Here is a 115,343-nt window from a genome sequence, read left to right on the forward strand (position 1 = left end):
CGCCACCCGAACCATCCCCACCATCATCGAAATCCAGGCCGGCTCCCAGCTCGCCAAAATACTCGCAGCGTGAGGGGACAATGCGGCCGTAACCACGGCACGCTTGCGTTTGCGCGCGACTTCCCTAACACTTCGGCGTCGGCTGATGTGCGAGGGCAACGTATCCCTCGAGCCCCGTGGGAGTCCGTTGCGCGTGAAATTCGTGTTTTTCTCTCCGCACTTTCCGGCCAACGGCACCGAATTCTGCAGCCGCCTCCATGAGGCCAGCGCCACGGTTCTTGGGATCGGCGACGCCGCCTACGAGCATCTCGCCCCGCGGCTGAAGAACGCCCTGAGCGAGTATTATCGCATCGCCGATATGGAGGATGCCGATCAGGTGCTGCGCGCCATGGGCCATTTCATCCATCGCTGGGGCCGCATCGATCGCTTCGAATCCCTCAACGAACATTGGCTGGAACAGGACGCCGCGATCCGCACCGATTTCAACATCCCGGGCATTCGCCGCGATTTCGTCGAGAACCTGAAACACAAATCAAAGATGAGCGCTTTCTTCAGGAAGGCGGGCGTCCAGACGATCCGGCAGCACAAATATGTCGACCGGGCGGGCGTGAAGGCTTTTGTCGCCGAGGTCGGCTATCCCATCGTGATCAAGCCGGACCAGGGTTCGGGCGCCAGCAACACCGTGAAGGTCAACGACGATGCGGATCTCGACACCTTCGAGACGACAAAGCGACCGGGCGTCAGCTACCTCGCCGAGGAGTTCATCGACGGTATCGTGCTGACCTATGATGGCCTGGTCGATCGCGACGGGCGCATCGTCTTTGCCGCCAGCCATCGTTTCGAGCAGAGCATCATGGAGGTGGTGAACACCAATTCCCACCTCAACTACTATTGCCTGCCCTTCGTCGATCCGGCCGTGGAGCAGGCCGGGCGCGCCGCCGTGAAGGCTTTCGGCATCCGCGAAAAATTCTTCCACATCGAATTCTTCGAGACCCGGAGCGACAAGCGCATCGTCGCGCTCGAAATCAACATGCGCCCGCCGGGAGCGTGGATGACCGACGCCATCAACTATTCGTACGATATGGACGTCTATCGTGAATGGGCCGGCATGGTCGTCAACAACAAGGTTGGCGGGCCTTTCACGGGGCGCTACTACACTGGCTATGCCAGCCGGAAGAACCATATTCGCTACGTCAACGATCATCAGGCCATTCTCGCCGCCCATGGCGACAGGATCGTGCATTTCGCGCCGATCGAGGACGTGTTCAGCCGGGCGATGGGCAACGCCGCCTATCAGTTCCGTTCAGAGGATTTCGAAGAGGTGAAAGCCATCGTGCGCTTCATCCAGGACGTGGAGCGTTAGCCGTTGCAGATCGAATACCACAAGCGCTTCAGCCATCATCTCGGGCGGGAGATGGAGTTCAAGACCTACGGCCATGCCGGCCGGCCGGTCCTGGTCTTCCCCACGTCCAACGGGCGCTTCTACCAATATGAAGATTCCGGCGGTATCGGCGCGCTCGCCGACCGCATCGAAGCCGGAGACTTGCGGGTGTGGACCGTGGATGGCATCGACGGTGAGAGCTTCTTTTCCAACGGCCACGACCTGCCGGCCCGGATCGCCCGCCACGAATCCTACTTCCGCTATGTGCGTGAAGACCTGCTGCCGGAGGTTCTTTCCATCGGCGGGCGCGCGCCGATCCTGTCGGGCTGCTCTATGGGCGCCTTTCATGCCAGCAATTTCCTGTTCCGCTTTCCCGACCGGGTTGCCGGTGTGATCGCACTGAGCGGCGTCTATTCCACCCGCCATTTTTTCGGCGATGCGCTGGACGGCCAGATCTACTTCAATTCGCCGGTCGACTATCTGGCGGGGCTGAACGACCGGGATCTGCTGGACCGCATACGATCACGCCGCCTGTTCTTCTGCTGCGGCCAAGGGGCCTGGGAAGACGCGATGCTTGAGGATACGCACCGTCTGGAGGCCGTGCTACGCGACAAGGACATTCCGGCCTGGGTGGATTTCTGGGGAACCGACGCGAGCCACGACTGGCCGTGGTGGCACAGGCAGATCGCCTATTTCTTCGACAAGTGGCTTGAGGACGACCGGGGCAGACCGCTCTAGCGTTCACAACCAGCCATTCTTGCGGAACCGCCAGTACAGGAACGAGCAGGTCGCAATGATTGCGGTGAGCACCATCGGATAGCCGTATTCCATCCTCAGCTCCGGCATGTCGCTGAAATTCATGCCGTAGATACCGGCGAGCGCGGTCGGCACGGCGAGGATCGCTGCCCATGAGGCGAGCTTCTTGGAAATCGCCGTTTCCTGGCTCTGGCCGACCAGAAGGCTCGCCTCGAAGGCGAAGGCCAGCACCTCGCGCAAGCTGTCGATCTTCTCCTGCACCGTGCGGATGTGATCGGACACGTCACGAAACAGCGGATGCATCGCCGCCTGAATTTGCGGCAGATCGGAACTTGTCAGCCGCCGACAGACCTCAACCAGCGGCAATGCCGCATTGCGCAAGCGCAGGAGGTCGCGGCGCATCATGTAGAGCCGCTCGATCTCGCTGCCCGTCATCGGTTTGACGAGCACCTTGTCCTCGATCTCCTCGACCTCGTATTCGAGCTGCTCCAGCACGGGCATATAGTTGTCGATGATGAAATCCAGGATGGCGTAAAGGACGAAATCCTCGCCCTTGGCCAGCGAATGCGGACAGCTTTCCCAGTGCTCGCGCACGGTGGCATAGGAGGTCGACGGACCGTGCCGGACGCTGACAATATAGCCCTTGCCGACAAAAAGATGGGTTTCGCCGAAGGTGACGCGGCGTTCTATAAGTTGCGCGGTGCGCGCAACAATGAACAGTGCATCGCCATACTGCTCCAGCTTCGGACGTTGATGCGGGTGCTCGGCGTCCTCGATTGCGAGGTCATGCAGGTTGAACTGTGCCTGGACACGCAGGAGGAGCTCGCGGCTCGGCTCCAGAAGGCCGATCCAGACGACATGGCCGTCCTTGCCCGCCCATGCGCCGGCTTCCTCGATGGGAATATCGGCGATGCGCCTGCCGGCCGCGTAAACGCTTGAGGCGACGATCCCGTCCTCAGCAGTGACTGGCGCGAAATTGCGGACATGGTCCATCACCACCTCCCGACTGCGATGCCTTCACTGTGTGATGAAATCGCAGGCCGGTCAATCTAGCGCAATTTCAGCAAAAATGCACCGCGCGGCATGAAGCGCTTCTTTGGGCGCAAAGCACAGGCTGAAATCGGAAGCGTCGAGACTTCAAGCAGTCGGCTTTATCGTCATTCTACCATAGGCCACGAGGCCGAAGCCGACGACGTACATCAGCAATCCGAACAGCGCGGGCGGTACGGCGATTTCCGGCGAATTCATCATGGTGATTGCCAGCAACATGCCGACAGCGGCATTCCGAATGCTGATCGACGTGGTGACCGCCATCGCCTCGGCAGGAGACAGGCGAAGCAGGCGCGAGCCAAGAAACCCGATTGCCACACCGCAAAAGACCAGGACAACGACGGCAGGCCCCGCGCTGACAAGGATCTCGGCCCACCGGCCATAGACCGAGATGCCGATGCCGACGATCAGCACCACCAGCACCACCAAGCCAAAGGCACCAACCATCTTTTCAGCACGGGTGGCGAAAGCCGGGATCTTGTGGCGGATCCACATGCCGAGAATGACGGGAAGCAGGATAACCGCCAGCATCATGCCGATCGTGCGCAGCACGGGCAGGTAGACACGAATATCACCGTCGCTGAAGCGCTCGATCGCAAAATTCGCAAACAGCGGCAGCGTTGCAATCGCGACAAGGCAGCCAAGAGCACTCAAGGCGATCGATAGCGCCAAATCTCCCCGTCCCAGATAGGAAAACAGGCTGGAGGTGGTGCCGATCGGGCAGGCGGCAACGATGACCAGACCAACCGCGATTTCAGATGGCAGATCCATAAACATCGCAATCGACATGCCCGCGAGGGGAAGCAGCAGGAGGGCCGCGACGATACCCCAGATCAGGGCTTTCGGCCGCATGACGACACGCTGGAAATCGGAGGGCGCGAGCGTCAGGCCGATACCGGCCATGATGATGAAGACAGCGGCCGGCAAACCGATTTCGATCAGGGCGGACTGCTCCATCCTTCTTCCTTTTCCTTTTGAGGCCGTTGATCGGCCGTTCAGAATCGTAGCATTGCTCCACGATTCCGCCAGATGCAATCGTGCTGTCGCCGCAATCGGCAGAGACGGTCTCCGTCCCTATCCCAGATGAGACATTGCCCGTGAAAAAACCAGGACCTACAACCATCGAGCCGCCCTGCCGAAAGCTGCATTCGCGCTCCTGGCGGTGACCGAAAACCAGGCGGGAGGGCACTGATGAAGGTTGTCGAGGCTTCGATTGGGACGTTGCGCGCGGCGCTCGAGACACGGCAGACAACCAGCGTCGGCCTGGTCGCGGCCTATCTGAACCGCATTGCACGCTACGACCGTCACGGCATCACCCTCAACGCGGTTCCCGTGCTCAATCCCGATATGTTCACTGAGGCCCTGGCGTCGGATCTGCGGCGCGCGCGCGGTGAAAGCCTCGGCCCGCTCGACGGCATCCCCTATACCGCCAAGGATAGCTACAAGGTGAAAGGGCTGAGCGTCGCCTCCGGCTCACCGGCCTTCGCCGACCTGATCGCGACAGAGGATGCTTTTGCGATTTCCCGTCTGCGAGCGGCGGGCGCCGTGCTGATCGGGCTGACGAACATGCCACCGATGGCCAATGGCGGCATGCAGCGCGGCGTTTATGGACGCGCGGAATCCCCCTACAGCGCCGACTGGCTGACTGCGGCCTTCGGGTCCGGCTCATCGAACGGATCGGGGACAGCGACGGCGGCAAGCTTTGCGGCCTTCGGGCTTGGCGAGGAAACCTGGTCGAGCGGGCGCGCACCCGCCGCCAACAACGGGCTGTGTGCCTATACGCCGAGCCGCGGCGTCATCTCCGTGCGCGGCAACTGGCCGCTTGTGCCGACCATGGATGTCGTGGTGCCGCACAGCCGCTCGATGGCGGATATGCTGGAACTGCTCGATATCATCGTCGCCGACGACGCCGACAGCCGCGGCGATCTGTGGCGCCGGCAGACCTGGGTTTCGATCCCGAAGGCCTCGGATATCCGGCCGCCCTCCTATCCCGGAATTGCCGGGACAGCCAGCCTTGCAGGCAAGCGGTTCGGCCTGCCGGCCATGTATATCAACGCGGACTCCGCGGCGGGAACCGGTGAAAACCCGGGGATTGGAGGCGCGACCGGCCAGCGGATCGAGACCCGCGCATCGATGCTGGCGCTCTGTGCTGCGGCGCGTGCGGCGCTCGTGGCGGCGGGCGCCGAGGTCGTGGTCACCGATTTTCCCGTCATCAGCAATTACGAGGGAGACCGGCCCGGCGCGCCGACCATCGCAACACGCGGGCTCGTCAGTCCTGATTATCTTCACCGCGAGATCGTCGATCTGTCAGCCTGGGCCTGGGACGATTTTCTGGCGGCCAACGCCGACCCCGGCTTGCCGCGGCTTACCGATATCGACGGGACACGCATCTTCCCCGCGCCAAAAGGCAGCCTGCCCGATCAATATCACGGTTTCGACGACAGCATCGTCGGTTATCCCGCCCATCTGCGCGATCATCCGGTCGCTTCATTCACCGAAATCCCCGATCTCGCCGAGGGATTCCGGGGGCTTGAGGAAACCCGGCGCGTCGACTTCGAAGACTGGATGGAGAGGCTTGGCCTTGATGCGGTGATCTTCCCCGCCGTTGCCGACATCGGCCCGGCGGATGCCGACGTAACCCCCATCTCGGCTGATCTCGCCTGGCGAAACGGCACCTGGGTCGCCAACGGCAACCTGGCGATCCGGCATCTGGGCATTCCGACGGTAACCGTGCCGATGGGGGTGTTGGCCGATATCGGAATGCCGGCGGGTCTGACCTTTGCCGGCCGGGCCTGGGATGACACGGCCTTGCTGGGTTATGCCTGCGCGTTCGAACAAACCGGCACCTATCGCCAAGCGCCGCCACGAACACCCGAACTTTCGGACTTGCCCGAGTCTGTCTCAACGAGCCTGACCGAAACGCCGAGCCTCAGCCTCGACGCCTCGGTCGCGTCCGATGGCCCCGGACGCCAACGGTTGTCAGTACGGGCGCAAAGCCAGAGCCCGCTGCTCTGGCTGACGGTGAACGGTCAGCCGGTCGCGTTCCGGCAGGATGGTGCGGAGGTGAGCGCGAGCCTCGACCTGGAGCAGAACACCCACATCCACAGCGAGTGGCGCGCACCCTACGGGCATATCGTGATCGCGCACGCGAGCGACGGTACCGCTGCCTACGCCATAGCCGGCGGCACCGCCTGACCGAGACTGGCCAACGAAGGGCGATCTCAACGTTTCCGCCACGATGTCGCGGGAGACCAATGGACCTGTCCCAGTGATGCCGGGAATGACGTGGACCGGAATGTTTTCACGGCCGAGCAGGGCAATCAGACTGCTGGCGCCGCTGAACATTGTCGGATCGCCGGGAATCAGCCGGACAACCCGCTTGCCCGCCTTGGCAAGCCTCGCCATCCTACCGCCGATCTCGTCCTGCCGGTAGCGCGTCCGCCCCTCGCGCCCGCCGATCTGCACACGCTTTGCCTCGCGCCGGGCGAGTTCCAGAACCTCCGCCGAAACCAGGTCATCGAAGAAAATGATGTCGGCGGATTGCAAGGCGCGCATAGCCTTGAGGGTCAGTAGCTCGGCATCGCCCGGTCCGGCGCCGACCAGCGTGACACAACCGAGGGCGGGGGCTTCCGCGAGCCTTTCGGCATCAGCAAGAAGCACCCCACCTACGCCCTCCTCCGGCGTATCCGTTGTTGTAAAGGCAAGATCGGAAAAACGTTCCCAGAAGGCCCGACGCTGCTGGCCGGGTGCAAGACGCCTGTTGACGGCGTCGCGCAAAGACTGCGCCAGTGTCGCCCAGCTTTTCAGGCTGCGTGGCAACAGCGCCTCGATCTTGCGGCGAAGGGCCTGTGCAAGGATCGGGGCAGCGCCATCGGTCGAGATCGCGATGACGACCGGCGAGCGATTGACGATGGAGCCGAACTGGAACTGGCAGAATTCCGGTTTGTCGATCACGTTGGCCGGGACGCCGGCCGCGCGGGCGGCATCGAAGAACGCCCGCGCATCGGCATCGTCCGCGCAGTCGGCAATGGCGAGCGAGGCGCCGCCGAGGTCACCCGGTGCCCATGAACGGCGATGCGGTGTAAACTTTGCGGTCGGGTGGCCCGGTGCCCGCGAAAGCAGCGTTTCGAAGGTTTCGTCGAACACGTCCGCATAGACATCGACATGCGCGCCGCAGGCGGCGAGCAGCTCCGCCTTCCAGGCGGCGGCATCCGAGCCGCCGGCGACAACGACGCGCTTTGATTCCAAAGCCCAGAAAACCGGGAGCTTGGCAAGCGGCTCCATGCGGGGCGGTCCATCATTCCGCGGCGGCGGCAAGACATCCATCGATGATCCCCTTGATCTCGGCGCGGCAGGAGCCGCAATTGGTTCCGGCATTGAGGTGTTTTCCGACTGCTTCCACACTGTGACAGCCGCCGCGCACGGAGGCGACGATCTGGTTGACCCCGACGGCAAAACAGGCGCAGACGGTGGCGCCCGGATCTGGCTTGTCGGCGCCGGGCCGGCCGGCGACAAGGGCAAAGCGCTTGCGCAGGTTGGCATGCTCGGCAGTCAACTGCGCAATCGCCCAGTTGCGCGCGACAGCGACAGGCTCGCGGGCGAGAAACAGCGCGGCGAGCAGGTGCGGGCCATCAAAAAACGCGAGCCGGAGATCGCCGGTCTGCCGATCAATGTAACCGAGCGGCTCAACGCTATCCGGCACCGCGAAGGTATGTTGGCACCAGGCGCTCCAATCCTCGACCGGTTGGTCAAAGGCGAGTTCCACCCGCCAGCCGCCCTCCGCCTTCGCCAATGCCCAATAACCGGCATCGAGGCCTTTCGGCTTGGCGCGCGAGACGGCGAAGCCATAGTGCGCCGCCTTGAACCGTCGCGCCGCCACGGCCACGTTTTTCGATGCCGGCTGGCCGGAGATCCTGTCGACGATAGGCGGCACCAGCACATCGACGCGCGCCTTCGCCGAAAACTGGTCGTTCCAGTGCATCGGCACGAAGATGCTGCCGCGTGCCTGGCGTTCGGTGATGAGCGCGCGCACGATCACTGTGCCCCGAGGGCTTTCGATTTCGAGAAGGCCGGCATTGCCGACGCCAAGCTCCATTGCATCGCGTGGATGCAGTTCGGCAAAGGGTTCGGCGATATGGGCGGACAGGCGCGGGCTTTTTCCCGTGCGGGTCATCGTATGCCAATGGTCGCGGATGCGGCCGGTGTTCAGCGTGAAGGGGTATGCCGTATCGGTGCGATCGCACGCAACCGGCTCGATCGCAATGAACCGGGCCTTGCCATCCGCATGATAAAAGCTGCCATCGGCGAAAAAGCGCTGCTCTGCCGGCGTGCTGCCGGCGGGCCGCGGCCATTGGAAGGGAGACAACGCATCGTAGGTTTGGCGATCAATATCGCTGCACGCGCCGATATCGAAATCGCGCTCGCCGGCATTCTCGAAAGCCGAAAGTGCTGCGTGTTCCTGAAAAATCTGGACCGGCGCCCCATAGGCAAAGGCGTCCTTGAACCCCATGCGCCGGGCAACCTCGGCAAGCTGCCACCAGTCCGCCCTCGCCTCACCCGGCGCATCGAGGACGTTACGCTGGCGGGAGATGCGCCGTTCCGAATTGGTGACCGTACCGTCCTTTTCGCCCCAGCCGAGCGATGGCAGGAGCACATCGGCATGACGGGTCGTATCCGTGTCCATCAAAATGTCGGAGACGACGACGAAGGGACAGGCCTTGAGCGCCGCTTCGACGGCATCGGCATCCGGCATCGAAACAACCGGGTTGGTCGCCATGATCCAGAGTGCCTTGATGCGTCCCTCCGCCACGGCCTGAAACAAATCGACCGCCTTCAGCCCCGGCCTGTCGGCAATTGCCGGCGACTGCCAGAAGCGCTGTACGCGATCACGGTCGTCTGCGCTTTCGAGCGCCATATGGGCGGCGAGCATGTTGGCAAGTCCACCGACCTCGCGCCCGCCCATGGCGTTCGGCTGGCCGGTCAGCGAAAGCGGCCCCATGCCCGGCCGACCGATACGGCCGGTGGCGAGATGGCAATTGAGGATGGCGTTGACCTTGTCCGTGCCCGAGGACGACTGGTTGACGCCCTGGCTGTAGCAGGTCACGACTTTGTCCGTCGTCGTGAAAAGGCGATAGAATTCACGAAGCTGCATGGCCGGAAGGCCGGTTTGCTCCAGCACCTCGGCGAAAGACATGTTCGAGGCGGCGGCGAAGGTTTCCGCAAAGCCCGCCGTATGAGCGGCGACATAGTTCTGATCGACCGCGTTGTTTGCCACCAGATGCGCAAAAAGGCCGACGAAGAGGGCCACATCCGTATCGGGACGAAGGGCCAGATGCAGGTCGGCGAGATCGGCCGTCATCGTGCGGCGCGGATCGATGAGCACCACATTCATTCCCGGTCGGCTGGCCTTGGCCGCCGCCAGCCGCTGATAGAGCACCGGATGGCACCAGGCGAGGTTGGAGCCAGTCAGGATCACCAGATCGGCGAGCTCGAGATCTTCGTAGGTTCCCGGCACGGTGTCCGAACCGAAGGCCCGACGGTGGCCGGCGACGGAGGACGACATGCAGAGCCGCGAATTGGTGTCGATGTTCGCCGAGCCGATAAACCCCTTCATGAGCTTGTTGGCGACGTAATAGTCTTCGGTCAGCAATTGGCCGGAAACGTAGAAGGCAACAGAATCCGGCCCGTGCTCGGCAATCGCTTCGGCGAATTTTTCGGCGACGCGGTCGAGCGCCTCGTCCCATCCGGCACGCCGGCCATCGATCTGCGGATGCAACAGACGGCCGTCGAGGTCGATCGTTTCGGCCAGCGCCGCCCCCTTCGAGCAGAGCCGGCCGTAATTCGAGGGATGGTCCGGATCGCCTTTGACGGAGACAGCACCGGTGTCGGTGACCGTCGCGATGACCCCGCAGCCGACGCCGCAATAGGGGCAGGTTGTCTTGACCGTCTTCTCCATCCTATTCGGCCGCCATCATCAGGCTTTCGAGCGCGATGAACAGCGCGCCATCGTCGTTGCGCAGCGGAATGGTCTTCACGGCCCCTTCGTCCGCGCCGAGCGCCTTACCGGTTTCGAGCGAAATCACCCAGTTGTGCAGCGGGCAGGTGACCGCCTTTGCATGGACGATCCCTTGCGAAAGCGGCCCGCCCCTATGCGGGCAATGGTCCTCGATGGCGAAGACTTCGTTTTCCGCGGTGCGGAAGACGGCGACCTTGCCTTGTGGTGTCTTTACGCAGCGCGCACCGCGCAACGGAATGTCGGCGATCGTGCCGATGGCGATCCACGTCCTGTCCATGATTTACTCCGCAGCCTGATTGTAGCCGACCGTCGCCATCGGCTTGAATTCGTGTTTGTCCTTGCCGGAGACACGCTCCGACCAGGGATCGACCTGGGCGAACTTTTGGGAGAAAACGAAACGGTCGTAATAGGCCTTGCGCTTGTCCGCATCGCCGATGATCTGGCGGCGGATTTCCTCGAGGCCGATGCGCTTTGCCCATTTGTAGATGCGTTCGAGATAACGCGCCTGCTCGCGATACATCTGCGTCAGCGCCACGATATGCTCCATCGCCTCGCCCTCGGTTCTCACGAGGCCGAGCACTTCCGTGCCCTTGATGTCGAGGCCGGCAGCACCCGCGAAATGGATCTCGAAACCGCTATCGACGCAAATGACGCCGATGTCCTTGCACGTCGCCTCCGCACAGTTGCGTGGACAGCCGGAGACCGCCAGCTTGAGTTTGGCCGGCGTCCAGGAGCCCCACATGAACTTTTCAATCTTGATGCCAAGGCCGGTGGAATCCTGCGTGCCGAAACGGCACCAGTCGGAGCCGACACAGGTCTTCACGGTGCGCAGCCCCTTGGCATAGGCCTGGCCCGAAACGAAGCCGGCCTTGCCGAGATCGGCCCAGACGGCGGGCAGGTCCTCTTTCTCGATACCGAGCAGGTCGATGCGCTGGCCGCCCGTTACCTTCACCAGCGGGATTTCGAACTTGTCGACCACGTCGGCGATGGCGCGCAGTTCGCCCGCATTGGTAACGCCGCCCCACATGCGCGGCACAACCGAATAGGTGCCGTCCTTCTGGATGTTGGCGTGCACGCGCTCGTTGATGAAGCGCGACTGGTAGTCGTCGGCATATTCGTCCGGCCAGTCACAGACGAGGTAGTAGTTGAGCGCCGGCCGGCATTTGGCGCAGCCGCAGGACGTCTTCCATTCCAGTTCCTGCATGACGGCGGGTATGGTCTTCAGCTTCTTCGCCTTGATCAGACGGCGCACGTCGTCATGGCCGAGATCGGTGCAGCCGCACATCGGCTGGACAGCGGCGGGGTTGTAGCTTTCCCCGAGCGTCAGCGTCATCAGCTGCTCGACGAGACCCGTGCAGGAACCGCAGGAGGCCGACGCCTTGGTGTGGGCGCGCACGTCGTCCAGCGACGTCAGGCCCTTGTCCGTTATGGTCGAGACGATCCTGCCCTTGCAGACGCCGTTGCAGCCGCAGATTTCCGCATCATCCGGCAAGGCTGCAACGGCCGCCATAGGGTCCAGGGGCGCACCTCCCTGATAGGCCTGGCCGAAGATCAGCGTCTCGCGCATCTCGGCAATGTCCACGGCCTTCTTCTTGAGATCGTTGAACCAGGCACCATCGGAGGTTTCTCCGTAGAGCACCGTGCCGATGATGCGGTTTTCCTTGAGCACCAGCCGCTTGTAGACGCCGGCCGAGGCATCGCGCAGCACGATCTCCTCGCGGTCGTCGCCATCGGCGAAATCGCCGAGCGAAAAGAGCTCGATGCCGGTGACCTTGAGTTTCGTTGGCGTATCGGAATGGACGAAGCCGGCCGAACGGTCGCCGGCGAGATGGGACGCGGCGACGCGGGCCATTTCATAGAGCGGCGCGACGAGGCCATAGACCTGGCCTGCCACTTCGGCGCATTCGCCGAGCGCCAGAATGCTGCCATCGGAGGTCTGCATGCCATGATCGACGACGATGCCGCGATTGACGGCGAGACCCGCTTCCTTGGCGAGCCCGACGCTCGGGCGGATGCCGACGGCCATGACCACGAGCGTCGCGGGGATGATGCGGCCGTCGTCCAGCTCGATGCCCTCGACCTTGCCGCTGCCGACGATCGCCTTGGTGTTGGCCTTGCAGACGATCTTGATGCCGCGCCCTTCCAGCTCCTTCTGCAGAAGATAGCCGGCAGCGGGGTCGAGCTGGCGGTCCATCAGCGTCGGCATGACATGCAGGACGGTCACGTCCATGCCGCGGCCGGCCAAACCGGCGGCCGCTTCAAGACCGAGCAGGCCGCCGCCGATGACCACGGCCTTCTCGCGCGACTGCGCGGCAAGCAGCATGGCCTGCACGTCGTCAAGGTCGCGATATGTGATGACGCCGGGCAGGGTGTTGCCGGGCACCGGAATGATGAACGGCACGGATCCGGTGGCGATCACCAGCTTGTCGTAGCTCTCCGTCACGCCGTGATCGGATGTCACCGTCCTGGCATCCCGGTCGATGGCGACGATCCGGTGGCCCTTGTAGAGCGTGATGCCGTGTTTGATGTACCAGCCATCACCGTGGATGATGATCTGCTCGTAGTCCTTCTCGCCGGACAGCACCGGCGAGAGCATGATGCGGTCGTAGTTGACGCGCGGCTCGGCGTTGAAGATGGTCACCTGATAGTGCCCGGGCGCCTTCTCCAGCAGGTGCTCCAGCATGCGCCCCGGCGCCATGCCATTGCCGATGATGACGAGTTTCTCGGTCATGGTGTTTCCTTCGATTACGCGGCGACGGCAGAGACGGAGGGCGCACGGCGTTCCATCTGGCGGATCGACAGATGCATCCAGATCAGCGAGACGGCGACGACGGCGAAGAGCAGGATGAAACAACTGGACCAGAGGCCGGTCGCGTCCTTCAGAAGACCGAAGGCGATGGGCAGCACGAAACCGCCGAGCCCGCCGACCATGCCGACGACGCCGCCGACAGCGCCGACACCATCCGGGTAGTAGACCGGGATATGCTTGTAGACGGCGGCCTTGCCGAGGCTCATGACGAAACCCAGCACGAAGACCACGACGATGAAGACCGCGGGAGACACACCCGCCGGCAGGGAGAGGATCAGCGTCGCGACGGCCGACACGCCGAACATCCAGTACATGACGCTGCGTGCGCCCTTGCGATCCGACAGCATGCCGCCGAAGGCGCGAAAAATACTGCCTGGGATCGAGTAGGCCGCGGCGATCATGCCGGCGGTGGCAATATCGAAACCGTAGACCCCGACGAGATAACGCGGCAGCCAGAGCGACAGGGCGACAAAGCCGCCAAAGGCAAAGAAGTAGTAGAGCGAGAAGCGCCAGACCCGGGCGTTTTTCAGCGGTGCGAACTCCTGGCGGAGGCTGCGCTGCGGAAGCTTGCCGTCGCGACGGCTGCGGAAGGCTGGATCATCGGTCGTCGTGAACCAGAAGACGAAGGCGGCCATGATCAGCGCCGCCGCCCAGAGCTGCGCAACCATCTGCCAGCCGGCGGCGACCAGGACGAACGGGGCTACGAACTTGGTCAATGCCGCGCCGACATTGCCGGCGCCGAAGATACCGAGCACCGTGCCCTGCTTTTCCGGCGGAAAGAACGGCGAGACATAGGCGATACCAACAGCGAAGGAACCGCCGGCCAGCCCGATGCCGAGGCCGGCAAGCAGCATCTGCGGATAGGTCGTGGCATGGGAGAGAAGAAGCGTGGAGAGTGCGGCCGCCAGCATGGTCAACGTGTAGACGAGACGACCACCATAGCGGGTCGTCCAGACGCCGAGCACGATGCGCACCAGTGAGCCGGTGAGGATGGGTGTGCCGACGAGGAGGCCGAACTGGGCTTCGCTGAGACCCAGGTCTTCCTTGATGCGGATGCCGATGATCGCAAAGATCGTCCAGACGGCGAAACAGATGGTGAATGCGAAGGTGGACATCCACAGGGCGATGGCGGGTTCGCGTGAGGATAGAGGAGGCTGCTTGGTCTCAGACATGGCTTCTCCGTGGCCCGACAAGGTCGTGCCGCTCCAACTTGGGGGTGAAAACAAAAAGCCGCTGATGAGGATGCGTGCGAAACGGACGGTCCGTGCTCGCAGGTTTCCTGATCAGCGGCTTTGCTGGAGGCGCCCGTCGTTGGACGCCGATATCGTGGCCCGAGGGCCTAGACCAAGAAAAGCAATCAGCGTGCCAGTTTCAGCAAGCCATTGATTTTACAGAATCATGGCATACTGCCAGCCAATCGGCCAGTGGCTGAGGGATGGAACAGGTGCAGTGCGGAGCCAATTTTTGTGCAGTGCGCATAAATTAGTCGCTCGGCTTTTAGCCGGTGTGCTGCGCCTGGATGTAGGCATCGACGTCATCCGGATCGAACCGACCACCATCGAAGAAACCGTCAGGTCCGAGCATCAGCGCGCCGGAGGAGCCGACCGGCGTCTCCACCGCCAGCGCACCCTCAACCTTGGAACTGGCGGACGGCATGGCAATGCCAAGGGTCTTCAAGGCCGCGCGATACATGTCCGGCCGATACGTTTCGGCAGCGATGTGCTGGTGCTCGGCCGCATGGGCGATCTGCTTCCAGCGAACCATCTGGGTGTAGAACCAGAGCGCATGGCTCTTCCAGGGGAAGGTCGCGGCTTTTGCAGTTGGAACGAAAAAGTCTCCGACACTTTGCACAGCGCCCCCGCCGACCGGCAACCTGCCGCTCAAGGCGGGCAACAGCAACTCGGCGTCGCGCCCGACATAGGCAGGCTGCGCCAGGAGGTGCGCCAGTTCTTCGCGGTTTTCCAGCTTTCCGCACCAGATGGATGCCTGATGAAGCGCGACCAGCAGCGCCGCCAGGGCTTCGGGATGGGTTTCCGCCCAGCGCGCATTGGCCCCGAGCACCTTTTCCGGGCTCGACCGCCAGATGGCGGCCTTGACGGTGGCCAAATGCCCGCCGCGCTTCAGCACACCAAACGTGTTCCAGGGCTCGCCGGCGCAATAGCCGTCGATCAGCCCCTGCGCCAGTGCGTCCCCCATATCAGGCGGCGGCAGCACGACGATCTCGATGTCGCGGTCCGGATCGATGCCGCTGGCCGCCAGCCAGTAGCGCAGTTCGTAATTGTGCCCCGAATAGGGATGCACGACGCCGAAGCGCAGTGGCTCACCGTCGCGGTTCGCGATCGCCCCGCGCAAGGCCAAGCCGTTTGCACGTGCGTCAAGATCATCCGTCGCCCCCTCACCCGCCATCGCCTGCCAGAGGGCGGCGGACACGGTGACGGCATTGCCACCGAGGCCCAGCGCCATCGGCACGATCATTTTCGGCGCCGGCGCGGAAAGACCGAGATTGCAGGCGATCGGCATGGGGCCGAGGATATGTGCGACGTCGAAATGACGGACGGCCAGCCGGTCCCGTATGCTGGCCCAGGACCGTTCACGCACGAGGGTCAGATCGATCGACTGCGCCTCGGCAAAGCCCTTCTCCTTGGCAACGACGAGCAGGGCACTGTCGAGCAACGGCACGAAACCGGCGGTGATGGCGTGGGACATCGTCATTCCTTCACTCCCGGATCAAGCAGGCTTGCCGCCGTGACGAGGCTCTGGGCGATCTCGACAATCTTGCGGTTCTGGTTCATCGCCGTGCGGCGCAGAAGCGCATAGGCTTCGTCTTCCGTAAGCCCTCGCGAACGCATCAGCAGCCCCTTGGCGCGGTCGATCACCTTGCGGTTCTCCAGCTCGCTGCGTGTTTCTTCCAATTCGCGGTTCAGCCGGGAAAAGGCGTTGAAACGACTGATCGCCATCTTCAGGATCGGTCGGACCCGCTCTTGCTTGAGCCCATCGACGATGTAGGCGGAAACGCCCGCTTCCACCGCCGCCTCGATGGACGCCTCATCCGACTTGTCGACAAACATGGCGATCGGGCGCTGGATGACGCGCGAGAGCTGGAAGATGCTTTCGAGTTCATCGCGGTTCGGATTCTCGAGATCGATGACGATCACGTCGGGATTGAGGTCGGTGATGCGCCGCGCCAGTCCGTGCATCTGGTCGATGACGGTGACCTGGCCATAGCCCGCATCGCGCAGCCCCTCCTCGATGATCGCGGCGCGGATGCGGTTTTCGTCGATGACCAGTACGTTCAACTCGTTCGGCTTCATCCCGCAACCGTACTCTCTTGCTGCCTGGAGCGGCGACCTGCGTTTTGACATGCGGCATGACCGGGTCGAAATCAAGCTGTTGTGCCCGTAGGCAAGCGCACGGCCTCGGCATTTCACGGCAGCCTTCATGAGAGAACAATAAACAATTGACAGACGCATTTTTTCTGATAGCGTTGATTAAACGTTTAATCACACCTGTGAGCTTCTCTTGAAACCACCTCGCCCCAACCTTTCGGAACTGGCGCGTCACCTCGGGGTGTCGATCGCGACGGTGTCGAATGCGCTTTCCGGCAAGGGACGGCTGTCGCCGGAGCTCGCCAAGCGTATTCGCGATGCGGCGGACCGGATGGGTTACGTTCCGAGCCAGGCCGGCCGGGCGCTGCGCACCGGACGCAGCGGTGTTCTCGGGCTGGTGCTGCCCGATATCGGCAATCCGCTCTATCCGGAAATCGCCCAGGAGATCGAGCGCGTCGCTACAAATGCCGGCTACGGCGTGCTGATCGCCAATTCGCGCGACGAGATCGCCGCGCAGGACAAGGCCATCTTCCAGCTCATCGAGCGCGGCGTCGACGGCATCGTCATCGTTCCCCGGCGCGGCACCACCGTGCCGGCGACCGCCTGTCCGATCGCCATCATCGACACGCCGACGACACCGAGAAACACGGTCTCGGCCGATCATTTCGAGGGCGGCGCGCAGGTGGCGCGCCATTTGCGGGCGCTCGGCCACGAGAAGATCCTGCTGATCGGCGACGATCCCAGCTCGAACGTGCAGAACGCCCGCATCAACGGCATGCGCTCGCAACTGCACGAGGCCAAAGAGATCGAGACGATCTGGATCGTCGAGATCGAGGCGAAGGGTGGCAAGAGCTGCCCACTCGGTCTTGCCGCGTGGCGCGCGCGCGGGTTTTCCGCCTTTGCCTGCGTATCCGATCCCCATGCGCTGCGCGCGCTCACGGAACTTCAATCGGCCGGCATCGCCATTCCGGCGGAGGCGACGGTCACCGGTTTCGACAACCTGCAATGGTCGTCCTTCATCTCGCCGCCGCTCACCACCGTGAAAATGAACATGCCGGAAATCGCCACGCTCGCGCTCGACGCGCTGGTCGAGGCCATCCAGTCCCGCGAGGCCTCGGACGATACGCCGAGCCCGCCCGTCACCGCTCGCAAGGCCGCCGTGCCGATGGAGCTTGTCATTCGCCGTTCCAGTGGCCCGGCTCCGAAGGAGCAGCCGGCGGCCGGCATTTCTCAGGAGGAGTCCAAACATGCATAAGAAGCTTCTTGCCGCCAGCGTGTTCTGGCTTGTGGGCGGCACGCTCGCGGCCGCCCAGGAACAGACGCTGACCATTTCCGTCTACGGCTTCGCCCAGGACGAATTCTCCGAAGCGCTCTACAAGCCCTTCGAGGCCGAATGCGGCTGCAAGCTGGTCGTCGAGACCGGCAACAGCATCGAGCGCCTTGCCAAGCTGGATGCCAACAAGGATGCGCCGGTGATCGACATGGCCGTCTTTTCACTCGCCGATGCGCTGGCCGCATCGCGCAAGGGCCTGACCGAGAAGCTCGATACCGCCAAGCTTTCCAACCACGCTAAACTCTATGATTTCGCCAAGGATCCGAACGGCGACGGCATGAGCGTCGGCTACACCTTCTACAAGACCGGCATCGCCTATCGTACCGACAAGATGAAGGTCGAATCCTGGGCCGATCTACTGAAGGACGAGTATGTCGGCCATGTCGCGCTACCGAACATCACCACCAACCAGGGCGGTCCGGTTCTCTCGATGATCGGCAAGGCGCTCGGCAAGGACAGGCCCGACCTCAAGGACGCCATGGCAGCCGTCGGCGAGAAGCGCGACGAATTCGTCACCTTCTATGTGAAGAGCTCGCAGCTCGTGCAGCTGATGCAGCAGGAAGAAATCTGGGCGGCCCCGATGGGCCACTTCTCCTGGGCCGGCATTTCCAAGCTCGACCTGCCGGTCGGCTGGGCGACCACCAAAGAAGGCGACGCCGGCGACATGAATGCCATGGTGCTCGTCAAGGGCTCGAAGAACCAGGACCTCGCGCTGAAGTTCATGGACTTCTGGCTCTCCACGCCGATCCAGACCAAGATCGCCGAAATGCTGATCGACAGCCCGGCCAACAAGGAGGTCGTGCTCGCACCGGAAATCGCCGAAAAGCTTACCTACGGTGCGGATGTCGCCAACAAGCTGACCTTCCTGCCGGCCGCCACCACGCTCGACTACCGCGAGAAGTGGCTTGCCGAATGGAACACCACAATCGCGCAGTAAAAAGCCCGTTTTCTCGATCCACATGCCTGCGGCGGAGGGTGCCTGAACGCACCCTCGCCACCGGCAAACGCTGCCCTCTTTCGGCAGGAGCACAGCATGTTTCAAAATCGCGCTGAAGCCTTGGCGCTGGCTTTGCCGGCCGCCGTCTTCGCGGCCATCGTCTTCCTGGTGCCGGTCGTCATCGTGCTGGCGGAGGGCTTCCGCAGCCCGGCCGGGTGGACCTTCTCGGCCTATACCGATTTCTTCTCCGAGCCGCTCAACCGGCTGGTGCTGCTGCGCACCTTCAAGCTGGGTCTTGCCGTGACAATCGTCTCGGCGGTGATCGGCTATGCCGCAGCCTTCGCCATCGTCAATCTCAGCGCCTCCGGCAAGGGCCGCATGATCGGCCTCATCTCGCTGCCGCTGATGATCTCGCCGGTGGCGCGCACCTATGCCTGGATCGTCATCCTCGGCCGCACCGGCATCGTCAACCAAGCGCTGCAGGCCGTCGGCCTCAGTGATGAGCCGATCCGCCTGCTCTTTACCGAGACGGCAGTGTTCATCGGCCTGCTCCAGCTCTTCCTGCCGCTGATGATCCTCTCATTGATCAGCGCGCTGGAGAACATGCCGAAGGATGCGATCCTCGCCGCCCGGGTGCTCGGTGCCAACTGGTTCCAGGTGTTCTGGAAGGTCATCCTGCCCTTGACGCGCGAGGGTCTCGTCGTCGGCGGCACGCTGGTCTTCACCGGCTCTCTGACCGCCTACATCACGCCCGCCATCCTCGGCGGCTCCAAGGTGCTGATGCTGGAGACACTGCTCTTCCAGCGCGTCACCGTCGCCAACGATTTCGTCTCGGCGAGCGTCATCGCCTTCATTCTGATTACCATGTGTTTTGCCGCGAACCTGCTCCTGAAGCGGCTCGCCACCGCGAGGAACAAGCGATGAACCGCACGCTTTCAACACTCATTCTCGCGGCCCTGCTCGTCTTCCTGATCGGCCCCTTCCTCATCATCGTCGGGGCTTCCCTGTCGGCTGGCGACACACTTGCCTTTCCGCCGCAGGGCCTGTCCCTGAAATGGATCGCCAAGGTCTTCACCGTCGAAAGTTTTCGCGACAGCTTCATCATGTCGATGATCCTCGCCGTCGGCGGCACCTTCGTCGCGCTGCTGCTCGGTGTGCCGGCCGCCTATGCGCTCTCGCGCTACAAGCTGCCCTTCGGCGAGATCGTCAACACGATCGTCACGCTGCCGATCATCGTGCCGGGCATCATCGTCGGCCTTGCCCTGCTGCGCTATCTCGTCGTGCCGTTCAGCTTCTCGATCGGCGTCGCGCTGTTCCTCGCCCATACCGCACTTGTGCTGCCCTATACGGTGCGCGTCGTCTCTTCCAGCTTCAACAACCTGCGCTCCGACATGGAAGAAGCGGCGGTGCTGCTTGGCGCGACGCGCCTCGGCGCCTTCTTCAAGGTGGTGCTGCCGAACATCCAGAGCGGCATCCTCGCCGCCTTCATCCTCGGCTTCGTGACGAGTTTCAACCAGGTACCGGTCTCGTTGTTCCTTTCCGGTCCCGGCGTGCGCACGCTGCCCATCGACATGCTCTCCTATATGGAAACCACCTACGATCCCTCCGTTGCTGCGCTATCGGCCCTGCTCGCCCTGATGTCGATCGGCATCGTCTTCCTCGCAGAACGCTTCCTTGGATTTTCCCGCTATGTCTGATCGCGCCTTTCTCTCCCTCGAAAACCTGACGCTCTCCTACGGCAATTCGATCGCCGTCGACAAATTCAACCTCGACATCCGCAAGGGCGAACTCGTCGCCTTCCTCGGCCCGTCCGGCTGCGGCAAGACGACGACGATGCGCTCCATCGCCGGCCTTTTGACGCCCACCGCCGGTCGCATCACGCTCGATGGCACCGACATTACCCGCGTCTCCGCCAACAAGCGTAATGTAGGCTTGGTCTTCCAGTCCTACGCGCTCTTTCCGCATCTGACCGTCTATGAGAACGTCGCCTTCGGCCTGCGCCTCAAGCGTATGTCGGACGCCGATATCGATGCCCGCGTCACCGCCGGCATCAAGTCGGTCGGCCTTTCCGCGCTGTCCGGTCGCAAGCCAACCGAACTCTCCGGCGGCCAGCAGCAGCGTGTGGCACTGGCCCGTTCCATGGTCATGGAGCCCAAGGTGCTGCTGCTCGACGAGCCGCTCTCCAACCTCGATGCACGGCTGCGCGTCGAAATGCGCGCCGAACTCCAGCGGGTGCAGAAGGAAACCGGCGTTACCATGATCTTCGTCACCCATGACCAGGCGGAAGCCTTATCGCTCGCCGACCGCATCGTCGTCATGCGCGAAGGCCTGATCGAACAGGTCGGCACGCCGGAGGAGATCTACAACAACCCAGCCTCTTCTTTCGTTGCGGATTTCGTCGGCTTTGAGAATGTCTTCGCCCTTCGCGGCGGCAAGCTGGCGACACCGGGCGGCGCGGTCGCACTTGCCGAAGCATTGCCAGGCGATGCTGCCGGCCTCGCCTGGCGCCCCTCTGGCGTTGCGCTCGAGACCGGGCCGTTCAAAGGCACGGTAAAAAGCGTCTCCTTCACCGGGAACCTGCGCGAATACCTGCTCGAAACGCCACTCGGCCCGATTACCGCGGAAGTGGGCGCGGCGCTGCCGGTCCACGCCCTCGGCGCGGAACTCGCCTTCGACCTGCCACTGAAGGCGGCCGCCCCTCTCCAGCGTTTCGCGTGAGCGCCATGGGTGTGTGGATCGACACCGATATGGGCTTCGACGACATCGCCGCCATCCTGGTGGTAGCGCGGGGCGCCGAACCGATCGACGGCATCTCGCTGGTCTTCGGCAATTCCGGCTTCCGCCAGGTGCGGCAGAACGCGGCCTCGGCCGCCGCCGCCTTCGGCTGGACCTTCCCGATCCATGACGGCCGTGCCCTGCCGGTGCTCGGCCACCTGGAAACCGCGGAAAATATCCTGAGCGAAGCCGGCATGCTGACCGCTGGCCGCAGCCTGCCACCGGCGCTATTGCTAGCCGAAAGCGATGCCTTCACCGCGCTGTGCCATTGGCTGGAAACCACGGCGGCGCCGCGCCGAATCCTAGCGCTCGGCCCGCTGACCAACATTGCAGCCCTGGCTCTCGCCCGGCCGGATCTTGCCAGCAAGATCGACGATCTCGCCTGGATGGGCGGCGGGGTCACCGCTGGTAACCACACGGCCTCCGCCGAATTCAATGCCTTCGCCGACCCGGAGGCGCTGGCGATCGTGCTCGCCCACGGCCTGCCGCTGCGTATGGTCGATCTCGACCTGTGCCGCAAGGTCATCGCCTATCCGGCCGACGTGGAACCGGTGCGCGCCGCTAGCGGAAGGAATGCAGCACTTCTCGCCGATCTCCTCGCCGGTTACATCTCCATCGGCACCAGCCGCGGCCGGCCCGGCATGGCAATCTACGACCCCTGCGCCGCCGTTGCCTTCGTGTGCCCGCAGGCCGTAACCTTCACCGAAGCGCGCATCGACGTGGAGGTTACAGGCCTGCTGACGCGTGGGCGCACGGTGGTGGACCTGCGAGCGCCGGAGGAGAAACGCAACGCCGTCTTCGCCTCCGACATCGATGTCGCCATCGCCCGCAGCCTCATTCTCGGCGCGCTCACCGAGGAGGCTCGACAATGAGCGGCAGGACCGATACGCGCGATCTCGACGACGAAACCCTGCGTGAAGCCGCCGTCGCGGCGGCGCGCGGCGACCGCCTCTTCGACATGCTGATCCGCGCTGGAACGCTGGTCGACATGGTGACCGGCGAACGCCGCCCCGCCGATATCGGTCTCGTCGGCCCGCTGATCGCCAGCGTGCATCTGCCGGACACCCGGCTCGACGCCCATGAGACGATCGACGCCAGTGGACTGTTCCTCTCGCCCGGCCTCATCGACACGCATATGCATGTCGAAAGCTCGATGATCACCCCGGCCGCCTATGCCGCTGCGACCCTGCCGCGCGGCGTGACGACGCTGGTCTGGGACCCGCACGAGCTGGGCAATGTGCACGGCATACCCGGCATCGACTGGGCGGCGGAGGCCGCGCGCATGCTGCCGCAGCGCCATGTGCTGCTTGCTCCCTCCTGCGTGCCCTCCGCGCCGGGCCTGGAAGTTGCCGGCGCGGACTTTTCCGCCGAGACCATCGCGGCACTGCTCTCCCGACCGGAGATCGGCGGCATCGCCGAGGTCATGGACATGCGCGCCGTCATCGAAGGCCGCGCACGGATGAGCGCCATCCTTGCCGCCGGCCGCCACGCAGGCAAGCCGATCCATGGCCATGCCCGCAGCCTTGCAGGTCCTGATCTGCAGGCGTTCATCACCGCCGGCATAAGTTCCGACCACGAGATCGTCTCCGGCGAGGATCTGCTAGCAAAACTGCACGCCGGCCTCACCATCGAGCTGCGCGGCTCGCATGATCACCTGCTGCCGGAATGCGTCGCTGCCCTCAACACGCTGCCGCAACTTCCCCAGACCCTTACGCTCTGCACCGACGATGTCTTCCCCGACGACCTGTTCGAGACCGGCGGTCTCGACGACGTGGTGCGCCGTCTCGTCCGCTACGGAATGAAGCCCGAATGGGCCTTGCAGGCCGCAACACTCAATGCCGCGCGCCGGATCGGACGCAACGATCTCGGCCTGATCGCCCCCGGCCGTCGCGCCGATATCGTGCTCTTCGAGGACTTGACGGAGTTCCGCGCGAAACTGGTTCTCAGCAACGGCCGGCTCGTTGCACGGAACGGCGCGCTCACCGAAAGTGTTCACGAAATCGACGCGGCGCCGCTGAAGGGTTCCATGCACCTCGCCCCACTGCGCGAAGAGGATTTCCGAATTCCATGCGCGGGAACAGAGGCAACCGTCGCCGTCATCGCCAAGCCGCGCTTCACCGAATGGGCCGAGGCGGTCGCAACCGTTTCGGACGGTTTCATCGTGCCGCCCGACGGCACGACGCTGATTGCCGTCGCGCATCGCCACGGGAGAGCGGATGCCCGCCCGCGCGTCGGCCTGCTCTCCGGCTGGGGAACGTGGCGCGGCGCGCTCGCGACCACCGTCTCGCACGACAGCCATAACCTCACTGTCTTCGGCGGCAATGCGCGTGACATGGCCGCTGCCGCCAATGCGGTGATCGAAGCGGGGGGCGGCATGGCCGTCGCGGCGGATGGCAGGGTGCTCGCGGTGCTCGCCCTGCCGCTCTCCGGCCTTCTCTCCGATGCACCGCTGGCGGACGTCGCCACAGCCTTCACCGCCCTGCGCGCAGCGGCGGACGGCATCGTCGACTGGCAGCCGCCCTACCTCGTGTTCAAGGCCGTCTTCGGCGCGACGCTCGCCTGCAATGCCGGTCCGCACCAGACAGACCGCGGCATCGCCGACGGCACGACCGGCATCCTCCTGGAAACGCCAATCCTCAGCGTCAGGAACAGCGCGTGAGCATGCCCGCCACGGCAACGCCCATCCGCAACGACCTGCTGCTGCCGGCGATCTTCGTGCCGCTCTGGTCGAGCGGTTTCGTGCTCGCGCGGCTTGTCGCGCCGCATGCCGAGCCTCTCACCTTCCTTACCGTGCGTTTCGCGCTGGCGCTGCTGGCACTCGCCGTCATTGCCCTCTGGAAGGGTGCCGCCTGGCCCGGCACGGCGCGGGAATGGGGACAGGCCCTCCTTGCCGGTTTCCTGATCCATGGCCTCTATCTCGGTGGGGTCTTCTGGTCCGTAGCCAATGGCCTTCCGACGGCGATCTCGGCACTCATGGCCGGCATGCAGCCGCTGCTCGTAACGCTCCTCGCCGGCCGAGTGCTCGGCGAGCGCATGTCGCGGCGCGGTGCCATCGGCATTCTCGTCGGGGCCTTCGGCACGCTCGTCACGCTGGCGCCGAAACTCGGCGCAACGGACGCCGGCGGCATTTCGCTCGTTCCGCTTCTCATCTGCCTTGCCGGCGTCGTCTCCCTCACCTTCGGCTCGATCTTCGTGAAGCGCACGAGCATCGCCGCCGATCCACTCACCAACACGGCCGCGCAATATGTCGGCGCGCTCATTCCAACGGCGCTCGTCGTCCCCCTCGTCGGCGGGCCGCTCTTCGACACCGCGGCGACACCGCTATGGATCGGTCTCGCTTGGTCAGTCTTCGGCATGTCGCTCGGCGCGATCCTGCTGCTGCTGCACATGATCCGAAAGGGCGCGTTGTCGAAAGTGTCCTCGCTGTTCTTCCTCGTGCCCGGCGTCTCGGCCCTGATGGCCTGGATCGGTTTTGGCGAAAGCCTCACCGTGACGCAGATCGCCGGCCTTTCCATCGCCACCGTCGGCGTTTCGCTCGCCAGCCGCGGCTAACCCGGATAGAGAATGCCCATGCCCCTTGCCGAGATGATCGCCGCCAGCAATGCGCCCGCCGTGCTCGTTCGCCGCGACCTGCACCGCTACCCGGAAACCGCTTTCCTGGAATACCGCACCGCCTCGCGCATCGCCGCCTATCTCGATCACCTCGGCTTTGCCGTGCGCACTGGCCGCGAGGTCATGGATGCCGAGATCGTCATCGACCCGCCGTCGCGCGAACAGGTTGAAGACGCCAGGCGTCTGGCCCTCGCCGCGGGCGGCGATGCGACGTGGATGGAGCGCATGCCCGACGGCCTGACGGGCATTGTCGCCGACTATCGCTTTGGCGACGGTCCCGTCGTCGCCTTCCGTTTCGACATGGATGCCCTGCCGGTCTCCGAGACCGAGGCGGAAACCCACAAGCCGAATGCCGAGGACTACCGCTCGCGCTTTGACGGCCGCATGCATGCCTGCGGCCATGACGGCCATGTCGGTATCGGCCTTGCCCTTGCCCGCCGGCTCGCGCAGGAAAAAGGCCTTGCCGGAACCCTTCGCCTGATCTTCCAGCCGGCCGAAGAGAGCGCACGCGGCGCGGCGCCCATGGTGGCGGGCGGCGCGGTCGAGGGCGTGGATCATCTGTTCGTCGGCCATCTCGGCTGCCTGCTGCCCTCCGGCAAGATCGCCGCGAGCGCCGTGGGCTTCCTCTTCTCCAGCCGTTTTGCCGTGACCTTCCGCGGCGCCGTTGCCCATGCGGCGATGGGCCCGCAGGAAGGCCGCAACGCGCTTCTCGCCGGCGCATCGGCAGCGCTCGGGCTGCACGGCATTTCCCGCTTTTCCGGCGCGGAGACATTCGTCAATGTCGGCGTGCTGCGCGCCGGCACCGCCTTCAACATCATCGCCGATACCTGCGAGATGCTGGTGGAAGTGCGGGCCAACAAACAGGCCGCCCACGACTATATGGTCGAGCGGCTCCACGCGGTGATCGATGGCGCCGCCACCATGCATCAATGCGCGGCCGACACCGTGCGCAAGAGCCACATGCCCGGCAACGAAAACAGCCCGGAAGCCGTGGCTCTCCTTGCCGAGGTCGCAAGCGGCCTGCCCGGCGTCACCGAGGTCCTGCCGGAATGGTCGATCGGCGGCGGCGACGACGCCTGCCTGATGATCCGCCGCGTGCGCGAAACCGGCGGCACCGCCACCTATTGCATCATCGGCAGCGACATCCCCGCCGTGCACCATGCCGCCGATTTCGACATCGACGAAAACGCTCTCGAAACCGGCGTTGCGCTGTTTGCCGGCGTGGCGCAACGGCTGCTTCGTACCCGTGAGTGAATTCTGGGCGGCAGATTTTGCTCCGCCTCTGGATGAGCGGCGCATAGGCCCCTACCGTCTGGGTGACGCGCTTGCTGAGTCGCATCGGCAAAGCCGCCAGCCAGACAGGAGCCAGGCATGCTTATCGGAATTACAGTTCTTCTCGTCTTTCAGTTGATCGGCGAGGTTACGGCCTATTTTCTGAACGGGTTCGTGCCAGGCCCCGTCATCGGCATGGCAATGGCCGCCGTGGCGCTCACCCTCACCGGTGGTGTCAAAATCCTGCGCCCGGCCCATCAGCAGACCATCGACACATCCAAGGTGGTGCTTGCCAATCTTGGCATCCTCTTCGTGCCGGCCGGGGTCGGCATCATCCAGCATCTCGATCTCATCCGCGACAGCGGCCTTGAACTCCTCGCCATTGTCGTCCTGTCCACGGTCATAACGCTCACCGTCACGGTCTGGGTGTTCATCCTGGTAAAGCGGCTTTCGGGAGGCTACGCCAATGACTGAAGGGCTCTGGGTCTATCTTGCGACGTCGCCCCTGCTCTGGCTCGTCACAACGCTCGTCGTCTGGCTGGCCGCCACCGCCATCGCCGGCCTCAGCCCCGGCAATGCGCTGCTCAACCCGATCATGCTGTCGATTGCCGTCATCGCCGCCATTCTCTGTATCGCGGGGATCGACTACGACGCCTATTTCAAGGGCGCCCAGTTCATCCACTTCCTGCTCGGGCCGGCCACCGTGGCGCTCGGCATTCCGCTCTACGAGAAGCTTTCGCTCGTGAAGAGCAACCTCGTTCCCATGTTGTGCGCCCTCGTCGTCGGTAGCCTCACGGCGGTAGGGTCGACGGTGTTCTTCGCCCACCTGTTCGGCTTCGCACCCGACGTCGTCGCCTCGCTCGCGCCGAAATCCACGACGGCAGCCGTCGCCATGGCCGTCTCCTCCGGCCTGAACGGCGATCCGGCGCTGACCGCCGCCGTGGTCGTCCTCACCGGCATTTGCGGTGCGATCGTCGTCACGCCGATGATGAACGCCATGCGCATCAAGGATTTCAGCGCCCGCGGATTTGCAGTGGGTCTCGCCTCGCACGGTATCGGCACGGCACGCGCCTATTCGGTCGATCCTGTCGCCGGGTTGTTCTCGGGGATCGCGATGGGGTTCAATGCCGTTCTGACATCTCTCATCGTCCACGTCTTCCTGTGACTGCCGACGACGGAAGAGGCCGCGATGGCGGATTTTTCTTTGCGCATGTCGGCAAGCGCGTCCTTCGTTCGTCCTCGGTGACGACAGACAGGGAGGATCCCACCGAATGAAACTGTATTTCAGCCGCAACCCCAATCCACGCCTGGCCGTCGCCGTCGCGCGGTTTCTCCAGGCAGAAGTCGATTTCGAATTTGCAGCGCCCCGCGCGGCGGGCCAGGCGGCGCGCTATCTGCCGCTTAACCCGAACCTGCTGTTGCCGATACTGGAGCTTCCCGGCCGATCGCTTTGGGAAAGCGACGCGATCGCCTGCTGGTTTTCCCGCAAGGCCGGGTCCAATTTCTGGCGGACGGACGATGACGAACCGGACATGATCCGCTGGATCAGCTGGGCCAAGGACAACTTCGTCAAGGCGTGCGACATGGTGCATTGGGAGCGCGGCACCAAGCAGCGATACGGTGTCGGCCCCTGCGACGAACAACTGGTCGAGGAGGGCCTGCGGGAATTCCACAAGGCGGCCGCCATCCTCGAGAACGAGCTGTCAGATCGTCTCTGGCTGGTCGGAAATGCCGTCTCCTTTGCCGATTTTCGCATGGCAACGTTTTTGCCGTACAATGATGCCGCGCGGTTGCCGATCGGTGCGTATCCCGCGATACAGCGCTGGTCCGAGCAGCTTGAAAAGCTCGACGCTTGGCGCGAGCCGTTCAAGGGCCTCGCCGCACCCGAGATGCCGCCGCTTCCCGGCTGATACGATCAGGTCAAGACCGGTGACGGAGGGCCTGCGTCTCAGAACCCCATCGTGCCATGAGCGCTGGCAACGGCCTCGCGAAGGGCGCCGATCGCATCGTTCGACGCGGCGGGCAATTCCTTGCCTTCCAGCTCGCTGGGCATTTTCCAGCCGGGCTCGATGCCTTCCATGTTCGGCAATTCGTGGGCGATGCCCTTGTGACAGTCGATGCAAGTTGCCTTGCCGGGCAGGAGATATTTCGAATGAATGTCGGCGGCGCGCTGGGTCTGTTTGGTGAAATCCATCGCGACGGAGGAATGACAATTGCGGCATTCCAGGCTGTCATTCGCCTTCAGCCGCGACCATTCATGCTTTGCCAGCTCCAGCCGGTGGTTCAGGAACTTTTCGCGCGTGTTGATCGTGCCGAAGATCTTGCCCCAGACTTCTTTCGACGCCTGCATCTTGCGGGCGATCTTGTCGGTCCATTCGTGCGGCACATGGCAATCCGGGCAGGACGCGCGCACGCCGGAACGGTTGGTGAAGTGCACCGTTCTCGTCAGCTCCTGGTAGACGTTGTCCTTCATCTCGTGGCACGAGATGCAGAATTTCTCGGTGTTGGTCAGCTCCAGCGCCGTGTTGAACGCACCCCAGAACATGACGCCGCCAACGAAGCCGCCGAGCGTCAGGAAGGCGAGGCTGAGCGTCGCTGCCGGCGTGGTCAGCAGAACCCAGACCCAGGCCGCGAATGCCTTGATGCGCGCCGTCATCACTCGCTTCCCGCCCCGGTGACGCCGAGTTCGCTCATGTCCTTGAACGTATTGCCGACGAGCGGCTTCTTGTCGGCCTGCGGCACATGGCAGGCGGTGCAGAAATAGCGGCGCGGCGAGACGTCGGCGAGCATCTGGCCCTCGCGATCCATGTAGTGGGTGACGCTGATCATCGGCGCGCCGGCGTCCGGGGAGAACTCGCGCTTGTGGCAGGAGAGACAGCGATTGGCGTTGACCGAAAGCTGGTAGCCGTCGATCGAATGCGGAATGATCGGCGGCTGCTCGGGATAGGCACGCATGCGCCTGATATCGTCGATGATCCACTTCGGCAGAGGATCGGCCGGCAAGGTCTGCATCGCGTCACCTTGCGGGCCGGATAGCTGCGGCACCATCTGTGCCATGGCGCTCGTGGCGATGACGGCTGCGCTGAGTGCAGCCAGGACCCATCCTTTGCCGAGGGTCAGACGGCCCGTTCGATCTTGACTGCGCATTTTTTGAAATCCGTCTGTTTCGAGATGGGATCGGTGGCGTCGAGCGTGACCTTGTTGATGAGCTGGCTGGCATCGAACCACGGCACGAAGATCACGCCCGGCGGCACGCGGTTGCGGCCGCGCGTCTCGACACGCGAGCGGATTTCGCCACGTCGCGAGATGATGCGGATTTCTGCCCCCTGGTTGAGGCCGCGCTTGCGGGCGTCGTCGGCATTCATGAAGCAGAGGGCGCCGGGGAATGCCTTGAAGAGTTCGGGAACGCGCATGGTCATCGAGCCGGAATGCCAGTGCTCCAGCACCCGGCCGGTGACCAGCCAGGTGTCGAACTCGGCGTCCGGTGATTCCGCCGGTGGCTCATAGGGCACGGCGATGATCGCCGCCTTGCCATCCGCGTTGCCGTAGAATTTCACCCCTTCGCCCGGTTTCACATAGGGGTCGTAGCCCTCGCGGTAGCGCCAGAGCGTTTCCTTGCCGTCAACGACGGGCCAGCGCAGGCCGCGCACTTCATGATAGGTATCGTAGGGCGCCAGATCATGGCCATGGCCGCGGCCAAAGGCGGCATATTCTTCGAACAGCCCCTTCTGCAGGTAGAAGCCGAAATGCTGCGCCTCGTTGTTGGCGTGCTCGGGCTTGACCTCGCTGATCGGGAACTTTGCCACGTCGCTTTCGGCAAACAGCACCTGGTAGAGCGTCTTGCCCCTGTAATCGGGATTGGCGGCGAGGATGTCTGCCGGCCAAACCTCGTCCGTGGTGAAGCGTTTGGAAAACTCCACCATCTGCCAGAGATCGGAGCGCGCCTCGCCCGGCGCCTGCACGAGCTGGTGCCAGACATGGGTGCGTCGCTCGGCATTGCCATAAGCCCCCTCCTTCTCCACCCACATGGCGGCGGGCAGGATGAGGTCCGCACCCATCGCCGTGATCGTCGGATAGGGGTCCGAGACGACGATGAAGTTTTCCGGGTTACGATAACCCTGATAGGTCTCGTTCGACGTGTTCGGCGCAGCCTGCACGTTGTTGTTGACCTGCACCCAGTAGAAATTGAGCTTGCCGTCCTTCAGCATGCGATCTTGCTCGACCGCGTGGTAACCGGGCTTTTCCGGGATGATACCATGCGGGATACGCCAGATTTCCTCGGCGTGTTTGCGGTGTTCGGGATTGGTCACCGTCATGTCGGCCGGCAGGCGATGGGCGAAGGTGCCGACCTCACGCGCCGTGCCACACGCGGACGGTTGGCCGGTCAGGGAAAACGGGCTGTTGCCGGGCTCGGAAATTTTTCCGGTCAACAGATGCAGGTTGTAGACCATCTGGTTTGCCCAGACGCCGCGCACATGCTGGTTGAAGCCCATGGTCCAGAGCGACATGACCTTGCGGTTCGGATCGGCGTAAAGTTCCGCAAGCTGCTTGAGGAAGCCGGCCTCGACACCGGTCATCTCCACGGCCTTTTCCAGTGTGTATTCGGAAACGAAGGCCTTGAACGCCTCGAAGTCGATCGCCTCGGTCTTGCCGGGATCGGCAGAATTGGCCGCATTGACCTCGACCGGATTGTCGGGCCGCAGGCCATAGCCGATATCCGTGACGCCGCGCACGAACTTCGTGTGGTTGCGCACGAAATCCTCGTTCACCCGGCCGGTCTGGATGATGTGGTTGGCGATGTAGTTCAAGATCACCAGGTCCGTGCCCGGCTTGAAGACCATCGGGATATCGGCAAGGTCCATGCTGCGGTGGGTGAAGGTGGAGAGCACCGCAACCCGCACATGTTCGTTGCCAAGCCGCCGGTCGGCGATGCGCGTCCAGAGGATCGGGTGCATCTCCGCCATGTTCGAACCCCACAGCACGAAGGCGTCGGCATGTTCGAAGTCGTCGTAGCAGCCCATCGGCTCGTCCATGCCGAAGGTGCGCATGAAGGCATAGGCGGCGGATGCCATGCAGTGGCGGGCGTTCGGATCGAGATTGTTTGAGCGAAAGCCAGCGCGCATCAGCTTGGTCGCGGCATAACCCTCGAAGATCGTCCACTGACCGGAGCCGAACATGCCGACGGCGGTCGGGCCCTTTTCCTTCAGCACCTTCTTGGCCTGTTCGGCCATCACATCGAAGGCCTCTTCCCAGGTCACGGGTTCGAACTCGCCATCCTTGGCATAGGCGCCGTTTCGCTTGCGCAGCAGCGGCGTCGTCAGGCGGTCCGCGCCATACATGATCTTCGACAGGAAATAACCCTTGATGCAGTTGAGGCCGCGATTGACCTCCGCCTGCATGTCGCCATGCGTCGCGACGACCTTGCCTTCCTTGACGCCCACCATCACGCCGCAGCCGGTGCCGCAGAAGCGGCACGGCGCCTTGTCCCATTTGATTTCCAGCGCACTCACCCCGCCCGGCACCGGCTGGGCGGCCACGGGAAGTGCTATACCGGCCGCCGCCGCGGCAACGCCCGCCGCCTGGGCCTTCAGGATGTCACGCCGCGTCAGTTCGCTGCCCATTCACCTCTTCCTCTTCCATTTCGACATGCTCGAAAACCATGTTTGCGGCGATCACGCCGTCAAGAAGGGAGATGCGCATCAGCGTATCTCCGAGCACACCGGTCGACGGCCCCTCGATGACGACGACGATCTTGCCCTTTTCGGCACCGTGCATCTCGACATTGTCGAAACCGGCAAGCGCGGCGCGCACATCGTCGAGACAGCCGGGTTTGGCAAGGATGACCGCGCTGGAAATGTGATGGCGCCGCATCTCAGGCATGGGCGGCCTCCGTGCTCAACGGCGCGGTGGTCACCGCGCCGACGGGACAGACGGAAATGCAGGCGCCGCAGCCGGTGCAGGCTTCGGCCAGCAACGCCGGCACGAAGGGCCCGCCGCGCACCGGATGGAAGCGGATGGCCGCAGTGGGACAGGCGTCCCGGCAGGCCTGGCAATCGACGCGCTGGAACGGCAGGCAAGACGCCGAGATGGTGACGATGTGGTCGAAGCGACCGGCCGCCCCGGCGAAAACCGGCTCGGGACAGTTTGCTGCACAGGCGCCGCAGAATGTGCATTCGCCCGCCGTGAAGTCGAGCGTCGGCAGTCCATCCGCGAGGCTGATTATCTTTGCAGGACAGTGCGCGACGCAGGCGCCGCAACCGGTGCAGGCCGATAGGCCCGCATCTTCGATCCCCGGCGGGCGGATGTGGCGGATGCTGTCTTCCCGCCTGCCGCCCCTCAGGAAATCGCGTCTCGACAATGCCCCCTGCCGCTCCATGGCCGCGCCCTCAATGGACTGGCGGGCCGGGTGGCCCATAGATGATCTGCAACATCCAGACGAGAAAGCCATAACCGCCGACGACACCGACGGCGACAATCGGCCAGATACCGAATGCCAGAACAAGGAAGGTGATCAACTCGCGTCGCCGGCTGGATTTCGGGGCTTGCGATGGTGGATGTTCTGTCAAGGCTTCGGACAAGGCTTGCTTCCTCCGACGACTAGATCACAAGCCGGATAGTAGCATTGCCACAACAGAAAGAAAGTATAATATAATATACTTTTATACTCATGATTTAACCTGCGAAATATCAATTCGCGTTATATCTGAAAAAATATAGCGACTTTAGGAACTCTATTATAAATATTTACTAAAACTGCGAAGAAGAGCAGTACAGGAAAAACATATTTTAGAATTTTCGCATCTTACGCCCCGCGGTAATTCGCCGATGCGACGGCTCTAGAACGTCGGCGGGGTATTGATCCAGATCAGCACCGTCTCGCCATCGTGGCGGTTGCGCCAGGCGTGGCGGCGGCAGCTCTCGAAGTACAGACTGTCGCCGGGGCCGAGATCGTGAAATTCGTGGCCATCCAACACCATTTCGATATGGCCGGAGAGCACGTGCACGAATTCCTCGCCCTCGTGCTTGTAGGCCCCGTCGGAGGAGGCGCCGGGGGCGAGCACGAAGCGATGGCAATCCATCATGTTTCGCCCGTCCGCCAGGACCTGCACGGTGACGCCCGGTGAGGTTTCCGGCCAGAACTTCCACTCCCCGGCCCTGACGACCGACCGGTTGTCATTCTCTTCCTCGCCCGAAAGTTTCGAGACGGTCGTCTCGTAATAGGCCGCAAGGTCGTGCAGCACGCGGAAGGTCACGCCCTGCGAGGTGCGTTCGAAGGTGGAGAGCACCGATGTCGCGATGCCGATATCGCCGGCGACCTGTTCGAGGGTCTTGCCCGTCGCATGGCGCAGGCTGCGCAGCTTTCGGCCAACGCCCTGCGGCGCTTCGCCGTCGGCGGAATGCGCGTCAGCGCTGGGCTCTTCGGCCTCCAGCGCCTCGCGGATGGCGGCCGGATTGAGGCCGCGCTCCGTCCTGAACCAGGCGATGCGCTTCAGTCGCGCGACGTCGTCGGCGCTGTATTGACGGTGACCGGTCTCCGAGCGCCCCGGGACGACGAGGCCCTGCGTTTCCCAAAGCCTGAGTGTCGACGCCGAAACGCCGGCGAGCCGTGCGGCCTCCGCCACCTTGTAGTGCACCGGCTCCTCGGAACCCATCGCGCCAAATCCCTGATTCTGTAGTAGTGTCTTTTATAGCATTCCCGACAGACTACGCTCGATTTCGACGGCGGGTTTGCCACCGCTAAATCTGTCGTATTGCCGGCTTAAAATGTCGATTGCATTCTTGCAGAAAAAATGTAGGAATTCCACAAGAAGCTTGCAGAAAAAATGCAAGTTATTGAACGAAGCCTCCAGATTCAGGATAGCGCCATGACCGCCACGCCCCTTACAGACCGCAAGAACGCCGCCATTTCGCGTGGCGTCGGCATGACCACGCAGATCTACGCCGACCGTGCAGAGAATGCGGAAATCTGGGATAAGGAAGGCAATCGCTACATCGATTTCGCCGCCGGCATCGCCGTGGTCAACACCGGCCACCGTCATCCGCGCGTCATCGAAGCCGTCAAGAAGCAGCTCGATCGCTTCACGCACACCTGCCACCAGGTCGTGCCCTATGAGAACTATGTCGAGCTTGCCGAGCGCCTGAACGCCATCACCCCCGGCAACTTCGCCAAGAAGACGATCTTTGTCACCACCGGTGCCGAAGCCGTCGAAAACGCCGTGAAGATCGCCCGCGCCGCCACCGGCCGCCAGGCTGTCATCGCCTTTTCCGGCGGCTTCCACGGCCGTACCTTCATGGGCATGGCGCTGACCGGCAAGGTCGTTCCCTACAAAGTCGGTTTCGGCGCCATGCCGGGTGATGTCTTCCATGTGCCTTTCCCGGTCGAGACCCAGGGCACGACCGTCGAGCAGTCGATCAATGTGCTGAAGAAGCTCTTCGCCGCCGATGTCGACCCGAACCGCGTCGCCGCGATCATCATCGAGCCGGTACAGGGCGAAGGTGGATTCCTGCCCGTCCCGCTCAGCTTGATGAAGGCACTGCGCGAGATCTGCGACCAGCACGGCATTCTGCTGATCGCCGACGAAGTGCAGACCGGCTTTGCCCGTACCGGCAAGCTGTTCGCCATGGAGCACTACGGTATTGCGGCTGACCTGATGACCATGGCCAAGGGCCTTGGCGGCGGCTTCCCGATCGCAGCCGTCACCGGTCGCGCCGAAATCATGGACGCCCCCGGCCCCGGCGGCCTCGGCGGTACCTATGCCGGCAGCCCGATCGGCGTTGCGGCGGCTCATGCCGTTCTCGACGTCATCAAGGATGAAGACCTCTGCAACCGCGCGGAAAATCTTGGCGCCCGCCTCAAACAGCGCCTTGCTTCGCTGCAGGACAAGATTCCGGAGATCATCGACATCCGTGGTCCGGGCTTCATGAACGCCGTCGAGTTCAATGACGTTTCGACGAAGCTGCCGAGCGCCGACTTCGCCAACAAGGTGCGCCTGAAAGCCCTTGAAAAGGGCCTGATCCTGCTCACCTGCGGCGTGCACGGCAACGTCATCCGCTTCCTCGCGCCGATCACCATCCAGGACGAGGTTTTTGCCGAGGCGCTCGACATCCTCGAAGCCGCGATGCTCGAAGCGCGCGCCGCCTGATCGGCGTCGCCCAAGACTGAACCACATCCTCCCAAGGCAACACCCGGGGCATTCGCTCCGGGTGAACGCCCTTTCTTTTCCGCAAGGAGCGAAATCATGGCCTTCTACGATGCTCTCACCAAGCACCTGACGTCGACCGAATTCCTGCGCGATGCAGGTTATGTCAACGGCAACTGGATCGGCGGCAACGGCGCCGCGACCTTTGACGTCCTCAACCCCGCGACCGGCGAGAAGCTGGCGACACTGCCGGAAATGGGTGCTGACGAAACGGCTGCCGCCATCGACGCGGCCTACAAGGTGCAGCCGGCCTGGGCCGCGCGCCCGGCCAAGGACCGCAGCGTGCTGCTGCGCAAGTGGTTCGACCTCATCGTCGCCAATGCCGACGAGCTGGCCGCCATCCTCACCGCCGAAATGGGCAAGCCGCTGGCGGAAGCCAGGGGCGAGATCCTCTACGCGGCCTCCTATGTCGAATGGTATGCGGAGGAAGCCAAGCGTATCAACGGCGAGACGATCCCCGCCCCGTCCGTCGACAAGCGCATGCTGGTCATCAAGCAGCCGGTCGGCGTCGTCGGTACGATCACGCCCTGGAACTTCCCGGCCGCGATGATTGCCCGCAAGGTCGCTCCGGCGCTCGCCGTCGGTTGCACGGTCGTCTCGAAGCCTGCCGAACAGACGCCGCTTTCGGCGATTGCCCTTGCGGTGCTCGCCGAAAAGGCCGGCATCCCGGCCGGTGCGTTCAACGTCATCCTCGGCACCGATGGTCCGGCGATCGGCAAGGAGCTCTGCTACAATCCCAAGGTCCGGAAAATCTCGTTCACCGGCTCGACGGAAGTCGGCCGCATCCTGATGCGCCAGTGCTCCGACCAGATCAAGAAAGTCAGCCTGGAGCTCGGCGGCAACGCGCCCTTCATCGTCTTTGACGATGCGAACATCGACGCGGCCGTGGAAGGCGCGATGGCCTCCAAATACCGCAATGCCGGTCAGACCTGTGTGTGCGCCAACCGGCTCTACGTGCAGTCAAATGTCTATGACGCCTTCGCCGAGAAGCTGGCGAGGAAGGTTGCAGAATTGTCCATCGGCAACGGCTTTGACAAGGGCGTCACCATCGGTCCCCTGATCGAGGAAGCGGCCATCGAAAAGGTCGAAGCGCATATTGCCGACGCCGTTTCCAAGGGCGCGACCGTGGTTGCCGGCGGAAAGCGCGTCGAGGGCAACGGCACCTTCTTCGAGCCGACCGTCCTGAAGGGCGTTGCGCGCGGCATGACGGTTGCGCGGGAAGAGACCTTCGGCCCCGTCGCCCCGCTCTTCCGCTTCGATACGGTCGAGGATGTGATCGAACAGGCGAACGACACCGAGTTCGGGCTCGCCGCCTACTTCTATGCCGGTGATCTGAAGAAGGTCTGGAAGGTCGCGGAGGCGCTGGAATACGGCATGGTCGGCGTCAACACTGGCATCATCTCCTCCGAAGCTGCTCCCTTTGGCGGCATCAAGCAGTCCGGGCTCGGCCGTGAAGGCTCCGCCCATGGCGCGGATGACTATCTGGAGATGAAATACGTCTGCATGGGCGAAGTCGCCTGATCCCTTCGGATCGCCCCGCCTCGTGCGGGGCGATCCTATGCGGCATCGATATCCGTCTGCGAAAAGTCATCACCCTTGTAAAGCAACGGCATGCCGAGTTGACGGGCGCAGGCATAGGCGAAACAGTCGCCGAAATTGAACGCGGCCGGATGGTGGCCTTTGCCGAAACGCTGATAGGCTTCAACGGCAGCAGCTGTCATCGTCGGCCCTATGGCCGTTACCGCAATGTCGAGCGGCCTGATATAAGCCTCCACCTCACGCAACGCATCTTTGGGCTGAAGTCCGGAAATGCGGCTATAGGCGACGGAGGCCTCCCAAAGCGCCATGGCTGACGTCGTCCGCGCACCGGCTGCCGCCAACCGTTCTGAAAGAGCCGCCGCATCGCTTTCGTTCGTCATCATCGCGACGATGGCTGAAGCATCGACGAACATCAGTCTTCGTAGAGGCTGTCGATAAACGCCTTGTCCGCTGCCGGGCCAATGGGTGGATACTTCCGGTTCAGTTCCCGCGTCATTGCCAGCGCCTTTTCCACCAGCGTCGGCTCTGCCTCCACCCGCTGCAATTCATGTGTCAAGGCCTGCCGCACCGCCTCGGTCTTGCTGACCTTGCGCAGCGTGGACAGCCTCTCGGCAAGCCGGTCGACCTCCTGGTCCTTGACATAGAGCGGCATGGTATATCCTTCCCTTGCTAAGAGTATATATAACATGCCGCAGCCCGGGCCGAAAGGTCAGGCCGGCTTTACGGTCTCAGGGCGTGCAGCCTGGAAAGCCGGAAGTGCCCGGCAGGTCTCTGCGATCCGGCGGACGCGGGAGAGGTCAGCAATATCGACGCCCCAGCGCTCTGCGTTGTAGACCTGTGGCACAAGGCAGAAATCGGCCATCGTAGGCGCCTGACCATGGCAGAAGGTACCGGTTGCCGGATTGTCGAGCAAGGCTTCAACGGCGGCAAGACCATCGCCGATGAATTTCTTCATCCAGCCGACGCGGACCTCCTCCCCTCCTCCGGTGATCTCCAGGACGTGATTGATAACGCCCGTGTTGCAGACGGCATGGATTTCCATGGCGATGGCGCAGGAGAGTGTACGCACCCGCTGTCGGCCGAGCGCATCGGCGGGCAGGAAACGCGCCTGCGGGCGCGTTTCGCTAAGATACTCGATGATCGCGAGGGACTGCGTCAGTGTCTGCCCGTCGATCATCAAGGCCGGCACGAGGCCCTGCGGGTTTCGGGCGCGATGCTCCGGTGCGCGTTGCTCTCCCGCAAGCAGGTCGACCGAAATCCGCCGATAGGGCAGACCGAGGCTTTCAAGCGCGATGCGCACGCGGTAACTGGCGGAGGAGCGCCAGTAATCGAAGAGCACGATCTCGTCGTTCACCGCTCAGCCCTTCTCGTATTGCTGCACGGTCTGCTCGATCGCGCCGAAGATCGAATGACCCGTCTTGTCCTTCATCTCGATGCGCACGGTGTCGCCGTATTTCAGGAAGGGCGTTTTTGGCGCCCCGGACGTGATCGTCTCGATGGTGCGGATTTCCGCGATGCAGGAATAGCCGGCCCCCCCTTCCGAGACGGGCTTGCCGGGACCGCCGTCGAGCTTGTTGGAAACGGTGCCGGAGCCGATGATCGAGCCCGCGACCAGCGGCCGGGTCTTCGCCGCATGGGCGACGAGCTGGCCGAAGTCGAAGGTCATGTCGATGCCGGTATTGGCCTTGCCGAAGGCTTTGTCGTTGATCGAAACAAGCAACGGCAGGTGCAGCTTGCCGCCATCCCAGGCGTCGCCCAGTTCATCGGGCGACACGGCGACGGGGGAGAAGGCGGAGGACGGTTTCGACTGGAAGAAGCCAAACCCCTTGGCGAGTTCGGTCGGGATGAGGCCGCGCAACGAAACGTCATTGACGAGCATGACCAGCTTGATCGCCGCGCGCGCTTCTTCCACGCTCGCCCCCATCGGTAGATCGCCGACGATCACGGCGACCTCGCCTTCCATGTCGATGCCCCATGCCTCATCGGCGGCAAGAATGGGGTCGCGCGGTCCCAGAAAGCTGTCGGAGCCTCCCTGGTACATCAAGGGATCGGTCCAGAAACTGTCCGGCATCTCGGCGTTGCGGGCCTTGCGCACCAGTTCGACATGGTTGACGTAGGCGGAGCCATCCGCCCACTGGTAGGCGCGCGGCAGGGGGGAGGCAGCGTCATGCTCGTGGAAGCGGGCGGTCGGCTGCGAGCCGGTTTCCAGGCCCTGGGCGACACGCCCCAGCCGCGGCGCGACATGGTCCCAGTCGTCCAGCGCATCCTGCAGGGTGCGGGCGATATGGCCCACTTCCGAGCAGCGCGTCAGGTCGCGCGAGACGACCACCAGCCGGCCGTCACGGGTGGAATTCTTCAGCGTCGCAAGTTTCATGCGTGTCTCTCCCGATCTTGTTTGCAGCCGTCAAACTGTGTCATCTTCCGGCGCCTGTCTCCACCCTCGTGCGCCGCTCCCACGGCGCATCGCATTCTCGAGGAAATTCCGTTTGAACCGCTCGGTCCGAAATTCCCTGCTGATCGTCTTCGGCTTCACCGCCGCGACGGCCATCATCCTTTATACGATGGGTCAGCCGCTCATCTGCAAGTGCGGATATGTCAAACTCTGGCACGGCGTCGTTATTTCTTCGGAAAACTCGCAACATCTGTCCGACTGGTACACGCCGAGCCATATCATCCACGGCATTCTGTTCTTCGGCTTCTTCACGCTGATCTTGCGCAAGGCGAGCATCAATGTGCGCCTCGTGCTCTCGCTCATCCTGGAATGCGCGTGGGAAATCCTCGAAAACACCGACATGATCATCAACCGCTACCGTGAATCGACGATCTCGCTCGACTATTTCGGCGATAGCGTGATCAATTCGAGCGCCGACATTCTCGCCATGGTCGTCGGCTTTTTCCTCGCCGCGCGCCTGCCGGTCTGGACGAGCGTCGCGCTGATCGTCATCTTCGAGGCGACAACAACCTACCTCATCCGCGACGGACTGGCGCTCAACATCCTGATGCTCGTCTGGCCGTTGGAAGCCGTGAAGGCCTGGCAGGGCGGCTGACCTCATTTGATGCCCGGCGTGCCATCGAACTTGCGCTCCAGGCCATCCCAGCAATCGAGATAATTGTCCTGCAACGTCTCCAGCTCGGCCGCGAACTTGGTAAGCTGCTGCGGGTAACGGGTCTCGAACATGAAGGCCATCGTGTGGTCGAGCTTGACGGGCTTCAACTCGCTGTTGGAGGCTTTTTCGAAGCCGGTCGTGTCCGGCCCGTGCGGCAGCATCATGTTGTGCAGGCTCATACCGCCGGGCACGAAGCCTTCTTCCTTGGCGTCATACTGGCCATGGATCAGCCCCATGAATTCGCTCATGATATTGCGGTGATACCACGGCGGACGGAAGGTATGTTCGGCCACCAGCCAGCGCGGCGGGAAGATGACGAAGTCGATGTTCGCCGTGCCGGCCTCCTCGGTCGGCGCCGTCAGCACCGTGAAAATCGACGGGTCGGGATGGTCGAAGAGGATGGCCCCGACCGGTGAATAGGTGCGCAGGTCATATTTGAACGGCGTGTAGTTGCCGTGCCAGGCGACGACGTCGAGCGGCGAATGGCCGATCTCCGTGACGTAGAACTTGCCGCACCATTTCACATGCACCCTACAGGGCGTTTCCTTGTCCTCGTAGGCCGCGACCGGCGTCTTGAAGTCGCGCGGATTGGCAAGGCAGTTCGCGCCGATCGGTCCGCGGTCCGGCAGGGTGAATTTCGCACCGTAGTTCTCGCAGACATAACCGCGCCAGGTGTCTCCCTCGCCGATGCGGGAGACCTTGAACATCATGCCGCGCGGGATGAGGCAGATTTCCAGCGGTTCGACATCCATGATGCCCATTTCGGTGAAGACGCGGATGGCGCCCAATTGCGGCACGACCAGCAATTCGCCATCGGCATTGAAGAAATAGTCGTCCACCATATCAGCGTTGAACGTGTAGGCATGCGCGGCCATGCCCACCTGGGTCAGCACATCACCGGCCGTCGTCATCGTCCGCATGCCCTCGAGAAAGGTCTGCGTCTCCTTGGTCGCCGGCAACGGGTTCCAGCGCAACTGGCCGAGCGGCAGGGAATGATCGTCGAGGCAGGGCGCCGTTTTCCAGTGCGGATAACTGGCATTCGAAAAGCGGCGCGTGTGGCGCACGCTCGGGCGGATGCGGTAGAGCCAGGAACGCTCATTGGTGCCGCGTGGGGCGGTGAAGGGCGAGCCGGATAGCTGCTCGGCATAAAGGCCGTAATTGCATTTCTGCGGGCTGTTTTGCCCCTGCGGCAGGGCACCGGGCAGCGATTCTGTCTCGAAATCATTGCCGAAGCCCGGCATGTATTTCAGGTTGTTGGACATCTCCGTCGCATGATCCGCCATGGTTTGCCCTCCTCGCAAAGCGTGCGTATAGTCATATGGTTACAGATGTAACTGTCTATTTTGTAACCATCAAGGCGCGTGCCGTGGACTTCAAGCTCGAGAGTTTCCTGCCCTACAGGCTCAACCAGGCGGCCGAGCGCGTGAGCCAGCGCTTCGCCGCACAATACCGACTGCGCTACCACATGACCCGGCCGGAATGGCGTGCGCTGGCGGCAATCGGCACCTACGGGCGCATGACCGCGACCGAGATCGGCGCCAATTCCAGCATGCACAAGACGAAGGTATCGCGCGCCGTGCGGGCGCTGGAGGAAAAGCGCTGGCTGAAACGCGCCGAGCATGCCGAAGACCGGCGCGTCGAACACTTGGAGCTGACGCCGGCTGGCAAGCGCATCTATGGAGAGATGATCGAGCTTGCAAAGGCCTACGAGCAGGAGCTGGCAACGCTTCTGGGCGCAAGTGGGCTTCGACAACTGGAAGCCGGCCTCACAACGATCGAGGTAAAAATGGCCTCCGAAACAAGCCGTCGCGGCCCGAAGGACTGATGCACATGAACCGATCAGATCGGTTCGAACCTTTCATGAGATGCAGGCCCCGGGTCTCGGTAGTTTTCTAAGCCCGCCTGAAACTCTCTTGCACTTTGCAAAGCCCGCCATGTCCGCCGCATCGACATGCACGCTACATGGCCGAGATATAGAGTGCCGATGGGCGATGTCATTTCGCCCGGCCGTTAACCATTATTGGCTTGCCCTTGAATCGCAATTGATTCTAGATGCGATTCAAACCCTCACATGGGCTGCAAATCGCATTTTGAGATAATGGACATGAATATGGCCACAACCGTCGGACAGGCAATTTCCGAGATCGACCAGTTGATCATCGGCCAGGCTCACGAACTGTCAGACAAGCTGAAGCAGCACCGTCTGGAGATGTTTCCTCCCGTCGCGCAAAAATCCCTGCGCCAGTTTCAATTGAGCGAAGCCGCCCATTTCCTCGGCGTGACGAGTGGATATCTGCGCAATCTCTCGCTGGAATCCAAGGGGCCGTTGCCACAGGCGACACCGTCCGGACGCCGGTCCTACTCGGCCGGTCAGTTGCAGGAGATGCGGGAATATCTCGACCAGAACGGTCGGGGCGGACAGCGCTACGTCCCGCGCCGGCGGGCGAGCGAACATCTTCAGGTGATCGCGGTGGTGAACTTCAAGGGCGGCTCCGGCAAGACCACCACGACAGCGCATCTCGCACAGCATCTGGCTCTGACAGGGCACCGCGTGCTGGCCGTCGATCTCGACCCGCAGGCAAGCCTGTCGGCGCTGCACGGCTTCCAGCCGGAATTCGATGTCAACGAAAACGAGACCTTGTACGCGGCCATCCGTTACGACGACCAAAGACGTCCGCTCAAGGAGATCATTCGGAAAACCAATTTCCCCGGCCTCGACATCGTGCCCGGCAATCTCGAACTCATGGAGTTCGAACACGATACGCCGCGCATTCTGGCGCAAGGCAACAAGGACGACTACGGCCGGATTTTCTTCGCGCGGCTGGACGAAGCCCTCTCCTCCGTCTCAGACGATTATGACGTTGTGGTGATCGATTGCCCGCCACAACTCGGCTTTCTGACGATGAGCGCGATCTGCGGGGCGACGGCAGCGCTGATCACCGTGCATCCACAGATGCTCGACGTCATGTCGATGTGCCAGTTCCTGCAGATGCTGGGCGAGGTGCTGAACACCTTGAAAAGCGCCGGCGGCAACATGAATCTCGACTGGCTCCGCTATCTCGTCACGCGCTACGACCCGGCCGACGGACCGCAGACCCAGATGGTTGCATTCATGCGCTCCATGTTCAAGCAACATGTCCTGACCAATCCGATGGTCAGAAGTGTCGCCATTGCCGATGCCGCACTCACCAACCAGACGCTGTACGAGGTCGACCGAAGCCAGTTCACCCGTGCCACCTATGACCGCGCCTTCGAATCCATGGAAGCAGTCAATGCGGAGATCGTAGACATGATTCACAAAGCTTGGGGGCGTTGAGATGGCGCGCAAGAACGTTCTTTCGAACCTGATGGCACCGGCGTCGGACAAGTCGACATCGGCAACCCCTTCCCCCGAAGAGCCAGCACGCCAGCACGTGACCTACAAGGGGATCGGCGCCCTGGGCGCTGTGACGCGCAGCATCGATGCCCTTGCCGCCAAGGCGGATGCGGCCAAGGAGATCGAAGCCAAGCTGACGGCCGGCGAGGTCGTTATCGAACTCGAGCCTGACCAGATCGAAGAATCCTTCATCTCGGACCGGCTGGTGCACTCGGATGAGCAGTTCCAGGAACTGGTCGAAGCGATGCGCATCCGCGGCCAGGATTCGCCCATCCTCGTGCGCCCGCACCCGCAGAAGACCGGCGTTTACCAGATCGCCTTCGGCCACCGGCGCGCAAAAGCGGCCCGATTGCTCGGCCGGCCGGTTCGGGCTGTCGTCAAGGTGCTTACCGATCGCGACCACGTGATCGCGCAAGGCCAGGAAAACAGCGCACGCGCCGATCTGTCGTTTCTTGAGCGGGCAACCTTTGCCGGTGAGCTCGAGGCGCGTGGATTTGATCGCGAAACGATCATGGCCGCACTCAGTGCCGACAAGACCACCGTGTCGAAAATGCTCTCGGTGGTGAACCGCATTCCGAAGTCGGTCAGGGCCGGCATTGGTCCGGCGCTGGCCATTGGCCGCGACCGCTGGCATGAACTGGCGACGCGGTTCGACGAGTCGACCAACGAAGACAAGGCAATCGAGTTTCTTGGCCGCGAGCGGGTGCAGGGCCGAACGCCGGAAGACCGGTTCAATCTCGTCAGCAGTCACCTGACGCGGAAAGAGGCGCCCGAGACGGGCAAGCCCGCCGCCAAGGAATGGGCCCGCAAGGATGGCGCCGTTCGCGCCAGCATCAAGACCAACGGCCGTCAATACACGATCGCGCTGAAGGCTGCGGAGGCCGCGGCATTCGGCCTCTACATCACCCAAAATCTGGACCGCCTTTACGAGGCATTCCGTACGGAAACCGAGCAAAAACCGGAAGAGTGATCCACGGCGAAGTCCCGCCTGGTTCGATATCGATGCTGATGGCGTTCGTACAGGCCATGGCGCAGCGCGAAAGCGGGTGAGCCGTCATGGAGCAGGTTGATACTGCAAATTACGGCGTGGAAACGGCATGTTAACCATGGGCTTATTAATTATGAGGGAGAAGATAAGGAACGCGATTCTATGCCCTCACCTGCCCCGGTCCAACCACGTCGACCTTCGATTGCCGCCGAAACCAGACCGGTCGTGCCATTTCCCGCCGAACGCCGGACGGCGCATGTCCGCCGCTGCGCCGGAGAATTGGGAGAGCTTAACGGCGAGGAAGCACGCCGGTATTGGCAGAAGGTTTGCCGCGAACTTGCCGACGAAATGCGCAAGTTCGGCTCGTGCGAAAATCAGGCCCGCGAGGCAGTGTTCGCTTTCCAGGACGAAGTTCAGCAGGAACTGCAGCGCAAGCATGCCGCAACAGGCTTTTGAGTTTTCCGAAACAGAAAGCCCGCACTTGTAAAAGCGAACTGATGCGGCGCGCCTGGGTGAATTTGCCACTCCCGTGCGCCGCGTTCATTGGTGCCGCCGATCATGGATCGGCCGCATGATGCCTGTTCGCTAGCCCATCTGGAAGCATAACCAGACGCATTCTGCCCCATCCCAGAAAAGGATGTTTTCCGCTCGCGCCGCCCAACTCTTCCCCTTCTCGAAAAGGGTCGCTAAGGATCAATAGCGATGGTCAAAAGGGGGACGGTTATGACAGAGACGGTTGCACAGGATATCCAGCGGCTGGAAGAACAGGAACGGCTTCTTCGCTTCAGCCGGTTCAGCCCGGACGACGCGTGGGCGCTTGGCAATCAGGTGCGTGAAACGGCGCTGTCTATCGGCGCCGGCGTGGCGATCGATATTTCGCTGCGGGATCGTGTCCTGTTCCATTGCGCCCTACCCGGCACCACGACAGACAATGTCGAATGGATCCGGCGCAAGCGGAACACCGTCTTTCGGCTTTGGCATTCGTCCTATCTCGTCGGCCGGCGCCTGGCGCTTTCCGGCCGCGGACAGGAAGAAGCACATAATCTCTCCTTGGCGGACTATGCCGTGCATGGCGGCGGTTTCCCGCTTTTTGTCGCGGACCTCGGTTGTGTCGGCGCCGTCACGGTTTCCGGCGTGCCGCAACGCGTCGATCATGCCATCGTCACCGATGCGATCGCTGCGTTCCTGAAGGTCGACCTCGGCGACAGCCGGCTGCCCGACTGAGCTTCCCCCTCCCCTAGGAAAGAGGCGCGCCGCTCACTAGGATAGACCGCCGGCATCCGGGTCGGCGACGAACGGAAGAGGAGCCGCCATTCAGTGAAGCTGCGACCTGCTCTCGCCTTCGCGATCCTGCCGATCATTATCCTCCTGACTGTCCTGCAGGGGGGAGCGTTGTTCACGCGCAGCTATATGAGTGAGGCGTCGTTGCAGGCCGGGTCTGCATTGCGCCTTGCAGTGGCGGCCCTTGCCGGCCATCTCAGCCGCTATGAACCGTTGCCCGCCCTGATCGCCGATCACGACGACATAGAGGCGCTGCTCCAGTCGCCGGACAACCCGGCCCTGCGGCAAACCGCAAACGAATATCTGAAGGAAATCAATAGGCTGCTGGAGTCGTCCGATATCTATGTCATGACACCAGACGGCAACACCGTCGCGGCCAGCAACTACGGGATGCCCGGAACCTTCGTTGGGCAGAACTTCAACTACCGCCCCTATTTCCAGGATGCGATTGCTGGGCGCCAAGCCCGGTTCTACGCACTTGGCACGACATCCCTGAAACGCGGCTACTATTTTTCCTCACCGGTGGAGGTTGCGGGAAAGATCCTCGGCGTCATTGTCTTCAAGGTCGATATCGATTCAATCGAGAGTTCCTGGCGCGGCGGTGAATACAAGATCTTCGTCGCGGATCCCGAGGGCATCATCTTCATGACCGGCAGTCCGGAATGGCTATATTCCGGCATCCTGCCTCTGGATGCACCCCGCCTCGCCCGAACGCAGACCTCGCGACGCTATGCCGAGGCCGAACTGAAGCCTCTTCCCGCGACGGAATCAGTTTACCACGGTCAACATCTGATGCAGATCCCGGGGGGCGGAACGACGCGGGAATACCTGCGCCTGTCCCACTACATGCCGGAGGCCGACTGGACGGTCAATGTTCTGCTCGACACCGCATCGGTCAGAACGCAGGCCCGCACGGCCTTGGTGGCAATCCTGCTGTTCATCTGCCTCGCCGCACTGGGCGTCGCAGTCCTTTGGCAGCGCCGTGCTCGCGTCGAGGAACGCCTGCGCCTACAGGAGGAGACCCGGAACGAACTGGAGCGGCGTGTCGAGGAGCGCACCGCCGATCTTGCGCTTGTCAACGAGCAGATCGAACTCGAAATCGCCGAACGGCGGCTGACCGAACAGGAACTGCGCAAGACGCAGGGCGACCTGATCCAGGCCGGCAAACTTGCCGGGCTGGGCCAGATGTCGGCCGCGCTTTCGCATGAATTCAACCAACCGCTTGCCGCAGCCAAGTCCTATGCCGACAGCGCAGCACTCCTCATCGATCGCGGGCGTGTGCCGGAGGCGCAGGATAATGTACGCCGCATTTCCAATCTGATCGATCGCATGGCATCGATAAGCCGCCACTTACGCAACTTCGCCCGCAAACCAAACGAGAAACTCGGCCCGGTTCCCCTCCCCGAGGTGATTGCGGATACACTGGAGATCGTCGCCCCACGGCTCAGGTCAGCGGATGCCGAACTGGTCGTGGAACTTTCCGGTACGGACCTCACCGTCAAAGCCGGGCCCGTGCGCCTCCAGCAGGTCCTGGTCAACATCGTCAGCAATGCCGCGGATGCCGTCGAGGGACTGGACGATCGCACAATCGTTCTGTCGGCTTTTCGCTCGGAGAGCGGTATTGTCGTCGAGGTGCACGATCGAGGCGCCGGTGTGCCGGCAGCCATTGCCGAACGAATCTTCGATCCCTTCTTCACAACCAAGGGCGTCGGCAAGGGATTGGGGCTTGGCCTTTCAATTTCCTACAATATCATCAAGGACTTCGGCGGAAATATAACGGTCCGGAACCACCCGGATGGTGGCGCCGTCTTCTCCATTGTGCTTGAGGCATCGGCGCCATCGCGGGAGGCGGCGGAATGAGTGGCTCGCGTATTCTTCTGATCGATGACGAAGAGGAGATGCGCCGCTCCTCGGCCCAGGCTTTGGAACTTTACGGACTGGAGGTCGATACGTTTTCCAGCGCCGAGCGGGTGCTGGAGCTTGTCGGTTATGCCTTCGATGGTGTCGTGGTCAGCGACATTCGCATGCCTGGCATGGATGGCATGACGCTGCTCCAGCGCATTCGCGAGGTCGATCCCGAGGTGCCGGTCATCCTCGTGACGGGCCATGCCGATGTGCAACTGGCCGTCAGCGCCATGCGGGCCGGCGTTTACGATTTCCTTGAAAAACCGTTCACCGCGCAGCATCTGGCCGGCATCATCCGCCGCGCCATGGACCGGAGAAGCCTCGTCCTCGAGAACCGCCGTCTGCGGGCCGTCGCCGGCAAGCGGGACGATCTTGAGGCGCGGCTGCCGGGCCGCACACAGGTCATGGTGGATTTGCGGTACAGGGTGCGGGCCATCGGCGCAACGGATGCCGACACGCTGGTCATCGGAGAAACGGGGGCGGGCAAGGAGGTGGTGGCACGTGCCCTGCACGATATCAGCGCCCGCGCCGACCGGCCTTTCATCGCCATCAATTGCGCCGCCCTCCCCGAAAACCTGATCGAGAGCGAACTCTTTGGCCATGAGGCCGGCGCATTTCCCGGCGCGTTGCGCCCCCGCTACGGCAAGTTCGAGCACGGTCGCGGCGGCACGATCCTGCTCGACGAGATCGGCTCCATGCCCTTCGACCTGCAGGCAAAATTCCTGCGCGTCCTGCAGGAACGGGTCATTACGCGGCTGGGGTCGAACGAGCCTCTGCCGCTTGATGTGCGCTTTATCGCGACAAGCAAGGTGAATCTCGAGGCCGAGGTTGCCGGCGGCCGGTTCCGGGCAGACCTGCTGTATCGCTTGAATGTCGCGACACTGCATGTTCCTTCGCTTGCGCAACGGCGGGACGATATCCCCCTGCTCTTCCTCCAGCTCGTGCGCGAGGCCGCGGCGCGCTACGTGCGAAACGACGTCGATGTGCCCGCCGAGGTGATGACCGAAATTGCCGGCCGCGGCTGGCCCGGCAATGTGCGAGAACTCCGGAACGCGGCCGATCGGCTGGTACTGGGGCTCGATGCCGGGGTCGAAAACGCGCCATCCGGCGACGGCCCGCAACGCCTTGCAGAGAAAGTCGCAGCTTACGAACGGGGCTTGATCGCCAGTGCCCTAGCCGCCCATGGTGGCAGCCTGAAACCGGTTTACGAGCAGTTGGGGGTTTCGCGGAAGACCCTCTACGAGAAGATGCAGAAGTACGGCCTCGACAAGAACATCAATATGGCGGCGCTTCAGGACGATATGTGACGCCCCAATGGGTGGAAATCCACCCATGCTGCGGCAGCTTTGTTCCCAAACCTACCCATTGCGGCAGTTTACTGCGGTAAATTACCGGCGCGACATGCCGTGATCGCTTGCTCAATCGGCCGACAAAGCCCCTCTTGAGACATCCAGAACCGGCGCGGGAGGAGCCACGCCGGCTGGCCAATTCATCGGGAGGATTTGATGAAGACCATGAAAACCCTGTTTGGCATTTCCGCCGCCTTTGCCGTATCGTTGCTCGCCACCTCCGCCCTGGCCCAGACCTATCCGGAACGCACCATCACCATGGTGGTCCCCTTCTCTGCCGGCGGCCCGACCGATACCGTAACCCGCCTCGTTGCCGAATCCATGTCGAAGGATCTCGGTCAGCAGATCGTCGTCGAGAATGTCGGCGGCGCCGGCGGCACGCTCGGTGCCGGCCGCGTTGCGAGCGCTGACGCGGATGGCTACACCCTGCTGCTGCACCATATCGGCATGGCGACCAGCGCCACGCTCTATCGCAAGCTTGCCTATGACACGCTGAACGCCTTCGAATATGTCGGCCTCGTCACCGACGTCCCGATGGCGATCGTCGCCCGCAAGGACCTTGAGCCGACCGACCTCAAGGGCCTGATCGAATACATGAAGGCCAACAAGGACACCGTGACGGTGGCAAATGCCGGCATCGGCGCCGCCTCGCATCTGTGCGGCATGATGCTGATGAGTGCGCTCCAGACGCAGTTCGTCACCGTGCCCTACAAGGGCACTGGCCCGGCCATGACCGATCTCCTCGGCGGTCAGGTCGATGTGATGTGCGACCAGACGACGAACACGACGAAGCAGATCCAGGGCGGAACGATCAAGGCCTACGCCGTGACCTCTCCTGCCCGTCTCGGCAACCTGCCGGATATTCCGACGGCGGAAGAAGCAGGCCTGCCCGGATTCCAGGTTGGTATCTGGCACGGCATCTACGCGCCCAAGGGCACGCCGGCCGAGGTGACGGAACGGCTTTCCAAGTCCTTGCAGCTCGCGCTGAAGGATCCGAACGTGGTCGCCCGTTTTGCCGAGCTTGGCACCGTGCCTTCCGCCGAAGCCGAGGCAACTCCGGCAGCTCTCAAGGCGAAGCTGGAAGGTGAGATCGCCCGTTGGAAGCCGGTTATCGAGGCAGCCGGACAGTTCGCCGACTGACGCAATCCCGGATGAGTGCAAACCGACTTTCTGCCCAACTTGTGCGGAGACCAGGCTTGCATGGATCGCACCGTGGCGGTGTTGACCGCCGCCACGGTCTTTGACGTCTGTGCGGCCCATCGCGGCCGTGGGAGGAGGGGATTCCATGAAACAACTCGAGTTCGACAGCACCAACGCGATCTGCGGTCTGACCTTCATCGCGCTTGGCAGCTTCTTTGTGTACCAATGCCTCACCCTGGAGCTTGGCACGGCATTCCGCATGGGGCCTGGCTTTTTCCCGTTGATCCTTGCGGTTATTCTCACCGGTCTCGGCGTGATCGTTCTGGCGCAGGCAACGCGCGTGAAGGGTGAACCGATCGGGCCGGTGGCCTTGCGCGGGATGCTGTTCATTCTGCCCGCACCGATATTCTTCGGCCTCACCGTGCGCGGTCTCGGCTTCGTTCCGTCGCTGTTCTTCGCGGCGCTCATTGCCGCCTTCGCTTCGACACGGATGAAGCCGCTCATGGCGCTTCTGCTCGCCATCGGCATCACGGTCTTTTCCGTCGCGGTGTTCAGCTACGGCCTCGGCCTGCCATTCGAGCGGTTCGGCCCGTGGACACGGCTCTAGGAGGCTCTGATGGATCTCATTAGCAATCTTGCGCTTGGCTTCTCCACCGCCGCCTCGCCCGCCAACCTGGCCTTCTGCCTCATCGGCGTTCTGCTCGGCACGCTGATCGGCGTTCTGCCCGGCATCGGTGCAACGGCAACCATCGCCATGCTCCTGCCGATCACCTTCCAGCTAGAGCCGGTCTCCTCGCTGATCATGCTCGCCGGCATCTATTACGGCGCGCAATATGGTGGTTCCACCACCGCGATCCTGATCAACATGCCGGGCGAATCCTCGTCCGCTGTGACCGCCATCGACGGATACCAGATGGCGCGCAAGGGCAGGGCAGGGGCGGCACTCTCCATCGCGGCGCTCGGCTCCTTCTTCGCCGGCACCGTCTCGACCTTCCTTGTCGCGATCTTCGCCATCCCGCTGACCGGCATTGCCCTGAAATTCGGTGCCGCCGAATACTTCTCGCTGATGGTCGTCGGCCTCGTCTCGTCGATTGCCTTGGCACACGGATCGATCGTCAAGGCGCTTGCCATGGTCGCGCTGGGTCTTCTGCTCGGCCTTGTCGGCACGGATATCTATACCGGCACGCCGCGCTTTACCCTGGGCATCCGCGAATATGCCGACGGACTGAACTTCGTGGCCGTTGCGGTGGGTGTCTTCGGCATCGCCGAAATCCTGCGTAACCTCGAAGGCGAGAAGTCCCGCACGGTGCTGATGGCCAAGGTCAGCGAACTCTGGCCGACCAAGGATGATTTCAAGCGCATGGTCGGCCCCGTGCTGCGCGGCACGACGATCGGCTCGGCGCTCGGTATCCTGCCGGGGGGAGGAGCGATCCTCGCGGCTTTCGCCTCCTACACGGTCGAGAAGCGTATTTCCGACCGGCCGGAGGAGTTTGGCCAGGGGGCGATCGCCGGTGTTGCCGGCCCGGAATCGGCCAACAATGCCGGGGCCCAGACGTCCTTCATTCCCCTGTTGACGCTCGGCATTCCCGCCAATCCGGTCATGGCGCTGATGGTCGGCGCGATGATCATCCAGGGGATCGTTCCCGGCCCGAATGTCGCTGTCGAACAGCCGACCCTGTTCTGGGGCATCATCGCCTCAATGTGGATCGGCAACCTGATGCTGGTGGTACTGAACCTGCCACTGATCGGCCTTTGGGTGAAGCTGCTGACAGTACCCTACTACGTGCTGTTCCCCATCATCATGGCCTTCTGCTCGATCGGCGTCTACAGCGTGAACTCCAACGTCTTCGACCTCTATGCGGTCGCATTCTTCGGACTTGGCGGCTACCTGCTGGTGAAGATGCGCTGCGAGCCGGCGCCGTTGCTGCTCGGTTTCGTGCTCGGCCCGTTGCTGGAAGAAAACCTGCGCCGCGCCATGATCCTCTCGCGCGGCGATCCGACCACCTTCGTTACGCGGCCGATCAGCGCGATCCTGTTGGCAATTGCCGTCGCGGTGCTGGTCGTCGTCTTCCTGCCCTCGGTCAAGGCCAAGCGCGAACAGGTTTTCCAAGAAGAAGACTAAGAAGAAGAACCTGCGGGGAAGAAGGGAAGGGGCGGTGCCGAACCGCCCCTTTCCGCATTTTAGCGATATTGCATTGCCGCGAAATTCTCGCTAAAAAACTTGATAAATTTAGGAAGGAATAGTTTGCCGGATGACGTTCCAGCCGCGCATGCAGAACAGGATCGAGGGCTTTTCCGTGGTCGGCGACCTCCATCGTCGGCACTGGAACGGCATCGTGGCCGATGTCTGGGATGTGGAATGTGCGGCCTATGCCGGCGGCTACTATGTCGGTCGCGACCCGCGCCTCTTCGTCCTGCTGGATAAAAAAGGGCCGGGTGCATCCCGCATCCGCCTGTCACCGGAGGGGCCGGAACGTGCCGAGGATTGGCAGCGCTGCCCGATTGCCTACATCCCCGCCGACTTCGAGATGTGGGCGGACCTGACCGACTACCGGTTCATGCGTCATCTCGACCTGCATTTCGACGTGGAAACGATGAGCCGTCGGCTGGCCGAAGATCTCGATCCGGAGCGCCTGGCGACGCCGCAACTCTTTTTCTCCGACCCCCGCCTTCTTTCGCTCGCACAGTTCATTGCGGCCGAATGCACCAATCCGAAACCGCTGCATGACCTCTATGGCGACGGCCTGGCGCTTGCGCTGATCATCGACGTCATGAAGCTTGCCAAGGCGCCGGGCCGCAAGCGCAGCCGGCTTGCCGGCTGGCAACTGCGCCGCGCGACCGATTTCATTGAAGAAAACTGCTTGCGCAATATAAAGCTCGAGGAACTCGCCAATCTGATCGGGCTGTCGCAATCCCATTTCAGCCATGCCTTCAAGGCTTCGACCGGCGTCGCTCCTCATCAGTGGCAGGTCAATGCGCGACTGCGCCGCGCCAAGTACTTGCTTTTGCAGGGTGAACAGCCGTTGACGGAAATTGCCGCCGAATCCGGTTTTGCCGACCAGGCGCATTTCACTCGCGTCTTCCGCAAGAATTTCGGCACGACCCCTGCCCATTGGCAGAAGACACAGCTTGCCTGATGTCGATCGGGCGGATGTTCAGCGCCCGGAAAATTGCCCAAGAACGTTCAATTTTCCGCGAATGCGACAATCCCGGCAGTTAAATCTGAGTTAACCACTCATCTTATCGTTATCGGGGTGCCTGCGACGGGGCAGGCGTGAGTGGGGTGTCCGTAATATGAAGACGAAGAGAGAACGGCAGTTCAGACTGGCACTGGCGTGCGGCACCGCCGCCATCGCCCTGCTGGCACCGCCTGTTGCCAACGCCCAGGATGCGAGCAAACCGACCTTGCTGCAGGAAATCCGCATTGAGGGATCGGACACGACCGGCGTCGAGGCCGTTCGAGGCGTCGTGGCGAAATCCACACGGACCGGCAGCAAGACTGCGACCGCCCTCAATGAGGTACCGCAGTCGGTTACCGTTGTCGGCCGGGAGCAGATCGACGACCAGAGCCCGCAGAAGATCGACGAGGCTCTGCGTTACGTCGCCGGCGTGAATCCTTCGACCTACGGTACGGACTCCGACACCGACTGGCTCTTCATTCGCGGTTTCCAGGCCGATCAGACCGGCATGTTCCTCGACGGTCTCTCCCTGTTCCAGACCGGCTTCGGCACCTTCCTGGTGGATCCGTTTTTCGTCGAGCGGATCGAAGTCATCAAAGGACCGAGTTCCGTGCTGTACGGCGGCGCCAGCCCGGGCGGCTTCGTCAATTTCATCAGCAAGCGGCCGACCGATGAGCCGTTGCACTATGTCGAAACCGGCATCAACAGCTTCGGCAATGGCTATCTCGGCCTGGACTTCAGCGACAAGTTCGGCAGCGACGACGTATTGAGCTATCGTTTGACCGGCAAGATTTCCGGCGGTGGCTGGGAAACCGACAGGTCGGACGATTTCCGCGGCACGATCGCGCCCAGCATCACATGGAAACCGGACGAGGATACAAGCCTTACCATTCTCAGCTCGTATCAGAACGTCGACCTTACACACACCAGCACCGGCTTCCTGCCGTATGAAGGCACCGTCGTAGACAGGCCTGGCGTCGGCCGCATCCCGCGCGATCTGTTCTATGGTGACGAGAGCCGCGACGTCTACGAGCGTCAACAGGCGATGATCGGCTACGAGTTCGAACATACGTTCGACAACAACTGGACGGCTCGCCAGAACCTGCGTTACGCTAGCGTCTCTCTCAAAGAAGATGCTCTGTACACTAACGGATGGTCGTCAACCGGCCCGACGAAGCTGGCGCGCTACCGGTTTGCGCATGATACGGATGTCGGCCTTTTCACTGTCGACAACCAACTCGAAGGCCAATTTGCGACGGGAGCCCTCGATCACAACCTGCTCTTGGGGTTGGACTACCGAAACTATTCGCTAGATCAGACGCAGGCCGTCGGCTTCGGTGCTTTGGATCTCGATCCGCATAACCCGGTCTATGGAATTGTTCCCCCGTCGCTCAATGATCCTTACCTTGATCAGGATTTGAAGCGCGATCAGCTTGGCATTTATGCTCAGGACCAGATCAAGTTCGGCGATGGCTGGATCGTTACCGCCAACGCCCGGTATGACTTCGTCTCGACCGAGCTCACCGACCATTTAACGCCGACGAATTCGGTTGACGGCGATGAGCGAAAATTCACATGGCGGGCGGCGCTCGCCTACGAATTTGCAAATGGCCTGACGCCCTACGCCAGCTATTCCACGTCCTATAACCCGACGACGACCACAGACCCGGAAGACGGTCTCCTGCCGTCGGAGACTGGAAAACAATGGGAAATCGGCGTCAAGTACGAGCCCGGCTTCATGGATGCCCTCATTACGGCGGCCTATTTCGACATAACCCGAGAGAATGTCGCAAACACCAACTGGAATGGCTCTCAGACCGACGCGTATGCTATCGGCGAGGTGACGTCACGAGGGTTTGAAACCTCCGTACAGGCAAATATCGCGAGCGGCTGGAAGGCCATTGGCGCCCTGACCTATCTCGATATGGAGATCACGAACGATTTCAATACCGCCCTCATCGGCAAGACACCGATCCAGGTGCCGGACCTGACCGCATCGCTGTGGCTGGACTATTCGTTCCAAGGTGACGCGCTGGAGGGGTTGAGTGTTGCCGCCGGTGTTCGTCATATTGGCAAATCCTGGGCGGATGACGCCAATACGCTGAGAGTGCCCGCCGCCACTCTGGTGGATGCCGCAATTCGCTTCAAGAAGGACAATTGGGCTATCGCGCTGAACGCGTCGAACCTGTTTGACAAGGACTATGTCGCAAGCTGCAAAGGTGCGAATTCGTGCGCCTATGGCGCAGGGCGTACCTTCATGCTCAAGGCAAGCACTTCCTGGTAACACAGTTGGCATTTTCAATGGCCCAACCGCGGGCCGTAGATGACAGTCCGACAAAAAGGGCGCGCCAGGTTTTCCGGCGCGCCTTTTTGTTTCCGGCAGTCTAAAAGAAGCGCACCTAACGCCAACCCAGAGCCGGGGCAACGTGCTTCAGGATCGCCTCGATAACGTGGGCGTTGTATTCGACGCCGAGTTGGTTCGGCACGGTCAAAAGCAGCGTATCGGCCTCTTTGATGGCTTCGTCTTCCGCGAGTTGCTTGATCAGAACATCCGGTTCGCCGGCATAGGAGCGGCCGAAGATCGCCCTTGTCTTGTCGTCGATGAAGCCGATCGAATCCTCGTCCTTGCCGCCGCGGCCAAAATAGGCGCGGTCGCGGTCGTCCACGAGCGCAAAAATGCTGCGGCTTACGGAGACGCGCGGCGTACGGCTGTGCCCTGCTTCCTTCCAGGCCTCGCGATAGGCGCGGATCTGCGCCGCCTGCTGGACGTGGAAGGGTTCACCCGTCTCATCATCCTTCAAGGTCGAGCTTTGCAGGTTCATGCCGTGTTTCGCCGCCCAGACGGCCGTGGCGTTCGAACTTGCGCCCCACCAGATGCGCTCGCGCAGGCCCTCCGAATGGGGCTCGAGCCGCAAAAGACCCGGCGGATTGGGAAACATCGGCCGCGGATTCGGTTGCGCAAAACCCTCACCCTTCAGGATATCGAGGAACACTTCGGCGTGGCGGCGGCCCATATCCGCGTCACTCATGCCCTCCTGCGGCTCAAAACCGAAATAGCGCCAGCCATCGATGACCTGCTCGGGTGAGCCGCGGCTGACGCCGAGCTGCAAACGTCCGCCCGAGATGAGGTCGGCGGCGCCAGCATCCTCGGCCATGTAGAGCGGGTTTTCGTAACGCATGTCGATCACGGCCGTGCCGATCTCGATCCTCTTCGTCCTGGCGCCCACGGCGGCCAGTAGCGGGAAGGGCGAGGCGAGCTGCCGGGCAAAGTGGTGTACCCGGAAGTAGGCCCCGTCCGCGCCAAGCTCTTCCGCGGCGACGGCAAGATCGATCGACTGCAGCAAGGTATCACCCGCCGAGCGGGTTTGCGATTGAGGGGAGGGGGTCCAGTGTCCGAAGGACAGGAAGCCGATTTTCTTCATAGGTATCTACCTCGACGCGGAGCGTCCGTTGGGAGGATGTTGGCACCGAAGATGGGATATCGAAGCCGGCTTGAAAAGGCGCGCTCTGCGAACGCAGTGTTCACCGATCGATACCGCGACTGTTCATTTCGATTTGCACTTTTGCCGGCCCCGTTGAAGGGCAGAAACGAACGTCCTATCATCAGGATATGGGGGTTAAGTCTCGCCGAAGTGATCGATGACGCGACGCAATCAGGCACGATTTCCATCTAGCGGACATTAACTATGACATAGCGTCCGTTTGAAAATTCGTTTACCATAAATTCAATGCGTTATGATATTTCCAAATTGCCGCTTCACAGCCTTTTGCCCCGCATTTGCGGCGCGACGGCCGCCTTGGCGCGCCTCGACGAACGTCTCGCGCATTCGCCGGCCGGGGACGGCTGGATGGAGCGCATGCATTTCGCCGACGCCTGCGCCTCGCTGTGGATAGACGGGGAACTTGTCCATCTCGAGGATCTCGTGCTTCACGACGACGGCCACGATATCCGCACGCCGACCCACGAACTCACCATCGCCCGCGATGTGCTGCGGACTCGCCGGCGGATTGTCCTGCAGCCGCCGGACTGGGCGCTCGATATCGACAGCGTCCGCAGCCTGCGTGGCCTGGGCGCCGCTGAACCAGTCGGCGATCGACGGGAAATGTCGGCTCCTCGCGCTGGCGATGAACCGCTGGCCTTGGGGAAGGTGAGGGAAGAAACGGACACTGCCGATCCCTTGGCAAAGGAACTCGCGGCGATCGATGCCCTGCTGGCGCGATCGGAGGCCGTCCTGTCCGGCGCCAGCGTTCCGCCACGGCGGGGTGGACGGGAAAAGGACCCTCTCGTCTACGACCTTGACTGGGATGAGGATGCGCGACTGGAGGAATGGCGCGTTGCCGTCGATGAAAGCCGGGAGCTGCCCCCGGTTCTGAGGGCAATAGTGCTGCTCGATGCCTGGAATGCCCTACAAGTGCTGCAACATGCCCCATGGCTGGGACGGCTTCTCGCCGCAGCCTGTTTGCGCGAGGCGGGTCTCACATCAGGAGCGCATCTTGCTGCGGCGAATGTCGGCCTGAAAACCATCCGGCGCGAACAGCGTGTCCACCGCGACCGGGATACCCGTCTTACCGCTTACCTCGATGGGGTCACGGCCGCGGCGACGATCGGCATGAAGGAGCATGATCGACTGGTCCTCGCCCGGCAGATGATGGAGCGCCGTCTTGTTGACCGCCGCACGTCCTCGAGATTGCCGGATCTGATCGATCTCGTGCTCTCCCGCCCGATGGTCTCGACGGGCATGGTTGCCAGGGCGCTCGGTGTGACACCCCGGGCGGCGTTGCGGATCATAGAGGACCTCAAGCTGCGGGAATTGACGGGCAGGGGGCGTTTTCGCGCCTGGGGCGTCTTGTAGGTGGGGAGATTCCTGACATTGGCAGAATGCGTCCGGCTGGCAAGCGCAAGTGGTGCGCCTTCTGCATAGCTGCATTGCACAATAAATGTTTTCCAAACGGTCAAAAATTAAGCATAGTGCTTGCAGCTGATGCACACGGCGGTCTCCTCCCAGTCCGCTGCATCCGCTGTTCCCCTCTGGAGGTTTTCATATCTCCACACTTCATGGGCCTCGGTTTTCCGGTGGCCCATTTTTTTTGCGCCAGCACCACGGGCCCAGTCACACGATCGCGGCAAAGGTTGAGACGTTGTGTTGAGAAAAGCCACTCCGGCACCTTCGTGCGGCAGTGGCTTCGTTTCTCTCCTGCCGGCTGTGTCAGTCAAGGCATTCGGATGATGGCGATCCAGGAAAAGCCGCGATGCAAGCGTTTCGCTTCGCTGCGCCCGGCGTGAGCGTCAGCCAGTTCGGCGGCAAAGTCGAACAGGTCGGCGCGGGGCGTCACGTGGTGCCAACCGAGCCAGGCGGTCACAGCGCGCTTGAACCAGCCGGGCAAGCCCTGCATGTCGCCGAAATCGGCGATGTGCAGCTCCCCGCCCGGAGCAAGGCGGGCGGTCGCTTCCGTGACGACCTTCTGCCATTGCGGGATCATCGATACGGCATAGGAGATGAAGATGCGGTCGTAGCTGCCCTGGCCGAAAGCCAATTGCGGGTCGAAAGCAGCGGCATCGGCCCTGGCAAGACGTATCCTGTCATGAAGGCCGGCGCCCGCGACAGCGGTTTCCGCCGCCGTGAGCATTTCCTGCGAGATGTCGATGCCGTGAAACCGGGCCTCCGGGTAGAGACCAGCCGCTTTCACGAGATTGCGCCCGGTACCGCAACCGATCTCCAGCACCGCGCCGCCCGGTACGGGCCGGAGCCCGGCAAGCAAGGGGTCGCGGCCGAGCAGGTAGTATTTTCGCGTGGCGTTATAGATGCCGAACCGACGCTGCCAGCGGTAGATGCGGTCCATCAGCAGCGCATGATCGGATAGTGCGTTCATCAACGCTCACCCCTTGAATTCATAGAGGTGGAAACCGCCGTAGATCGACGAGCGATCCTTGTCGTGCAGCGCACGCGATTCCGCGGCGTGATAGGTCCAGCGGTCGAGGACTGTGTCGGCGACACGGCCGGGCAGCAGGCTTTCCGCAGGTGCCGTGCGGAAGATGACGCGGGCAGCAGGGGCGGCGGTGCGGGTGATCTCGCTCCACAACGCGTTGAGCTGCGCGTCCGTCATCCAGTCCTGCGCATCGAGCAGGATGAAGCGGTCGACCGATTGCGGGGCTTTTGCCGCAAGGAATTCGGTCAGCGACGTGTTGGTGATGGAGATACGACCGGCGCGGCTGCGAACCGCCTCGAAATTCTGCCGGGACAGATAGGGTGGTAGCGGCGCAAGCTCTCCGCTTCCATAACCGCGCCCGAAGGCCTGCCAGGCGAAATAATTCTCCGAGAGTGGGAAACCGCAGGCGAGCTTTTCGACACGCTGGCGCAGGATCGACGCCATGTCGCTGCCGGCACCCGAAAGGGCCTCGTATTGCTGCGGCGGAATGCCAAGTCCGAAGAGCGAGCTTTTGCGCCCGGTCGCCCAACGGACCAGGCGCTTTTCGAACAGCGGCGCCAGCGTCTCGTCGAAGAAGCGCTTCTGGTCCTCGATCGTGCGCGCCTTGAGCAGGCCGCGCGGATCGGCGCCGTAGAGCCGGGCCATCGTGTGGCCAAGGCCGATGAAGCCGCCGAGCAGGCCGTGTCGATAGAGGCGGCGGTGGAAGATGGAGATGCGGCGGCGACCGGTAACGGTTCGACTTTCCCAGTAATCGCGCGTCTCCGCGTCGAGGAAGGGCCGCAGATATTGCCGGTAGGCGTCGAGGTTCCGGCGATCGTCGCCCTGGCCGTAGAAGCGATAGAAGGTCTCGTAGTCTGGCAGATGGGCGGCAGCGGTCAGTTTCAGGCGGTTGAACGCGACATGCGCCGGGTTGAGATCCACCGCCTCGATGCGGGCAGGATCAGCAACGAGATAGGACAGCGCATTGCAGCCGCCGGACGCGATGGTGACGATGCTGTTTCCCGGCGCGATTTTCAGCGCAGCCATGTCGACATCAGGATCTTCCCAGATTTGCGCGTAGACGAGGTTGCGGAAAAGCCGGGAGAAGACGTATTCGGACATTCCGGAGGCGGAGAGCAGCGGATTGCGGCGAACGGCGCGGTTGAGGCGCTTGCCGACCCCGTCCTTACGCGTTGCGGCCGGAGAGGGAGCGGGAGAGATCACCGTGTCGATCATCAGGGTTTCCTACGCTGGAATGTCCGCCCTATCCATCGGCGCGACGGACTGGGCGGCGGCGAACTGCGCATGCCTGTGCGGTGAAGGGCGAGGATCGGTGCGAAACCCGCTGGGCAGTTTCCATCTCGATCGTCACAATCAGCGAACGACATGGGGCAGCGTTTCAACAGATCGCCATGACATCCGCATGACACCCGCCATTCTGTCCACAGGACCGTGCCCGATGTGTTGTCATCGCCGCCCTGCGATCGCTCAGCGCAGGAAGATCAGGCCCATGCCGACGACAACTAGCGCAGCACCGGCCCAGGCGCCACCGGCCGGGCGCTCGCCGGTCTTCAGCCACAGCATCGGCAGGATCATGACCGGCGAGGTGGCCGAGAGCGTCGAGATGATGCCGACCTTGCCGCCCGACAGCGCAAAGAGCAGCAGCGTCATGCCGATGGCGAGCGCCAGCACACCGGTCAACGCCGTCATCGCCGCAACCCTGAGCGTAAGCGGTCCTTTCGGTTTGACGGAAGGGATAGGCAGTTGGGTCAGGACGCTGAGACAGAGGGCGGCAATGCCGACGCGCAGCAGCGAAGCGACGAAGGGATCGAGGCCAGTCGCCATGACGGGGCGCACGAGGATGGAGCCGATGGCCTGCCCGGTCGCCGCACCCAGCCCGAGCAGGACACCGATCGATAGCGGCCCCTTGATCGTTTCCCATTCATGTATCTGCGCCCGCCGCTTGCCGAAGAGAATGGCCAGGAACACGCCTGTCGCCGTCAGCGCGATGCCCATCATGGCGGCGACCGGCAGGGCTTCACCAAGCACTAGCCAGCCGAGCAGGGCGGCAATCGGCGCATTGAGCGCGAAGAGGATTCCGGAGCGGCGCGGGCCGAGCCGGTTCAGCGTGGCAAAGAGCAACGTGTCGCCAACGAAGATGCCGATCAATCCGGACAGCAGCAACGGGCCAATGCTGGCCGCATCCAGCTCCCGCCACGTGCCGGTCGCCACCACATAGAGGGCCAGAAGGCCGGTGACGAAGATCTGGCGGACCCGGTTGAAGGCGGGTGCGCCGAGGTGGCCGGCAGGGCCCGCAGAGATCAGCCCTGTCAGGGCCCAGCAGGTTGCGGCGCCGAGCGCGGCAAGTTCATGGATTGGCATTGTGTTCCGATCGATCGACTATATGCTTGTGGACATGCCTGTTCGCGATTCGCGTTAAAGCGCGCGCAAACGGCCCGCGTCCAGTGCCATATCTGTTGAATGAACAGAGTGGTTGGAAGATTTGCCGCCTTCAATATCCACGCTTGCATTCACTTTCTGTTTACAGCGAAGGCGGGAACAAATTTCTGCTCCATTCCGTTTAAAGATAAGGACGGCAGACGGGAAAAAAGCTATACTGTTCGGCGACAGCAGGAGCGTTCGATGAGAACCACTGGCAGCGACGTTTTCGACCTCTTTTCAAAAACTTATGCGAGTACCGCGCAGGAGGAACTGAGCCTCCAGGAGTACCTGCTTGCGTGCCGCGACGATAAAAAGATGTATGCCACCGCACCCGAGCGGATGGTGACGGCGATCGGCGAACCGCAATTGATCGATACCAGCGCGGACGAACGCCTTGGCCGGATTTTCGGCAACCGGACCATCAAGATTTACCCCTCCTTCGCCGATTTCTACGGCATGGAAGACACGATCGAGCGGATTGTCGGCTATTTCCGCTACGCCGCCCAGGGGCTCGAAGAGCGCAAACAGATCCTTTATCTGCTGGGCCCGGTGGGGGGCGGCAAATCCTCGCTCGCCGAGCGCCTCAAGAAGCTGATGGAAGAACAGCCGATCTATACGCTCGCCATCGACGGCAAGATCAGCCCGGTTTTTGAATCACCCCTCGGCCTCTTCAGCCGCGAGCGCATGGGCGACCTGCTGGAGGACAAATACGGCATCGCCAAGCGGCGGCTCACCGGCCTCATCTCGCCCTGGGCGACGAAGCGGCTTGACGAGATCGGCGGCGATATCTCCAGGTTCAGTGTCGTCAAGCTGATGCCCTCCCGGTTGCGCCAGATCGGCATCGCCAAGACCGAGCCCGGCGACGAGAACAACCAAGACGTTTCGACGCTTGTCGGCAAGGTGGATATCCGCCAGCTCGAAAACTTCAGCCAGGCCGATCCGGACGCCTATTCGTTCAGCGGCGGCCTTAACCGTACGACCCAGGGCCTGCTTGAATTCGTCGAAATGTTCAAGGCACCGATCAAGGTGCTGCATCCGCTGCTGACCGCCACGCAGGAGGGCAGCTACAACGGTACCGAAAACTTCGGCTCCTTCCCCTATCAGGGCATCGTGCTTGCCCATTCCAACGAATCGGAATGGCTGCACTTCAAGCACAACAAGAACAATGAGGCCTTTCTCGACCGTATCCTGGTCGTCAAAGTGCCCTATTGCCTGCGCATCACCGAGGAGCGGCAGATCTACGAAAAGCTGCTGCGCGAAAGCGAGCTCTCGAACAGCCCCTGCGCACCGGAAGTGCTGGAAAATCTCAGCCGCTTCACCGTCGCCACGCGGCTAACCCCGCATGAAAATTCGCCGACCTATACCAAGATGCGCGTCTATGACGGCGAGAACCTCAAGGACACCGATCCGAAGGCAAAATCGCTGCAGGAATATCGCGATGCCGCCGGCGTCGACGAGGGCATGACCGGCATCAGCACGCGGTTCGCCTTCAAGGTGCTGTCCGAGACCTTCAACTACGACACCAAGGAGGTCGCGGCCGACTCGGTCCATCTGATGTACATCCTCGAACAGGCGATCCGCCGCGAGCAGTTCTCCAAGGAAGTCGAGGCGAACTACATCGACTTCATCCGCTCGGAACTGGCGAGCCGCTATGCCGAGTTCATCGGTCACGAGATCCAGAAGGCCTATCTGGAATCCTATAGCGAATACGGCCAGAACCTGTTCGACCGCTATATTTCCTATGCGGATGCCTGGCTGGAAGATCAGGATTTCAAGGATCCGGACACGGGCCAGATCCTCAACCGGGAAATCCTCGACAGCGAACTGTCGCAGATCGAAAAACCCGCCGGCATCGCCAACCCCAAGGACTTCCGCAACGAAGTCGTGAAATTCACCCTGCGTGCCCGGGCCCGCAACGGCGGGCGCAATCCGGCCTGGACGAGCTACGAAAAACTGCGCGAGGTCATCGAAAAGCGCATGTTCGGCCAGGTCGAGGATCTGTTGCCGGTCATCAGCTTCGGCTCGAAGAAGGACAGTGCCACCGAAAAGCAGCACGCCGAATTCGTCGACCGCATGACCGAGCGTGGCTATACCGTGCGGCAGGTCCGGCGGCTGGTCGACTGGTACATGCGCGTCAACAAGGCTGGCTGACACCGAAACGGGAGTCGGCCCATGCCGAATTTCATCGACCGCCGGCTGAACCCCAAGGACCGCAGCCTCGGCAACCGGCAGCGTTTTCTGAAGCGGGTGCATGACGAACTGAAGCGCTCGATCCGCGATCAGGTCCGGTCCGACAAGATTGCCGATGTCGATGCCGCTCATGGCGTGCCGGTACCGAAACGCGGTGCCGACGAACCCAGCTTTCGCAATGCGTCAAACAGCGGTGAACGGCATCACGTGCTGCCGGGCAACGAGACCTTTTCGGCAGGCGACCGGATCGGCAAGCCGGATGCCGGCGGCGGTCAGGGTGCCGGACGCGGCGCCGGGCGCGGCGAAGGCGATGACGACTTCCTCTTCATCCTCTCGCGCGACGAGGTGCTCGATCTTTTCTTCGAGGATCTGGAGCTTCCCGACATGGTGAAGCTCAACCTCAAGGAAACGGTGACCTACAAGCCGCACCGCGTCGGCTTCACCACCGCAGGCACACCCAGCAACATCAATGTCGGGCGCACGATGCGCAACAGCTTTGGTCGGCGCATTGCGCTGCGCCGCCCGAGCGAGAAGGAATATCAGGCGGTCGCCGACGAGATCGCGGCGCTGGAAAACGAACCAAGCCTCTCCCAGCCGCAGCGCCGGCGGCTTGCGGCACTGCGCGAGGAATTGGAGGCGCTGGAGCGGCGGCGCAAGCGCATCGCCTATGTCGATCCCGTCGATGTGCGCTTCAATCGCTTCGAACGCCTGCCGCTGCCCAACGCCAATGCCGTGATGTTCTGCCTGATGGACGTTTCGGCCTCGATGGGCGAGCGGGAGAAGGACCTGGCGAAGCGCTTCTTCGTTCTCCTGCACCTGTTCCTCAAGCGCCGCTATGAGCGCATCGACATCGTCTTCATCCGCCACACGGATGAGGCGCACGAGGTCGACGAGGAAACCTTCTTCTTCAGCAAGCAGAGCGGCGGCACGGTGGTTTCGACGGCGCTTGAGGAGATGCAGCGGATCATTCTCGACCGCTATCCCTCGAATATCTGGAACATCTACGCTGCCCAGGCCTCCGATGGCGACAACGCCACGGGCGATTCCGAGCGCTGTGCAGCCCTTCTGCGCGACGAGTTGATGAAGCTCTGCCAGTACTATGCCTATGTCGAGATCATCGACGAGCGGGAGAGCGAGATTTTTGGCGCAACGGACAACGGCACGTCGCTGTGGCGTTCCTATCGAAAGGTCGATGGCGCGGTGCCGAATTTCCAGATGACCCGCATTGCAAGACCTGCCGATATCTATCCGGTTTTCCGCAAGCTTTTCGCCCGGCACAAAGCCGTGCAGCTCAGCCGGTGAAGGGCGGGACCATGGCAAAACGGCCCCCTTCCTCCCTGCTGTTCAACGGTTCCGAATGGAGCTTCGCAACCCTTTCGCGCGCCTATGAGGCCATCGAGGAGATCGCCGTCGGCGAGATGGGGCTGGATGTCTATCCTAACCAGATCGAGATCATCTCCTCCGAGCAGATGCTCGACGCCTATTCCTCGATCGGCATGCCGCTGATGTATCAGCACTGGTCCTTCGGCAAACGTTTCGTCTTCGAAAGCCATTTCTACCGCAAGGGACGCCGGGGCCTCGCCTATGAGCTGGTCATCAACTCCAATCCCTGCATCACCTATCTCATGGAAGAAAACACCATGCCGATGCAGGCGCTGGTGACCGCGCATGCCGCTTTCGGCCACAACCATTTCTTCAAGAACAACTATCTCTTCCGCCAATGGACCGATGCCGGAGCGATCCTCGGCTACATGGACTTCGCCAAGAAATACATCACCAAATGCGAGGAACGGCATGGCATCGCCGCGGTCGAGGAGATTCTCGATTCAGCCCATGCGCTGATGGACCAGGGCGTGTTTCACTATCGCCGTCCGCCCCGGCTTTCGCCGGCAAAGGTGACGGAGCGGGCGCGCGAAAGGCTGGAATATGAGGAGCAGACCTACAGCGATCTGTGGCGCACACTCCCGACAGCCGTCGGCAGCGCCGGCATAGAGGAAGCGGAGAAGGAAGCGCTGGAACGCAAGAAGGTGCTGAACCTTCCGGAAGAGAACCTGTTGTATTTTCTCGAAAAACACAGCCTGATCCTGGAACCCTGGCAGCGGGAAATCCTGCGCATCGTCCGCGTCATCGCGCAATATTTCTATCCGCAGGGCCAAACCAAGGTGATGAACGAGGGCTGCGCGACCTTCGTGCATTACACGATCATCAACCGGCTGTTCGACCAGGGCAGGATGAGTGAAGGCGCCATGCTGGAACTCTTGGCAAGCCACGCCAATGTGGTCTTCCAGCCCGGCTTCGACGACCCGCGCTTTTCCGGCATCAATCCCTATGCGCTGGGTTTTGCGATGATGCAGGATATCGAGCGCATCTGCACGAAACCGACCGCGGAGGACAAGGACTGGTTTCCCGACATTGCCGGCAATGGCGACAGCATGGGCACGCTGATCGACGCCTGGGAGAACCACCGCGACGAATCCTTCGTCCTGCAATATCTGAGCCCGGCGCTGATCCGAAAATTCCGCCTGTTCCACCTCTCCGACCTCGCCACCGACAGGTTCTGCGAGGTCGCGTCCATCCATGACGAGCGCGGCTATTCGGCCGTGCGCGCCGCACTTGCGCGCAACTACGACCCGAGCACGCACCGGCCGGATATTCAGGTGGTGGACGTCGACCTTTTGGGCGACCGCCAGCTTCGATTGCGGCACAGGATCCGCAATGGCGTCCTGCTGGACGAGGCCGAGCGTGACAGGACCCTTGCCCATATCCGCAGGCTTTGGGGCTATGGCGTCAGCCTGGCCGGTGTGGATAGCGCAACCGACAAGGTTCTCTACGAGTGCTCGTCAGCACAGGCATAAAAAAACGCCTCGCAGACTGCGAAGCGCTTTTGGAGGGCCGACCACACAAACGTGATCTGGCAATCTGTTCGACACGCGCCCGGGCGCCTGCCGGTGTGGCTTAGCCGAGGACCAGGAGGCCGGCAACGGCAGAGCGAATGTTGGCGCGCGAGATGCCGAGATCCTGCAGGGCGCGGTCGTCGAGGGCGCTGAGTTCGCGGACGGCACGGCGTTCGGCGGCGTTCTTCTTGAGCTTTGCGAAAACGTTCATGATCAACTCCTTTGTGTTGACCTGTAGATAGTGAATCGCGTGCCCAGAAAAAATGCATATGCATGCAGTGTAGGCATGCGTTTTTTGCATGGCGCCATCGGCTGGGTCCCACCCAGCGACCGCTGCACATTTTTTAGCCAAAAAAAACGCCCCGCAGGATGCGGGGCGTTCTGTAGGCTTTTCCGTTGAGCGCTGCCGTTTGTCGGCGCGTTCAGGTGTCCAGCGGCGTTAAGCGGCCTTGCGGTTTTCCACGTCGGTCGGGACCGTGGAGATCGTCTTCAGGATCTGCGACGCGATCTGGTAGGGGTCGCCCTGCGAGTTCGGGCGGCGGTCTTCCAGATAGCCCTTGTAGTCGTTGTTGACGAAGCTGTGCGGCACGCGGATCGAGGCGCCACGATCAGCCACGCCGTAGCTGAACTGGTGGATCGACGCCGTTTCGTGCTTGCCGGTCAGGCGCATGTGGTTGTCCGGACCGTAGACGGCGATGTGATCGGCGCGCGCTTCCGCGAAGGCAGCCATCAGCTCTTCGAAATAGTCCTTGCCGCCGACTTCGCGCATGTACTCCGTGGAGAAGTTGGCATGCATGCCCGAGCCGTTCCAGTCGGTGTCGCCGAGCGGCTTGCAGTGGTATTCGACGTCGATGCCGTACTTTTCGGTCAGGCGCTGCAGCAGGTAGCGAGCGAGCCAGATTTCGTCGGCGGCCTTGCGCGAGCCCTTACCGAAGACCTGGAATTCCCACTGGCCCTTGGCCACTTCGGCATTGATGCCTTCATGGTTGATGCCGGCCGCCAGGCAGATGTCGAGATGCTCTTCGACGATCTTGCGGGCGAGGGTGCCGACATTGCCGAAGCCGACGCCGCAATAGTACGGCCCCTGCGGAGCGGGGAAACCGGCTTCCGGGAAGCCGAGCGGGCGACCGTTCTGGTAGAAGAAATATTCCTGTTCGAAGCCGAACCAGGCGCCGTCGTCATCGAGGATAGACGCACGCGTGTTGGACGGATGCGGCGTCTTGGCGTCGGGCATCATGACTTCGCAGAGCACGAGGACACCGTTCTTGCGCTCAGGGTCGGGATAGACCGCGGCGGGCTTGAGCACGCAGTCCGAGCTCGAGCCTTCGGCCTGCAGGGTCGACGAGCCATCGAAGCCCCAGAACGGAAGCTGCTCAAGCGTCGGGAATGCGTCGAATTCCTTGATCAGGGTCTTGCCGCGCAGGTTCGGGGTGGGCTTGTAGCCATCGAGCCAGATGTATTCGAGCTTAAACTTAGTCATTTCGTTCTCTCACGTGACGCTGGTTCCAAGGCTGCCGGGCAATTCAACACATGACCGACAGCCGCTGCCTGTTAAAAAGCATTAATCGTGCCAAGTCGGGATCGGGGTGGGGAATCGTCGAAAAATAGCCATTCGACCACTGGTCGGCAGCAACGCTGCGATGCCGGAGCGCAAGAAAGCAGCGAATCGCACAAAAAACAGGCAAAATGCGATAGCCTTTGAGGCAATGGGGCAAATCGCAAACGCGGCGTCGGCAATGCCCTCGGTGGGGAGCACCGCGTGCCGGTCGGTGGGAGACGATGGTTAACGAGGAGTTGCTGTCTGGCGCCGCTCGGCGTCCCTCTTCACCGCCGCACTCCCGCGGGCAGCAAGCAGGGAGATGGCAACGCCCGTCAGCATCAGGCCGACGGCGCAGAGCACGACGGGGCGGAATCCCTGGCCGGCGTAAACCTCACCAAGACCGATCGTGCCGGCAAAGAGTGCGAGATAGGTGACGGTGCTGTTGAGGCCCATGATCGCACCACGTTGCTGGGGATCGAGTGCCGTCAGGCGCATGATAAGCACGTTGAGGCCGAGATGGTTGGCCAATCCCCACACGCCCATCAGGACGAGAAGGCCAATGAAACTGCCTGAGAAAACGAACATCAGGGAAAAGACTGCCGTGACCAGCACCATGAGGACGGAGAGCAGCAGCGGGCGAGCAAGATGGGTGTCGAGGAAGCGATCCAGCAAGGCGGCCGCGCCGAAACCCATGCCATAGAGGATCGTCGCCAGGCCGTTTGCGCTGACCGGCAAGCCGAGATCGGCATGCAGATGATCGCCGAGATAGGCGTAGACACCATAAAAGGACGCCATGAAGCAGCCGCAGACGGCAAGCAGCGGCAGCACGCCTTTCACCCTGAGCGCCGAGAGCGGCGTTTGCAGCCCGCCCGCCACCCCTTTCGTCGTCGGACGCCGGGCAATCGTGCCGGCGGCAAGGAGCGCGGCGCCGGCGAGGATGAAATAGAAGGCACGCCAGCCAAGCGTGTCGGCAATCAGGGCCGAAAGAGGCACGCCGCCGACCATGCTGAGGGTCCAGCCGGTGAGCACGATGCCGAGCGTACGGCTTTCGTGCCCGGGCGGGCCGGACACCGCCGCCAGCGTGTAGATCGCCGGCAAGGCCACGCCCGCGGCGATCCCGAGGCCGAATTGCGCGGCGATCAGCATTTCCGGGCCGATGGCTGTCCCGGCACCGGCAAAGCCGAACACCATCAGCAGCATGGTAATGGCCAGCATGCGCTGCGGCCCGATGCGGTCGATCAGTTGGCCGAGCGCAAGCGCACCGCCGGCCGTGCCGAGACCGAAGGCCGCCGAGGCGATCATTACCGTCTGCACGCTCGTGCCGAGAGCCGCTGCCATGGCCGGCGCTATCGGCCCGAGCGCCAGCGAATTCGACCCGATGAGACCGATACAGCCTGTCAGCGTCCAGACGATGGACGGTATGGCCGATAAGGGCATGCCGGGAGTTTGTTGATTGCTGTTCTGCATGAAGCTAGAATATGCGAACAAAATTCGGCAGCAACGAAGGAATTGAGGCACATGGAAAAAACAGATGACGTTCGGCAGAATGCCCGGCCGGTGCCACCGTCCGACGCCATGGATCGAAAACTGTTAGCCGAACTGGTGGAGGATGCGACCCTGAGCTATGCGGAGCTGGGCAAGAAAGTGGGCCTTTCCGCGCCGGCCGCGCATGAGCGCGTCAAGCGTTTGCGCCAGCGCGGCGCTATTCGCCGGGTCGCGGCGCTGATCGATCCGCAGGCGACGGACAAGACGCTTCTCGCCTTCGTTCACATCGATACGGCCGGCTGGGGCAAGACAACGGCGCTGATGGCGATCAGACGGTTTCCCGAGGTCGAGGAAATCCACTCGGTGACCGGTGATGCCTGCATGTTGCTGAAGGTCCGCACGGACGGCGCACATGCGCTCGAGCAATTGCTCGGCCATCTCTATGCCACGCCGGGCGTGAAGGCGACGCGCAGCTATGTCGTGTTGTCGACCTATCTCGAACGGCCCGTCCAGGCCGAAAAGACCGAAGACTGGCCGCCCTTCGACGTCCCGGCCTGACAGGAACATTGGAGCTGCCGCGACCGTCTGGTGTCAGCCGGCAGGAGCAGGCTTGGCCTCAAGGGTTTTCTGCCGATCGGCATAGACGCGGGCGAGCCAGGCGCAGACCATCAACTGGATCTGGTGGAAGAGCATCAGCGGCAGCACGATCGCGCCGATCGACTGCCCGGCGAAGATGACGCTCGCCATCGGCACGCCGCTGGCGAGGCTCTTTTTCGAGCCGCAGAAGACGGCCGTGATGCGGTCTTCACGGTTGAAGCCGAACAGTTTTCCGCCGAGGCTCGTGATGACGAGGATCACCGCAAGCAGCAGGCTGTCGATGACGAGGAGGAGGGCGAGATCTTCCACCGCCAGCCGCCGCCAGATTCCCTCCGTCACCGCCTCGGAGAAGGCGAGGTAGACGACCATGAGGATGGAGCCGCGGTCGAAGGGCGTCAGCAGCGTCTTTTTCGAGCGCACCCAGTTGCCGATGAAGGGTTGCAGCAACTGGCCTGCGATGAAGGGCAGGAAAAGCTGCAGCATGATCTTCCAGACCATATCGAAGGACACGCCGACATGGCCGCCCGCCGAAAACAGCAGGGCGACGAGGGCGGGTGTCAGGAAAATCCCGAGAATGTTCGACGTCGAAGCGGCGCAGATCGCCGCTGGCACGTTGCCCCCGGCAATCGAGGTGAAAGCGATCGACGACTGCACCGTCGATGGCAGGACACAGAGGAACAGCAGACCGAGATAGAGTGGCTGGTCGATCAGCCAGGGCGAGAAGAGACCAAGGCCGAGGCCGAGCAGCGGGAAAACCGCGAACGTCGTGACGAGGATGAAGAGTTGCAGGCGCCAGTGCAGGAAACCGGCAACCACCACGTCGGTGGAGAGACGCGCACCGTGCAGGAAGAACAGGAGGGCGATGGCGATGTTGGTCGCGACGCCGAACCACTCCGCCGCCACACCGGAGATCGGCAGCAGGGACGCGAGGAGGACGGCGCCGATGAGGAGCCAGGTGAAGGTATCGGGAAGAAGGCGTTTCATCTCGGTGCGTATTGTTGAGATCTCGACAGGCCGGTATTTTTAGCTATCCTATTTTACGATGCAAACAATAAGGCTTATCATGGAACGTGATATGCTTGATCTCGTCCAGTTGCGCAGCTTCGTCATGGTGGCCCAGACGAAAAGTTTCACGCTTGCCGCCGAGAGGCTGAAGCTCGGCCAGTCGACGGTCAGCCAGCACCTGCAGCGGCTGGAGCGCGGGCTGGGGCGGCGGCTCGTTGACCGCGACACCCATCTCGTCCGGCTGACGGTGGATGGGGAGGCGCTGTTGCCGCATGCCCGGCAGCTTCTCGCCCTCGAGCGGCAGGCGGCCGCCCAGTTCGATGCGGATGCGCCGCGCGGACCGTTCCGCTTCGGCATCTCGGAGGACCTCGTCAGCGGTCAGTTGCCGGGGCTGCTGGAAGACTTCATCGCCGACTATCCCTCCGTCGATCTCCAGCTTTCCGTCGCGCTCTCCAAGACACTGGCCGAGATGCAGGATCGCGGTGAACTCGACCTCGTCATGGCCAAACGCCGGATCGGCGAACAGCGCGGCGATGCCATCCTGCGCGAACCACTCGTCTGGCTTGCCAGCGATCCGGAGGCGGTGCTGGCAAAACCGGCATTGCCGCTCATCGTGTTCCCGCCGCCGAGCCTGACGCGCCTGCTTCTGATGGAAGCGCTGGAGCGCAACGGCACCCCGTGGCGTATCGTCTGCTCGTGCCAGAGCCTCAGTGGCCTGACCGCTGCGGCGCGGGCCGGCATGGGAGTGCTCGTCCAGCCGCGCAGCCTGGCGCCCGCCGGCCTTCGCGAGATTGTCCCGCCGGCTTTGCCGGCACTGGAGGACGTGGAGTTCGTGCTGGTGACATCACGTTCGGCCGATCACGCCACCGTCACCGCCTTCTCGCGCAAGGTGCGCGACCGGTTCGGCAAGGGCTTTGCCCTGCGACACGAAACATCCTGATACGGGGCGCGATAGCACGCTCGCCCGAGACGACACTGATACCCGGAGGAAACTAAAAATGCGCAATTTCGAAAGGCCGACGCGATCCGTCGCCGTGTCCCGTCAGACGATGGCAGCGACCTCGCATCCGTCGGCGACCCTTGCGGCGCTCCAGATCATGGAGGCCGGCGGCAACGCGATGGATGCCGCCATCGCCGCCTCGGCCGTACAATGCGCCGTCGAGCCCGGTTCGACCGGCATCGGCGGCGATTGTTTCGTGCTGTTCGCGCCAAACGGCTCGGACCAGGTCATCGCCTATAACGGGTCGGGCCGCACGCCGGCAGCGCTGACACTCGACTGGTTCACCGAGCGCGGCCTTGACGAGGTCCCGCGGCAATCTCCCGCCGCGGTGACGATCCCGGGCGCCATCGATGCGTGGGCGCGGCTCCATGCCGATCACGGCCGGATGCCGTTCGCCGATGTGCTCGCACCGGCCATCCGGTTTGCCGAAGACGGCTACGGCATCAGCCCGCGCGTTCACCGCGACTGGACGCTGGAGGAGACGGTCCTGGCGGCCGACCCGACGGCTGCGCGCATTTTCCTGCCGGCGGGGCGCGCGCCGCGGATCGGCGAGGTGCACCGCCAGCCGGAGCTTGCCGCGACCCTGAAGCGTATCGCCACAGACGGGCGCGACGGCTTCTATACCGGGCCGGTCGCCGAGGACATGGTCTCCTACCTGCGCTCACTCGGTGGGGTGCACACTCTGGAGGATTTTGCCGGTGCATCGGGTGAGTATGTCACGCCCGTCACCACCGATTTCCGTGGCCATACCGTGCACGAATGCCCGCCGAACGGCCAGGGCATCATCGCGCTGCTGATCCTCAACATCCTGAGCCGCTTCGACGCCAAGGGCGATCCGCAATCGCCCGATCGGCTCCATATCGAAATCGAGGCGACGCGGCTTGCCTATGCCGCGCGCGATGCCTGGATCGCCGATCCGGACAAGGCGGAGGTGCCGGTGGAGGAGATCCTGTCGGATGAGCTGGCCGACCGGCTGGCGTCGATGATCGACCTTCGCCACGCGCTGACCGACCTGCCGGCGTTCGACATGCCGCTGCATCGCGACACGGTCTACATTTCCGTCGTGGACCGCGACCGCAACGCCGTCAGCTTCATCAACTCGGTGTTCTACAGTTTCGGCACCGGTCTCGTCGCGCCGCGCTCGGGTGTGGTGCTGCACAACCGGGGCCAGAGTTTCTCGGTAAAGCCCGGCCATCCCAATGCCGTTGCACCGCTGAAACGCCCCCTGCACACCATCATTCCCGGCATGGTGACGCGCGGCGGCCGGGTGGAGATGCCCTTCGGCGTGATGGGCGGCTACTACCAGGCGATGGGCCACGCCCATCTTCTTTCCAAGGTCTTCGACTATGGCATGGACTTGCAGGAGGCCATCGACCTGCCGCGGGTGATGCCGCGCCCGGATGGAACGCGCGTGGAGGCCGAAGGCACGCTGCCGACGGCGACGGCGGAAGAACTGACGCGTCGCGGCTTTGACCTCGTTCCGACCGAGGACCCGATCGGCGGCGCGCAGGCGATCCGCATCGACTGGGAAAACGGCACGCTGATCGGTGGCTCGGAATCGCGCAAGGATGGTGTCGCGCTCGGCCTTTGAGGGGATGCCTTCAGGCGGAACCGGTGATGCGGTTGAGGACGCGGTCCAGCGCCTGCTTCAGCGCGTCGGATCCGCCCTTGCGATCGAAATCCTGAAAGACCTGCTCGTTCAGGCCGCCCTTGGTGGCGAATTCATGGCTCATCGCGATGAAGTCGACATCCTTGCCGGCAAGGAGGGCTGTCTCTGAAAGGCTGGAAAACAGAGGCGCGAGGTAGGCGCGACCCTTCTCCTCCGGCAGGCCGTTATCCGCCAGCCATTCGGTCGTGCGGTGCAGGATGCCGAAATAGGTGGCCATCAGGGCGCTGACGGCGGCGAGCAGATCATATTCGGCTTTCGTCTCGCATTCGACGGCATTGCCCAGCACGTTGAAGACCGCGGCGGTATCCGCGTCCGGCGGATAGACGGCGGTAACGCCCTTGCGCCGTGCGACGAACGGCAGGGGGATCGCCTGGGAAAGGCGTACATCCGCGCCGATCCAGTCGAGCAGAGCGGCGCGGCCGGTGGCCGCGACCACGCTGATAACCGTCTGGCCGTCGCAAAACCGCAGGGGTCGGATGACCTCCTCGGCGATCTGCGGGCGGATGGCCAGCACGACCGTATCGCAGCCGTCGACGATCGCCTGGTTGTCGCTCGAGACAAGCACGGCCGGGAAATCGGCGGCGAGCCTCGCCGAAATGTCGGCGCTGCGCTGTGACACCATGACATGCGGCACGGCCGCGGGTGCGGCGAGGAGGCCGCGCACCATGGCGTCGGTGATGGCGCCGGTTCCGATGAATCCGATTTTCCGGGGCAAGGGCATGATCATTCCGCAGCAGCAAGGGGACCGAAGGAGACGTCGGTCGTGTAGTTTTCGCGCAGAAACGCGATGAAATTGTCCTGGAACTGCCGCGTGTGCGCATGGGCCAGTTCGTCGGCCCGCTCGACATTCTTGGCGCGGATCGCGTCCAGCATCAGTTCGTGCTCGTCCGTCAGAAGGTAGCCATCGCCGGTGCGCTCCAGATATTCGAAATGCAGATGCAGCATGCGCTGGCCCTGGTTGAGCAGCCGCTCGTAGAAGGAGGCGAGATAGGCGTTCTTGCCGGCATAGGCGACGGCCATGTGGAACTGCTTGTTGGCCTCCGACATCTTCAGGTGCTGGCCGGTCTTCACCGCCGCCTCGAATTCCTTCTGCCGCTTGGCGATGATCTTGAGGTCCGCATCCGTACGCAACGCCGCGGCAAGCCGGGTGTTCATGCGCTGGGCGACGTCGAGGGCCTCGACATATTTCGGAAAGCTTGCCACCTCGATGGGCGCGACGATGGTGCTGCGGTTGGAGAGCGTCACCACCAGGTCCTCGCCGGCAAGGCGGATCAGTGCCTCGCGCACCGGCGAGCGCGACATGTCGAAGCGCTCCGCCAGCGTCGTTTCGTCGAGCAACTGGCCGGGCGGAAGGACCAGCGCAAGGATCTCGTTGCGCAGCGTGTCGTAGACGCTTTTCCAGCCCGTGCCGCGCACCCGTTTCATTTCAATTTCGTCAGACACTTACGTCCCTTTCCGCATTTCACGGCCATTGGGCCAGAAAAACCGGCGCGCAGCAATCGTAAAATTTCCGCTTGACTTTGTCGACACGTAGACGACATAAATTATCAAGTCGACACGGAGCCGACATAAAAAGACCAAATGAACGGCCAAAGCCGACGGGTGGAACCGCGCTGATCCAGCGCTCAAAAATGGGGAATGCACATGCTTTCGACAGTGATGACGTCCGCTCTGCGGGCGACGGCCGCGCTCGCCCTGCTGGCGGGCCTTTCGACCACTAATGCATCGGCCCAGACGGCCGAAGGTTACTGGCAGGGTGTCCAGAAAAGCGGCACGCTGCGCTGCGGCGCCGCCGTCGCCCCGCCCTATGTGATGCGCGACCCGGCAAGCGGCGAATATTCCGGCTTCTTCGCCGATCTGTGCCGCGAGTTTGCCGAGGTGCTGAAGGTCAAGCCGGAATTCGTCGATACGACCTGGGATAACATCGTCGCAGGCCTTCAGGCCGGAAAATGGGACGTCTCGCTGGCATTGAACCGCACGCCGGCCCGCGCCATGGCGGTGCAGTTCTCCATCCCGGCGATGGAGTACCAGATCTCGCTCGCCTACAACAAGGAGAACCCGAAGATTCCGGCCGGCGCTGCTGCGGTCGCCGATATCGACAAGGCCGATGTCACGCTCGCCGTCATGTCCGGCACGGCGCAGGACAAGGCAATCTCCGCTGCCGTCAAGAACGCGACGATCCTGCGCCTGCCCGGCAATGACGAGACACGCCTTGCCGTCGTCTCCCGCCGCGCCGACATCCTGGTCGATGCCTCCGACACCAACCAGCTCTTTACCCAGTCGAACCCGGATTGGGCGGTCGCGCTGAACCCCACTCCGGCGCTCGCCAAGCAGGGCGTCGCCTTCGGCCTGCCCCACCAGCTCGTCGCCTCCGATGTCGAAGTGGTCAACATCTTCCTCGAAGAACGCGTCGCAACCGGCCATGTCGACGCGCTGATCAAGAAGGCCGTCGACGACGTGCTCAAGGCTTCGAACTGAACGATCGGGGGGCCGGGTTCGCCCGGCTTCCCGCCCCCGTCCCGGCTGGAGAATCCGCATGACCGCCGCATCCGCTCCGCTTGTTTCCATTCAGTCGCTGCACAAGAGCTACGGCCCGCACATTCAGGTGCTGAAGGGTCTCGATATCGAGATGAAGCCCGGCGAGCGCGTCGTTGTCATTGGCCCCTCGGGCGGCGGCAAGTCGACGTTGCTGCGCGTGATGATGGGCCTCGAAAAGATCGACAGTGGCGCCATCACCTTCGGAGGCAAGCCCTATATCTCCTCATCCGATCTGGCGGCGAAGACGGTCATCGACACCGAGGTGCGCCGCTCCATCGGCATGGTGTTCCAGCACTACACGCTGTTTCCCCATCTGAGCGTCATCCAGAATCTCGTGCTCGCCCCGTGCAAGGTGCGCGGCGAGAAGAAGGCGAGTGCCCTGCAGCGGGCGCAGGCGCTGCTTGAACGCTTCGGCCTCGGCGCCAAGGCGAATGCCTTCCCCGCCCAGCTTTCCGGCGGACAGAAGCAGCGTGTCGCGATTGCCCGCGCCCTGATGCTCGATCCGAAGCTGATGCTGTTCGACGAGGTGACCTCGGCGCTCGATCCGGAGCTGGTGGCCGAGGTCGAGCAGGTCATCCTGCAGCTTGCGAACCAGAACCTGCCGATGATGATCGTCACCCACGACATGTGGTTCGCCAAGAACATCGCCTCGCGTGTCATCTTCTGCGCCGGCGGCGTGGTGGTCGAGGACGGTCCGCCCGAGCAGGTGCTGGGCGCGCCGCGCGAGGAGCGCACGCGCGAGTTCATCGACCGCGTCTTCCACATCAAGCAATAGGGGGCAGCGGTGAACTATACGTTCGATTTCAACGCCGTCTCGCTCGGTCCGCTAATCGAGGGCCTGATCGTCACGCTGGAGCTGACGGTCGCGGCCAATCTCATCGGCGTCATTCTCGGCTTTCCGCTGGCGCTTTTGCTCATGAGCCGCATCGCCGTCATTCGCTGGCCGGCAACGCTTTTCGTCGAGTTCTTCCGTTGCACACCAGCGATCGTGCAGATCGTCTGGTTCTTCTACTGCGTGCCCATGCTGTTCAACGTCTTCCTCGGCTCGATGACGATGGGCATCCTCGCGCTTGGCCTCAACCTCATGGCCTTCAACGCCGAGGCCTATCGCGCCGCAATCCAGGCCGTGCCGCGCGAGCAGGTCGATGCCGGCATCGCGCTCGGGCTGAACCCTTTCCAACGCGTGTTCTACATCGTGCTGCCCAATGCGCTGCGCGCTTCCATTCCCGTGCTGTTGACCAACGGCATCGTCATCTTCCAGCAAAGCGCACTGGTCGCCATCGTCGCGGTGCAGGATCTCATGTACCAGGCAAAGACGCTCGCCACCGAGACCTACCGCCCGATCGAGACCTTCACCATCGCGGCACTCATCTACTTCGCGGTATCGTTCCCCGTCACGCAGGTCGTCGGCTGGCTCGAACGCCGCCGCCAGGTCCTGACGAGCTAGGAGGAAAGCATGACGCTCGATTTCTCCGTTCTTCTCCGCTTCCAGGAAGCGCTCGCCGTCGGCCTCTGGACGACGATCAAGCTGACGCTGATCTGCGTCGTGCTCGGCTGCTCGCTCGGCTTCCTTGTCGGTCTCGCCCGAACCTCGCCGAGCATCATCGTCCGCGGCATTGCCAGCGTCTATGTCGAATTTTTCCGGGGAACGCCGGTGCTGATCCAGCTGTTCTGGATCTTCTTCTGCCTGCCACTGGTTCTCGGCGTCGAACTCTCGAACCTCGCCTCCGGCGTCATCGCGCTGACGCTCTACATGGGCGCCATCACCAGCGAGACCTTTCGCGCATCGTTGAAGTCCGTCGGCCGCGAGCAGCTGGACGCCTGCATTGCGCTCGGCCTGCCGCGCCACGTTCAAGTGGTCAATGTGATCCTGCCACAAGCAGTGCTGCGCGCCGTTCCAACACTGCTGTCCAACTGCGTCAGCCTGTTCAAGGAAAGCGCGCTCGTCTCGGCCGTCGGCATGGCCGACCTGATGTTCGTCGGCCAGAACATTTCCAACAACACGGCCCGACCCGTCGAGGTGCTGACCATCGTCGCGCTCATCTACTTCGCCATCGCCTTCCCGCTGACACGCGCCGTCACGCTCATCGAAGGCCGCATCCTCAAGAAACTCGCCATCTAGGAGAAAAACCATGAAACTGTCCGGCGTTATGCCCGCCCTCGTCACCCCCTTCGACGCCAACAACCGGGTCGACTTCAAGGCTTTCGAAAAACACCTGACCAACCTTCGCGCCGCAGGCGTCACCGGCTGGGTGCCGCTGGGCTCGACCGGCGAATATTTCTCCATGTCGAACGACGAGCGCGAGGACGTGCTGAAGTTCGTCAAGGATTTCGCCAAGGAAGGCGAGGCGCTGATCGCCGGCACCAATGCGCCCGCCACCCGCGAGGTCATCGAGAACACCTTGCGCGCCAAGGAAATCGGCTATGACACCGTGCTGCTTGCCACCCCCTTCTACACGCGCCCGACGCAGGACGAGCTTCTCGCCCATTACCGCGCGGTGCTCGACGCCGCCGACGTCAATCTGGTGATGTACAACTACCCGCCGAAGGACGGCATCGAGATCGGCTTCGATCTGATGGATGCGCTGGCGGACGACCCGCGCGTCATCGGCATCAAGGAAAGCTCGGGCGTGCTGCAGCGCGCCGTCGATATTCACGCCCGCTATAACGGCCGTATCGACCTCATCTCCGGCTCGGACGATATCGCGCTCGACTTCATGTTCTGGGGCGCCGATTGCTGGATCTGCGGCCCGGCGAACTGCATGGCGGAGGCCTGCGTCGATCTCGACCGGACCTTCCGCTCAGGTGACCTTGCCAAGGCACGGGAGAAGATGACGGTACTCTACCGGGCCATGAACATCCTGGAGAGCGGGAAGTTCGTGCAAAAGATCAAATATGGTTGCGAGCTCCAGGGCACGCCGGTCGGTACCTGCCGTGCGCCGCTCGGCGAACTGACCGAGTCGGAAAAGGTCGATTTCCGCGCGGCCATCGCGCCGATCCTCAACTGACGATACCGAGCCGGAGGCACTGCCTCCGGCGCTTCGTCCCAGGAGCAGTCCCGTGTCATCCATTGCCGTTGTCGGCGCCGGCATTATCGGCACCACCATCGCCTACGCTCTCCAGCGCCGCGGTTTTGCCGTGACGCTGGTCGACCGCGATGCGCCCGGCAAGGGCGCCTCCTACGGCAATATGGCGAGCATCGCCGTCACCGAGTTCATGCCCGCCTCGCGCCCCGGCGTGTGGGCGCAGATGCCGAAATGGCTGCTCGATCCGGAGGGGCCGGTACGCATTCGGCCCGCCTATATGCCGAAACTCGTGCCGTGGTTCCTGCGCTTCCTGGCGGCCAGCCGTCCTTCGAAACTGCGCGAACTGGAGGCGGCAGGAGCAGCACTTTGCGGCCGCGTCCATGAAGATCTCGATGCCCTGTTGAGGGAAACCGGCCTCACCTCGATGCTGAGCACGGAAGGTTGTCTCAGCCTCTATGCCGACGAGGCGGAATTCCGCGCCGACCGCGAACACATCGACATCCTCGAACGCTTCGGCTTCCGCCACGACATCCTCGGCGGCAATGCCATCCGCGATCTCGAACCGGCCTTGACGACGACGATCGCCAAGGCCGTGCGCTTCCCCGACAACCGCTCCATTGCCGATCCCTATAAGCTGGTGACGGCACTTGCAGCACAGTTCCAGGCCTTGGGCGGCGTGATCCAGACCGGCGACGTCGTCGGCTTCGATGAAGGCGAGGGGAGCGTTTCGGCGCTGCGGCTGGCCGATGGCCGCCGTCTCGCCGCCTACCGTGTCGTGCTGGCGGCCGGCGCCTTCACGGGGCGCCTGTCGAAACTGCTCGGCGAGCCCATCCCGCTCGAAACCGAGCGCGGCTACCACACGCAGATCATGGCGCCCGGCATTTCCATGCGCCACTCGATCATCTGGCCCGCCCGCGCCTTCATGGTGACACCAACGGCCGGCGGCATCCGCGTCGGCGGTACGGTCGAGATGGCCGGCCTCGATGCGTCACCGGATTACCGCCGCGCCAGAATATTGGTCAAACGCGCGAAGGAAGCGCTGCCAAACCTCAAGGCCGAACAGACGAGCGAATGGATGGGCCATCGCCCCGCCTTGCCGGACACCGTACCGGTCATAGGCCCATCGGCAAGGCTCAGGAACGTACTGTATGCTACCGGCCACGGCCATCTCGGTCTAACCTACGCCGCCACGACAGGTCGGCTGATTGCCGATCTCGTGACGGGCGCCAAGCCGGCCATCGACCTCAAACCTTACCGCGTCGACCGTTTCTGAAAGGATTTTTCATGCGTAGCGAACTCTATATCGACGGCAAGTGGAAAGCCTCGTCCGACGGCGGAACCTTCGAGGTGATCAATCCGGCGACGGAGGCGGTGATCCACCATATCGCCGCCGCCACCGCCGAGGATGTCGACGCGGCCGTCAAAGCCGCCCGCCGCGCTTTCGACGTGGACGGCTGGCCAGAGACATCGGGCGCCGAGCGGGCAAAATACCTGCGCGCCATCGCCGCCGGCATCCGCGCCCGGCAGGCCGAGATCGCCGGCCTCGAAGTCATCGACAACGGCAAGCCCTTCCCGGAAGCCGCCTGGGACATTGCCGACGCGGCCGGCTGCTTCGACTTCTATGCCGGCCTTGCCGAGCAGCTCGACACCAATCCGGAAGAGCCCATTCCGCTTGCCGACGATCGTTTTACGTCCAAGGCGGTGCGTGAGCCGATCGGTGTCGCCGGCGCCATCATCCCGTGGAATTACCCACTGCTGATGGCATCTTGGAAGGTCGCCCCGGCGCTCGCCGCCGGCTGCACGGTCGTGTTGAAGCCCGCCGAGATCACCTCGCTGACCGCGCTGGAACTTGCGGCCATCGCCGACGAGGCCGGCCTGCCGCCCGGCGTGCTCAACATCGTCACCGGCGCGGGCTCCGTCGCCGGCCAGGCGATCATCGATCACAGCCAGGTCGACAAACTCGCCTTCACCGGCTCCGGCCCGGTCGGCTCGAAGATCATGGCCGCCGCCGCCCGCGACATCAAGCGCATCAGCCTCGAACTCGGCGGCAAGTCGCCCTTCGTCGTCTTCGATGACAGCGACATCGAAAAGGCCGTGGAGTGGATCCTCTTCGGCATCTTCTGGAACCAGGGCCAGGTCTGCTCCGCCACCTCGCGTGTGCTGGTGCAGCAGGGCATCTACGAAAGGCTGCTGGCGCGGCTGATCGAGGAGACGAGCCGCATCCGCATCGGCAGCGGCCTTGAGGACGGTGTGCTGCTCGGCCCGCTCGTCTCGAAGAAACAGTACGAACAGGTCGTCGCCGCCATCGAGGCGGCGAAGGTGGCGGGCGCGACGGTGGCCTGCGGCGGCACGCGGCCGGAGGGTTTTGATAAGGGCTATTATCTTCGCCCGACCGTTCTGACCGACGTGCCGCTCGACAGCGCCGCCTGGAGGGAAGAGATTTTCGGACCGGTCGTCTGCCTGCGTCCTTTCACGTCGGAAGAGGAGGCGATCGCTCTCGCCAACGACAGCCGCTTCGGTCTCGCCGCCGCCGTCATGTCGGCGGACGATGCACGTGCCGAGCGCGTGGCGAAGGCCTTCCGCGCTGGCATCGTCTGGATCAACTGCTCGCAGCCGACCTTCACCGAAGCGCCCTGGGGCGGTTACAAGGAATCCGGCATCGGCCGAGAACTCGGCCGCTGGGGTCTCGACAACTATCTGGAGACCAAGCAGATCACGAAATATGTGAGCGAAGAACCCTGGGGCTGGTACATCAAGTAGGGGCCGGCGCCATGCATTTCGAAAAATCCCTCGACCTGCTGCTCGTCCATTGCCAGGGCGAGCTTGGCCATGTGCTGATGGGCGGTGCGCCGGAAATCCCCGGCGCCACCATGCTCGACAAGATGAACCATATCAACACGGTGGATGACAGTCTGCGCCGCTTCGTCACCTTCGAGCCGCGCGCCCATGTTGCCCAGTCTGTGAACCTCATCATTGCGCCCACGCGGGACGGGGCGGATGCCGGCTTCATCGTGCTACAGGCCGACCGGGCGCACCCGATGTCCGGCAGCAATTGCATCTGCGTCGTCACGGCCCTTCTCGAAAGCGGCCGGGTGGCGATGCGCGAGCCTGAGACCGTGGTTCGCCTCGATACGCCGGCCGGCCTTGTCGTGGCGCGGGCGCGCTGCGAGGGCGGGCGCTGCCTTTCCGTCAGCCTCGACAACGTGCCGAGTTTTGCCGAACTGCTGGATCACGCCATCGACACGTCCTGGGGCCGCATCACGGTCGATATCGCCTTCGGCGGCGTCTATTATGCGCTGGTGGATGTCGGCCAGGTCGGCCTTGTCATCGCGCCGGACAATGCAAGGGCACTTGCCGAAGCCGGCATCGAACTGAAACGGCTTCTCGCCGATCAGGTGAAGGTGCGGCACCCGACGCTGAGTGGCGTCGATGAGATCGCCTATGTCATGTTCCGCGACCGCGAGCCCGACGGCGCTATCCGCACCTGCACCACGCTCCAACCGGGGCGGGTCGACCGGTCGCCCTGCGGCACGGGAAGTTCCGCCAATCTCGCCACGCTGTTTGCCCGCGGCGCGGTGTCGGTGGGTGATGCCCGCACCTCCCGCTCCATCATCGGCGGAGAATTTCTGGCCGAGGCGATCGGCGAGGCCGAGATCGGCGGGCGCCGCGCCGTGCTGCCGCGCATCACAGGGCGCGGCTATGTCTATGGCCGCTCGCAACTGCGTGTCGATCCGGGCGATCCCTTTGCCGCCGGTTTCGCGCTGTCGGATACGTGGGGACCGCAGGTCGGTCTGTTGGGGTAGACATATGGAAAAACCATTGCAGGGACAGACCGTTCTCGTCACCGGCGCATCGGGCGGCATTGGCGCCGCCATCGTCGAGCGCCTGGCGGCAGAGGGCGCCCGGCCGATCATTCACTATGGGCGCGATGCTGCGGCTGCCGAGGCGCTGCTTGCCCGCATCAACGGCAACGGCCTGCTGGTGCAAGCGGATCTTGCGGCACCGGACGGCCCGTTTGCGCTGTGGCAAAAGGCGCTCGCCGCCGCCGGACGCATCCACGGCCTCGTCAACAATGCCGGCATCCGCACGGAGATTTTCATCGACGCTGCGCCCGAAGACTGGAAAGCCGCGTGGCAACGGGAGTTCCAGATCAACTTCTTCGCCGCCGCCGATCTCTGCAAGGAAGCCATCCGCCACTTCAAGGCGACAGGCGGCGGGCGCATCGTCAATATGGCGAGCCGTGCCGGACAGCGTGGCTATGCGGCCGATGCCATGCCCTATGGCGCGACCAAGGCAGCGCTAATCAATCTCACGAAATCCATCGCCCGCAGTTTTGGCGCCGATGGCGTGACGGCCGTGGCCATCGCCCCCGGCTGGGTGCGCACCGACATGGCCGAAGACTTCATCGCCACGCACGGCAAGTCCGTAGCGGTCGCGGACATCCCCATCGGCGAGATGGCGTCACCCGCCGAGGTGGCCGAACTCGTCGCCTTCGTCCTGCGCCCCTCGCAGGCCTCGCTGAACGGCGCAACGCTCGACGTCAACGGCGGCAGTTACATCCGGTAAGATCAGGAGGTTTCCATGAAGCGTTTCGAGAACAAGGTCGCGGTCGTCACCGGGGCCGGCGGCGGCATCGGTTCGGCGATTGCGCGGCGGCTGGCTGCCGAGGGCGCGCTGGTGGTGGTAACGGATGTCAACGGCGACGCCGCGGCGACGGTGGTGCAGGATATCGCGCAGGATGGTGGTCGCGCGGTGGTGATTGCCGCAGATATCACGCGGAAAGACGCGTGTTTCAACCTTGTCAAACAGGCTTTTGCGCTTGAAGGCCGGGTCGACGTGCTGGTCAACAATGCCGGCATCAACCGGCGTGGCAATCTGCTGTCGCTGTCTGACGAGGATTGGGCCACGAGCTTCGCCGTCAACCTGGATTCGATGTTCCATCTCTGCCGCGCCGTGCTGCCGCACATGATCGCGGCCGGCGGCGGCGCGATCGTCAACACCGCCTCGCAATGGGGCCTCCATCCCGCGCCGAACCATATCGCCTACAACACGACCAAGGCGGCAGTCGCCGCCTTCACGCAAAATCTCGCCCGCGACTACGCGCCGGACAAGGTGCGCGTCAACGCCGTCTGCCCCGGCGAAATCCACACACCAATGCTGGAGGCCGGCGTCAAACGCTCCGGCCGCACCATCGCCGATCTCGACAGGCTCGTTCCCTTCGGCCGCATCGGCAAACCGGAAGAGGTCGCGGCCCTTGTCGCCTTCCTCGCCTCCGAAGAGGCCGCGTTCATGTGCGGCTCCTTGGTGGAGATCACCGGGGCGCAGGCTGTCGCCTGACGCGACGCCTATCGGATTTCGGGTCTCACGGGTTTTCCCCGTCCGCCTTGCCCGAAAACGCGCGCCGGACGATGCCGTGGCGTTGCAGTTTGTCGTAGAAGGTCTTGCGCGGAATGCCGAGGGCGGCAATCGTCTCCTGCACGTCGCCGCCATGGGTGGAGAGCGTGTCCCGGATGATCTCCGCCTCCAGCCGCTCCAGCCGTTCCGGCAGCGTACCACCAGCATCGAGCACCGGGGGCGCGGACGCCACAGGCGGCATCGGTGTCACGCCCAGCACGGTTCGCTCGGCGAAATGGGCGAGTTCACGCACATTGCCCGGCCAGTCATGATCGGCAAGATGCCGCAGGATGCCGGCGGAAAGGGCCGGCACGTCGCGCTGGAAGCGCTGGGCCGCGCGTTCGGCGAAGTAACTGAAGAGAAGCGGAATGTCGTCCCGGCGCTCGCGCAGCGGCGGGATGGAGAGCGAGATGACGTTCAGGCGGTAGTAGAGATCCTCGCGGAACGTCTTGCGCTGCTCGGGATCGGCAAGGTCGACCTTGGCCGCCGCGACGACGCGGATATCGACGGGCCGCACCTCGTTGGTGCCGAGCGGCGTGACCTCGCGCATTTCGAGCACGCGCAGCAACTGCACCTGGGTCGAAAGCGGCATGCTTTCCAACTCGTCGAGGAAGAGCGTGCCGTCGCTTGAATGTTCGATGCGGCCGATGCGCTTCTTCTGGGCGCCGGTGAAGGCACCCGGCTCGTGGCCAAACAGCTCGCTTTCGATCACCTGTTCCGGCAGCGCGCCGCAATTGAGGGCGACGAAACTGCCCTTCGAGCGACGGCTCCAGCCGTGCAATAGACGCGCCACCACCTCCTTGCCGCTGCCCGTTTCGCCGGTCACCAGCACGTCGACATCCGTGTCGGCGATCTGGCGCAGCGTCTGGCGCAGACGGTCCATCACCGGCGTCTGGCCGATCAGCGGAAAATCGTCCTCGGCCTGCCGGGCTGCCTCCCTGAGGCGGCGGTTTTCCAGCACGAGGCCGCGTTTTTCGGCGGCACGGTGCACACACTGGATCAGCCGCTCAGCGGGGAAGGGCTTGGCGATGAAATCGTAGACGCCATCCTGGATGGCCTTGACGGCCGTCGGAATGTCGCCGTGGCCGGTGACGAGGATCACCGGAACTTCCGGGTCGATGCCGCCGATGCGTTCGAACATTTGAAGCCCGTCCATGCCGGGCATGCGAATATCGGACACGACGACGCCGGCGAACGTCCTGTCGATGCGGGCCAGCGCGTCTGTGGCGGCACCGAACGGCGTGACGTCGAAGCCGGCCAGTTCCAGCGTCTGGGCGGTCGCATGCAGAAGCTGCCGGTCGTCGTCGACGAGGAGGACGGGCATGGTCATGGTAGAACCTTTCGCAGATGGACCTTGAAGCAGGCCCCGCCGGCATCCGTCTCGACCTCGAGCCGCCCGCCATAGTCGGAGACGATGTCCTTGGCGATGACGAGGCCGAGCCCGAGGCCCTTTTCCTTGGAGGTGTTGAAGGGCTCGAAGAGCGAGCCCAGAATGGTCGGTGAAATACCGGGGCCGTTGTCGGCCACTGAAATGGCGACCTCCCCATCGGTGACCGCGATGGACACATCCACCCGCCCGTCCGTTCGCTCCGCAACGGCTTCCAGCGCGTTCTGGAAGAGATTGATGAAAACCTGTTCGAGCCTGAGCCGGTTACCCAGGACGGCAAGACCCTGGGGCATCGGGCTTATGATCAGCCGCTCAAGCCGGCCGGTAAAGCGGCTGCGCAGCAGCATGATGGCACCGTCGATGACCTCCTGCAGCACGACCGGTTCCTCACCCGACCGGCCCTTGCGCGCCAGCGCCTTCAGGTCCTCGGTGATCGTCGCGATCCGGTCCGTCAGATCGGCAATGAGGCCGAGATTTTCGAGCACCGGCTCGGGCTTGCTGCGCGCCAGAAAGACCTTGGAATTGTCGGCATAGGCACGGATGGTGGCGAGCGGCTGATTAATCTCGTGCGCCACACCGGCCGCGACCTGACCGAGAATGGCCAGCCGGTTGGCCTGCACGAGATCCTGCTGCACGGCCTGCAATTTCGTTTCGGTTTCCCGATGTTCGGCGATTTCGACTTGCAGGTGGTCGCGGGCAAGGCTGAGATCCATCGTGCGCTCGATCACGCGGCGCTCCAGTTCGTCGCGCGCCGCCTGGTCACGGGCGGCGTTGGCAAGCGATGTCTGGCGGCGGCGCAGCCAGATCGCCGCGGCGATCGTGGTCACTCCAATCGCGATGAGGGCGAGAAGCTGCGCCTCGCGCATGCCGGCCGAGACCGGGCCGGCGACCGGTACGAGATATTCGAACTGCCAGGGCGTCGAGACCACCGGCGCGGTGATGCGCAGATAGGTTTCTGCGCCGCCGCCCGGCTGTACGGCGCGAAGCAGGCCGTCCGCCATCCGCTCGAAGGGCAGCGGCGTCAGCGGCGCTTCGCCGAATTGCAGGCTCTCGCGAATGGCCGCAAGGTTTTCTGCCGGCAGCGGCTCGGTCGTCATGAAACGCCAGGAGGGGATGCTGGTGATCAGCACCACATGGTCCGCATCGACGATATAGGAGGGGCGTCGCGTCTCGTGCCAGTCGCGTTCAAGCTGGTCGAACTCCATCTTGACGACGACGACGCCGAGCGGGGCGGCGGCCGGGCCGATGCGGTGCGAAATATAGAGGCCTGGCCGTTTGCTGACCGAGCCGAGCGCAAAATGTTCGGCCGTGCCGTCCTTCATCGCGCGGGAGAAATAGGCGCGAAACGAATAATCGTTGCCCACGAAACTCGTCGGTTCGCGCCAGTTGCTCGCTGAAATCGCGACACCTTTCGTGTCGATGACATAGATCACCGCAGCACTGGTGCCAGCCACCAGTTCCTCCAGCTTGCGATCGAGAAAGGAACGCCGGGCGGAGTCCGATCCGGCCAAAGCCTCGGTGACGTCCCGGTCGCGCGACAGCAGGAAGGGGAGGGCGCGCGGGCGTTCCAGCACGGCGCGCAGCAGCGCGACCTTGAGACTGGCATCGGCATGCCCCTGTTCCTCCAGCGCCGACAGGGCCGCGGACCGGCCATAGACGCCGGCTGCATGGAGTGCCGCGATGGTGATCAGCAGGAGGGCAAGGGCGAAAGCGATCCATTGCCGCCGTGCTGTGCGGGAAAGGTCTGCCGCTGTGCGGTTTGGTGAGGGCGCCTGCATTTATAATTTTGAGCATGAAACCGCACGAAACTCAATGCATTGCGTGCGGAAAACCGCACAAGATGCAACAGTCGTCTTACGGGGTGAAAAAATAATCATATATTTACAATCGGTTACAAGCCATCGCGTGGTCTGGCACGCCCCTTGCTGAACATGTTCCAGTTTCAGCAAGTCACCCCGGGAAGAGCCGGTTTCCGGTTGGGGTGCGAATGGAGGAAGCCATGCACATTTCGTCTGTCGACACGCAACCGCGTGCTCCCCTGCCTTTCTACCGCCATCTCTATTTCCAGGTGATCGTCGCCATCGTCGCCGGCATGCTGGTCGGCCATTATTATCCGGAGTTCGGCGCCAGCCTGAAACCATTCGGCGATGCCTTCATCAAGCTCGTCAAGATGATTATCGCGCCGGTGATCTTCCTGACGGTCGCCACCGGCATTGCCGGCATGTCGGATCTGAGGAAAGTCGGTCGCGTCGCCGGCAAGGCCATGATCTACTTCCTCACCTTCTCCACGCTGGCGCTGGCCATCGGCATGCTGGTCGCCAATGTGGTGCAGCCGGGTGCCGGCATGCATATCGATCCCGCCTCGCTCGACGCCAATGCGGTGGCGACCTATGCGAGCAAGGCGCATGAATCGACCATCACCGGCTTCTTGATGAACATCATCCCGCAGACCATCGTCGGCGCCTTCGCGGAAGGCGACATCCTGCAGGTGCTGTTCTTCTCGGTGCTGTTCGGCATCGCGCTCGGCATGGTCGGCGAGCAGGGCAAGCCGGTCGTCGATTTCCTTCAGGCACTGACGAGCCCGATCTTCCGGCTGGTCGCCATCCTGATGAAGGCGGCGCCGATCGGCGCTTTCGGCGCCATGGCCTTCACCATCGGCAAATACGGCATCGGCTCGGTCGCCAACCTCGCCTTCCTGATCGCCACCTTCTACATCACCTCGCTTCTCTTCGTCTTCGTGGTGCTGGGCGCCGTCGCCAGATACAACGGCTTCTCGATCCTCGCGCTCATCCGCTACATCAAGGAGGAACTGCTGCTCGTTCTCGGCACCTCGTCCTCCGAAGCGGCACTGCCGGGCCTGATGCAGAAGATGGAAAAGGCCGGCTGCAAGCGCTCGGTCGTCGGCCTCGTCATTCCCACCGGCTATTCGTTCAATCTCGACGGCACCAACATCTACATGACGCTCGCAGCCCTCTTCATCGCACAGGCGGTCGATATCCCGCTGTCGTTCGGTGATCAGCTGCTTCTTCTCCTCGTCGCCATGCTGAGCTCGAAGGGTGCCGCCGGCATCACGGGCGCCGGCTTCATCACGCTTGCCGCCACGCTTTCGGTCGTGCCCTCCGTGCCGGTCGCCGGCATGGCGCTGATCCTCGGCATCGATCGTTTCATGTCGGAATGCCGCGCGCTCACCAACTTCGTCGGCAACGCCGTCGCCACCATCGTCGTCGCCCGCTGGGAAAACGAACTGGACGAGGCGAAGTTGAAGGAAGTGCTGGGCGGCGCCGCACCGGAAACGCTGATCGAGGAACCCGTTCTCCAGCCGGCTGAATAATCATCCGGCCGGCAAACGCACCAGTACGAGGCGCCGCTCTCCGTGCGGCGCCTTTTTGTTTGCGCCAGTCGCTACCCGCCGTCGGCTCGTGGTGCTATTGCGCGGCGAACATCGGCCCGCCCTTGTGAGCGGGAAAGCCGTAACCGTTAATCATGACCAGATCGATGTCGCCGGGTCGCGTGGCGACCCCCTCCGCGAGCAATGCTTTCCCCTCATCGACCATGGCCATGAGCAGACGATCCATGATTTCCTCTGCCGTAAAAGCGCGCGGAACGATGTCTTTCTTCACCCGCGCCGCGTCGATCAACGCCGTCACGACGGGATCGACCATGCGTTCGCCGTTTGCGTAGGTGTACCAACCGAGGCCGGTCTTGCGGCCAAGACGACCAGCCTCGCACAGTCTGTCGGCGATCTCGACATAGCGCTCCGCCGGGTCGCGGGCTGCAGCCTGTCGCTTGCGGCGCGCCCAGGCGATGTCGAGGCCGGCCATGTCATTGACGGCGAAAATGCCCATCGGAAAGCCATAGGCCTCAAGCGCGGCATCGATCTGGTACGGCAGGGCGCCATCCTCGAGCATGAACTCCGCCTCGCGGCGATAGGCAGAGAAGATGCGGTTGCCGATGAAACCTTCGGTGACGCCGCAGACCACGGCTAGCTTGCCGAGGCGTTTGACGAAAGCGAGCGCGCTGGCCAGCACATCGGGCGCGGTTTTCGCGCAATCGACGACCTCCACCAGCCGCATGACATTGGCCGGCGAGAAGAAATGCAGGCCGACCACCCGGGACGGATCGGCCGTGGCGGCCGCAATCGTATCCGGATCGAGATAGCTCGTATTGGTCGCCAGAATGGCGCCCGGCGCCACGATGCCGTCGAGCGTGCGAAACAGCGCCGTCTTGACGGAAAGATCGTCGAAGACGGCTTCCACGACGAGGTCGGCGGTCGCAAGGTCCTTCGCCTCGGCGGTCGTTTCCAGCCGGGCAAGGCATGCATCGCGTGCCTCCGCCGTCAGACGCCTGGATTGCACGGCCTTGTCGAGAAGGCCGGCGATGCGCTCGTGTCCACTGGCCGCGGCCTCGCGAGTCTGCTCCAACGCGACGACGCGGTAACCGCTGGTCAGCGCCGAGACAGCAATGCCGGAGCCCATCAGCCCGGTGCCGACCACCCCGACGGTGTCGATCCGCCGCGGCGCCACATCGGCGAGCGTTTCGACCTTGCCGGCGGCGCGCTCGGCGAAAAAGACGTGCCGCAGGGCCGCCGATTCCGTGGAATCGCGCAAATGCAGGAATGTGGCGCGCTCCTCCGCCAAGCCCTGTTCGAGGCCGAGGCTGCCTGCGGCCCTCACAAGGCGAACAGCCTCAGCGGGGGCGGACTGGCCGCGGCTCTTGGCAATGATCTTTGTCGCCGCCATGTCGATAGCGGCGCTGTCCGCGGCGGGAACATTCATCCCGCCGGTGCGGCGAAGCGGTCGCCCAGCATTGTCACGCACGGCCGCAACGGCCGCCGTGAGAGGGTCGGCAACGACGGCATCGGCGAGGCCGAGCGCTAAGGCTTCGTCCGCCTTTGCCGCCCGCCCCGTTCCGATGAGGTCGATGGCTGCAATCGTGCCGATCAGGCGCGGCAGCCTCTGTGTTCCACCGGCACCGGGAACGATGCCGAGTTTCACCTCCGGCAGGCCGAACGTGGCGGTCTCGCCGGCAATGCGCCCATGGCAGGCGAGCGCGACCTCGCAACCGCCGCCAAGTGCTGCACCGTTCACGGCGCAGATTACGGGTTTATCGAAAGCCTCGATCCGGTCGATCACGTCAGGCAGCGACGGCCCGACCGGGGGCGTGCCGAACTCTCGGATATCCGCCCCGCCGATAAAGGTGCGGCCTGCGCCCGAGATGACAAGCCCGACGATATGCGATGCGTTGACAGTGTAATCCAGCGCTGCGACCAGCCCGGACCGGACATGCACCGAGAGGGCGTTGACGGGCGGATTGTCGATGGCAACGACGAGCACGCCGCCCTCCAGGCGGGCAGAAACACTCTGCGAAAATCGCATCTCGGCCATTGCGGCAAGCCTCACTCTGGGACGACCGCGGTGGCCTGGATTTCGATCTTGGCGCGATCCTCTACCAGTGCGACCACCTGCATCGCCGCCATCGCCGGATAATGCCTGCCGATGGTCTCGCGGTAGGCCTGGCCAATGCCGCGCAGGTTGCCGAGATATTCCTGCTTGTCGGTGAAATACCAGGTCATCGTGGTGATGTGATGGGGCTCGGCGCCGCCTGCCGCGAGCACGGCGACGACGTTCTTCAGTGTCTGGCGCACCTGTTCCACAAAATCGTCGGTCTCGAATTCGGAGCGCTCGTTCCAGCCGATCTGGCCGCCGACGAAAAATGTGCGGCCCGTTGCCGCCACGCCGTTGGAATAGCCGATGGGCTTCGCCCAGCCTTCAGGTTGCAGGATGGTGTGCATGGGGCGTCTCCAGATGAGATGTCAGTGCGGTGCGAATATCGTCCGGCCAAGGAAGCGAGGCGTGGCTGTCGAGCGAGGTGGCGACGATGCGGTGTTTGGCGGTCCAGAGCTCAATGCCCCGCGCCGACACCGTATGCTCCATGTCGAGTGACGAACGGCCGATGCCGTGCACCGCGAGCGCGAAATCCAGTTCGTCGCCCTGAAAGCCTGGGCGGCGGAACGTGAGGTCGAGGCGCACCGTCGGCACGCCGATGCGCCGCTCGTCGGTCATCGCCTTCCAGGGAAAACCGAGTGAGGCGAAGAAATCCTCCAGCACGCCCACGAGGATGTTGAGATAGGACGGGAAGTAGGCGATCCCCGAAGGGTCGCAATCCCCGAACCGCAGCGGCTTTTTGGTCGTGTACACGATGGCCTGCCCTCCTATCGCGCCGAGCTCTTCATCAGCTCGCGGCCGATGATGAGCTTTTGCACTTCCGTCGCGCCCTCGTAGATGCGCAGTGCCCTGATCTCGCGGTAGAGCCGCTCGGTGATCTCGCCGGAGCGCACGCCGCGGCCACCGAAAAGCTGGAGCGCCTGGTCGATGACCCACTGCGCATTTTCCGTCGCCGTCATCTTCGCCATCGCCGCTTCACGCGTCGTCGACAGCTTCTGCACATCGCGCTTCCACGCGGTGCGGCATGTCAGCAGCGCCGCGGCATCGATGGCGGTCGCCATCTCGCCAAGCGTGCTTTGCGCTGTCGGCAGATCGGCCAGCGTCGCGCCGAACATCTTTCGGTTTTTGGCGTGCGACACCGCTTCATCGAGTGCGCGGCGCGCGAAGCCGGTGGCGGCGGCGGCGACCGATGGGCGAAAAATGTCGAGCGTGCGCATGGCGATCTTGAAGCCTTCGCCGGGGCTTCCGAGAAGCTGTGTTGCCGGAATGCGGCAATTGTCGAAACGGATGCGGGCGAGTGGATGCGGTGCAATCGTCTCGATGCGCTCGGCAATCGTGAAGCCTGGCGTATCCGCGAAGACGACGAAAGCGGAAATGCCGCGCGTGCCGGGCGCCTCTCCGGTGCGGGCGAAGACCGTGTAGACATCGGCAATGCCGCCGTTCGAGATCCAGGTTTTTTCACCGTCGAGCACGAAATCGTCGCCGTCGCGGCGCGCCGCACAGGCAAGGGCAGCGACATCCGATCCGGCCTCCGGCTCGGAAAGCGCAAAAGCCGAGATCCATTCGCCGGTCGCGACCTTGGGCAGGATGCGTTCCTTCAGCGCCTGCGAGCCGGAAAGGCTGATCGCGCCGGTGCCGAGCCCCTGCATGGCGAAGGCGAAGTCGGCGAGGCCATCGGCATAGGCAAGCGTCTCGCGCGCAAGGCAGAGTGCCCGGCTGTCGATCTCCTCGCGCGCACCGCCGAACGCTCCTGGCACGCAGTGGCGAAGAAGGCCAGCGGCACCAAGGGCTCCCACCAGCTGCCGGCAGGCGGCATCGACATTGCTGTGATCGACGTCGTCGAGGCCGCCACGGGCAATGAAACCGTCAAGCTCGGCCGCAAGGGTGCGATGGCTCTCGTCGAAGAACGGCCAGTCGAGGTGATCGCGTGTCGGCGTCTTCGGGTCGGCGTGCATGGTCAGTTCCCCTCGAAGACCGGCTTCGTCTTGGCGGCAAAGGCGTCGAAGGCGCGACGGAAATCGCCGGTCGCCATGCAGATCGCCTGCGCCTGCGCTTCCGCCTCGATCATCTGGTCGATGCCCATCGCCCATTCCTGATCGAGCATCTTTTTCGTCATGGCATGGGCGAACCACGGACCATCGGCGATCGTGCGGGCAAACTTTTGCGCTTCGGCGAGCAGCGTATCGCGCTCGTGCACGGCATTGTAAAACCCCCAGGCATGGCCTTCCGCCGCCGTCATGACCCGTCCGGTGAAGAGCAACTCGGCGGCACGGCCCTGGCCGATGATGCGGGGGAGGATACCGCAGGCGCCCATATCCGCACCGGCAAGCCCGACACGGGTGAACAGGAACGCCGTCTTCGCCTCCGGTGTTGCGATACGGAAATCCGCGGCCATTGCCAGAATGGCGCCGGCACCGGCGCAAATGCCATCCACGGCCGCGATGATCGGTTGCGAGCAGGCGCGCATCTGGCGCACCAGTTCGCCGGTCATGCGGGTGAAGTCGAGAAGATCCGGCATAGCCATGCGCGTCAGCGGCTCGATGATCTCGAACACATCCCCGCCGGAGGAGAAATTGGCCCCGGCGCCGGTCAGCACGACCACGCGGATATCGCTGGCGCGCGAAAGTGCCCGGAAGAGATCGCCAAGCTCTTCATAGCTTTCGAAGGTCAGCGGGTTCTTCTTGTCCGGGCGGTTGAGCGTGATCGTGGCGACGCGGCCGTCGGCATCCGTTTCGAACAGGAAGTGTTTTGCCTCATGACCCTTGAAGGGACGTTTCTTGGCCTGCATGGGGTTCGTCATGTCGTCTCTCCTCACAGGATTTCGCCGCCGGCGACCGCGATGGCCTGGCCGGTGATCGCAGTCGCCTTTTCCGAGACGAGCCAGGAAATGGTGTGGGCCACCTCGCCGGGTGTCACCAGCCGGCCCTGAGGATTGGCGCGGGCGAGGGTAGCGCGGGCGTCCTCGCGCGAGCGGCCGGTCTTCTCGCTGATCGTGTCGAGCGCGCCATCGATGAGCGGCGTGTCGGTGAAACCCGGGCAGACGGCATTGACGGTCACGTCGCTACGCGCCAGCTCCAGTGCCAGCGCCCGCGTCAGACCGATGACACCATGTTTGGATGCGCAATAGGCCGAGACATAGGCGTAGCCGGTAAGGCCGGCGGTGCTGGCGACATTGACGATCCGGCCGTTCCCGGCCCGGCGCACGGAGGCGAGTGCGGCCTGCGTCACCAGAAAGACGCCCGTCAAGTTGATGGAAAGGACCCGTTGCCAGAGCGCCAGGTCGGTTTTCTCGAAAGGCGCGGACGGCGCCTCGCCGGCACAATTGACGAGGACCGCAATATCGTCGGCTTGCGCGATGGCGCCGGCGATCCCGCGTTCTACCGACCCGGCATCGGTCACGTCGAAACCGTGGTGAACGAAGGCCTCTCCGCCTGACGCACGGATTTCATCGCGCACGGCCTCCAGCGGGGCTGCGCGCCGGCCTGCAAGGCTCACGGTATGGCCATCGGCTGCGAGGGCAAGCGCTATCGCCTTGCCAATGCCGCTGCCGGCGCCTGTGACGAGAGCGTGCCGTCTGCTCATGACTTGCCCGCCGTCGTTGCCGCACGGGCGAGGTTATTCACATATTGCCCGCGGGCGGAATGGTACTGTTTTGGCCAGGGCTGGGCGTCATAGCCGATCTTCGCCGCCTCGTGCAGGACGAAGGAGGGGTCGGCCAGATGCGGGCGGGCGACGGCGCAGAGATCCGCACGGCCGGCTGCGATGATCGAATTGGCGTGGTCGGCCTCGGAAATCGCCCCAACGGCAATGGTCGGCACCTGGATCTCATTGCGGATCTTGTCGGAGAACGGCGTCTGGAACAGGCGGCCATAGACCGGCTTTTCCTCCTTCACCACCTGGCCGGAGGAGCAATCGATCATGTCAGCGCCGGCCTCCTTGAACATCCGGGCGAAAATCGCCGCGTCCTCCGGCGTGTTGCCGCCTTCGAGCCAGTCATGCGTCGACAGGCGCACCGAGATCGGCTTGTCCTCGGGCCACACCTTGCGGATGGCGTGGAACACTTCGAGCGGGAAGCGGGCGCGGGCCGCGTGCTCGCCGCCGTAGCCGTCGGTGCGCCGGTTGGTCAGCGGCGACAGGAAGCTCGACAGCAGATAGCCGTGCGCGGCGTGCAGTTCGAGGATATCGAAGCCGAGATCACGCGCCCGTTCGGTCGCCTGCACGAAGTCGTCGATGACGCGGTCCATATCTTCTCGGGTCATTTCACGCGGCGTCTGGGAATGGGCGAGATAGGGTAGCGCGGAAGCAGACATCAGCGGCCAGCCGCCCTCCGCAAGCGGCTGGTCGATCCCCTCCCAGGCCAGCTTCGTGGCGCCCTTGCGTCCCGCATGGCCGAGCTGGATACCGATCTTGGCCGGCGTCTGATGGTGGACGAAATCGACGATGCGCTGGAAGGCCTGTTGCTGATCGTCGTTCCACAGGCCAAGGCAGCCGGGCGTGATGCGGGCATCGGGCGACACGCAGGTCATTTCGGGGAAGACGAGGGCGGCACCGCCCATGGCGCGCGCGCCGAGATGCACGAGGTGGAAATCGCCCGGCACGCCGTCCGTCGCCGAATACATCGCCATCGGCGACACCACGATGCGGTTGCGCAGCGTCAGGCCACGGAGTTTGAACGGTGTGAACATCGGCGGCGGCACCGTGCCGTTTGCCGCAGGCTCCGCGCCCGCCTGTTCGGCGAACCAGCGCTCGAAACCTTCAAGCCAGACCTTGTCGCGCAGGCGAAGATTCTCGTGGCTGATGCGCTGCGAGCGGGTCAGCATCGAATACATGAACTGCTCGGGCTCCAGCGTATCGGCATAACGCGTGCCGACGACCTCGAACCATTCCATGGCGTTGCGCGCGGCATTCTGGATGCGGGCGACGTCGACGCGGCGCACGTCTTCGTAAGCCGCGAGCACGGCGGAGATTTGCGCCTTGTCGTGGCCGAGCCTGTCGAATTGACGGGTCAGCTCGATCGCATCGTCGATGGCGAGCTTGGTGCCCGAGCCGATGGCGAAATGGGCGGTATGAGCGCTGTCGCCCATCAGCACGACATGGCTGTTGCCGTTGAAATGGCTCCACTTCTCGCAGATCAACCGGCCGAAGTTCAGCCAGGCCGAGCCGCGCTGATGCCGCGCATTGGTCATCAGCGAATGGCCGTCCAGCGTGCCGGAAAAGAGCTTTTCGCAGAACTCGATGGACTGTTGCTGGTCCATCCGGTCAAGGCCATGGGCCTTGTAGACGTCGTCCGTCGTCTCGACAATGAAGGTCGAGGTCGTGTCGTCGAAGCGATAGATATGCGACTGGAACCAGCCGTGCTCTGTGCGCTGGAAATCGAAGGTGAAGGCATCGAACAGCTTGTTGGTGCCAAGCCAGATATAGCGGTTGGGCCGCACGACCATGTCGGGTTGGAAGACTTCGGCATATTTGTTGCGGATGCGCGAATTGACACCATCCGACGCGATGATGAGATCCGCATCGGCAAATTCCGCCTCGCTTTCCACATCGCGCTCGAACAGCAGTTCGACGCCGAGTTCCAAGCAGCGGTCCTGCAGGATGTTGAGCATCTTCCGGCGGCCGATGCCGACGAAGCCGTGGCCCGTCGTGCGGATCTTGCGGCCCTTGAAGACGAGTTCGATGTCGTCCCAATGGTTGAAGGAGACCTCGATCGCCTCCGCCGTCTCCGGATCCCATTGGCGCATCGACTGCATGGTGGCATCGGAAAAGACCACCCCCCAGCCAAATGTATCGAATGCGCGGTTGCGCTCGACGACAGTGATCTGGTGTTCCGGGTGCTGGCGTTTCATGAGCAGCGCAAAGTAGAGACCGGCAGGCCCACCACCGATACAGACGATCCGCATGTCGTTCTCCTCCCGAGGTCCGGCTGCGCGTGTCGCTGTCAAGACGCTGGGCGTCTCGGACTGCGGGAAGCAAGGTGGACCCGTTCGAAAGAAATTTCAAGCTTAAAATTGTTTTGGGCGTGCCGATGTCGTCCAGCCGACGCTCTAAGCGGGGCCGACCCGTCTCAAGCGGACATCAGAAAGGACGAGAGGGCGCCTCAGGCACCCTTGGCGAGGGACGCGACGATAGAGCGTTTAAGCTTGGCAAGCTCATCCATCAGCACGCCGCCATCGTTCGGTGCCAGGCCGGCGAAGAGGTCCGAGATCCAGTCGGCATGGCGGGCCGCCATTTTCTCGAATTCGCCACGGCCGAAGGGGGTAAGCGCGATGATCTGCACGCGTCGGTCGGTCGGCAGCGTCGTGCGACTGAGATGCCCGCTCTCGGTCAGCCGCTCCACCAGAACCGTGATATTGCCCGGCGAGACCATCATGCGCTTGGAGACTTCGCCGAGCACCATGCCATCCGGCGCACGTTCGAGCTGGGCCATCAGGTCGAAGCGCGGCAGGGTCGAATCGAATTCTTCCCTCAACCGCCGCCGCACCTCGCTCTCGACCAGGGTCGAACACGTCAACAGGCGCAGCCACAGCCGAAGCTCGGCGCGGTGATCGTGCGGAGCCTCCAAGACCTTGGTTTCGCCATCCAGCCAATCCGGCGCGATGTCGAACGTGTCGTCACCCGTCATTGCAAATGCCCGCTTTCTATCCCGTCACCTTGTCTTTTAGAGATGTTTCCAGCGCTTGGACAGGCCGGACCGTCGCGCCGTCATTTCGGCAGTTGCGTGCGCGGAACGGGCAGGGCGCCACCGCCGTCTTCGGATTGCACATAGACATTGACCGTAAAGCCGATGTGGTCGGCCATCAGCGCCTGCGCGTGGCTGGCGTTCCGGTCGAGCGCGGCCTCCATGAGTTCCGTGTGGTGCTCGATCGCCATGGCGTCGCGCAGCGCGGCAACCGCCTCCTCATACCCCTCGCTCCTGCCTTCGGCGGCCCGTATCGCCGGGGCGAGGCTGAGGAACCGGTGATGCCGGCGGAGCTGGTCGGAAATGGTCGCCTGAAACCGCAGGAGCCAGGTCGACCGCGCCGCACTGATCAGCGCCGCATGGAAGGCGGTGTGCTTCTCATCCCACTCGTCGATCTCGCTTTCGGTCGCGGTCTCGACGACGAGTTTGCAGCGCGACAGCCGATAATGCGCCGTGACGACCGCGGATTCCCAGTCGCTGCCGCCGTTTTCTATCGCCTCAAGGAGAAGCGGGACTTCGACGACCAGACGCGCGCGGGTGAGATCCTCAAGCTCCTCGCGCGAGACCGGCGCCACGGCAAAACCGCGATTGCTGATTGCGGTGACAAGCCCCTCCGCCTCCAGGCGCGACAGCGCCTCGCGGAGCGGGGTCCAGCCGAGCTCGTAGCGGTCGCGCAACGCGCTGAGCTTCATCGGCGCGCCGGGCCTCAGCCGCGTCGCGAGAATGTCGCGCCGCAGAAGCCGGTAGGCGGATTCGGTTTTGGTCGATTGCCCCTGATCTTGCATCACGTTCCCTTAACGCCTGCACCCGATGGACACAAATATATATAGTTTGTCGCTGTCTTCAAAACTATATATATTTATTTGACAAGAAAGCCCTCCATCGCCATGATCCTCGCAAGCCGCTGAGGAACGGCGGCCGCTTGTCATCTCTGGGAGGATTTCATGAGCAGCCTTAAGAAGAACTGGATTTCCGGACTGTTGGTCGCCGGCGCCCTCGCATGGGGCGCGGGAACAGCGGTGGCCGAGCCCATCCGCATCGGCATCGCCAATTTCGGCGAACATCCGCAGCTCGCCGCATCGATCGCCGGCTTCAAGAAGGCTTTGGCGGAAAACGGCTTCGTCGAGGGAACCGACGTCGTCTACTCCGAGAGCCACACCAATTTCGACGCCTCGCTGGTGCCGCAGATGATCGCCAAGCTCCAGGCCGAACAGCCGAAGCTGATCTATACGATCACCACGCCCGTCTCGCAGATCGCCAAGAAGGCGCTTGCCGGCTCCGGCATTCCGGTGGTCTTCTCCGCCGTCACCGACCCGGTGGCCGCCAAGCTGGTACCCTCCTGGGAGGCCGGCGACGAGGGAATGACCGGGGCGACGGATCTTCAGGACGTCGCCGCCGTGATGGAATTCACCCACAAGCTGCTGCCGAATGCCAAGCGCTTCGGCGTGCCCTACAATCCGGGCGAGGCGAACGACGCGGCACTGCTGGAAAAGATCAAGGAAGCGGCCCCCGCGGCTGGCTTCGAGGTGACGGACGTCGGCATCGACAATGTCAACGACATCCAGCAGCGCATCGCCTCCTTCGCCGGCAAGGCCGACGTGATCTATACGCCGGCGTCCAACCTGCTCCAGCCGGCGATCGCGGCCGTTTCCGCCGCCGCGCGCCAGGCACAGATCCCGATCGTCAATTCCGATGACGGTGCGGTGCGCGATGGCGTCGTTCCGGCAAGTTTTGCCGTGAACTACGAGCAGGTCGGCCTTGCCGCCGGCAAGATCGCCGCGGAAATCCTCAAAGGCAAGGACCCGAAGTCCATCGCTCCCTGGCGCCCGGCCTATGAGGACCACAAGCCGCTGATCTCGAAGAAGACGCTCGCCGCCTTCGGTCTCGACGTGCCGGCGTCACTTGCCGATTGCGGTTGCCTGATCGACTGATCTGCGAACCGGTGGCGGCGCACCAAGCGCCGTCACCCAACAATAAAGGGGGAAGCCAATGCTGGAAATCCGGTCAGCCCGCAAGGTGTTCTACAAGGGGCAGGCAGACGAGAAGACCGCCCTCAACGATCTCAATCTGCGCCTCGAAACCGGTGAATTCGGCGTCGTCATCGGCTCGAATGGTGCCGGCAAGAGCAGCATGCTCAACGCCATTTCCGGGGCGCTCGTCCTCGATACGGGCAAGGTTCTCATCAATGGCGACGACGTGACAGCCATGCCCGTGCACAAGCGCGCCATCCGGCTCGCCCGCGTGTTCCAAGACCCGATGAAGGGCACGGCCGCCTCGATGACGGTGGCGGAAAACATGCTGCTCGCCGATCTCAGGAGCAACAGGCGCACACTCCGCCGCGGCCTCAATCCCGTGCGGCTGGCGTCCTACAAGGAGCGCCTCTCGCTGCTGGGCCTCGGCCTCGAAAACCGCCTCGACACACGGGTGGAGCTGCTTTCCGGCGGCCAGCGGCAATCGTTGTCGCTGATCATGGCGGTCGGCGGTTCGCCGGAATTGCTGCTGCTCGACGAGCACACCGCGGCGCTCGATCCGCGCACCGCCGACATCGTCATGCAGGCGACGATCCGCGCCGTCGAGGCCCTCAAGCTGACGACCCTGATGGTGACGCACAACATGCAGCACGCCGTGGATTTCGGCCACCGGGTCATCATGCTCGATGCCGGCCGCGTGCGCCTGGAAATCGCCGGCAGAGAAAAGGCCGCGATCACGGTCCCCGACCTGATCGGCCATTTCTCCGTCAAAACCGACCGCATGTTTCTGGCGAGCTGACGATCATGGATTTTCTTCAAAACACCCTCGCGAGCTTCATCGCCCTCGTTCCCGTCACGCTGGCACAGAGCCTCATCCTCGCCTTCGTCGTGCTCGGCATCATGATCCCCTTCCGCATGCTGAGCTTTCCGGACCTGACCAGCGAAGGGGCATTTCCACTCGGCGGCTGCGTCTGCGGCGTGCTGATGGCCGCCGGCATGGCGCCGCTCCCGGCGATCCTGATTGCGCTCATTGCCGGTTTCGTCGCCGGCTGCTGCACGGCCTTCATCCATCTGCGCTTCCGCATCCACACCCTGCTCGCCGGCATCCTGATGATGACGATGCTCTACTCGATCAACCTTCGCATAATGGGCCGCTCGAACCTCTCGGTCTTCGGCTCGACGACGGTGTTCGACTGGGTGCCGTTTCTCCAGCCCGGTTTTCCGGCGAGCAAGATCGTCATGGCGGGCACAATCGGCCTCCTCGTCTTCGTCCTGCTGCTCTATTTCTTCCGCACCGAGAAGGGCACGGCCGTCCGCGCAGTCGGCGCCAATCCCGATATGGCCGAGGCGCAGGGCATCAATGTCTGGCTCGCGACCATTGGCGGTGTCGGGCTTGCCGGCGCCTTTTCGGCTGTTGGTGGCGCGCTGATGGTGCAGTCGCAGGGCTTTGCCGACGTCAATATGGGCCTCGGCATCCTGATCAACGGGCTAGCCGCCCTGATGATCGGCGAGGCGATCGTCGGCAAACAAAGCGTGCCGCGCCAGCTCGCCGCGCCCTTCGTCGGCGCCATCGTCTATTACCAGCTCGTTTCCTTCTGCCTCGCCGCCGGCATGCCGCCGCCGGACCTGAAGCTGGCGACCGGCCTGTTCGTTCTGGCCATGCTGGCGCTGCCAAGTCTCAAGCGCAGCCGCGGGCCGGCCGCCGCCCGCGAAACCGTTCGTGAATAATCCAAGGACCATCCGATGACTGCACTTCCCGATTTCACCCGGATCGAGGCCATGGATGCGGCCGATGGGCTGCGTTCCATGCGCGAGCGCTTCATCCTGCCCTCTGGCCTCATCTATCTCGACGGCAATTCCCTCGGCGTCGCCTCGCATGCCGCCTTCGCCGAACTGCAGAAGGCGGCGACGGAAGAATGGGGGCAGAACCTCATCCGCAGTTGGAACACCGCCGGCTGGTTCGACATGCCGCTGGCGCTGGGCGACCGCGTCGGACGGCTGATCGGCGCCGCCGCCGGCCAGACGGTCGTCTGCGACACGACGTCGATCAACATCTACAAGGCCCTGCATGCGGCGATGGCACTGCGGCCAGACCGCTCGGTCATCGTCAGCGAAGGCGGCAGTTTTCCGACGGACATCTATATGGCCGAGGGCGTGGTTTCGACACGTCCCGGTGCATCGCTCCGTCTCGAAGGTGTCGACGCACCAAGCATCGAAGACCTCATCGACGGCACTGTCGCGGTGGTTCTCGTCAACCACGTCAACTACAAGTCAGGCGAGTTGCGCGACATGGCGGCGCTGACGCGGAAGGCTCACGAGCACGGTGCGCTCGTCATCTGGGATCTTTGCCACACGGCCGGCGCGCTGCCGGTCGATCTCGACGGCGCGAATGTCGATTTCGCCGTCGGCTGCACCTACAAGTACCTGAATGGCGGCCCAGGCGCACCGGCCTTCATCTATGCCGCCGAGCGGCACCATGGCGATATCAGCCAGCCGCTCAGCGGCTGGTGGGGTCATGCCCGGCCCTTCGCCTTCGAAAAGCATTATGCCGCCGGTGAAGGCATCCGCCGCTTCCTGTGCGGTACACAGCCGATCCTGTCGCTTCGCGCATTAAAGGGCGCACTCGACATCTGGGACGAAGTCGACATGGCCGCCCTGCGCGAAAAGAGCCTCGGCCTCACCGATCTCTTCATTGCGCTCGTCGAAGAAAAATGCGCCGGCCATGGCCTCGAACTGGAAAGCCCGCGCGACCGCGCAAAACGCGGCAGCCAGGTGTCGTTCAGCCACCCGAACGCCTATGAGATCATGCAGGCATTGATCGCTCGCGGCGTCATCGGCGATTTCCGCGCCCCCTCGACCCTGCGCTTCGGCTTCACGCCGCTCTATGTCCGCTATGCGGATGTGTGGCAGGCGGTGGTGATCCTCGAAGACATTTTGCGCACCGGCGCATGGCAGGACGCGCGTTTTGCCGTCCGTGCGGCCGTGACCTGATTTTGCGACTGCGGGCGGCGCGCTGTCCGCAGCCTCTCATCCTCAAAGGATATCAGGGGGATTTTCGCCATGACGACACCACGCCGCCCGACCCTCGACGAGATCACCGAGGCACGCATACGCATCGCGCCCCACCTGGCCCGCACGCCGCTCGTCAAGCTCGATCTTGGCCTCCCGGACCGAACGATCTTCCTGAAGCTGGAAACCTTGTCGCCGATTGGTGCCTTCAAGCTCCGGCCGGCGCTGAACGCCGTGTTGTCACGTGATCGCTCGGCCCTCGGCAACGGCGTCGCCGTTACCAGTTCCGGCAACATGGCCTATGGCATGGCCTGGGCCGCGCGGCGCGCCGGCGTCCCGATGGTCGCCTATATGTATCGCGGGGCGCCGCAGACCAAGATCGATGGGGTGCGTGACCTTGGCGGGGAGGTGCGTTTCATCAGCGCGCAAACCTGGTGGGATTACATTGTCGCTGCGGATCGGCCAGATGCGCCGGAATTGCTGATCAACCCGGTGACCGACCAGGCGGTGCTGGCCGGCAATGGTTCGATCGGCATGGAAATCGTCGAGGATCTGCCTGACGTCGATACCGTGCTTACACCCTATGGCGGCGGCAGCATGACCACCGGGGTTGCAAGCGCGCTGAAGGCCGTATCGCCGCGGGTGCGCGTCTTTGCGGTCGAGGACGACAGCGCCGCTCCGGTTGGCGCCGCCCTTGCAGCCGGCAAAATCGTCACGGTGGAAACCCGTCCGTCCTTCATCAAGAGCATCGGCGGCCCGTCGCTGGTGCCGCAGCTCTGGTCCGTCGCACGCGCTTTGATCGACGGTGCCATCGCCGTCAGCCCCGCCGAGGTGACCGAGGCGATGCGGCTTTTGTTCAGGAAGGCGAAGGTCGTCGCAGAGGGGGCGGGTGCCGCATCTCTTGCTGCCGCGATGGCACGACCCGATCTGACGGGAAATATCGTCTGCGTCATCTCCGGCGGCAATATTGATGCGGAGGCCTATTCCGTGGTGCTTGGCGGCGGCGTTCCGGCCGCCTGAGCAAGTATCAAACGCCGAGATAGCGGTCCTGAAGTTCCGGGGTCAGCCCCGCCGGCGTGCCTTCGAAGACCGTTGCGCCCTTTTCCAGCACGAAACACCGGTCGGCCACCGGAAGCAGTTCCGAGAGCGTCTTGTCGACGACGAGGATCGACTGGCCGGCGGCCTTCAGCTTGCGGATCGCGGACCAAATGTCTTGCCGGATGACGGGTGCCAGACCCTCGGTGGCTTCGTCCAGAATGAGCAGCCTTGGATTGGTCATCAGGGCACGGCCGACGGCAAGCATCTGCTGTTCTCCGCCGGACAGCGTGCGGGCATACTGGTCGCGCCGCTCGCCAAGGCGGGGGAAGAGATCGATGACTTTCGCAAACGTCCATTCGCTGCCGCGCGCCGTGGCGACGAGATTTTCCATCACCGTCAGGTTGGGAAAGCAGCGCCGTCCTTCGGGCACGAGGCCAAGGCCGAGCCTGGCGATGCGATGCGGCCGCATGCCGAAAATCGCCTTGCCACCAAAATTGATCACACCGGCGCGCGGGCGCACAAGGCCGATGATCGAGTTGATCGTCGTCGTCTTGCCCATGCCGTTGCGCCCCATGAGGGCCACGACTTCGCCTTCCCGAATGTCGAGATCGACGCCGAACAGCGCCTGCGAAGCGCCGTAGAAGGTTTCGAGGCCTTTGAGATCAAGGAGGGTCACGCGGTTTCTCCCAAATAGGCGCGGCGCACGTCCGGATCGCGGCGAATTTCATCGACCGTGCCCGTCGCGATGATGCGGCCATAGACGAGCACCGAGATGCGGTCTGCCAGTGCAAAAACCGCATCCATGTCGTGCTCCACCAAGAGCATCGGCGCTTCGTGGCGCAGGCCATCGAGGAACGATGTCAGCTGCTTGGAGCCCTCCGGCCCCATGCCCGCCATGGGTTCGTCGAAGAGGAAGGCTTTGGGCGAGAGTGCGAGCGCGATGGCGATTTCAAGCTGGCGGCGTTCGCCATGCGATAGCTCCGCCGCCGGTACCTTCGCGCGCGCGGCAAGGCCAACTCGCTCCAGCATGGCCATGGCCGGATCAATCAGGCTTCTGTCACTTGCCACCTGCCGGAAGAACCGGAAGCTGCTGCCCTCCTTCGCCTGGATCGCCAGCATGACGTTGCGCAGCGCGGAGAATTCCTGCGCGAGCGAGGAGATCTGGAAACTGCGGGCAAGCCCGAGCCTTGCCCGCGCCGCCATGTCGAGCCCGCCTATATCCTGGCCGAGAAAGCGGATCGTACCGCTGTCGGCGGCAAGCGAGCCGGAGATCTGGTGGATGAGCGTGCTCTTGCCGGCACCGTTCGGGCCGATCAGCGCGTGGATCTGGCCGGGATGAAGGTCGAGGCTGACGCCATCCGTGGCCTTCAAGGCATTGAAGGATTTGCGCAGATCGCGGATTTCGAGAATGGGCTCAGACATGGCGCGGCTTTCCCGAGAGCAGGCCGAGCAGCCCGCCACGCGCGAAAAGCACGATGCCGAGCAGGATGAGGCCGAGGAAGAACTGCCAGCGCTCGGTGATGCCGCCGAGCACATATTCGAGGCAGACGAAGATCATCGCGCCGGCAACAGGCCCGAAGAGCCGCCCCTTGCCGCCGAGGATGATGAGCACCATGAGCTCGCCCGACATGTGCCAGGAGAGCATGGATGGGCCGACAAAACGATTGAGATCGGCATAGAGCGCGCCGGCAAGGCCGGTGATCATCGCCGAGAGCGTGAAGGCGACGAGCCGTATCTGGAAGGGCGGGATGCCGACAGCGGCAAGGCGCACCCCATTCTGCCGGGCCGCCTGCAGCGCGCTGCCAAAGCGCGAGCCCTCGACGAGGCGAAACAGCAGGAGCGCTGCCATCAGCACGGCAAAACAGATCAGGAAATAGGGCAGCGGTTGCGCGGTGTTGATGCCGGGAAAGGCGTTGCGCACATAGATCGACAGGCCGTCCTCGCCGCCATAAGCCGGCCAGGAGATGGCGAAATAGTAGATCATCTGCGCGAAGGCGAGCGTGATCATGATGAAGTAGACGCCGGTCGTGCGCAGGCTGATTGCGCCGATCGGCAGCGCGACCAGCCCGGCGACCACGACCGCAGCCAGCCAGATCAGCGGCATCGAGGTTGTGCCGGGAATGCCGGCAAAGAGCGGTTCGGCGTTGAACGCATGGGTCGCCAGAATGCCGGCGACGTAGCCACCGAGGCCGAAGAAGGCGGCGTGCCCGAAAGACAGCAGCCCACCGAGCCCCAGCGCAAGATTGAGGCCGACGGCAGCGAGCGCGAGCACGACGACACGGGTGGCGAGCGTCACATAGAAGGGTTCGCCCATGCCGGCCGCGACGAGCGGCAGGCCAAGAAGAAGGAGGGTGATGAGCAGGTTGACGGTGGTTTCGCGGGTCATCGGATCCTCACGACCGGGTCGCGAACAGGCCGCTCGGCCTGAAAGCGAGAATGAGCGCCATGACGACATAGATCAGCATCGAGGCAAGCGCTGCGCCGATCGTGGTGGCCTGCGCGGCCGGCATGGTCAGCGCAAGCAACGACGGCAGCAGGAAACGGCCCATCGTATCGACAACGCCGACGATGACCGCGCCGACGAGTGCGCCCTTGATGGAGCCGATGCCGCCGATGACGATGACGACGAAGGCGAGGATGAGCACCGGCTCGCCCATGCCGACCTGAACCGACTGGAGCGCACCGACCAGGGCACCCGCGAGACCCGCAAGCGCGGCGCCAAGCGCGAAGACCACGGTGTAGAGCGTGCTGATATCGACGCCGAGGGCGGCGATCATCTCGCGGTCGGATTCGCCAGCGCGAATGCGCATGCCGAGCCGCGTGCGGGAAATCAGGAGATAGAGGCCGATGGCCACCGCAATACCGACGGCGATGATCGCCAGACGGTAGAGCTGGTACTGGCCGCCGCCCGGCAGCGGCACCGCCCCTTGAAGCTGTTTGGGAATATCGAGATAGAGCGGGAACGAGCCGAAAAGCCAGCGCGCGCCCTCGGACAGGATCAGGATCAGCGCGAAGGTGGCGAGCACCTGGTCGAGGTGGTCGCGGTCGTAAAGCCTTCGGATGACCGCGACTTCGATCAGCGCCCCGACGCCGGCGGCGGCGGCAAGGCTGGCGACGAGGCCTAACCAGAAGGAGCCGGTGGCCGCGGCCACCGCGGCGCAGGCGAAGGCGCCGATCATGTAGAGCGAGCCGTGGGCGAGGTTGATCAGGCCCATTACGCCGAAAATCAGCGTCAGGCCGGCGGCCATAAGAAACAGCATGACGCCGAGCTGGAGCCCGTTCAGGAGTTGTTCGATGAGGAGTGCGGTGAACACGGCGTCGGTCCGGGCTTGAGGTCGGGATCGCGTAGCCCATCGCCCGGGCGCCGGCAGAAAGCCGAACGCCCGGGCGATCAGACGTCAGGAGGCGTTACAGGCCGCACTGGTCGGCATAGACGTCCTTGTGATTTTCGAAGGCGGTCGCAACGATCTTGTTGGTCAGCATATCGCCATCCTTCACTACCTCGCGCACATAGATGTTCTGGATCGGGTGCTGGTTCTTGTTGAAGGCGAACGTGCCACGCACGGATTTGAAGTCGGCCGCCTTCAGTGCCGCGCGGAAGGCATCCTTGTCCTTGACGCTTGCCTTGGACAGCGCCGAGAGGATCAGGTTTGCCGTGTCCCAGCTCTGCGCCGCATAGACCGAGGGAAGGCGGTTGTACTCGGCCTTGAAGCTTTCGACGAAGGCCTTGCTGGCCTCGTTGTCGAGGTCCGGCGACCAGCTGGCGGAATTCTTCACGCCGAGCGCTGCATCCCCGACGGCCGGCAGCACGTCCTGATCGAAGGAGAAGCCAGGGCCCATGACCGGAATGCCGACGCCCGACTGGGCATATTGCTTCATGAAGGCAATGCCCATGCCGCCGGGCAGGAAGAAATAGACGGAATCGGCGCCCGATGCGCGGATCTGCGCGATCTCGGCCGCATAGTCCGTCTGGCCGACCTGGGTGTAGACCTCGCCGGCCAGGCTGCCTTTATAGAAGCGCTTGAAGCCGGTCAGCGCATCCTTGCCCGCCGGGTAGTTGGGCGCGAGGATGAACGAGTTCTTGTAGTCCTTGTTGGCATATTCGCCCATGCCTTCATGGAAGTTGTCATTCTGATAGGCCACGTTGAAATAGTTCGCGTTGCAGTTCGTGCCGGCCAGCGCCGAGGGGCCGGCGTTCGGCGAAAGATAGATGACGTCCTGCGCCACCGTGTTCGGCACGACGGCCATGGCGAGGTTCGACCAGATGATGCCCGTCATCAGATCGACCTTGTCGCCCTGGATCATCTTTTCCGCGATCTGCACCGCCAGTTCCGGCTTCTGGGCGTCGTCCTCGATCACGAGTTCCACGTCCTTGTTGCCCGACTGCTTGATGGCGAGCGTGAAGGCGTCGCGCATGTCGATGCCGAGGCCGGCACCGCCGCCCGAAAGCGTGGTGATGACGCCGATCTTCACCGGTTCTGCATAGGCAAGGCTGGATGTCGCGAGAGAAAGGCCAAAGAGGCTCGCTGCCAAAATACGGTTCATGCTGTTCTCCTCATAAAGTTCGGTTTTTATTGTGTTCTATCAAAGGTCTGTACGAACATGCCATAGCTCGGGGAAGAGTTCCACTTCCAGCATCTTCTTGAGATAGGATGCACCGGAGGTGCCGCCGGTGCCGCGCTTGAAGCCGATGATGCGCTCGACCGTGGTAACGTGGTTGAAGCGCCAGCGCCGGAAATAATCCTCGAAATCGACCAGCTTTTCGGCAAGCTCGTAGAGCATCCAGTAGCGCTGCGGGTTGCGATAGACGGTCTGCCAGGCTGCAAAAACCTTGCCGTTCTCGGCGCGCGTCTCGCGCCAGTCGCCGCGTTCCGCCTCGTCGCCGATGTCGAAGCCGTTGCGGCCCAGAAGCCGGATCGCCTCGTCGTAAAGCGAAGGTGCGGCGAGAATGGCTTCCAGCTTTTCCATGATATCGGGGCGATGCGCGTGCGGGCGCAGCATGGCGAGGTTGCGGTTGCCGGCAAGGAATTCGATCGCCCGGTACTGCCAGGACTGGAAACCCGAGGATTGCCCAAGCGAATCCCGGAACTCGGTATATTCGCTCGGCGTCATCGTGCGCAGCACGTCCCAGGCGCTGTTGAGCTGTTCGAAGATGCGAGCGACGCGCGACAGCATCTTGAAGGCGGGCTCCAGATGATCCTCCCGAAGCGACCGGATCGCCGAACTGATCTCATGCAGGGCAAGCTTCATCCAGAGTTCCGAGGTCTGGTGCTGGATGATGAACAGCATCTCGTCATGCGCGTCCGACAGCGGCGCCTGCGCCGTCAGCACCTTTTCCAGCTTGAGATAATCGCTGTAGGACATGCGTTCCTTGAACGACATCTGCGCGCCTTCCGTGGAAGGGTCGTACGGCTTGCTCATTTCAATGCTCCGTGCGCAGGCGAAAACGCTGGATCTTGCCCGTCGGCGTCTTCGGCAGGGCATCCAGGAATTTCACCGAGCGGGGGTATTTGTAAGGGGCGATCAATGCCTTCACATGATCTTGCAGGCGCTTTATCGTCGCCTCGTCGGCCGAAACGCCGGCCACCAGAACGACATGGGCCTCGACGATCTGGCCGCGCTCGCTATCGGTTGCACCGATCACGGCGCATTCTGCCACGTCCGCATGGGCGATCAGGGCCGCCTCTACTTCAGGGCCGGCGATGTTGTAGCCCGCGCTGATGATCATGTCGTCGGAGCGGGCGGCGAAGTGGAAAAAGCCGTCCTCGTCCTGCAGGAAGGCGTCGCCCGTGAGGTTCCAGCCGTCGCGCACATAGTCGCGCTGGCGGGCATCGGCCATGTAGCGGCAGCCGGTCGGGCCGCGCACCGCAAGCTTGCCGACCGTACCACGCGGCAGTTCCTGCATCTCCTCGTCGACGATCCGCGCCTCATAGCCGCCCACGGGTTTGCCGGTGGAGGCCGCCTTGCGGTCTTCAAAACGGTTGGAAATGAAGATGTGCAGCATTTCGGTTGCGCCGATTCCATCGAGGATCGGCTTTCCGGTCTTTTGTGTCCATTCGTCGAAGACCGGACCGGGCAGCGTTTCACCGGCGGAGATGGCGACACGCAACGACGAGAGGTCCGCGCCGGCATCCATCGCCTTCAACATGGCGCGGTAGGCGGTGGGGGCGGTAAACGAGATCGTCGCCTTGTAGGTTTCTATGATCTCCACCATCAGCGCCGGCGTCGCCTGCTCGAGCAGCGTCGCGGCCGCGCCGAAGCGTAGCGGAAAGATGGCAAGACCGCCGAGGCCGAAGGTGAAGGCGAGCGGCGGCGAGCCGACGAAGACGTCCTCGGGAGTCACCGTGAGAACTTCCTTCGCATACCCGTCGGCGATTACCATCAGGTCGCGGTGAAAGTGCATGGTCACCTTCGGCACGCCCGTGGTGCCGGATGTGAAACCGAGCAGCGCCACGTCATCGCGTCCCGTTCGAACGGCGTCGAAGGTGACCGGCTTGTCGAGCGCGACACGGTCTAGTTCCGCATCATGGTTCGCGGTACCGTCAAAGCCGATGACCTGTTTGAGATAGCGGCTGTCCTTGGCGCAAGCGATCATTTCGTCCATCAGGCGCGTATCACAGAGCGCCAGGCTGATTTCGGCCTTGTCTACGATCTTCGTGAGTTCGCCTGCGCGCAGCATCGGCATCGTATTGACCACGACGGCGCCCGCCTTGGTGGCGGCAAGCCAGCAGGCAACCATGGCCGGATTGTTGGCCGAGCGGATGAGGACGCGGTTGCCGGGCTTCACGCCGTAATTTTCAACGAGCGCATGCGCCAGCCGGTTCGTCCAGTCGGAGAGTTCCTTGTAGGTGCGCCGCCGCCCGTTGCCGATCAGCGCGGTCCGGTCGCCCACACCCTTCGCGACCATTGCATCCGTCAGTTCCACGGCGGCGTTGAGATGGTCCGGATAGTCGAAGCCGTCGAGCAGGAAATCCGGCCATTCCCCCGGCGGCGGCAGGTTGTCGCGGGTGAACGTATCGACATGTGCGGTCGGTCCAAGCATGTAGCGGCTACTCCCCTGTTCCAGTCCTACCTGTTTCCCAGGCGCGTTCAAAGCCGATGAGATGGTGTTTGGCCGCGCAATGACACTCGTCCGGGCATGGCTTCGCCGGATCGCGTCGTCGCGCAACAAATGCATCGATGGTGATGGGCACAGCGAAGACCTCCACTTCTGCGCTGAACATGGAGCAGCATCGCATCTGTCAAAAATTATTTCAAGCATAAAGTTTCTCGTCCGATGGCATTGCCTTTGCCGACGGTCCGGGCGATTGCTATGGCGCTGGCCGCATCAACGGGAGGAGTGCAGCGATGCTGGAATACCGCATTTCGGATTGGGACGACGCCTATGCCAATGGCGTGAACATCGCACGCAGCGATCGTTGGCCGGAGGCCTGGACCCGGCCCGCCGAGGCGTTCCGCGACACATTGCTTTCGGCCGGGCGCGCGAAACTCGACCTCGCCTATGGCGAGCGTCCGCGCAACCGCCTGGATCTCTTTCTCCCGGAAGGGTCAGCCAAAGGCCTGGTCGTCTTCGTGCATGGTGGCTTTTGGCTGCAGACCGATAAAAGCGTCTGGTCGCATCTGGCCGCTGGTGCCATCGCGAGCGGTTTCGCCGTTGCCATGCCGTCCTACACGCTGTGCCCGGAGGTTCGCATCGCAGAGATCGTAAGGGAAGTCGCCGCAGCCATCGGGGAAGCCGCAAAGCGCGTCGAAGGCCCGCTGATGCTGACCGGGCACTCCGCCGGCGGACATCTCGCCAGCCGGATGGTCACGGCGACGTCGCCTCTCGCGCCCCACGTTCAGCAGCGCATCCGCAATGTCGTCTCCATTTCCGGCCTGCACGACCTGCGCCCGCTTCTATCCACCGCGATGAACGAAAAGCTTGCCCTCGACGAAGCGGAAGCGCTTGCCGAAAGCCCGGCGCTGCTGCGGCCGATGGAAAATACCCGCATCACCTGCTGGGTTGGCGGCAGCGAACGCGCGGAATTCCTGCGCCAGACCGCGTTGCTCGCCAATATCTGGACGGGGTTGGGCGCGACCACCGCAGAGGTCGTCGAGCCCAACAAACATCACTTCGACATTCTCGACGGCCTGACCGACGCGGCGCATCCGCTGACCCGGACCCTGCTGTCGGCGTGACGGCACCGTTGGAAAGACGAGCCAGCCGACAGCGCGACCGTCGCAGGCGTCAGTCGGCGACAGAAATGTCGGGGGCTACGGAGCCGATATTGTATCCCTCCAGTTGCGCGGCCATCCTGTCGCGGGCAGGGAAGTTGAGAATGGTCGCGGTTCCCGGCGTCACCGGGACGACGCGCGACGGCGGAAGATCGAGGAATTCGTGGCAGACGGCGCGGATGACACCGCCATGCGCGACGATCAGCAGATCGCCGCGCGTGCGTGACATCCAGTCCCCGACGCCGTCCGCGATGCGCTTGCGAAACGCAATCCAGGTTTCGGCGTTGACCGGCGTGAACGTGCCGGCCCGCCAGGCCGTGTAATCGTCCGGCCGCTCGGCGATCAGGTCCGGCTTGCGCCGCCCGGTCCACTCTCCCATGTCCAGTTCACGGAACCGCTCGTCGGACGGCGCCTCCGGGTGGCCGATGAGCGCGACCGTCTGCCGCGTCCGGCCGAGATCGGAGGCAATGACGCGGGCAGGCTGCAGTGCCTTGGCATAGGGGCGGAAGCGCCGAACCTGGGCAATCCCGCGCTCGGAAAGCAACGAATTGTCCTGGCCCTGGAGACGTTGTTCGGCGTTCCATTCCGTCTCGCCATGACGCATGAGGATCAGCCTCATTGATGTATCCTTTCTCCTGTGGTCGCGAAGACCGCATCGGGTGTGCGAATGAACGAGAGGGCGACGGGCTCTCCGGGGATCGCGCTGAAATAACCGTCGGCCATGCCGGTGACCCGCAGGTCGTCGATCGTCGCCGTCACCATGGTGCGCCCGGCGATCGGCGCGGCCTCGGCAAAACGAGCCACGAGCGTGGGTACACCGGGCACCACACCGACGCCGACATCTTCGGCACGATAGAGCAGCTGCACCGCATCGCGCCCGGCAGCAAGGCTCGACGGCGCGAGCACAGTCTCGCCGAAGACCAGGTTTTCGCCCACGCGACGGACCGGCAGCAAGTTTGCCGGCGGTGTGCCCAGGAAGGTCGCGACGAAGCTCGTTTCGGGGTTGCGCAGGAGGTCGATGGGCCTGCCGAACTGCTCGACGCGGCCATTGTTGAGCACGGCGACATGGGTCGCCATCGTCATCGCCTCGACCTGATCATGCGTGACGTAGACGGACGTGGCGCCGGTGGCTCGGTGGATGCGCATCAATTCGCTGCGCATCTCGATGCGCAATTTGGCATCGAGATTGGAAAGCGGTTCGTCGAAGAGCAGGATGCTGGGTTCCGGCGCGATCGTGCGGGCGATCGCCACACGCTGCTGCTGACCGCCGGAGATTTCCGCCGGGTATCGCTCGGCAAGGACGTCGATACCGAGCAGGGCAAGCACTTCCGCGACCCGCTTCGCACGCTTCTCCCGCGGCCATTTCGCAACCTTGAGCGGCCAGGCGATGTTGCCGGCGACAGTCATGTGCGGCCAGAGCGCGTAGCTCTGGAAGACGAGACCGGCATTGCGCCGGCCGGCATCGGCAATGACGCCACCCGCGCCGCTGGAAACGGTTTGCCCGACGAAGGCGATCTCCCCTTCGCTCGGGCTTTCCAGCCCCGCCAGCATGCGCAGCAAGGTCGACTTGCCGCAACCCGAGGGGCCGACGAGAACGAGAAAGGAACCGGCCGGAACCGAAAGATCGACATCCTTGACGGCAGTGAAGGTGCCGAACCGTTTGACGAGATTGCGTATCTGGATGGCGTTCGCGGCGCCTGTCGCGATGGCGTTCATGACTCTTTCCACTTCTGAACGCGGTTCTGCAGACTGTGAGCCAGAAAGGAGGCTGCGAGGCAGACCACGAGGATGACGAGGGTGATGGCATTGGCAAACTGCATGAAGCCTTCCGCCGCGTAACGGTAGGCAACCATGCTGAGCACCGGCGACGTGGCCGTGAACAGCAGCACGACAAGCGAAAGATCCCGCACCATCTTGACGAAGACGAGGATCGCCCCGGCAAACAGGCCGCGGATCGCCAGCGGGAAGATGATCGCAAACAGCCGGCGGATGAGACCCGCCCCGGTCAGTCGGGCGCTTTCCTCGATGTCGGCCGAAATCTGGCCGAGCACGGACCGGCCGGATTGCACGGCGAAAGGCAGGTTGTGCGCCGATGCGGCAATGACGAGCAGCACGAACGTGCCATAGAGCGACGGGAACGGCCCGATCGGCGCACCAAACAGTGCGATATAGGCTGCGGCAAAGGCGATGCTTGGCACCAGCAACGGCAGGAAAGCGAGCTGGCTGAGGAGCGTGGCGAGCAAGCTGCCCCGGCGCTGCACGATGGTATAGGCCAGTGCGAGCCCCAGCAACATGGTTGTGAAGGCGACGACGAGGCCCAGGCGGATCGTGCTCCAGATGGCATCGAGCAGAACGGGATTGCGGAAGATGCCGGCCTGGCCCTGCGCCATCTCGCCGCCGCCCTCGCCGATCCAGAAATGCAGCGTCCAGTTGGAAAACAGCGCCCCGCTCTGTGGCGCAAGGCTGGATGCGGCAAGCACGAGCACCGGCACGATGGTGGTCAGCAGGCCAATGGCGGCGGCGACGGCGAAGAGCGGCCAGCGCCAGGCTCCGAGCGGGAAGCGTTTGGTGCGCCCACCCTTACC

General features: G+C 63.3%; 105 protein-coding genes and 1 pseudogene (1 of these 106 running past the window's edge). 54 read left to right on the plus strand and 52 right to left on the minus strand.

Features of this window, described 5'->3' with window-relative positions:
* Positions 1–193 precede the first annotated feature (193 nt).
* Positions 194–1,363: an ATP-grasp domain-containing protein gene (locus GR138_RS23705; protein WP_160861750.1), complete on the plus strand. Its 1,170-nt coding sequence runs from the start codon at positions 194–196 to the stop codon at positions 1,361–1,363.
* Positions 1,364–1,366: 3 nt separating this feature from the next.
* The gene (locus GR138_RS23710; RefSeq protein WP_160861751.1) at positions 1,367–2,119 is read left to right on the plus strand and encodes an esterase family protein; all 753 of its coding nucleotides are present in this window, start codon (positions 1,367–1,369) and stop codon (positions 2,117–2,119) included.
* A gap of 3 nt (positions 2,120–2,122) precedes the next feature.
* On the opposite strand, the gene GR138_RS23715 is transcribed toward GR138_RS23710, so the two are convergent.
* Together GR138_RS23715 and GR138_RS23720 are read right to left on the minus strand one after the other, a co-directional pair.
* Complete coding sequence (locus GR138_RS23715; RefSeq protein WP_160861752.1) at positions 2,123–3,130, minus strand: magnesium and cobalt transport protein CorA; 1,008 nt, start codon at positions 3,128–3,130, stop codon at positions 2,123–2,125.
* Positions 3,131–3,274: 144 nt separating this feature from the next.
* Complete coding sequence (locus GR138_RS23720; RefSeq protein WP_202402815.1) at positions 3,275–4,222, minus strand: bile acid:sodium symporter family protein; 948 nt, start codon at positions 4,220–4,222, stop codon at positions 3,275–3,277.
* A 156-nt stretch (positions 4,223–4,378) separates the two neighbouring features.
* On the opposite strand from GR138_RS23720, the pseudogene GR138_RS23725 reads away from it, so the two are divergent.
* Positions 4,379–6,058, plus strand: a pseudogene (locus GR138_RS23725) (amidase); the annotation flags it as partial.
* A 108-nt stretch (positions 6,059–6,166) separates the two neighbouring features.
* Here GR138_RS23725 and GR138_RS23730 read toward each other — a convergent pair.
* The 7 genes from GR138_RS23730 to GR138_RS23760 all read right to left on the minus strand — a co-directional run bounded on the left by GR138_RS23730 (position 6,167) and on the right by GR138_RS23760 (position 16,322).
* Positions 6,167–7,513: an SAM-dependent methyltransferase gene (locus tag GR138_RS23730; protein WP_246200661.1), complete on the minus strand. Its 1,347-nt coding sequence runs from the start codon at positions 7,511–7,513 to the stop codon at positions 6,167–6,169.
* A complete protein-coding gene (locus GR138_RS23735) occupies positions 7,485–10,142 on the minus strand; it encodes a nitrate reductase (protein WP_160861754.1) in 2,658 nt (885 codons plus the stop codon). Before GR138_RS23735 ends, GR138_RS23730 begins: the two co-directional genes overlap by 29 nt.
* Position 10,143: 1 nt before the next feature.
* Positions 10,144–10,479, minus strand: a complete 336-nt coding sequence (nirD, locus tag GR138_RS23740) for a nitrite reductase small subunit NirD (protein WP_160861755.1) — start codon at positions 10,477–10,479, stop codon at positions 10,144–10,146.
* A 3-nt stretch (positions 10,480–10,482) separates the two neighbouring features.
* Positions 10,483–12,933 (minus strand): nitrite reductase large subunit NirB, encoded by a 2,451-nt coding sequence (gene nirB / locus GR138_RS23745; RefSeq protein ID WP_160861756.1) that lies wholly within the window; start codon positions 12,931–12,933, stop codon positions 10,483–10,485.
* Positions 12,934–12,947: 14 nt separating this feature from the next.
* The gene (locus GR138_RS23750; protein WP_160861757.1) at positions 12,948–14,183 is read right to left on the minus strand and encodes an MFS transporter; all 1,236 of its coding nucleotides are present in this window, start codon (positions 14,181–14,183) and stop codon (positions 12,948–12,950) included.
* 325 nt (positions 14,184–14,508) lie between these two features.
* Positions 14,509–15,723, minus strand: coding sequence for a CmpA/NrtA family ABC transporter substrate-binding protein (locus GR138_RS23755; RefSeq protein ID WP_160861758.1), 1,215 nt, complete (start codon positions 15,721–15,723; stop codon positions 14,509–14,511).
* Complete coding sequence (locus GR138_RS23760) at positions 15,720–16,322, minus strand: ANTAR domain-containing response regulator (RefSeq protein ID WP_160861976.1); 603 nt, start codon at positions 16,320–16,322, stop codon at positions 15,720–15,722. Before GR138_RS23760 ends, GR138_RS23755 begins: the two co-directional genes overlap by 4 nt.
* Before the next feature lie 208 nt (positions 16,323–16,530).
* Between GR138_RS23760 and GR138_RS23765 the strand changes: the two genes are divergently transcribed.
* The 12 genes from GR138_RS23765 to GR138_RS23820 all read left to right on the plus strand — a co-directional run bounded on the left by GR138_RS23765 (position 16,531) and on the right by GR138_RS23820 (position 28,176).
* Entirely contained in the window at positions 16,531–17,592 is a 1,062-nt protein-coding gene (locus tag GR138_RS23765) for a LacI family DNA-binding transcriptional regulator (protein WP_160861759.1), read from the plus strand.
* A complete protein-coding gene (locus GR138_RS23770; protein ID WP_160861760.1) occupies positions 17,585–18,607 on the plus strand; it encodes an ABC transporter substrate-binding protein in 1,023 nt (340 codons plus the stop codon). The genes GR138_RS23765 and GR138_RS23770 overlap by 8 nt, the downstream gene beginning before the upstream one ends.
* Before the next feature lie 96 nt (positions 18,608–18,703).
* A complete protein-coding gene (locus tag GR138_RS23775) occupies positions 18,704–19,531 on the plus strand; it encodes an ABC transporter permease (protein ID WP_160861761.1) in 828 nt (275 codons plus the stop codon).
* Positions 19,528–20,304 (plus strand): ABC transporter permease, encoded by a 777-nt coding sequence (locus GR138_RS23780; RefSeq protein WP_160861762.1) that lies wholly within the window; start codon positions 19,528–19,530, stop codon positions 20,302–20,304. Before GR138_RS23775 ends, GR138_RS23780 begins: the two co-directional genes overlap by 4 nt.
* Positions 20,297–21,325 (plus strand): ABC transporter ATP-binding protein, encoded by a 1,029-nt coding sequence (locus GR138_RS23785; protein WP_160861763.1) that lies wholly within the window; start codon positions 20,297–20,299, stop codon positions 21,323–21,325. Before GR138_RS23780 ends, GR138_RS23785 begins: the two co-directional genes overlap by 8 nt.
* Positions 21,326–21,330: 5 nt before the next feature.
* Positions 21,331–22,254 (plus strand): nucleoside hydrolase, encoded by a 924-nt coding sequence (locus GR138_RS23790; RefSeq protein ID WP_160861977.1) that lies wholly within the window; start codon positions 21,331–21,333, stop codon positions 22,252–22,254.
* The gene (locus GR138_RS23795) at positions 22,251–24,041 is read left to right on the plus strand and encodes an adenine deaminase (protein ID WP_160861764.1); all 1,791 of its coding nucleotides are present in this window, start codon (positions 22,251–22,253) and stop codon (positions 24,039–24,041) included. The genes GR138_RS23790 and GR138_RS23795 overlap by 4 nt, the downstream gene beginning before the upstream one ends.
* A 2-nt stretch (positions 24,042–24,043) precedes the next feature.
* The gene (locus tag GR138_RS23800) at positions 24,044–24,934 is read left to right on the plus strand and encodes a DMT family transporter (protein WP_160861978.1); all 891 of its coding nucleotides are present in this window, start codon (positions 24,044–24,046) and stop codon (positions 24,932–24,934) included.
* 12 nt (positions 24,935–24,946) lie between these two features.
* Positions 24,947–26,248, plus strand: coding sequence for an amidohydrolase (locus tag GR138_RS23805; RefSeq protein WP_160861765.1), 1,302 nt, complete (start codon positions 24,947–24,949; stop codon positions 26,246–26,248).
* 117 nt (positions 26,249–26,365) lie between these two features.
* Entirely contained in the window at positions 26,366–26,740 is a 375-nt protein-coding gene (locus GR138_RS23810; protein WP_160861766.1) for a CidA/LrgA family protein, read from the plus strand.
* Positions 26,733–27,431, plus strand: a complete 699-nt coding sequence (locus GR138_RS23815) for an LrgB family protein (protein WP_160861767.1) — start codon at positions 26,733–26,735, stop codon at positions 27,429–27,431. The genes GR138_RS23810 and GR138_RS23815 overlap by 8 nt, the downstream gene beginning before the upstream one ends.
* A 106-nt stretch (positions 27,432–27,537) precedes the next feature.
* The gene (locus GR138_RS23820) at positions 27,538–28,176 is read left to right on the plus strand and encodes a glutathione S-transferase family protein (protein ID WP_160861768.1); all 639 of its coding nucleotides are present in this window, start codon (positions 27,538–27,540) and stop codon (positions 28,174–28,176) included.
* Positions 28,177–28,214: 38 nt separating this feature from the next.
* Here the strand turns inward: GR138_RS23820 and GR138_RS23825 are convergent, their stop codons facing one another.
* The 7 genes from GR138_RS23825 to GR138_RS23855 all read right to left on the minus strand — a co-directional run bounded on the left by GR138_RS23825 (position 28,215) and on the right by GR138_RS23855 (position 33,918).
* Positions 28,215–28,922 (minus strand): NapC/NirT family cytochrome c, encoded by a 708-nt coding sequence (locus tag GR138_RS23825; RefSeq protein ID WP_160861769.1) that lies wholly within the window; start codon positions 28,920–28,922, stop codon positions 28,215–28,217.
* Positions 28,922–29,413, minus strand: coding sequence for a nitrate reductase cytochrome c-type subunit (locus GR138_RS23830; protein ID WP_160861770.1), 492 nt, complete (start codon positions 29,411–29,413; stop codon positions 28,922–28,924). The genes GR138_RS23825 and GR138_RS23830 overlap by 1 nt, the downstream gene beginning before the upstream one ends.
* Entirely contained in the window at positions 29,383–31,887 is a 2,505-nt protein-coding gene (napA, locus tag GR138_RS23835; protein WP_160861771.1) for a periplasmic nitrate reductase subunit alpha, read from the minus strand. The genes GR138_RS23830 and napA overlap by 31 nt, the downstream gene beginning before the upstream one ends.
* Positions 31,862–32,146, minus strand: a complete 285-nt coding sequence (locus GR138_RS23840) for a chaperone NapD (RefSeq protein WP_160861772.1) — start codon at positions 32,144–32,146, stop codon at positions 31,862–31,864. The genes napA and GR138_RS23840 overlap by 26 nt, the downstream gene beginning before the upstream one ends.
* Positions 32,139–32,642 carry a ferredoxin-type protein NapF gene (gene napF / locus GR138_RS23845; RefSeq protein ID WP_160861979.1) on the minus strand — a complete coding sequence of 168 codons (504 nt, stop codon included), beginning with the start codon at positions 32,640–32,642 and terminating at the stop codon, positions 32,139–32,141. The genes GR138_RS23840 and napF overlap by 8 nt, the downstream gene beginning before the upstream one ends.
* Before the next feature lie 10 nt (positions 32,643–32,652).
* Positions 32,653–32,832: a periplasmic nitrate reductase, NapE protein gene (napE, locus tag GR138_RS23850; RefSeq protein ID WP_160861980.1), complete on the minus strand. Its 180-nt coding sequence runs from the start codon at positions 32,830–32,832 to the stop codon at positions 32,653–32,655.
* 270 nt (positions 32,833–33,102) lie between these two features.
* Positions 33,103–33,918 (minus strand): MerR family transcriptional regulator, encoded by an 816-nt coding sequence (locus GR138_RS23855; protein WP_160861773.1) that lies wholly within the window; start codon positions 33,916–33,918, stop codon positions 33,103–33,105.
* Positions 33,919–34,131: 213 nt separating this feature from the next.
* On the opposite strand from GR138_RS23855, the gene GR138_RS23860 reads away from it, so the two are divergent.
* Together GR138_RS23860 and GR138_RS23865 are read left to right on the plus strand one after the other, a co-directional pair.
* The gene (locus GR138_RS23860) at positions 34,132–35,409 is read left to right on the plus strand and encodes a 4-aminobutyrate--2-oxoglutarate transaminase (protein WP_160861774.1); all 1,278 of its coding nucleotides are present in this window, start codon (positions 34,132–34,134) and stop codon (positions 35,407–35,409) included.
* A gap of 96 nt (positions 35,410–35,505) precedes the next feature.
* Positions 35,506–36,987 carry an NAD-dependent succinate-semialdehyde dehydrogenase gene (locus GR138_RS23865; protein WP_160861775.1) on the plus strand — a complete coding sequence of 494 codons (1,482 nt, stop codon included), beginning with the start codon at positions 35,506–35,508 and terminating at the stop codon, positions 36,985–36,987.
* 35 nt (positions 36,988–37,022) lie between these two features.
* Here the strand turns inward: GR138_RS23865 and GR138_RS23870 are convergent, their stop codons facing one another.
* Genes GR138_RS23870 through GR138_RS23885 form a run of 4 tightly spaced genes read right to left on the minus strand, consistent with a single transcriptional unit; the run spans position 37,023 to position 39,379 of the window.
* Positions 37,023–37,418, minus strand: coding sequence for a type II toxin-antitoxin system VapC family toxin (locus GR138_RS23870; protein ID WP_160861776.1), 396 nt, complete (start codon positions 37,416–37,418; stop codon positions 37,023–37,025).
* Positions 37,418–37,657, minus strand: coding sequence for a type II toxin-antitoxin system VapB family antitoxin (locus GR138_RS23875; RefSeq protein ID WP_160861777.1), 240 nt, complete (start codon positions 37,655–37,657; stop codon positions 37,418–37,420). The genes GR138_RS23870 and GR138_RS23875 overlap by 1 nt, the downstream gene beginning before the upstream one ends.
* A gap of 57 nt (positions 37,658–37,714) precedes the next feature.
* Positions 37,715–38,359, minus strand: a complete 645-nt coding sequence (gene maiA / locus GR138_RS23880) for a maleylacetoacetate isomerase (protein ID WP_160861778.1) — start codon at positions 38,357–38,359, stop codon at positions 37,715–37,717.
* A 3-nt stretch (positions 38,360–38,362) separates the two neighbouring features.
* Positions 38,363–39,379, minus strand: a complete 1,017-nt coding sequence (locus GR138_RS23885) for a fumarylacetoacetate hydrolase family protein (protein ID WP_160861779.1) — start codon at positions 39,377–39,379, stop codon at positions 38,363–38,365.
* A 112-nt stretch (positions 39,380–39,491) separates the two neighbouring features.
* Between GR138_RS23885 and GR138_RS23890 the strand changes: the two genes are divergently transcribed.
* Complete coding sequence (locus GR138_RS23890; protein ID WP_246200666.1) at positions 39,492–40,052, plus strand: DUF2585 domain-containing protein; 561 nt, start codon at positions 39,492–39,494, stop codon at positions 40,050–40,052.
* Between the two features lie 2 nt (positions 40,053–40,054).
* On the opposite strand, the gene hmgA is transcribed toward GR138_RS23890, so the two are convergent.
* The gene (gene hmgA / locus GR138_RS23895; RefSeq protein WP_160861781.1) at positions 40,055–41,395 is read right to left on the minus strand and encodes a homogentisate 1,2-dioxygenase; all 1,341 of its coding nucleotides are present in this window, start codon (positions 41,393–41,395) and stop codon (positions 40,055–40,057) included.
* A 35-nt stretch (positions 41,396–41,430) separates the two neighbouring features.
* Here hmgA and GR138_RS23900 point away from each other — a divergent pair, with 35 nt between their 5' ends.
* From GR138_RS23900 to GR138_RS23955, 12 genes are all read left to right on the plus strand, one after another.
* Positions 41,431–41,937: a MarR family winged helix-turn-helix transcriptional regulator gene (locus GR138_RS23900; protein ID WP_160861782.1), complete on the plus strand. Its 507-nt coding sequence runs from the start codon at positions 41,431–41,433 to the stop codon at positions 41,935–41,937.
* A gap of 279 nt (positions 41,938–42,216) precedes the next feature.
* Entirely contained in the window at positions 42,217–43,428 is a 1,212-nt protein-coding gene (gene repA / locus GR138_RS23905; protein WP_160861783.1) for a plasmid partitioning protein RepA, read from the plus strand.
* 1 nt (position 43,429) lies between these two features.
* A complete protein-coding gene (repB, locus tag GR138_RS23910; RefSeq protein WP_160861784.1) occupies positions 43,430–44,458 on the plus strand; it encodes a plasmid partitioning protein RepB in 1,029 nt (342 codons plus the stop codon).
* A gap of 180 nt (positions 44,459–44,638) precedes the next feature.
* On the plus strand, positions 44,639–44,932 hold the full coding sequence (locus GR138_RS23915; protein ID WP_160861785.1) for a DUF6074 family protein: 294 nt from the start codon (positions 44,639–44,641) through the stop codon (positions 44,930–44,932).
* 267 nt (positions 44,933–45,199) lie between these two features.
* Complete coding sequence (locus GR138_RS23920; protein WP_160861786.1) at positions 45,200–45,700, plus strand: heme-degrading domain-containing protein; 501 nt, start codon at positions 45,200–45,202, stop codon at positions 45,698–45,700.
* Between the two features lie 93 nt (positions 45,701–45,793).
* Positions 45,794–47,617 (plus strand): sensor histidine kinase, encoded by a 1,824-nt coding sequence (locus tag GR138_RS23925; protein WP_420853711.1) that lies wholly within the window; start codon positions 45,794–45,796, stop codon positions 47,615–47,617.
* Positions 47,614–48,969, plus strand: a complete 1,356-nt coding sequence (locus GR138_RS23930) for a sigma-54-dependent transcriptional regulator (protein WP_160861787.1) — start codon at positions 47,614–47,616, stop codon at positions 48,967–48,969. The genes GR138_RS23925 and GR138_RS23930 overlap by 4 nt, the downstream gene beginning before the upstream one ends.
* Positions 48,970–49,176: 207 nt before the next feature.
* A complete protein-coding gene (locus tag GR138_RS23935) occupies positions 49,177–50,151 on the plus strand; it encodes a tripartite tricarboxylate transporter substrate-binding protein (RefSeq protein ID WP_420853716.1) in 975 nt (324 codons plus the stop codon).
* A gap of 145 nt (positions 50,152–50,296) precedes the next feature.
* Entirely contained in the window at positions 50,297–50,758 is a 462-nt protein-coding gene (locus GR138_RS23940; RefSeq protein ID WP_160861789.1) for a tripartite tricarboxylate transporter TctB family protein, read from the plus strand.
* 9 nt (positions 50,759–50,767) lie between these two features.
* On the plus strand, positions 50,768–52,273 hold the full coding sequence (locus GR138_RS23945; protein WP_160861790.1) for a tripartite tricarboxylate transporter permease: 1,506 nt from the start codon (positions 50,768–50,770) through the stop codon (positions 52,271–52,273).
* Between the two features lie 130 nt (positions 52,274–52,403).
* Complete coding sequence (locus GR138_RS23950) at positions 52,404–53,288, plus strand: helix-turn-helix domain-containing protein (RefSeq protein ID WP_160861791.1); 885 nt, start codon at positions 52,404–52,406, stop codon at positions 53,286–53,288.
* Between the two features lie 157 nt (positions 53,289–53,445).
* The gene (locus tag GR138_RS23955) at positions 53,446–55,614 is read left to right on the plus strand and encodes a TonB-dependent siderophore receptor (RefSeq protein WP_160861792.1); all 2,169 of its coding nucleotides are present in this window, start codon (positions 53,446–53,448) and stop codon (positions 55,612–55,614) included.
* A gap of 115 nt (positions 55,615–55,729) precedes the next feature.
* Here GR138_RS23955 and GR138_RS23960 read toward each other — a convergent pair whose 3' ends face one another.
* Positions 55,730–56,752: an LLM class flavin-dependent oxidoreductase gene (locus GR138_RS23960; protein WP_160861793.1), complete on the minus strand. Its 1,023-nt coding sequence runs from the start codon at positions 56,750–56,752 to the stop codon at positions 55,730–55,732.
* A 306-nt stretch (positions 56,753–57,058) separates the two neighbouring features.
* On the opposite strand from GR138_RS23960, the gene GR138_RS23965 reads away from it, so the two are divergent.
* Positions 57,059–58,183, plus strand: coding sequence for an RHE_PE00001 family protein (locus GR138_RS23965; protein ID WP_160861794.1), 1,125 nt, complete (start codon positions 57,059–57,061; stop codon positions 58,181–58,183).
* Between the two features lie 358 nt (positions 58,184–58,541).
* On the opposite strand, the gene GR138_RS23970 is transcribed toward GR138_RS23965, so the two are convergent.
* From GR138_RS23970 to GR138_RS23980, 3 genes are all read right to left on the minus strand, one after another.
* Complete coding sequence (locus GR138_RS23970) at positions 58,542–59,201, minus strand: class I SAM-dependent methyltransferase (RefSeq protein ID WP_160861795.1); 660 nt, start codon at positions 59,199–59,201, stop codon at positions 58,542–58,544.
* A 6-nt stretch (positions 59,202–59,207) separates the two neighbouring features.
* Complete coding sequence (locus GR138_RS23975) at positions 59,208–60,473, minus strand: BtaA family protein (protein WP_160861796.1); 1,266 nt, start codon at positions 60,471–60,473, stop codon at positions 59,208–59,210.
* Positions 60,474–60,725: 252 nt separating this feature from the next.
* Complete coding sequence (locus tag GR138_RS23980; RefSeq protein WP_160861797.1) at positions 60,726–61,619, minus strand: DMT family transporter; 894 nt, start codon at positions 61,617–61,619, stop codon at positions 60,726–60,728.
* 261 nt (positions 61,620–61,880) lie between these two features.
* On the opposite strand from GR138_RS23980, the gene GR138_RS23985 reads away from it, so the two are divergent.
* Genes GR138_RS23985 through GR138_RS23995 form a run of 3 tightly spaced genes read left to right on the plus strand, consistent with a single transcriptional unit; the run spans position 61,881 to position 66,724 of the window.
* Positions 61,881–63,830, plus strand: a complete 1,950-nt coding sequence (locus GR138_RS23985) for a PrkA family serine protein kinase (RefSeq protein WP_160861798.1) — start codon at positions 61,881–61,883, stop codon at positions 63,828–63,830.
* Between the two features lie 21 nt (positions 63,831–63,851).
* Entirely contained in the window at positions 63,852–65,171 is a 1,320-nt protein-coding gene (locus GR138_RS23990; protein WP_160861799.1) for a YeaH/YhbH family protein, read from the plus strand.
* Positions 65,172–65,182: 11 nt separating this feature from the next.
* On the plus strand, positions 65,183–66,724 hold the full coding sequence (locus tag GR138_RS23995) for a SpoVR family protein (protein ID WP_160861800.1): 1,542 nt from the start codon (positions 65,183–65,185) through the stop codon (positions 66,722–66,724).
* Between the two features lie 100 nt (positions 66,725–66,824).
* Here GR138_RS23995 and GR138_RS24000 read toward each other — a convergent pair whose 3' ends face one another.
* The 3 genes from GR138_RS24000 to GR138_RS24010 all read right to left on the minus strand — a co-directional run bounded on the left by GR138_RS24000 (position 66,825) and on the right by GR138_RS24010 (position 69,740).
* Positions 66,825–66,974, minus strand: a complete 150-nt coding sequence (locus tag GR138_RS24000; RefSeq protein ID WP_083243217.1) for a DUF1127 domain-containing protein — start codon at positions 66,972–66,974, stop codon at positions 66,825–66,827.
* 228 nt (positions 66,975–67,202) lie between these two features.
* Entirely contained in the window at positions 67,203–68,243 is a 1,041-nt protein-coding gene (locus GR138_RS24005; RefSeq protein ID WP_160861801.1) for a glutamine synthetase beta-grasp domain-containing protein, read from the minus strand.
* A 303-nt stretch (positions 68,244–68,546) separates the two neighbouring features.
* Positions 68,547–69,740, minus strand: a complete 1,194-nt coding sequence (locus GR138_RS24010) for an MFS transporter (RefSeq protein ID WP_246200668.1) — start codon at positions 69,738–69,740, stop codon at positions 68,547–68,549.
* A gap of 81 nt (positions 69,741–69,821) precedes the next feature.
* Between GR138_RS24010 and GR138_RS24015 the strand changes: the two genes are divergently transcribed.
* Positions 69,822–70,346, plus strand: coding sequence for an Lrp/AsnC family transcriptional regulator (locus GR138_RS24015; RefSeq protein ID WP_160861803.1), 525 nt, complete (start codon positions 69,822–69,824; stop codon positions 70,344–70,346).
* A gap of 33 nt (positions 70,347–70,379) precedes the next feature.
* Here GR138_RS24015 and GR138_RS24020 read toward each other — a convergent pair whose 3' ends face one another.
* Entirely contained in the window at positions 70,380–71,369 is a 990-nt protein-coding gene (locus GR138_RS24020) for a bile acid:sodium symporter family protein (RefSeq protein ID WP_160861804.1), read from the minus strand.
* Positions 71,370–71,460: 91 nt separating this feature from the next.
* Here GR138_RS24020 and GR138_RS24025 point away from each other — a divergent pair, with 91 nt between their 5' ends.
* Together GR138_RS24025 and ggt are read left to right on the plus strand one after the other, a co-directional pair.
* Entirely contained in the window at positions 71,461–72,330 is an 870-nt protein-coding gene (locus tag GR138_RS24025; protein WP_160861805.1) for a LysR family transcriptional regulator, read from the plus strand.
* Between the two features lie 58 nt (positions 72,331–72,388).
* Positions 72,389–73,981, plus strand: a complete 1,593-nt coding sequence (ggt, locus tag GR138_RS24030) for a gamma-glutamyltransferase (RefSeq protein ID WP_160861806.1) — start codon at positions 72,389–72,391, stop codon at positions 73,979–73,981.
* 10 nt (positions 73,982–73,991) lie between these two features.
* Here the strand turns inward: ggt and GR138_RS24035 are convergent, their stop codons facing one another.
* Both GR138_RS24035 and GR138_RS24040 read right to left on the minus strand, forming a co-directional pair.
* Positions 73,992–74,780 (minus strand): pyrroline-5-carboxylate reductase, encoded by a 789-nt coding sequence (locus tag GR138_RS24035; protein WP_160861807.1) that lies wholly within the window; start codon positions 74,778–74,780, stop codon positions 73,992–73,994.
* Between the two features lie 2 nt (positions 74,781–74,782).
* Positions 74,783–75,502 carry an FCD domain-containing protein gene (locus GR138_RS24040; protein WP_160861808.1) on the minus strand — a complete coding sequence of 240 codons (720 nt, stop codon included), beginning with the start codon at positions 75,500–75,502 and terminating at the stop codon, positions 74,783–74,785.
* A 201-nt stretch (positions 75,503–75,703) separates the two neighbouring features.
* On the opposite strand from GR138_RS24040, the gene GR138_RS24045 reads away from it, so the two are divergent.
* The 10 genes from GR138_RS24045 to GR138_RS24090 are packed head-to-tail and all read left to right on the plus strand — an operon-like array spanning position 75,704 to position 84,960.
* A complete protein-coding gene (locus GR138_RS24045; protein ID WP_160861809.1) occupies positions 75,704–76,537 on the plus strand; it encodes a substrate-binding periplasmic protein in 834 nt (277 codons plus the stop codon).
* A gap of 58 nt (positions 76,538–76,595) precedes the next feature.
* Positions 76,596–77,372, plus strand: a complete 777-nt coding sequence (locus GR138_RS24050; RefSeq protein ID WP_160861810.1) for an amino acid ABC transporter ATP-binding protein — start codon at positions 76,596–76,598, stop codon at positions 77,370–77,372.
* A 9-nt stretch (positions 77,373–77,381) separates the two neighbouring features.
* Positions 77,382–78,044: an ABC transporter permease subunit gene (locus GR138_RS24055; protein WP_160861811.1), complete on the plus strand. Its 663-nt coding sequence runs from the start codon at positions 77,382–77,384 to the stop codon at positions 78,042–78,044.
* A 9-nt stretch (positions 78,045–78,053) separates the two neighbouring features.
* Positions 78,054–78,719 (plus strand): amino acid ABC transporter permease, encoded by a 666-nt coding sequence (locus GR138_RS24060; RefSeq protein ID WP_160861812.1) that lies wholly within the window; start codon positions 78,054–78,056, stop codon positions 78,717–78,719.
* A gap of 10 nt (positions 78,720–78,729) precedes the next feature.
* On the plus strand, positions 78,730–79,605 hold the full coding sequence (locus tag GR138_RS24065) for a dihydrodipicolinate synthase family protein (RefSeq protein WP_160861813.1): 876 nt from the start codon (positions 78,730–78,732) through the stop codon (positions 79,603–79,605).
* A 52-nt stretch (positions 79,606–79,657) separates the two neighbouring features.
* Positions 79,658–80,896: an FAD-dependent oxidoreductase gene (locus tag GR138_RS24070; RefSeq protein WP_160861814.1), complete on the plus strand. Its 1,239-nt coding sequence runs from the start codon at positions 79,658–79,660 to the stop codon at positions 80,894–80,896.
* Between the two features lie 11 nt (positions 80,897–80,907).
* Positions 80,908–82,383, plus strand: coding sequence for an aldehyde dehydrogenase family protein (locus GR138_RS24075; RefSeq protein WP_160861815.1), 1,476 nt, complete (start codon positions 80,908–80,910; stop codon positions 82,381–82,383).
* An 11-nt stretch (positions 82,384–82,394) separates the two neighbouring features.
* On the plus strand, positions 82,395–83,426 hold the full coding sequence (locus GR138_RS24080; RefSeq protein WP_160861816.1) for a proline racemase family protein: 1,032 nt from the start codon (positions 82,395–82,397) through the stop codon (positions 83,424–83,426).
* A gap of 4 nt (positions 83,427–83,430) precedes the next feature.
* Positions 83,431–84,189 carry an SDR family NAD(P)-dependent oxidoreductase gene (locus tag GR138_RS24085; protein ID WP_160861817.1) on the plus strand — a complete coding sequence of 253 codons (759 nt, stop codon included), beginning with the start codon at positions 83,431–83,433 and terminating at the stop codon, positions 84,187–84,189.
* Between the two features lie 15 nt (positions 84,190–84,204).
* Positions 84,205–84,960, plus strand: coding sequence for an SDR family NAD(P)-dependent oxidoreductase (locus GR138_RS24090; protein ID WP_160861818.1), 756 nt, complete (start codon positions 84,205–84,207; stop codon positions 84,958–84,960).
* Positions 84,961–84,985: 25 nt separating this feature from the next.
* On the opposite strand, the gene GR138_RS24095 is transcribed toward GR138_RS24090, so the two are convergent.
* Together GR138_RS24095 and GR138_RS24100 are read right to left on the minus strand one after the other, a co-directional pair.
* On the minus strand, positions 84,986–86,347 hold the full coding sequence (locus tag GR138_RS24095; protein ID WP_160861819.1) for a sigma-54-dependent transcriptional regulator: 1,362 nt from the start codon (positions 86,345–86,347) through the stop codon (positions 84,986–84,988).
* Entirely contained in the window at positions 86,344–88,182 is a 1,839-nt protein-coding gene (locus tag GR138_RS24100; protein WP_160861820.1) for a sensor histidine kinase, read from the minus strand. Before GR138_RS24100 ends, GR138_RS24095 begins: the two co-directional genes overlap by 4 nt.
* A gap of 221 nt (positions 88,183–88,403) precedes the next feature.
* On the opposite strand from GR138_RS24100, the gene GR138_RS24105 reads away from it, so the two are divergent.
* Positions 88,404–89,735: a dicarboxylate/amino acid:cation symporter gene (locus tag GR138_RS24105; RefSeq protein WP_160861821.1), complete on the plus strand. Its 1,332-nt coding sequence runs from the start codon at positions 88,404–88,406 to the stop codon at positions 89,733–89,735.
* Between the two features lie 94 nt (positions 89,736–89,829).
* Here GR138_RS24105 and GR138_RS24110 read toward each other — a convergent pair whose 3' ends face one another.
* The 9 genes from GR138_RS24110 to GR138_RS24150 form a co-directional block, all read right to left on the minus strand.
* A complete protein-coding gene (locus GR138_RS24110) occupies positions 89,830–91,788 on the minus strand; it encodes a 3-hydroxyacyl-CoA dehydrogenase NAD-binding domain-containing protein (protein ID WP_160861822.1) in 1,959 nt (652 codons plus the stop codon).
* An 11-nt stretch (positions 91,789–91,799) separates the two neighbouring features.
* The gene (locus GR138_RS24115) at positions 91,800–92,195 is read right to left on the minus strand and encodes a RidA family protein (protein ID WP_160861823.1); all 396 of its coding nucleotides are present in this window, start codon (positions 92,193–92,195) and stop codon (positions 91,800–91,802) included.
* The gene (locus GR138_RS24120) at positions 92,173–92,604 is read right to left on the minus strand and encodes a thioesterase family protein (protein WP_160861982.1); all 432 of its coding nucleotides are present in this window, start codon (positions 92,602–92,604) and stop codon (positions 92,173–92,175) included. Before GR138_RS24120 ends, GR138_RS24115 begins: the two co-directional genes overlap by 23 nt.
* A gap of 11 nt (positions 92,605–92,615) precedes the next feature.
* Positions 92,616–93,803, minus strand: coding sequence for an acyl-CoA dehydrogenase family protein (locus GR138_RS24125; protein WP_160861824.1), 1,188 nt, complete (start codon positions 93,801–93,803; stop codon positions 92,616–92,618).
* Positions 93,804–93,805: 2 nt separating this feature from the next.
* A complete protein-coding gene (locus GR138_RS24130; protein ID WP_160861825.1) occupies positions 93,806–94,648 on the minus strand; it encodes an enoyl-CoA hydratase family protein in 843 nt (280 codons plus the stop codon).
* 11 nt (positions 94,649–94,659) lie between these two features.
* On the minus strand, positions 94,660–95,430 hold the full coding sequence (locus GR138_RS24135) for an SDR family NAD(P)-dependent oxidoreductase (protein ID WP_160861826.1): 771 nt from the start codon (positions 95,428–95,430) through the stop codon (positions 94,660–94,662).
* Positions 95,427–97,748: a bifunctional salicylyl-CoA 5-hydroxylase/oxidoreductase gene (locus tag GR138_RS24140; protein ID WP_160861827.1), complete on the minus strand. Its 2,322-nt coding sequence runs from the start codon at positions 97,746–97,748 to the stop codon at positions 95,427–95,429. Before GR138_RS24140 ends, GR138_RS24135 begins: the two co-directional genes overlap by 4 nt.
* Positions 97,749–97,945: 197 nt before the next feature.
* Complete coding sequence (locus GR138_RS24145) at positions 97,946–98,470, minus strand: MarR family winged helix-turn-helix transcriptional regulator (RefSeq protein WP_160861828.1); 525 nt, start codon at positions 98,468–98,470, stop codon at positions 97,946–97,948.
* Positions 98,471–98,550: 80 nt separating this feature from the next.
* Entirely contained in the window at positions 98,551–99,312 is a 762-nt protein-coding gene (locus GR138_RS24150) for a GntR family transcriptional regulator (RefSeq protein WP_160861829.1), read from the minus strand.
* A gap of 159 nt (positions 99,313–99,471) precedes the next feature.
* Between GR138_RS24150 and GR138_RS24155 the strand changes: the two genes are divergently transcribed.
* The 5 genes from GR138_RS24155 (at position 99,472) to GR138_RS24175 (ending at position 104,526) form a co-directional block, all read left to right on the plus strand.
* Positions 99,472–100,458, plus strand: a complete 987-nt coding sequence (locus GR138_RS24155; protein ID WP_160861830.1) for an ABC transporter substrate-binding protein — start codon at positions 99,472–99,474, stop codon at positions 100,456–100,458.
* A 58-nt stretch (positions 100,459–100,516) separates the two neighbouring features.
* Positions 100,517–101,296 (plus strand): ABC transporter ATP-binding protein, encoded by a 780-nt coding sequence (locus GR138_RS24160; protein ID WP_160861831.1) that lies wholly within the window; start codon positions 100,517–100,519, stop codon positions 101,294–101,296.
* A gap of 5 nt (positions 101,297–101,301) precedes the next feature.
* Entirely contained in the window at positions 101,302–102,225 is a 924-nt protein-coding gene (locus tag GR138_RS24165; RefSeq protein WP_160861832.1) for an ABC transporter permease, read from the plus strand.
* 15 nt (positions 102,226–102,240) lie between these two features.
* Positions 102,241–103,488: a kynureninase gene (gene kynU, locus GR138_RS24170; protein WP_160861833.1), complete on the plus strand. Its 1,248-nt coding sequence runs from the start codon at positions 102,241–102,243 to the stop codon at positions 103,486–103,488.
* A 69-nt stretch (positions 103,489–103,557) separates the two neighbouring features.
* Complete coding sequence (locus GR138_RS24175; protein ID WP_160861834.1) at positions 103,558–104,526, plus strand: threonine ammonia-lyase; 969 nt, start codon at positions 103,558–103,560, stop codon at positions 104,524–104,526.
* Between the two features lie 7 nt (positions 104,527–104,533).
* On the opposite strand, the gene GR138_RS24180 is transcribed toward GR138_RS24175, so the two are convergent.
* The 7 genes from GR138_RS24180 to GR138_RS24210 form a co-directional block, all read right to left on the minus strand.
* A complete protein-coding gene (locus tag GR138_RS24180; RefSeq protein ID WP_160861835.1) occupies positions 104,534–105,220 on the minus strand; it encodes an ATP-binding cassette domain-containing protein in 687 nt (228 codons plus the stop codon).
* Positions 105,217–105,966, minus strand: coding sequence for an ABC transporter ATP-binding protein (locus tag GR138_RS24185; RefSeq protein ID WP_160861836.1), 750 nt, complete (start codon positions 105,964–105,966; stop codon positions 105,217–105,219). Before GR138_RS24185 ends, GR138_RS24180 begins: the two co-directional genes overlap by 4 nt.
* The gene (locus GR138_RS24190; RefSeq protein ID WP_160861837.1) at positions 105,959–106,930 is read right to left on the minus strand and encodes a branched-chain amino acid ABC transporter permease; all 972 of its coding nucleotides are present in this window, start codon (positions 106,928–106,930) and stop codon (positions 105,959–105,961) included. Before GR138_RS24190 ends, GR138_RS24185 begins: the two co-directional genes overlap by 8 nt.
* 7 nt (positions 106,931–106,937) lie before the next feature.
* Positions 106,938–107,858: an ABC transporter permease subunit gene (locus GR138_RS24195; RefSeq protein WP_160861838.1), complete on the minus strand. Its 921-nt coding sequence runs from the start codon at positions 107,856–107,858 to the stop codon at positions 106,938–106,940.
* 94 nt (positions 107,859–107,952) lie between these two features.
* Complete coding sequence (locus tag GR138_RS24200; RefSeq protein WP_160861839.1) at positions 107,953–109,089, minus strand: ABC transporter substrate-binding protein; 1,137 nt, start codon at positions 109,087–109,089, stop codon at positions 107,953–107,955.
* 39 nt (positions 109,090–109,128) lie between these two features.
* On the minus strand, positions 109,129–109,965 hold the full coding sequence (gene kynA / locus GR138_RS24205) for a tryptophan 2,3-dioxygenase (RefSeq protein WP_160861840.1): 837 nt from the start codon (positions 109,963–109,965) through the stop codon (positions 109,129–109,131).
* 1 nt (position 109,966) lies between these two features.
* On the minus strand, positions 109,967–111,586 hold the full coding sequence (locus GR138_RS24210; protein ID WP_160861841.1) for an AMP-binding protein: 1,620 nt from the start codon (positions 111,584–111,586) through the stop codon (positions 109,967–109,969).
* A 305-nt stretch (positions 111,587–111,891) separates the two neighbouring features.
* Here GR138_RS24210 and GR138_RS24215 point away from each other — a divergent pair, with 305 nt between their 5' ends.
* Positions 111,892–112,722, plus strand: coding sequence for an alpha/beta hydrolase (locus GR138_RS24215; protein ID WP_160861842.1), 831 nt, complete (start codon positions 111,892–111,894; stop codon positions 112,720–112,722).
* A gap of 49 nt (positions 112,723–112,771) precedes the next feature.
* Here GR138_RS24215 and GR138_RS24220 read toward each other — a convergent pair whose 3' ends face one another.
* The 3 genes in view from GR138_RS24220 to GR138_RS24230 are tightly spaced (each overlapping or abutting the next) and all read right to left on the minus strand, a layout consistent with a single transcriptional unit that may run on beyond the window.
* On the minus strand, positions 112,772–113,377 hold the full coding sequence (locus GR138_RS24220) for a histidine phosphatase family protein (RefSeq protein ID WP_160861843.1): 606 nt from the start codon (positions 113,375–113,377) through the stop codon (positions 112,772–112,774).
* Positions 113,374–114,474 (minus strand): ABC transporter ATP-binding protein, encoded by a 1,101-nt coding sequence (locus GR138_RS24225; RefSeq protein WP_160861844.1) that lies wholly within the window; start codon positions 114,472–114,474, stop codon positions 113,374–113,376. Before GR138_RS24225 ends, GR138_RS24220 begins: the two co-directional genes overlap by 4 nt.
* Positions 114,471–115,343: the 3' portion of an ABC transporter permease gene (locus tag GR138_RS24230; RefSeq protein ID WP_160861845.1), read on the minus strand. The gene runs 873 nt beyond the window's last position; the window shows 873 of its 1,746 coding nt (coding positions 874–1,746); the start codon falls outside the window, past its right edge; the stop codon is at positions 114,471–114,473. Before GR138_RS24230 ends, GR138_RS24225 begins: the two co-directional genes overlap by 4 nt.

It is taken from the genome of Shinella kummerowiae, from assembly GCF_009827055.1.
Taxonomy (GTDB): Bacteria; Pseudomonadota; Alphaproteobacteria; order Rhizobiales; family Rhizobiaceae; genus Shinella; species Shinella kummerowiae.

Coding starts and splice junctions, on each gene's coding strand:
- GR138_RS23715 (WP_160861752.1), bottom strand. CDS start 3,130: ATGGACCATGTCCGCAATTTCGCGCCAGTCACTGCTGAGGACGGGATC.
- GR138_RS23730 (WP_246200661.1), bottom strand. CDS start 7,513: ATGGATGTCTTGCCGCCGCCGCGGAATGATGGACCGCCCCGCATGGAG.
- GR138_RS23735 (WP_160861754.1), bottom strand. CDS start 10,142: ATGGAGAAGACGGTCAAGACAACCTGCCCCTATTGCGGCGTCGGCTGC.
- nirD (WP_160861755.1), bottom strand. CDS start 10,479: ATGGACAGGACGTGGATCGCCATCGGCACGATCGCCGACATTCCGTTG.
- nirB (WP_160861756.1), bottom strand. CDS start 12,933: ATGACCGAGAAACTCGTCATCATCGGCAATGGCATGGCGCCGGGGCGC.
- GR138_RS23750 (WP_160861757.1), bottom strand. CDS start 14,183: ATGTCTGAGACCAAGCAGCCTCCTCTATCCTCACGCGAACCCGCCATC.
- GR138_RS23755 (WP_160861758.1), bottom strand. CDS start 15,723: ATGACGATGTCCCACGCCATCACCGCCGGTTTCGTGCCGTTGCTCGAC.
- GR138_RS23760 (WP_160861976.1), bottom strand. CDS start 16,322: ATGAAGCCGAACGAGTTGAACGTACTGGTCATCGACGAAAACCGCATC.
- GR138_RS23770 (WP_160861760.1), top strand. CDS start 17,585: ATGCATAAGAAGCTTCTTGCCGCCAGCGTGTTCTGGCTTGTGGGCGGC.
- GR138_RS23775 (WP_160861761.1), top strand. CDS start 18,704: ATGTTTCAAAATCGCGCTGAAGCCTTGGCGCTGGCTTTGCCGGCCGCC.
- GR138_RS23780 (WP_160861762.1), top strand. CDS start 19,528: ATGAACCGCACGCTTTCAACACTCATTCTCGCGGCCCTGCTCGTCTTC.
- GR138_RS23785 (WP_160861763.1), top strand. CDS start 20,297: ATGTCTGATCGCGCCTTTCTCTCCCTCGAAAACCTGACGCTCTCCTAC.
- GR138_RS23790 (WP_160861977.1), top strand. CDS start 21,331: ATGGGTGTGTGGATCGACACCGATATGGGCTTCGACGACATCGCCGCC.
- GR138_RS23795 (WP_160861764.1), top strand. CDS start 22,251: ATGAGCGGCAGGACCGATACGCGCGATCTCGACGACGAAACCCTGCGT.
- GR138_RS23800 (WP_160861978.1), top strand. CDS start 24,044: ATGCCCGCCACGGCAACGCCCATCCGCAACGACCTGCTGCTGCCGGCG.
- GR138_RS23805 (WP_160861765.1), top strand. CDS start 24,947: ATGCCCATGCCCCTTGCCGAGATGATCGCCGCCAGCAATGCGCCCGCC.
- GR138_RS23810 (WP_160861766.1), top strand. CDS start 26,366: ATGCTTATCGGAATTACAGTTCTTCTCGTCTTTCAGTTGATCGGCGAG.
- GR138_RS23815 (WP_160861767.1), top strand. CDS start 26,733: ATGACTGAAGGGCTCTGGGTCTATCTTGCGACGTCGCCCCTGCTCTGG.
- GR138_RS23820 (WP_160861768.1), top strand. CDS start 27,538: ATGAAACTGTATTTCAGCCGCAACCCCAATCCACGCCTGGCCGTCGCC.
- GR138_RS23825 (WP_160861769.1), bottom strand. CDS start 28,922: ATGACGGCGCGCATCAAGGCATTCGCGGCCTGGGTCTGGGTTCTGCTG.
- GR138_RS23830 (WP_160861770.1), bottom strand. CDS start 29,413: ATGCGCAGTCAAGATCGAACGGGCCGTCTGACCCTCGGCAAAGGATGG.
- napA (WP_160861771.1), bottom strand. CDS start 31,887: ATGGGCAGCGAACTGACGCGGCGTGACATCCTGAAGGCCCAGGCGGCG.
- GR138_RS23840 (WP_160861772.1), bottom strand. CDS start 32,146: ATGCCTGAGATGCGGCGCCATCACATTTCCAGCGCGGTCATCCTTGCC.
- napF (WP_160861979.1), bottom strand. CDS start 32,642: ATGGAGCGGCAGGGGGCATTGTCGAGACGCGATTTCCTGAGGGGCGGC.
- GR138_RS23855 (WP_160861773.1), bottom strand. CDS start 33,918: ATGGGTTCCGAGGAGCCGGTGCACTACAAGGTGGCGGAGGCCGCACGG.
- GR138_RS23860 (WP_160861774.1), top strand. CDS start 34,132: ATGACCGCCACGCCCCTTACAGACCGCAAGAACGCCGCCATTTCGCGT.
- GR138_RS23865 (WP_160861775.1), top strand. CDS start 35,506: ATGGCCTTCTACGATGCTCTCACCAAGCACCTGACGTCGACCGAATTC.
- GR138_RS23870 (WP_160861776.1), bottom strand. CDS start 37,418: ATGTTCGTCGATGCTTCAGCCATCGTCGCGATGATGACGAACGAAAGC.
- GR138_RS23875 (WP_160861777.1), bottom strand. CDS start 37,657: ATGCCGCTCTATGTCAAGGACCAGGAGGTCGACCGGCTTGCCGAGAGG.
- GR138_RS23885 (WP_160861779.1), bottom strand. CDS start 39,379: ATGAAACTTGCGACGCTGAAGAATTCCACCCGTGACGGCCGGCTGGTG.
- hmgA (WP_160861781.1), bottom strand. CDS start 41,395: ATGGCGGATCATGCGACGGAGATGTCCAACAACCTGAAATACATGCCG.
- GR138_RS23900 (WP_160861782.1), top strand. CDS start 41,431: ATGGTTACAGATGTAACTGTCTATTTTGTAACCATCAAGGCGCGTGCC.
- repA (WP_160861783.1), top strand. CDS start 42,217: ATGAATATGGCCACAACCGTCGGACAGGCAATTTCCGAGATCGACCAG.
- repB (WP_160861784.1), top strand. CDS start 43,430: ATGGCGCGCAAGAACGTTCTTTCGAACCTGATGGCACCGGCGTCGGAC.
- GR138_RS23915 (WP_160861785.1), top strand. CDS start 44,639: ATGCCCTCACCTGCCCCGGTCCAACCACGTCGACCTTCGATTGCCGCC.
- GR138_RS23920 (WP_160861786.1), top strand. CDS start 45,200: ATGACAGAGACGGTTGCACAGGATATCCAGCGGCTGGAAGAACAGGAA.
- GR138_RS23930 (WP_160861787.1), top strand. CDS start 47,614: ATGAGTGGCTCGCGTATTCTTCTGATCGATGACGAAGAGGAGATGCGC.
- GR138_RS23935 (WP_420853716.1), top strand. CDS start 49,177: ATGAAAACCCTGTTTGGCATTTCCGCCGCCTTTGCCGTATCGTTGCTC.
- GR138_RS23940 (WP_160861789.1), top strand. CDS start 50,297: ATGAAACAACTCGAGTTCGACAGCACCAACGCGATCTGCGGTCTGACC.
- GR138_RS23945 (WP_160861790.1), top strand. CDS start 50,768: ATGGATCTCATTAGCAATCTTGCGCTTGGCTTCTCCACCGCCGCCTCG.
- GR138_RS23950 (WP_160861791.1), top strand. CDS start 52,404: ATGACGTTCCAGCCGCGCATGCAGAACAGGATCGAGGGCTTTTCCGTG.
- GR138_RS23955 (WP_160861792.1), top strand. CDS start 53,446: ATGAAGACGAAGAGAGAACGGCAGTTCAGACTGGCACTGGCGTGCGGC.
- GR138_RS23960 (WP_160861793.1), bottom strand. CDS start 56,752: ATGAAGAAAATCGGCTTCCTGTCCTTCGGACACTGGACCCCCTCCCCT.
- GR138_RS23965 (WP_160861794.1), top strand. CDS start 57,059: ATGCGTTATGATATTTCCAAATTGCCGCTTCACAGCCTTTTGCCCCGC.
- GR138_RS23970 (WP_160861795.1), bottom strand. CDS start 59,201: ATGAACGCACTATCCGATCATGCGCTGCTGATGGACCGCATCTACCGC.
- GR138_RS23975 (WP_160861796.1), bottom strand. CDS start 60,473: ATGATCGACACGGTGATCTCTCCCGCTCCCTCTCCGGCCGCAACGCGT.
- GR138_RS23980 (WP_160861797.1), bottom strand. CDS start 61,619: ATGCCAATCCATGAACTTGCCGCGCTCGGCGCCGCAACCTGCTGGGCC.
- GR138_RS23985 (WP_160861798.1), top strand. CDS start 61,881: ATGAGAACCACTGGCAGCGACGTTTTCGACCTCTTTTCAAAAACTTAT.
- GR138_RS23990 (WP_160861799.1), top strand. CDS start 63,852: ATGCCGAATTTCATCGACCGCCGGCTGAACCCCAAGGACCGCAGCCTC.
- GR138_RS23995 (WP_160861800.1), top strand. CDS start 65,183: ATGGCAAAACGGCCCCCTTCCTCCCTGCTGTTCAACGGTTCCGAATGG.
- GR138_RS24000 (WP_083243217.1), bottom strand. CDS start 66,974: ATGAACGTTTTCGCAAAGCTCAAGAAGAACGCCGCCGAACGCCGTGCC.
- GR138_RS24005 (WP_160861801.1), bottom strand. CDS start 68,243: ATGACTAAGTTTAAGCTCGAATACATCTGGCTCGATGGCTACAAGCCC.
- GR138_RS24010 (WP_246200668.1), bottom strand. CDS start 69,740: ATGCCCTTATCGGCCATACCGTCCATCGTCTGGACGCTGACAGGCTGT.
- GR138_RS24015 (WP_160861803.1), top strand. CDS start 69,822: ATGGAAAAAACAGATGACGTTCGGCAGAATGCCCGGCCGGTGCCACCG.
- GR138_RS24020 (WP_160861804.1), bottom strand. CDS start 71,369: ATGAAACGCCTTCTTCCCGATACCTTCACCTGGCTCCTCATCGGCGCC.
- GR138_RS24025 (WP_160861805.1), top strand. CDS start 71,461: ATGCTTGATCTCGTCCAGTTGCGCAGCTTCGTCATGGTGGCCCAGACG.
- ggt (WP_160861806.1), top strand. CDS start 72,389: ATGCGCAATTTCGAAAGGCCGACGCGATCCGTCGCCGTGTCCCGTCAG.
- GR138_RS24035 (WP_160861807.1), bottom strand. CDS start 74,780: ATGCCCTTGCCCCGGAAAATCGGATTCATCGGAACCGGCGCCATCACC.
- GR138_RS24045 (WP_160861809.1), top strand. CDS start 75,704: ATGCTTTCGACAGTGATGACGTCCGCTCTGCGGGCGACGGCCGCGCTC.
- GR138_RS24050 (WP_160861810.1), top strand. CDS start 76,596: ATGACCGCCGCATCCGCTCCGCTTGTTTCCATTCAGTCGCTGCACAAG.
- GR138_RS24060 (WP_160861812.1), top strand. CDS start 78,054: ATGACGCTCGATTTCTCCGTTCTTCTCCGCTTCCAGGAAGCGCTCGCC.
- GR138_RS24065 (WP_160861813.1), top strand. CDS start 78,730: ATGAAACTGTCCGGCGTTATGCCCGCCCTCGTCACCCCCTTCGACGCC.
- GR138_RS24075 (WP_160861815.1), top strand. CDS start 80,908: ATGCGTAGCGAACTCTATATCGACGGCAAGTGGAAAGCCTCGTCCGAC.
- GR138_RS24080 (WP_160861816.1), top strand. CDS start 82,395: ATGCATTTCGAAAAATCCCTCGACCTGCTGCTCGTCCATTGCCAGGGC.
- GR138_RS24085 (WP_160861817.1), top strand. CDS start 83,431: ATGGAAAAACCATTGCAGGGACAGACCGTTCTCGTCACCGGCGCATCG.
- GR138_RS24090 (WP_160861818.1), top strand. CDS start 84,205: ATGAAGCGTTTCGAGAACAAGGTCGCGGTCGTCACCGGGGCCGGCGGC.
- GR138_RS24095 (WP_160861819.1), bottom strand. CDS start 86,347: ATGACCATGCCCGTCCTCCTCGTCGACGACGACCGGCAGCTTCTGCAT.
- GR138_RS24100 (WP_160861820.1), bottom strand. CDS start 88,182: ATGCAGGCGCCCTCACCAAACCGCACAGCGGCAGACCTTTCCCGCACA.
- GR138_RS24105 (WP_160861821.1), top strand. CDS start 88,404: ATGCACATTTCGTCTGTCGACACGCAACCGCGTGCTCCCCTGCCTTTC.
- GR138_RS24110 (WP_160861822.1), bottom strand. CDS start 91,788: ATGGCCGAGATGCGATTTTCGCAGAGTGTTTCTGCCCGCCTGGAGGGC.
- GR138_RS24115 (WP_160861823.1), bottom strand. CDS start 92,195: ATGCACACCATCCTGCAACCTGAAGGCTGGGCGAAGCCCATCGGCTAT.
- GR138_RS24125 (WP_160861824.1), bottom strand. CDS start 93,803: ATGCACGCCGACCCGAAGACGCCGACACGCGATCACCTCGACTGGCCG.
- GR138_RS24130 (WP_160861825.1), bottom strand. CDS start 94,648: ATGACGAACCCCATGCAGGCCAAGAAACGTCCCTTCAAGGGTCATGAG.
- GR138_RS24135 (WP_160861826.1), bottom strand. CDS start 95,430: ATGAGCAGACGGCACGCTCTCGTCACAGGCGCCGGCAGCGGCATTGGC.
- GR138_RS24140 (WP_160861827.1), bottom strand. CDS start 97,748: ATGCGGATCGTCTGTATCGGTGGTGGGCCTGCCGGTCTCTACTTTGCG.
- GR138_RS24145 (WP_160861828.1), bottom strand. CDS start 98,470: ATGACGGGTGACGACACGTTCGACATCGCGCCGGATTGGCTGGATGGC.
- GR138_RS24150 (WP_160861829.1), bottom strand. CDS start 99,312: ATGCAAGATCAGGGGCAATCGACCAAAACCGAATCCGCCTACCGGCTT.
- GR138_RS24155 (WP_160861830.1), top strand. CDS start 99,472: ATGAGCAGCCTTAAGAAGAACTGGATTTCCGGACTGTTGGTCGCCGGC.
- GR138_RS24160 (WP_160861831.1), top strand. CDS start 100,517: ATGCTGGAAATCCGGTCAGCCCGCAAGGTGTTCTACAAGGGGCAGGCA.
- GR138_RS24165 (WP_160861832.1), top strand. CDS start 101,302: ATGGATTTTCTTCAAAACACCCTCGCGAGCTTCATCGCCCTCGTTCCC.
- kynU (WP_160861833.1), top strand. CDS start 102,241: ATGACTGCACTTCCCGATTTCACCCGGATCGAGGCCATGGATGCGGCC.
- GR138_RS24175 (WP_160861834.1), top strand. CDS start 103,558: ATGACGACACCACGCCGCCCGACCCTCGACGAGATCACCGAGGCACGC.
- GR138_RS24185 (WP_160861836.1), bottom strand. CDS start 105,966: ATGTCTGAGCCCATTCTCGAAATCCGCGATCTGCGCAAATCCTTCAAT.
- GR138_RS24190 (WP_160861837.1), bottom strand. CDS start 106,930: ATGACCCGCGAAACCACCGTCAACCTGCTCATCACCCTCCTTCTTCTT.
- GR138_RS24200 (WP_160861839.1), bottom strand. CDS start 109,089: ATGAACCGTATTTTGGCAGCGAGCCTCTTTGGCCTTTCTCTCGCGACA.
- kynA (WP_160861840.1), bottom strand. CDS start 109,965: ATGAGCAAGCCGTACGACCCTTCCACGGAAGGCGCGCAGATGTCGTTC.
- GR138_RS24210 (WP_160861841.1), bottom strand. CDS start 111,586: ATGCTTGGACCGACCGCACATGTCGATACGTTCACCCGCGACAACCTG.
- GR138_RS24215 (WP_160861842.1), top strand. CDS start 111,892: ATGCTGGAATACCGCATTTCGGATTGGGACGACGCCTATGCCAATGGC.
- GR138_RS24220 (WP_160861843.1), bottom strand. CDS start 113,377: ATGAGGCTGATCCTCATGCGTCATGGCGAGACGGAATGGAACGCCGAA.
- GR138_RS24225 (WP_160861844.1), bottom strand. CDS start 114,474: ATGAACGCCATCGCGACAGGCGCCGCGAACGCCATCCAGATACGCAAT.